This window comes from Acuticoccus sp. MNP-M23 (genome assembly GCF_031195445.1).
Lineage (GTDB): Bacteria > Pseudomonadota > Alphaproteobacteria > Rhizobiales > Amorphaceae > Acuticoccus.
In genome coordinates this window covers 1746488-1858851 of record NZ_CP133480.1, presented here as the reverse complement: position 1 = coordinate 1858851, position 112364 = coordinate 1746488, and the positions used below count along the sequence as shown (strand labels likewise).

The window sequence follows — 112364 nt, the reverse complement described above, 5'->3', positions numbered from 1 at the left end:
CGGATGGCCTCTTGCTCGCTTGAGGCTGCATGTCGCGCCACTTCCGCGCCATCGCGTGGTGGCACCAGATTGAATGTGGTGTAAGTCTAACGCGCCGCGTCGCGGGCCTTCGGCCGGCGCGACCATGCGGCCGATGCGGGTTATGAGGTTCTGACGATATGGCGAACGCGAACGGAAACGGGCAGCACAAGGCAGGCCCGGCCTACGAGGTGACCGACCACGAGTACGACGTTGTCGTCGTCGGTGCCGGCGGCTCAGGCCTTCGCGCGGTGGTCGGCTGCGCCGAGGCTGGGCTGCGCACGGCCTGCATCACCAAGGTCTTCCCCACCCGCTCGCACACCGTGGCCGCCCAGGGCGGCATCTCGGCAGCGCTCGGCAACATGGGCCAGGACGACTGGCGCTGGCACATGTACGACACCGTGAAGGGGTCGGACTGGCTGGGCGACCAGGACGCCATCGAGTATCTCTGCCGCAACGCGCCGGAAGCCGTGTACGAGCTGGAGCACTGGGGCGTCCCCTTCAGCCGGACCGAAGAGGGCAAGATCTACCAGCGCCCGTTCGGCGGCATGACCACCAACTACGGCAAGGGCACCGCGCAGCGCACCTGCGCCGCGGCGGACCGCACCGGGCACGCCATCCTCCACACGCTGTACGGCCAGTCGCTCCGCCATTCGGCCGAGTTCTTCATCGAGTATTTCGCGCTCGACCTCATCATGGACGAGGGCAAGTGCATCGGCGTGATCGCCATGTGCCTGGAAGACGGCACCATCCACCGCTTCCGCTCCCACAAGACCATCCTCGCCACCGGCGGCTACGGCCGCGCCTACTTCTCCTGCACCTCGGCGCACACCTGCACCGGCGACGGCAACGCCATGGTGCTGCGCGCCGGCCTGCCGCTGCAGGACATGGAGTTCGTGCAGTTCCACCCCACCGGCATCTACGGCGCCGGCTGCCTGATCACCGAAGGCTCGCGCGGCGAAGGCGGCTACCTCACCAACTCCGACGGTGAGCGCTTCATGGAGCGCTACGCTCCCTCCGCCAAGGACCTCGCCTCCCGCGACGTGGTGTCCCGCTCGATGACGGTGGAGATCCGCGAAGGCCGCGGTGTCGGCAAGAATTCCGACCACATCCACCTGCACCTCGAACACCTCGACCCGGCGATCCTGCACGAGCGGCTGCCCGGCATCTCGGAATCCGCGCGCATCTTCGCAGGCGTCGACGTGACGAAGGAGCCGATCCCGGTGCTGCCGACGGTGCACTACAACATGGGCGGCATCCCGACCAACTTCCACGGCGAGGTGCTGACCAAGGTTGACGGCAACCCCGACACCGTGGTCCCCGGCCTGATGGCGATCGGCGAGGCGGCGTGCGTCTCCGTCCACGGCGCCAACCGCCTCGGCTCCAACTCGCTGATCGACCTTGTGGTGTTCGGCCGCGCCACGGCGCAGCGCTGCGCCGACACCATCACCAAGGGCGAGAGCCTGCCCCCCATGCCCAAGGGCGCCGACGAGCCTGCGCTGGCGCGGCTCGACAAGTTCCGCCACGCCACAGGCGGCACCCCCACCGCACAGCTGCGTGACGAGATGCAGAAGACGATGCAGAACAACTGCGCCGTGTTCCGCACCGGCGAGGTGCTGGAAGAGGGCCACACGCTGATCCACAAGGTGGCCGGCGGCATCGGCGACATCAACGTCACCGACAAGACGATGATCTGGAACACCGACCTCATCGAGACGCTGGAGTTCGACAACCTGATCGGCCAGGCCGTCGTCACCATGGACTCGGCGCTCAACCGCCCCGAATCCCGCGGCGCCCATGCCCGCGAGGACTATCCGGAGCGCGACGATGCGAACTGGATGAAGCACACCCTCGCCTACCTCGACGACGACTACAAAGTCCGCATCGAGGACCGGCCGGTGCACACCTACACCCTGTCAAACCAGATCGAGTACATCGCGCCCGCCAAGCGCGTTTACTGACGCGTCACGCGCCTGCCGCAACCAGCGGCAGGCGCAGACACCCCTGCGGGACAATCGCCTCAGCGCGACACAGTCACCAGCGGAACCGCCGCGCGGCGCCAGCCATCCTCGCCCAGCACCACAGCGTGGACGCGCATTGCGCCATCCTCGATGTCGATGCGGTTGAAGCTGTTTTCCTCGCCGCGGGTGCGGGCGGACAGCGCAGTGCCCGCCTGAATGGTGGTCACGCGGTGGCGGGCGGTCTCCGCCTCGGCCAGCACTTCGCCCGCTGTCACGCCGGTCTCAGGGGCGGGGACGTCCTCCCCCTCATAGGCCGCGGCGTAGGTGCGGTGAAGGTGGCCGGCCAGCACAAGGTCCACCCGCGCATCGCAGAATGCTTCCAGAGCCTCGGTCGCCCGCTTCACCATCACGCGGGGGCGGACGCCGAGATCGTCGGTTTCCTCGGCCAGAAATGGATGGTGGGCCACCACAATCCGGAACGGGGTCTCGTCCAGCGCATCGAAGCGGCCGCCCAGCCGGCTGATCTGCTTGCGCGAGACCGTGCCGTGCGACCAGTCCAGCTGCAACCGCATTCGCCTTGCGGTGTTGAGCCCGACCACCGCCACATCCGTATTCTGCCAGACCGGCTCCAGCTCCTCCGAGACATATTTGCGCCATCGGCGGTAGGGCGCACCAAAGCGCTCGGCCAGCTGATAGGGCGTGATGTCGTGGTTCCCGGGCACGCAGAATGTCGGCGCCTTCAGCGCGTCGATGAACTCGCGCGCCAGCTCGAACTCGCGCCGGCGCGCGGCCATCGTGAGATCACCGCTGAGAATGACGAGGTCCAGCGGCTCACGGTTGATCGCATCAACCAGTTGTGCCGCGGCCCCGTCGCTCTCGGAGCCGAAATGGATGTCAGATAGCTGAGCAATCGCCGTCATGGCTGCGATGTCTCCTCCTGAAGGCTGGGCAGCGCCATGACTGGCGCCGGTCAATCGTCTGGCGAGCCGAACACCTCGATGGCAGCGGGCCGCACCTCGATAACACTGGGCAGCTTCAGAAACACGCTCTCGCCATCCAGCATCGCATGGGATTTCCGCCGCAGGCCGCTGAGGTTCGCGCGCTCCATCACCAGCGCATCCACATCCGGGTCGGTCACAAGGTCGCCGAATGCGCCGCGGACGACAATGCGCGCCAGATCGAGCCCGCTCTTGGGGTGGAGGCTGAGCGCGGTGAGCTTGCCGCTCGACAGCCGGCGCACGGGACGCGGCAGGATCTGCCCCTCTTTCAGCGTTCCGACAAGAAAAGCAAAGGTGCCGCTTTCAAGCGATGCCGTGTCCTTGCCATCCAGCGTCAGCTTCAGCTTGGGGTCGCGCCCCAGGGTCGCCAGCGCGTGAACGCCCAGCCACACCTTGTCGAAGATCGTGAGCCGGCCGCGCCGATGCTCGCGGTGGACGCCGATGCGCACCGGCAGCCCCGTCAGCGCGGTATGCAAGAAGAGATGCCCGTCAATGGCGCCGGCATCGATGGGCCGGGTCTTGCCCGACGCGATCACCTGCACCGCTGCAGCCCGGTCGACCGGAATGCCGAAGTCCGTGGCGAGCAGGTTCATGGTGCCGCCGGGGATGATGCCCACCGGCCGGCCGCCACCGGCATGGGCGGTGATGACGGCGTTGATCGTCCCGTCACCGCCGTCGACAATCACCATGTCGGCGTCGCTCTCGCGGCTCTTCGCGATCTGTTCGCCGACGTCGCCCTCCAGCACCGTCACGTCGATGCCGGCGGCGCGGAGGCTTCCGGCAATCTCGTCCGGCGCTTCGCCAGACGTGAGATGGAACCCGGATGCACGATTGACGATCAGAACGGCCGACGGCACTAACGCCCCACAATCTTGTTCAATGCCATCGGCAGCGATGCAACATCTTGGCCGGAATGGCCCGATCGTAACTGAACGCGTCTGAGCGGCGTTCGTTCGCCCGTCGCACCAAGCAGCTGTTAATTTTGGTACGTCACACCTACCTAGGGCGTTCGGCCGTGCCCGGACACTGCCGGAACCATTTCGCCCGCAGGGCCACATCAGCGAAGACCGGAGGACACATGCGCGAGCGCTTGCGCCGCATCGAGGAACAGGCGCGCCTTGCTGGCGCAGTGCTGGAGGAGCGTGCCCGCGAGATGATGGCACCCACGCTCCGCCTCGGCGTCACCGGTCTGTCGCGCTCCGGCAAGACGGTGTTTCTGGCAGCGCTGGCGCACAACCTCATCCATGGCGGACGGCTGCCGGTGTTTGCGCCCTACGCGGAAGGCCGGCTGGCAAAGGCGAGCCTTGCCCCGCAGCCGGACGACGAGGTGCCCCGCTTTCCCTACGAAGACCATGTGCGCTCGCTGAGCGAGGACCGCATCTGGCCCAAGTCCACCAAGCGGATCGCGGAGCTGCGCGTCACCATCGAGTATGAGAGCGCGCGCCTGTTCAACCGCAAGCTCGGCCGCGGCAAGCTGCACCTCGACCTGATCGACTATCCCGGCGAATGGCTGCTGGACCTGCCGCTGATGCACCTCTCCTTCCGCGAGTGGTGCGCCGAGGCTGCGGCGGAAGCGGCCCGCCGCCCGCGCGAGGCGGCAGAGTTCGTCGCGCTGTCCGCGGAGCTGGACCCGCTCTCCCCCGCCACGGACGGCAATGCCGCGCGCCTGGCGGAAATCTTCACCGCGTACCTGAAGGCGGCTCGGGCCGACCCCAACGCGCTGGCGTCCCTGCCCCCCGGCCGGTTCCTGATGCCGGGCGACATGGAAGGCTCCCCCGCGCTGACCTTTGCACCGCTGACGGTGCCGGCCGAGGGCATTGCCCCGCCAGGCTCGCTGTGGGCGATGATGGAACGCCGCTACGAGGCCTACAAGACCCATGTCGTCCGGCCCTTTTTCCGCGACCACTTCGCACGGCTGGACCGGCAGATCGTGCTGGTCGACATCCTGTCCGCCCTCAACGGCGGCCCGGAGGCGATGGACGAACTGCGCCGCGCGCTGATCTCCGTGCTGTCGTGCTTCCGCACCGGCAAGCTGACCTTTCTGGGCAGCCTGATCGACCGGCGGATCGACCGGATCATGTTCGTCGCGACCAAAGCCGACCACATCCACCACACCGACCACGACAAGCTGGAAAAGATCCTCGCCGCTCTGGTGGAGGAGGCCAGCGCCAAGGCCGCCTTTGCCGGCACCGATGTCCAGACCGCCGCCATGGCCGCAGTGCGCGCCACGCGCGAAGGCACAGCCAGCCAGAACGGCGTTGCCCTGCCCACAATCATCGGCACCCCGCTGGCAGGCCAGAAGCTTGGCGCCCGCACCTTCGACGGAAATACCGAAGTGGGGCTCTTTCCCGGCGATCTGCCCGACAATCCGGCAGAGGTGTTCGACGGCACCCATGACGACTATGGTGTGTCGACGTTGCGTTTCCGGCCCGGCCAGATCGAACGCAACAATGCGGGGGTCACGCTGTCCCTCCCCCACATCCGGCTCGACCGCGTGTTGCAATATCTCATCGGAGACCGCCTCCAATGACCCGCCGCCGCCCCCAGGTGTTCGACCTCGACAATGTCGAGCCCGATGCGCACACGCCCGACCCGGAGCCCGTCTTCGAGCCGGACCCGGCGCTCGAAGCGGAGCCTCTGCTTGACGAGGAACCGCCGCGCGCCTCTTCCTCGCAGCGAGGGACCGGGCCCGCGCTGGCGCCCGTGCGCGCTGGCAAGCCGCCAAGGCGTGAGAAGAAGCGCTTCAGTTTCCTGACGCTGTTCACGGTCAGCGTTTCCACCCTTGCCGGCCTTGCGCTGTCGATCTCGCTCTACGCCTTCATCGAGGATCTGTTTGCGCGCATCCCGGTGCTGGGCGGCATTGCAGCGGGGCTCGCGGTCCTGGCCGTGGTCGGTCTCCTCGGCATGGTCCTGCGCGAATGGTTCGCCATCCGCCGGCTGAAAGAGGTTGAGGGACTTCGCCGCCGCGCCGACAAGGCGGTGGAGACCGACAACCGCAAGGCCGCCATGGCCGTCCTCGAAGATCTCGGCGACCTTTATGGCGACCGCCCCACCACCGCCCGCGGCCGCAATGCCATGAAGGCGCACATGCGCGAGATCATCGACGGGCGGGACCTCATCGGCCTTGGCGAACGCGAAATCCTGAACCCGCTCGATCGCGAGGCGGTGCGGGCAATCGTGTCCGCCTCCCGCCGGGTTGCCGCGGTGACGGCCCTGTCGCCGCGCGCACTGGTGGATGTGGCGTTCATCCTGTTCGCCGCGCTTTCGCTGGTGCGGCGCATCGCGACCATCTATGGCGGCCGCCCCGGCACGCTGGGCTTCTTCCGCGTCCTGCGCCACGCCATTGCGCACCTTGCCGTCACCGGCGGCATGGCGGCGGGCGACACCATGGTGGGCGAGGTGATCGGCAAGGGGATCGCGGCGAAGCTGTCGGCCAAGCTCGGGGAAGGCATCGTCAACGGCCTGATGACGGCAAGGCTCGGCCTTGCCACGCTCGACGTCCTGCGGCCGCTCCCATTCACCGCAACGCGCCGCCCCCGCGTCAACGACATTCTCGCCGAAATCGCGCGCATCGCCCCTGGCGACAAGGAACGCTAGCGTGGGACGGGCATAAAGGCGGCACCCATGTTCACACCATTGTTCGAGGAACTGAGGGCCGCCGGAGTGCCGGTCTCCCTGCGCGAGTACCTCACGTTGCTGGAGGCCATGGAGAAGGGCCTCGCCGGGACCGATATCGAGGCGTTCTACCACCTCTCGCGCGCCATCCTCGTCAAGGACGAGACGAAGATCGACGCGTTCGACCGGGTGTTCGCCAAGGTATTCAAGGGCCTCCACGCGCTGTCGCCGGACGGCGGCGAAGACGTTGCCGCCCGCGAACTCCCCGAAGAGTGGCTGCGCCTTCTGGCCGAGCGCTTCCTGTCCGAGGAGGACCGGGCGAAGGTTGAGGCGCTGGGCGGGTTCGACAAGCTGATGGAGACGCTGCGCCAGCGGCTGGCCGAGCAGGAGGGCCGCCATCAGGGCGGTTCCAAGTGGATCGGCACCGGCGGCACCAGCCCCTTCGGCCATGGCGGATACAACCCCGAAGGCGTCCGCATCGGTGGCCCCGGCCGCCACCGCCGCGCGGTAAAAGTGTGGGAAAAGCGCGAGTTCCGCGACCTCGACGACAGCGTCGAGATCGGCACCCGCTCCATCCGCATCGCCTTGCGCAAGCTCAGGCAGCTGGCGCGCACCGGCGCCACCGAGGAGCTGGACATCGACGAGACCATCGCCGCCACCGCCCGCGAAGGCTACCTCGACGTCAAGACCCGGCGCGAGCGGCAGAACGCCATCAAGGTGCTGCTGCTCCTCGATATCGGCGGGTCGATGGACGACCACATCAAGGTCTGCGAGGAGCTGTTCTCCGCCGCACGGTCCGAATTCCGCTCGCTGACGCACTACTACTTCCACAACTGCGTCTACGAAGGGCTCTGGCGCGAGAACGCCCGGCGGCGGGTGGATCAGGTGCCGACCGAGGACATCATCCGCACCTTCCCTGCGGACACGCGCCTCGTCATCGTGGGCGATGCCGCCATGAGCCCCTACGAAATTGCCATGCCCGGCGGCTCTGTGGAGCACTGGAACACCGAACCCGGCGAAGTCTGGCTGAAGCGTCTTCTCGCCCATTTTCCCAAGGCGGCATGGATCAATCCCGTGCGGGCGGACCTGTGGCGCTATACACAATCGACCCAGATGATCGCGTCGATCATGGAGCGCCGGATGTTCGAGTTGAGTCTGTCCGGCCTCGACGCCACAATCGACGCCCTGCGCCGCTGAGCGCCGGCCCCAACCGGAGACCAACGTGAGCGCCGAAACGCCGCCCCCCGCCGATCCGGCTCTCAGCCGCTTCATCCCGCTGACGCGGCAAGCCGTGATTGCGGATCTGTGTCAGGACCCGGCGATGGCCGGCGAGCGCCCGGCATTTGCGGAGCTGGCCCTGCACCTCCAGCGCCACCGCAGCCACGGCTACCGCGCCCTCGCCGACGAGATGCGCCGCTGCTACCTGCCCTTCAGCCCGGACCGGGACACCAAACGCGTCCAGACATTTTCCGCCGCAGAGACCGGCGCGATGAAGGAAAAGCTGTCCACCCTCACCACGCACCTTCTGGAGCGGGCGAACTACAACCCCATCGACACCGAAACGCTGAACGTGCTCCTGAACGAGAAGAGCCCGTACTCGCTCCACATCTCGGTGGATCTCGCCGAGTATGACGAGCTTTTGATATTCCGCCGCGAGACCTATTCGCGAACCCACACGGTGCGCAATTCGCAGACATTCTTTCTCAAGCGATCGTACGAAACCCGCAACTACCGGCGCCTCTTCATCCTCCTCAAGCTGAAGCCGGAGGCGGACCGCGCCGCCGAGCTGGCCAGCACCCAGAACCTGTCGCACGCCAAAGCGCTGAAGATGGTGCGCAAGCGGCGCAAGCAGCTTCCCACCGGCACCTCGTCCGACTTCATCTACATGAAGGTGTTCAAGGACATTCCCGAGCACGACCTCGAAATGCTGTTTCCGCTGCGCGAGGTGGCGTTCCGCCCGTTCGACAAGATGAAATTCTATGCCACCGCGGGCGGCGGCACGGCCTTCGGCATATTCAGCACCACCGGAAAGATCCTGGCGGCCACCAACCCGTTCACCGCCGTGGGTGCGCTGATCGGCTTCGGGGGACTGCTCGCACGGCAGATCGCGACATTCTTCAACCAGCACACGCGCTACATGATGGAGCTGTCGCAGCGGCTGTTCTTCCACAATCTGGCCAACAACCGCGCCGCGCTCATGCTCCTGCTCGACCGTGCGGAGGAAGAGGACGTGAAGGAGGACCTGATTGCCCTCTACTTCCACGCCGGCACCCGCGTTGCGACGCAGGAGCTGGCAGGCCGCAAGGCGCGGATCGACGAGATCATCGAGGCCCGCTACGGCATCGCGGTGGATTTCGAGCTGCACGACGCCCTGTCGCGCCTGAAGGCCGACGGCGCGGTGCGCAGCGAAGGCGATACGCTGGTGTTTGCGACCCTTGCCGAAGCGGCGGAGATCTATGCCCGCCTCGTCACCGGCGATGACCGCGACGACGCGCGCCACATGTGCGACCCCGCCCCGGTGCTCGAACCGGCCGAGGTCTGACCGCAGCGCCGATCAGCTGGGGAATGCTTCGTCGAGTTCGGCGAGATGCGCGGTGCACAGGCCCTTCACCGCGCGGCCGTGGGTGAGAAGGGTGAGCTTGGCGGTCTCCTCCAGCTCTTCGGCAATCGCAACCGCGTCCATGAGCGACTTGCCGGCCACCACCGGCCCGTGGTTGGCCAGAAGCATGGCGTGGGTGCTGCGGGCATGGGCACGCACCTTGTCGGCCAGTCCCATGTCGCCCGGCCGCACATAGGGGATCAGCGGCAGGCGGCCGACCTTCATGTGGTGGTAGGCGGTCAGCGGCGGCAGCGCATTGTCGGGGTCGGTGTCGGCAAGGATCGAGACGGCAACCGAGTGGGTGGAGTGGAGATGGACCACGGCCGCCGCGTTCGCCCGCTCCTCGTACATCGCCAGATGCAGGAAGGTTTCCTTGGACGGCTTGTCACCGGACAGGAGGCTGCCATCGGCCGCAACGGCCGAAATCCGCTCCGCGTCCAGAAGGCCCATGCACGAATTTGTGGGCGTGACCAGCATCACGTCACCCACGCGGGCGGAGATGTTGCCCGTGGTGCCGTGAGCATATCCGCGCATGTAGAGAAGTTCGGCAAAGCGCACGATCTGGTCGCGGGTGCGCGTTTCGGCGGAGATGATTGCAGTCATGGGGTGAGGAGGCCCTTGAAGTCAGCGGTGTCCAGCGCGGCGCCGATGGTGAACACCGCGGCGGTGCTGGTGGGAAAGCTGTTGCCCACTTTTCCGGCATTCTCGCCCGCAAGGTCGAGCGCCAGGCTGTGGACCGTGGGATTGTGGCCGATGAGCAATATGGTCTGGCCGGAGGCGCGGCCCAGGAGATTGCACAGCGCAGGCGGCTCGGCGTTGTAGATTTCGCCAAGGATGCGGATTGTGCAGTCGCGCGACAGGTGCGGCATGATGGCGGCGAGCGTATCGCGCGTGCGCCGTGCCGCCGAGCACAGCACCATGTCGGGCAGAAGGCCGGCTTCGGCCAGCGCCGCGCCGACATCGCCCGCCTCGTGCCATCCGCGAGGATCGAGCATCCTGTCGAAATCCGGCTTGCCGCTGCCCGCCTCCGCGCGCGCATGCCGCATGATGATGAGCCTGCGCATCTACCGCCGTGCCCTGTCGAGGAAGGCCAGACGCTCGAAGAGGTGGACATCCTGTTCGTTCTTCACCAGCGCACCGTAGAGCGGCGGCAGCATCTTGCTTCCGCTTTCGCGCAGCGCCTCCGGCGCAATGTCCTCGATAACCAGCAGCTTGATCCAGTCGAGAAGCTCGGAGGTCGAAGGCCGCTTCTTCAGGCCCGGCACGTCACGCAGCTCGAAAAAGGTCTCCAGCGCTGCGGTAAGGAGACGCGGCTTCAGGCGCGGGAAGTGCAGCTCCACAATGTCGGCCAGCGTCTCGGCATCCGGAAACTTGATGAAATGGAAGAAGCAGCGGCGCAGGAACGCATCCGGCAGCTCTTTTTCGTTGTTGGAAGTGATGATGACAACCGGGCGGACGGCCGCGGCAATCCGCTCCCCGGTCTCCTGCACGGTGAACTCCATCCGGTCGAGTTCGAGGAGCAGGTCGTTGGGGAATTCGATGTCCGCCTTGTCGATCTCGTCGATCAAGAGGACGGGCCGTTCGGGCGCGGCAAACGCCTCCCACAGGCGGCCCTTGCGAATATAGTTCGCGATATCCGACACGCGCGGATCGCCGAGCTGACTGTCGCGCAGACGGGCGACTGCATCATATTCGTACAGGCCTTCTCTGGCCTTTGTGGTAGACTTGATGTGCCACTCGATCAGTGGCGCGCCCATGGCCCGGGCCACTTCGGCAGCAAGAACCGACTTTCCGGTGCCCGGCTCGCCCTTGACGAGCAGCGGACGTTCGAGTGCCACGGCGGCATTGACCGCAATCTGAAGATCGGCTGTCGCGACGTAGGAGTCAGAGCCTTCGAAGCGCATTGATGACACCTTGCCGCGCCGTGGAACTCGAAACCGGCCTCGCCGGTTAACCGCCCAATAAAGCCAGGGAGGCCTGAAAACATGAGTTATTCCGAGGGCGATAAAGTCAAGTGGAAATGGGGAAAGGGCACGGCCACGGGCAAGGTGGAGAAGGTCTACACCCGCAAGACCACCCGCAAGATCGACGGCACGGAAGTCACCCGCAAAGGCTCGAAAGACTGCCCGGCCTACTACATCACCCAACAATCGGGCGGTGCGGCACTGAAGCTCCACTCCGAGGTCGAACGCGCCTGACCGGCAGCATTTCCGGCAGGGAGCGGCGCGAAGCACAGGTGCGACCCGCCGCCCACACTGCCTCGGCAGCACTTTAGCGACCCAAAGGTGTTGGGGTTATGCTGTTGCAATCGCTTTCGGACAGTGTATAGGCACGTTGTATTGGCTTGGGGATGAAGCGGTGAGTATGGTGATCGACGACACTGTCGAAGATGGCTACCGTCCGACCGAGGACGAGCCTTTCATGAACGCGGAACAGCAAGAGTATTTTCGTAATAAATTGCTGTCTTGGCGCTCCGATATACTTCGCGAGAGCAAGTATACACTTGAACAACTCGCAGAACGCGAGCGCAATCACCCGGATCTGGCGGACAGGGCAACCTCGGAATCGGATCACGCGATCGAATTGCGCGCTCGAGACCGCCAGCGCAAGTTGATTGCAAAGATCGATGCGGCCCTGTCTCGGATCGAAGACGGCAGTTACGGTTATTGCGAAGAATCCGGCGAGCCCATTGGCGTGCGCCGGCTGGATGCGCGCCCAGTCGCGACGTTGTCCATCGAGGCACAGGAACGCCACGAACGGCGCGAGCGAATCCACAGGGACGACTGACCCCGCCGGCGACCTTTGCCGCCGGCTGTGCCATCATCAAAAGTCCGCAGGCAGGGGACTGATCCGATGGCCGACACCATGCAACCGCGCGATGTTTCGGGCGGCACCGCCGGACTCCGGCTGCGGCTTGCCGCCCCCTTCGCGGCAGCCCTCTGCGCTGCGGCGGTCGCTGCGGCCAGCATGGCGGCGGGACTGCCGGAGGGCATCGGCATCGGCGCCGCCCTCGCCGCGCTCATTGGCGCAATAATCGGGCTCTACTTCGCCGGGCGCGCACCGCTGCCGGCCCCGCCGCCCGAGCCGCACCACGCCCTCGCCGTCACCGACCACAACGGCGCGCCCCTCACCATCACCAGCGCGTTCGCCCGCCTGATGGAGAGCCGCGGCCTTGCCCCCGGCATCGATGCGCTGGCAAGCGACCCTGCCGCCGCTGCGGTGCTGTTTGGCCTTCGCCGCCGCGCCCTCATTAAGGGCACCGCGTCAGGCGTCCTGCCCAGCGGCGATGTTGTGGAGGTCCGCGCCGACGGCGGGCGGCTCCTCCACTATTTCGAGGCGAGCACTGCCAGCGCCGCGACCCACGAGGACGTTCTGCCGTCCATCGTCGACATCATTCCCGCGCCCGCCGCCATCGTAAACCGGGACGGCACGCTGGCCTCCGCCAATGACGCATTTTGCGCCGTCGCCGGCGAAGGCGCCACACTCGGCGATGGCCTGGCCATCGACACCGACGCACTGACCCGCCTGTTCGCCCAGGCCCGGAGCCGCGCCAGCGGCCAGATCGAGGCGGCATTGCGGGCCGCGCCCGAGCGCCGCGTGCGCATCGCGGCCAAGCCCTTCCTCGCCGACCGTGTGATCATCACCCTCACCGACGTCACCGAGGAGTCGGAGCTGGAAGCCCAGATGGCGCAAAGCCAGAAGATGCAGGCCATCGGCCAGCTCGCAGGCGGCATCGCGCACGACTTCAACAATGTCCTCACCGCCATCATCGGCTTCTCGGACCTCCTCCTCCAGAACCACCGGCCGAGCGACCCCGCCTTCCGCGACATCATGAACATCAAGCAGAGCGCGCAGCGGGCCGCCGGCCTCGTCAAGCAGCTGCTCGCCTTCTCGCGCCGGCAGACGCTGCGCCCCACCGTTCTCAATCTCAACGACGTGATCGCCGACCTGTCGATGATGCTGGACCGGCTGCTCGGCGAGCCGGTCCATCTGGAGCTCGGCTACGGGCGCGATCTGTGGCCGGTGCTGGCCGATCTCAGCCAGATCGAGCAGGTGGTGATCAACCTGGCCGTCAACGCCCGTGATGCAATGCCCGGCGGCGGCACGCTGGCGGTTCGCACCCTCAACGTACCTGCGGGCGAGGGCGCGCTGGACGGCGACGGCGGCACTCTGGAAGGCGATGCCGTGCTGATCGAGATTGTCGATGTGGGCACGGGCATGCCGCAGCACGTTCTGGAGAAGATCTTCGAGCCGTTCTTCACCACCAAGGCCACGGGCGAGGGCACCGGGCTCGGCCTTTCCACCGTGTACGGCATCGTCAAGCAGACCGGGGGCGCGCTCACGGTCGACTCCAAGGAAGGCACCGGCACCACGTTCCGCGTCTACCTGCCGCGGGCAACGGTGGAGGCCAAACCCGCCGCCGACACCCCGCGCGAGCCCAGCGCCGCACCCATGGACCTCACCGGCAACGCCACGCTCCTGCTGGTGGAGGACGAGGAAGCCATCCGCGCCATCGCCGCCCGCGCCCTGTCTGCCAAGGGTTACCACGTGCTGTCGGCGGCATCGGGGGTGGAAGCGGCGGAAATCTTCGCCGAAGAGGGCGATTCGATCGATTTGTTGTTAACGGACGTGATCATGCCTGAACTCGACGGCCCGTCGCTGGTAAGACAGGTGCGGGCGGTCCGGCCGGATCTGAAGGTCATCTTCATGTCGGGCTACGCGGACGGCGCATCGGTCGACGATCTGGGCGGCGCACCGTTCCTGCCCAAGCCGTTCACGCTGAAGCTTCTTGCCGAAGCGGTGAAACGAGAGCTGACAGGGCACTGAGCGTTGCGTTAACTAAATCTTAAGTTTTCGAACAGATTGCGAACGTAAGCGGCTTGTTGTAGGATAGGGCATCAAACATGGGCGGAACCTATGAAGCGTAAGGGAAGCGGCACGTCGCAATCGGATCTACGTCTGGTTGACGGCAGCTCGAACGACAAGGCGAAGGCCCTCTCCGCCGCACTTGCGAACATCGAGCGTGCGTTCGGCAAGGGCGCGGTCATGAAGCTCGGCGCCGGGCAGCAGGTGGAAATCGAGACGGTGCCCACAGGCTCTCTCGGCCTCGACATTGCCCTCGGAATCGGCGGGCTGCCGCGCGGCCGCATCGTCGAGGTCTTCGGCCCCGAATCGTCGGGCAAGACCACGCTGGCGCTGCACGTGATCGCCGAGGCACAGAAGAAGGGTGGCATCTGCGCGTTTGTGGATGCCGAGCACGCGCTCGACCCGATCTATGCCCGCAAGCTGGGTGTCCAGGTCGACGATCTTCTCATCTCACAGCCCGATGCCGGCGAGCAGGCGCTGGAAATCACCGATACGCTGGTGCGGTCCGGCGCGGTGGACGTGCTGGTGGTCGACTCCGTCGCCGCCCTCACCCCGCGCGCCGAGCTTGAGGGCGAGATGGGCGACCAGCTCCCCGGCCTTCAGGCCCGCCTGATGAGCCAGGCGCTGCGCAAGCTGACCGGTTCGATCTCGCGCAGCCACACCATGGTCATCTTCATCAACCAGATCCGCATGAAGATCGGCGTGATGTTCGGCTCGCCCGAAACCACCACCGGCGGCAACGCGCTGAAATTCTACGCCTCGGTCCGCCTCGACATTCGCCGCATCGGCTCGATCAAGGATCGTGACGAGGTGACGGGCAACCAGACCCGCGTCAAGGTTGTAAAGAACAAACTCGCACCGCCGTTCCGCGAGGTCGAGTTCGACATCATGTACGGCGAGGGCGTTTCCAAGCTCGGCGAGCTTCTCGACCTTGGCGTCAAGGCCGGCATCGTCGAGAAGGCGGGCGCCTGGTTCTCCTACGACAGTCAGCGCCTCGGTCAGGGCCGCGAGAACTCCAAGCAGTTCCTGCGCGACAACCCGGAAGTGGCCAATACCATCGAGGCGGCCATCCGCCAGAATGCAGGCCTCATTGCCGAGAAGATCATCGGCGCGCCGGAACCGGACGCCGATGCCGACAGCCCGGACGAGGACATCTCAGCCGCAGAATGATGCAGAGCGCTGCCGGGCCCCTCGCTCGGCAGCGCAACCCGGCGGACCCGCGGCGTCGCCAGGCCGGCCCTATCGCTCGGCCGACTCTCCGCCAACCAGCCCGTTGACGAGATCGCCGACGCCGTCGAACACGCGCCCGCCAAAACCTTCGGCCGCCTCAGGATCGGCAAAGGCGTTGTTGGTCATGATGCTCTGATCCTCCTCGATCTCCTCGGGCGTGAACGCTCGCAGCGAGCGCCCGTCATGGATCAGAAGCCGAAGGGCGCCGAGAAGAGAGCCGTCCGCCTCCTCCAGCGCCGCATCCAGCTGCGCATCGACAATGCCAAGGTGCTCACACACCAGCGTCCGGCGCACCGATAGCGCGGCTTCGCGCACCGCGTCGGCCTTGTCCGGCGCAACGGCGGCGTCGACAATCAGGTCGCACTCGGTATCGAACCCCATGGAGCGGTTGTTGAGGTTGGACGAACCGACCCGCAGCGCCCGCCCATCCGCAATCAGCACTTTGGCGTGCACATAAATTGCGACGCCCGCCGCAGTCACGGGATAGAACGCGCCGAAGTGGCCGTAGCGATCGGCCTCCCACAGCTCGTGCAGCAGGTGATAGCGCGCACCGTCCATCGCCTTGCGCCGCAGCCACCCTTCCGACTTTCGCGGCAGGATGACGATGATTTCCGGCCCGTCCTCTTCAGCAAGACGGGACTTGATCGCCTCCACCATGCAGCGGGAGGCGAGATATTGCGTCTCGATATATAAAATATCCTGCGCGGCGGCGATCACCTCCAGATAGAACGCTTCGATCTCGCGCACTTCGCCATAGCCGTCAAAGTCCGGGAACGTGCGGGCAATGCCGATGGGAATGTCGCGCAGCGTCGGCACAAGGTCGTCGGGCCAGATGCTGTGGTGGGATGGCGGCGGCGTCAGCGTTTCGCCGGTGGCACGGCGCCAGCGCTCGCGGGCAAGGTCGCCCAGCGCCTCGGCGACCCCGCCGTCGACGATGGTCGTCGCATCGTGCCACGGCTTGCTCGGCTCGCCGCCCACGGTCACGCGGTGAGGGTTCTGGTCCCGGTGCTCGCTGGTGTCCCAGCGCTCCTCGGTCATGTCGATCCCGCCGCAAAACGCAACCGAGTCGTCGATCACGACAATCTTGGAGTGGTGCGCGGCTCCCAGCGGGTGCTCGGCATCGAGGCGGAAGTGCAGGGCGTCGGTGGTCAGAATGTCCGTGATGAACACCGGCAACATGCCGCGTCCCACGGACTGGACCGCCCCGAAATCCCATTTCAGCATGTAGATCTGCAAGCCGTCGGCCTGCTCCGGGAGCCAGGCCAGAAATTCGCCAAGCGTGTTGGGTCCCGCGAGCGTTGCCCCTTCCGGCTCAAGCTTGATGCGCGTGTCGAAGTCCCAGCCGATCAGCATGATCGTATGCTGCGCCTGAAGCATCGCCGCCTTGGCGGCTCTGAAGAAATCGGCACCGTCCACGATGACACGCATCCGGTCGGCGTGTTCGATCCGCCAGCACGTTTGCCCACGCTCAAGCAGTGGTTTCTGGTCCACGTCGCCTCCCGGCTTTCATTGCGGGCGCGAATGCTGACCGCCCGGTACAACGGAGCGCCGACCCTCAACTGATCCAATTGATACAACGCCGCTGCGGCAAATCCGATCCCGTTGGCCGACATCGCCTGACGCCGAACCGGCGAAGGGCAGGAGGCCCGACACCCCATCGAGGCAATCCGTTGCCAATTTCCGGACGCCCACCGGTTGCGGCGTTGGTTGGGACGTCAAATTTTGTACCGGTAGCCAAAGACGTTTTCGCAAGCATGCGGCATCGGCTTACGCTTTAAACATCTGAATCTGTAGCGATTCCAAGGAGGCAGGTTGTCCCGGAACACTCAATTCCATCTGAGTGTTCCTCTCCGAACCCACTCGTGACAGCGTCGGAGATTTCATAGATGCAGCGTCAATATTGCTAATAATTTCGTTCCATTCAAAGCTTATTGCGCTGCACTGCTTGGCCACTGGAATTTATACCTCTCATAAGCCCAACCATGGATTGAACGACTTGCGGATAAGCTGAAATTCATAGGCGTTCGGTCTTATTTTTCCTTCATGCGCCCGTTGAAATTGCCAGCATTCGGGCACAGCTGAAGGAGCCAAATTTGAATTTTTCTAATCTAGTTGAATTCGATTGCACGCTATGCAACTGCTCGATTGCTCGCTATCCTCTCGGAAACAGTTACGCAGGATGAAATGCGCCTCACAGAACAGACACGCTACGCCCTTCGCGTACTTGCATATTGTGCAAAGTTTCATCCCGAGATCACGTCCGTCAAAACTGTCGCGGCCGACACCGGGTTGACCGAATTTACAATTTTCAAGCTTTTGAAAAGTGCGACCAAAGCCGGTCTCGTCACTTCCGTTCGCGGGCGCAACGGCGGAATAAGGCTTGCGGCGCCACCCGGTGAGCTGGCCCTTGGCGCCGTGGTCCGGGTGTTCGAGCCGCGCTTTCAGCGTTGCGGTCCCGCCAAGCTCATGGCCAGCCACGAGCTGAAATCCGACGCTGTGGACCGGAAGCTCAATCAGGCCCTCGGCATGGGTTTCGCCGCCTTCCTGGACACTCTGGATGCGATGACGGTTGAAGACCTCCTGACCGAAGATCCCGTCGCACCGTTTTTCGCGATCGACGACCGTCCCGCACCGACGCAGCTGATGATGCGCGGCTGACTGGAACGTCAGCAGCAGCCCTTTTCGCCAGAGCCATGGCGCTGTACGTTGGCGCGAGGGGATCGCGAGGCTAGCGGGTGCGTGTCGATTATCTCGGGCTAGAAGCCTTTGTTTCCATCGCCGAGCGCGGCAGCTTCCAGCGGGCCGCCGATGCGCTCAGCCTGTCACAAACCGCGCTCAGCCACCGTATCCGCAAGATCGAGAGCGAGCTTGGCGTCCAGCTCCTGGAACGCAACAGCCGCGAAGTCTCCCTGACCCGCGCCGGCCAGACCCTCCTCCCGCAAGTCAAGACACTGCTTGAGGGTCTGCAGGGCGCCTACGCCGATGTCGCCGCCCAAGGGCGCGCCCGCCGCCGGCGGATCGTGTTTGCCTGCCTTCCCACCCTCGCCAACTCGCTGTTGCCCGATGTGCTGGCGCGGTTTGCCGACTCGCATCCCGAAACGTCCATTCTTCTGAATGACATGCCGGTCCAGCACATCTTCGATGCGGTGATCGCCGGCAATGTGGAATTCGGCATCACCGTCGTTTCGGCCGACACGTCCGACTGCGAGATCCGCCCGATCTATGATGAGCCGTACATGCTGCTGGTGCCGGCGGACCACCCGATTGCCGCTCGCGCCGACGTGGTCCCGGCGGATCTTGAGGGCAAGGTGATGGTCCGCATCACCTCCCAGTCGAAGAACCGGCAGCTGGTCGACGACGGGCTCGGCGAACACCGGGACCGGATCGTGTGGCGCTACGAGGTGCGCAACGCCGTCACCGCCATGAGCCTGGTGCGCGCCGGCGCGGCGTTCACCATCCTGCCGCGGATGGCGACGTCCCTCGCGCCGGACGGGCTGGTTGCACTGCCGTTCCGCGGACCGGGCCTGACGCGGACCCTCGGCGTTGCAACCCGCCGCGGCGTGCCTGTGGGCGAACCGGCTGCCACCCTCCTGGCCATGATTGAAGCGCAGCTGGCCAGCGCGCCGGGTGGCGCGACGCAATCGCCCGGGTTCAGCGCGCCGCCAGAACGGACGGATTGATCACCGACCGCGGCTCGCCATTGGCGAACGCATTCACCAATGCGTAAATGTCGGCGAACTGCCGATCAAGCTCGTCCTCGGTGACAAAACCGATGTGCGGCGTGGCGATGATTTTCGGATGCGACAGCACCGGATCGGACGGGTCGGTCACCGGTTCGCCGTCCAGAACATCGATGGCCGCGCCGCCCGGGCGGCCGGCATCCAGCGCTGCCACAAGCGCGCCCGGCGCAATCAGTCCCGCGCGCGCCGTGTTGATCAGCACCGCATCGCTGCGCATGGCGGCAAGGTCTTCGGCCGTGACGGCGTGCCGCGTCTCCGGCACCAGCCGCTGGTGGAGTGATACGAAATCCGGTTCTGCAAAGAATGCGGTGCGGCTGGCGGCAACGGTCTCGCCGGCAGCCGCTGCCCGTGCGCGCCCGTCTGGCGAGCCCCAGACCACCACGTTCATGCCGAAGGCGCGGGCGTAGTCAGCCACCATGCGCGCGAGCCGTCCATAACCAAGGAGCCCCAGCGTGCGTCCCTTGAGGGTGCGGCCCACGCCGGACTGCCAGTGCCCCGCCCGCGCCGACGCAATCTGCGCCGGCAACTGCCGTGCAGCGGCCAAAATCAACGCAAAGGTCAGCTCCGCTGCGGCGACCGACGGCCCTCCCTCGCCCTTCTCGGACGCAAACGCGATGCCGGCCGCCGTCAACGCCTCGACATCTACGTGCGGATGACCGCCGCGCATGGCGATGAGCTTCACCGTCGTCAGGAGACCTGCGAGTTCGGCGGTGACGGGCGTGCGTTCGCGAAACAGGATCACCGCCTCGGCACCATCCAGCCGCTTGGCCAGCACCGCCGGCTCCGGCTGATGGTCGGTCCAGACGGTGACATCGTGCCCGGCCAGCGCCTCGAAGCTCGGCAGATTGCGCAGAGTGTCGAAATAATCGTCGAGAATGTGAACCTTCACCTGAAGCGCTCCCACGGCACAGCCTGTTCGACACCCGCGTGCCCGTGCGGATGGGCGCGCCGGATCACCGGCGACGCGATCTTGTCGCAGACGTGAAAATCCCACAATGCCGGGCCGCTGCCGGCGCCGAACGCCTCCACCAGTCCCGCCACATCGTCCAGCGCGCTCACCTTCCGCCCGTCGATGCCAAAGCCGCGCGCGATGGCGCCAAGGTCCGGATAGCCGAACACCGCGCCAGCATCGCTGATGCCTTCGGATCGGAGCTTGTGGATCTCGGACCCATAGGCGCCGTCGTTCAGCACGCAGATAGCGATGTCGAGCTTGTGGCGGCGGATGGTTTCCAGCTCCTGCACATTCATGAGCAGACTGCCGTCGCCGTCGAACAACACGACCTTGCGGCCGGGCCGCGCCGCTGCAACGCCCATGGCATAGGCGAGCCCGTTCCCGATGGCACCGAACTCGCGGATGGTGTGGAAGTGCGCCACCGGCCGGTGCGGCATCTGCGCAAAGTAGAAAGAGCAGTGGCCGGACGAGTTCACGCACTCCCAGTCCGCCGGAATGGCGGCGTCAAGCGCGGCCACCACGTCCCGCGGGTCGAACGTGCCTTCGGCCGGAGCCGGAAACACCGCCATGTCCGCTGGCGTTTCGGCAATGGCGCGGGCGATGGGCGCCGACCGCCAGACGCGGCCGCCTTCTGCGGGCGTGATGGCCGCCGTCAGCGCCTCCACGCCCACGCGGGCATCGGCGCGGATGTGATCCTGCGCGGCAAGGCGGCCCTGGCTGATGGCCCGGGGGTCGGTGTCGATCTGGAGCACCGCGGCCCTGGGAAAGAGCTTGCCGCCATCGGCGTTGTGGTGGGCGAGAATGGTGCCGGCGGCAATCACCAGATCGGCCTCGGCCAGAAGCTCTCGCGCGACCGTGGTGGAAAAGCCGCCCGCAATTCCAAGCGAGAACGGATCGTCATGGAACAGCCCGCGGGCCGGGAGCGTGGTGGCCAGAAGCCCGCCGGTCTTCTCGGCAAGTGCCCGGCAGGCGGCTCCCGCATCCGCCACAACGGCGCCCCGGCCTGCCATCACCACAATGCGGCTGGCACCATCCACCATGGCGGCGGCGCGCGCCACATCGTCCGGTGCCGGGTGCATCCGGCCGACCCGGGGCATGATCTGGCGCGAGGGGGCGGGCAGCGTGTCCGGGCCGGTCCAGTCGCGGTTCTGAAGGTCGAACGGGACACCGAGCACCACGGGGCGGTTTTCCATGCGCGCCTGCAGGAACGCATCGCGGATTTCGGCGGGCATCCGCTCGGGGTGGTGAAGGGCGCGGTAGGCCGCTCCGGTGGCGGTGATGAACGGGGCCTGGTCGATTGCCTGATTGTACCAGGCCGACTTCAGAGGCGCTTCGCCGGCAAAGACCACCAGCGGAATACCGGCGCGCACCGCGGCTGGCAGCGCGGTGAGGATCTGCGTCAGGCCCGGGCCGCAGGTGACGGTTGCGACACCCGGCGCCCCGGTGGCACGCGCATGCGACATGGCGGCCGACACGGCGTTGTGTTCGTGCCGGACATAGATCATCCGCGCGCCGCGCTCGGCAAGGGAAGTCGCCCAGTTCATGTTGGCGTCGCCGAGGAGGGCGAAGCAGGTGTCGACGCCCTCCTGCCGGAATGCCTCGGCAAGAACGTCGTAGGTTTTCCGCGTGGTCATCAGGTTATCCCTGTGGTCGAGGAAGAGGGGCGGTCTTAGCGTGTGCCGTCCCAGACTGAGGCCGGGACCATCACCTCGCCGCGCGCCAGCATCCGCGCGGTGCGCACCAGCCCGGCCGACTTCAGGGTGAGGCCGTCCGCCCCGTTCTCGAAGTCCACCATCACCTCGATGATGCCGGACGGATGCTCGATCTCGACCAGCTGCGGGGCGGTGCCGGTGAGGCCTTCGGCCATTCCGTCCGCCACGGTGCCCGGGGTGAGGACGCAGGCGGCAAGGCACTGCGCGCCGGTGACGGCCATGGTCGGGTGGCAATTCCACGGCATGAAGTAGCGCGTCAGCACGGTGCCGCCGGCCTTTGGCGGTGCAACGAGGCCGATTTTCGGCGTGACGGACTTGGTGACATCGCCCATCCCCATCCGCTTGCCGGCTTCGATCCGGATCGGCTCGATCCGCTCGTAGAAGGCGCGGTTGGCGTCAAGCTCAGCCGCCGTTTCCAGCCCGGTGAGGCCGAGGTCGGCGGCCCGCGCGATCATCAGCGGCATCGCAACGTCGATGCAGGTGACCTCAAGGCCGTCGATGGTGTCGATCAGGTTGCCTGTGGGGAGGAGTGCGCCGGTGGAGGACCCCACTGTGTCGAGGAAGTTGAGCGCGACGGGGGCCGCCGTGCCGGGGACGCCGGCAATCTCGGTGTCGCCCTCGTACTCGACCACGCCGCCGGGCGTCTTCACGATGGCCTCGATCCGCGCGCCGGTGTTGACGGCGTAAATGCGCACCCGCGTCTCCCCGTCCGTCGCGCGGACCATCCCCTTCTCGATCGCGGCGGGGCCGACGGCAGACAGGATGTTGCCGCAGGTGGGCTTGTAGTCCACCAGCCGCTCGGCAACGGCCACCTGCGCAAAGAAATAGTCCACGTCGCAATCGTCACGCGCGGACGGGCTCAGCATCGCGACCTTGGTGGTGACGGCAGTGCCGCCGCCGATCCCGTCAATATTCCAGGTGTGGCCGGCGCCAACCACCGCCATCAGGACTTCGGACAGGCGATCACGGTCTTCCGGCAGGTCAGCACGGTCGAAGTAGGGCCCGCGCGAGGAGCCGCCGCGCATGAAGTGAAACGGTATTCCGGTCTGGGTCATGTGAAGGGCCACGGCAATTTGAAGAATTCCTGAAGGAGCCCGGGCGGAAAGTCGCGGCCAAGCGTGCCGCCGAGGAAGCAGATGAGGCCGACGCCGGCGCTGGTCAGCACGATGGTGCGCAGCCACCCGACCCGCGCACGGACCCGCAGGAACGAAACGAAGAAGATGCCGAGCGCCAGAATGAAGCCGAGCAACGCGGAAAGGCCGAGCAGGAGGCCAAGCCACCCCAGCGTCGACCACAGCCCGTGCTGCGCGTTGCCGTCTTCGTTGCCTTTTTCGAGGTCGGCGAAAATGGGGTTGGTTTCCGGCGCCTTCATCATGCGCAGGATCAGTACGAGGCAGCCGATCAGGGTGACGATGCCCACCGTGACGGGGAAGATCTTGTCGCCCAGCCGCGTGATGGACGCCGCATCGAAGGTGGCGATTGCCACGTAGGCGGTGACGACGAGCAGGAACACGAACGGTGCGCGCTTGCCGCCGGTGGGCGCGTCGCCCTGGGTGAGGATCTGCTTGCCCTGCCGCACGCCGACAATGACGGACACCACGGTCAGGACGAGGATCGTCACGCTGATGGGCGTGAAGATGTAGCTGAGGCCGGCTTCCATGCTGCGATTGAAGCGGGACGTTGCGATCTGGTTTGCCATGTTGGCGAAGGATTCCGCCTGGCTGGACAGGACAAATCCGATCAGGAACGCCGGGCGGGACCACTCGAACCGGCGCAGAAGGATGCCGAGCACGCCGACGCCGATCAGCGCCGCGAGGTCGCCCAGCGACTGGCGCGACTGGAACGCCGCAAACGCGATCACCATGAACAGGAACGGCGCGACCAGCGTGAAGCGGATGGTGGTGAGCTTTGCGATGGGGCCCGACATGAGGATGCACAGGCCGGCACCCACCACGTTGGCGAGCGCAAGGCTCCACACGATGGTGTAGGTGAGATCGAGGTTGTTGCGGACCATGTGGGGGCCGGGGTCGTAACCGAGCAGCGCGAGGCCGCCCAGGAACACCGCCATGGAGCCGGAACCCGGAATGCCGAAGATCAGCGTCGGCACCAGGCCGCCGCCTTCCTTGGCGTTGTTGGAGCTCTCCGGCCCGATCACGCCGCGAATGTCGCCCGAACCGAAGTTCGACTTGTCCTTGGAGGACTGGACGGTGAAGCCGTAGGCAATCCAGTCGACAACCGAGCCGCCAAGGCCCGGAATGACGCCGACCAGCACGCCGATGGCCGAGCACTTCACCGACAGCCATATGTTGTGCCACCAGTCCGCAAGGCCGTGCAGCCAGCCCTTGCCGAGGCCGCCGGTCTTGGAGATGGCCCGGTCCTGGCGCAGCAGCGACACGATTTCCGGCACCGCGAAGATGCCGAGGCCGACGATCACCAGCGAAAAACCGTCGAGCAGATACGGGACGTCGTAACTTGCCATGCGCAGCGAACCGCCGGCGCCCGCCTCGCCGATGGTGCCGACCAGAAGGCCGAGGCCCGCGGCAACGACCCCCTTCATGGGCAGCCGGCCGGCGAGGATCGCGACCATGGAAAGGCCGAGGACCGTCACCATCAGCATTTCGGGCAGGCCGAATGCGAGGATCATCGGCCGCGCGATGAGAATGAAGACGGTGAGGATGATGGCGCCGAGGATGCCGCCGAACAGCGACGAAGCGAACGCTGCGGACAATGCCCGCGCCGCCTCGCCCTTCTTGGCCAGCGGAAACCCGTCGAGCACGGTGGCCTGCGATGCGGTAGAGCCTGGAATGCCCAGGAGCACCGAGGCGAAGGTATCGGACGTCGGCACCACCGCAATGAGGCCGACCATGAGGGCCAGGCCCGAGACCGGGTCCATGCCGAACATGAACGGCAGGACGAGAGACAGGCCGGCGATGCCGCCAAGGCCGGGAAACACCCCCACCGAAAGGCCGAGCAACACGCCGATCACCAGGAAGAGGAGCTGCTCAGGGCGAAGAATGAGCACCCAGGCCTCGCCGAGGGCGGCGACTGCGGACGTGACGAGGTCCATTTCGATCCAATCAGGCTTCTTGGCGAAAACGCCCCCCGCCAGAGGCGGGAGGCGCAGAAACGTCTTTGTTCAGGCGATCAGGGGTCAGTCGAGGCTGACGCCGTAGTCTTCGAGGAGCCAGTCCTTGACCCACTTCTTGGCTTCCGGCGACACGTTGGTGGCCAGTTCTGCCGCATTCTTCGCACCGGGGCCCGTCAGCTGCGGGTAGTTGCCGAGCGTTGCTTCCTTCTGCGTCTGGAAGTCGTCGCGGGCGATCACTTCCTTCAGTGCAGCCGTGTAGGTGTCGACGATGTTCTGCGGCGTGTCCTGATGCACGAACACCATCTTCTGGGCGGGGAAGCCGGCGATGAAGAACGCCTTCCAGGCATCCCAGCCCGGACCGGACGTTTCGCAGCCCTCGGTCGCCTCGCAGACTTCCTTGAAGGTCGGCATGTCGGGGAAGGTCGGATCGCGCACGATGTTGCCGTCGTCGTCCAGCGAACCCCAGCTCATCATCGGAACCGCAAGGCCTTCCTCAACCATCGGCGTGACCGAACGGATGTAGGCAGGCGAGGTCTGGTAGTCGATGTTGGCTTCGCCGCGCTCGAACATCAGGCGGCCATCGCCGCGGCCTTCGACGCCGAACACCGGGTCAACCGTGAGACCGAGGAGCTTCCAGGCCAGCAGCGGCACGAGATCGAGCGTGGTGGCGCCCTGGCTGCCGTAGAGGAAGTTGTAGTCCTTCAGGTCATCGGCATCGCCATCGAAATTGGCGGCAATGTCGGGCGGAAGATACGCCACGCCGCCAACGCCGGACGCGAGCACGGGGGTCCACTTCTTGTAATCGTAACGCACGCGCGGATCGTCGAGCAGATACGGGAACTGCGTCGAGCCGGACGTGCCGAAGATCAGCGTGCCGTCGGTCACGTCCTGTTCGGCGAACCAGTTGGCGCCCGACGTGGAGCCGGCGCCCGGACGGTAGCGGACCACCACGGTGGGGCTGCCCGGCAGCGCATCGTGCAGGAACGGCGCGTAGAAGTTGGCCCAGCGCGAAGAACCGCCGGACTCAGAGAACGGGATTACGTATTCGATCGTATCGCCCGAGAAATCAACGTCCTGCGCAGCAGCCGGCATAGACATTGCACACGCTGCAAGTGCAGTGGTGGCGAGCGCCATGATTCTGGTGCGGATGTGGTGTGTTCCCATGTGGAAACGGCCTCCCTTAATCCATTGTTTTCCGACCGGATTTGTAGACCCGGACAGTCCCGATGCTGGCGAGCGGCAATTGCAGTGCTCACGGCATCGAGTATTAGGGCTAAGGTGACACGGGCGCGGAAGCGGCAGCAAACGCGTTTTCGGCATCGAACCATGCACGAAATTCATGCTGCACCGCAAAACGGACGCGCTATTCATGTGAAGCTTGCGTTCAGGACAGGCCCGCCGGTGGCGCGGCCCTGTCCGCTCAGGTCTTGGGGCGGACCTTGAGCAGCCGGGCCACAAGGGGCGCACCGGTAATCACGAACAGCACCCGGATCACGTGGTGCATGATGACGAAGCCGAGGTCGGCCCCGGCAACAATGGCAAGCACTGTCATCTCCGCCTGTCCGCCGGGGGCGAAGGCAAGGAAGCCCTCCACCGCGTGCCCCGCCTCGAAATACACCACAGCCTCGGTGAACACCGCAGCCAGTGCCGCCAGGATCAGCACGTAGACGAAGCCCGCCACCACATCCCGGCGGATTTCGGGGAGCGTGACGCCGACATAGTTCACGCCGATGCCCATGCCGATGAAGAATTGCGCGACGAGGATCGCCTCCGCCGGCGGGCGGGAGTGGATGAAACCCATCAGCGAGAAGGCCGCCGTCAGGATCAGCGGGCCGAGGATCGACGCGCCGAACAGGCCCAGCCGCTCGCCGCCCTTCCAGCCGACCACGGCCAGCAACACCATCAGCCCCATCTGCCATAGCGGCAGCTCGGACGCAGGGGCGCCGATGGGATTATCGAGCGCCACATCGAACCCGTAGATCATGATGATCGGCGCAAGCGTCACGATGATGAGGACGCGGGTGGCATGGATCAGCGCCAGTGCGCGCACGTCCCCGCCCGCTTCGGTGCCGAAGATCACCATGTCCTGCAGGCCGCCGGGCATTGCGGCGTAATAGGACGTCACGAAGTCGAACTTGCAGACCTTGTAGAAGTAGGGAACGCCGATGAGGCCGATCACCGAAATGTAGATCGGGATCAGCGCCACCGACGCCATCATCCGCGGCAGCTCGTGCAGCACGGCGGGCGTGATTGCGGCGCCGATGGCAACGCCCAGAATGGTCCGCGCGCCGACCGCAACCTGGCCGACGCCCTTCAGCGGCACACCGGCGACGGCGGCGATGATGCAGGCGAACAGCGGCCCGAACAGGAATGGCAGCGGCATGTTGAGGGCTGAAAGCAGCGCCGTGCCGAGGATCGCCAGCGTCAGCGTCAGCACCCGGCGCTGCCAGGTGTTCAGGCCGCTCAGGATTTGCCGCTTGGCACCGACCGGGACATTGCTGCGGGGCGCGCCATCACGCATCGCATCAAGCTCCAGCGTGCTGGGCTCGGCGCCGGGCTCCGGTGGTTTTTCGTTTGATTGACGACCCATGCATCCCGTTGTATACGGCTGTGCACCAGATGGGAAGAGGCCGACGGACCATAAATGCCGACCGACCGCACACCCTCCTCCCTTCAGGGCGAGGACGCCTACAACAAGCTTCTGGGTGAAATCCGCACCGGTGCCCTCGGCCCGGGCGCCCGGCTGACCGAGACCGACCTTGCACGCCGCCTCAACATTTCCCGCACGCCCGTGCGCGAGGCGATCAGGCAGCTTGAGGCGGACGGGCTCGTCATCCACCAGCCGCGCGTCGGCGCCACCATCCGCACGCTCGACTATTCGGAGGTGATGGAGCTTTACGAGATGCGCACGGTCCTGGAGGGGACGGCCGCAAGGCTTGCCGCCCGCAGCGCCTCGGAAATGGAGGTCGCGGAGCTTGCCGCCATCAACGACGAGATGCGCGCACCCGGCCTCACCGGTCAGCGCCTCTTCGTTCTCAACCAGCAATTCCACCTCACGATGCTGGATGCGGCGCGCAACCGCTACCTTTCGCGCTCGGTTCACGCCCTGCAGAAGACACTTCTCATCCTCGGCCCCTCCACGCTGGAGGAAGCCAGCCGCGCGTCCGAAGTGGTCGGCGAACACGACACCGTGCTGGATGCACTGCGCGCCCGCGATGGCCTCGCCGCCGAAGCGCTGATGCGCAAGCACATCGAAGCCTCACACAGAGCGCGGCTTCGCCAGCTGCGTCTGCGCAACGAGAAGAATGAGCAATGAGCACGCCCAGAGAACTTGCCGCAACCCACTGGGACCTTGTGGTTGTCGGCGGCGGCAACGCGGCACTGTGCGCGGCCATCGAGGCGGCGGAGCAGGGCGCCAGCGTCGTCATCCTGGAGGGAGCGCCGGAACCCTATCGCGGCGGCAACTCGCGCCATACGCGCAACTTCCGCTGCATGCACCACGCCCCCCTCTCGGTGCTGACCGATGCCTACGAGGAGGACGAATATTATGACGACCTCCTCCGCGTCACCAAAGGCGAGACCGACGAGCACCTCGCCCGGATGACGATCCGCGCCTCGGAAGAGTGCCTGCCCTGGATGGAGGCCCACGGCGTGCGCTTCCAGCCCTCGCTGTCCGGCACGCTCTCCCTGTCGCGCACCAACGCGTTTTTCCTCGGCGGCGGCAAGGCTCTGGTGAATGCCTACTACAACACCGCCGAAGACCTCGGCATCCGCGTCGCCTACGAGGCGCAGGTGACCCACGTCGCCATGAACGGCACCCGCTTCGAGGCGGTGGAGGCCGACATTGGCGGCGAGCACGTCACCATCGCCGGGCGCGCCGTGGTGCTGGCCTCGGGCGGGTTCCAGGGCGACATCGAGTGGCTGGCCCGCGCATGGGGGCCGGCAGCGCGCAACTTCCTCATCCGCGGCACGCCCTACAACAAGGGCGTCGTCCTGAAGGACATGCTCGACCAGGGCGCCGAGAGCGTCGGCGACCCCACCCAGTGCCACGCCGTTGCGATCGACGGCCGCGCCCCCAAGTTCGACGGCGGCATCGCCACAAGGCTCGACTGCGTGCCGTTCTCGGTGGTGGTCAACAACATGGGCGAGCGGTTTTACGACGAGGGCGAGGATGTCTGGCCCAAGCGCTACGCCATCTGGGGCCGGCTCGTCGCCGCACAGCCCGAGCAGGTTGCCTATTCAGTGATCGACGCCAAATCCATCGACCTCTTCATGCCGTCCCTCTACCCGCCCGAAACCGCCGACACCATCGAGGGCCTCGGCCAGAAGCTCGGCATCCCCGGCACCGTTTTCCGCAACACGGTGGAGGCGTTCAACGCCGCCTGCCAGCCCGGCACCTTCTCCCACAACGCGCTCGACGGCCTTTCCACCAGCGGCATCGCCCCGGAAAAGACCAACTGGGCCCGCCCGCTCGATACGCCGCCCTTCTACGGCTACAGCCTGCGCCCCGGTGTCACCTTCACCTATCTGGGCCTGAAGGTGGACGATGGCGCGCGTGTCAGCGGCACCACCGGCCTTTTCGACAATGTCTGGTGCGCCGGCGAAATGATGGCCGGCTCCATCCTGGGCCAGGGCTATCTTGCCGGCTTCGGCATGACCATCGGCACCGTGTTCGGCCGCAAGGCCGGGCAGGGCGTCGCCGCGTACCTCAACGGAAATCACAACAATGCCCGCTGAAGCCATGGACGTCGCCCTCCAAACTTCCCCGCACGACCTTGGCCTCGGCACCACCGGCGAGGCCCGCCGGCAGATCGAGGTGTGCAATGCCTGCCGCTACTGCGAAGGCTTCTGCGCGGTCTTCCCCGCCATCACCCAGCAAAAGGTGTTCACGGACGGGGACGTGACGCAGCTCGCCAACCTTTGCCACAACTGCCGCGGCTGCTTTTATTCGTGCCAGTACACCGCGCCGCACGAATTTGCGCTGAACCTGCCCAAGGCTTTGGCCGAAGAGCGCGCCGAAAGCTGGGAGCGCTTTGCGTGGCCGGGCGTGTTCGGCGGCCTCTTCCAGCGCCACGGCGTTGCGGTCGCCGCCGCGCTGATTGCCGCGCTGGCGGCGATGTTTGCGGTGGTCTCCGCCGCCCGCCCCGCCGGCGGCGACGGTTTTTACGCCTACCTGTCACACGCCGGCATGGTGGCGATCTTCGCGCCTGCGTTCTTGCTGCCGGTCCTTGCCATCGCCATCGGCCTTCGCCGCTACTGGGCGCATGTGGGCGGCGCGCCGGTCACCTGGCGGGCGCTCGTCGATGCGTTCGGCTCGGCAGGCCGCATGAAGAACCTTGCCGGCGGGCAGGGCCAGGGCTGCAACTTCGAGAAGGGCGACCGCTACTCCAACGCCCGCCGCCACTGCCACCAGTCGGTCATGTACGGCTTCCTGCTGTGCTTCGCCTCCACCAGCTCGGCCACCCTGCTGCACTACGTCTTCGGCCTCGAAGCGCCGTACGACTTCATTTCGCTGCCGAAGCTTCTCGGCGTACCTGGCGGGCTGTTGCTGGTTGCCGGCGGCATCGGCCTTGCGGTGCTGAAGACCAGGGCGGACCCGGCGCTGTCCGCAGCACGCCTGTGGGGCGGGGAAATGGCGTTCGTCCTGCTGCTGGTCGCAACCGGCCTCACCGGGCTTTTGCTCTACGCCGCCACAGGCACCGCTGCCGTGCCCGCGCTGCTGGCGGTCCACCTCGGCGCCGTGCTCACCCTCTTCCTGCTGGCCCCCTATTCCAAGATGGTGCACGGCTTCTACCGCCTCGCCGCCCTCACCCGCGACGCACAGCTGAGGCAGACCCGATGAGCGGCCCGACCCTCCTCCTCCTCGATGGCGACGGCATCGGCCCCGAAATCGTCGCCGCCACGCGCCATGTCCTGGAGACCGCCAACGCCGCGTTCGCCCTCGGCCTCACCTTCACCACCGCCACCATCGGCTTCGACGCGCTGAAGGAAAGCGGCACCACCATTCCGGACGCGGTGGTCGAAGCGGCACTGGCGGCAGATGGCGTGGTCCTCGGCCCGGTCTCCCACAACGACTATCCGCCGGTGGCCGAAGGCGGCCTCAACCCCTCCGGCACCCTGCGCAAGAAGCTGGACCTTTACGCCAACATCCGCCCCGCAAAAACGCCGCCGGGCGTGGATGCGACGCCGGTGGACCTCGTCACCGTGCGCGAAAACACCGAAGGCTTTTACGCCGACCGCAACATGGCGGAGGGGCCGGGCGAGTTCATGCCCGAGCCGGGCATTGCGCTCGCAATCCGCAAGATCACGTCACGCGCCTCGCGCCGCATCGCCGACGCTGCCTTTCGCCTCGCCGAAACCCGCGGCGCCAAACACGTCACCGCCGTCCACAAGGCCAACGTCCTGCGCCTGTCCGACGGCGTGTTTCTCGCCGAAACCCGCGCCGTTGCGGCCGAGCACCCCGGCATCCGCTACGACGAGGTGCTGATCGACGCGATGGCCGCCCATCTGGTGCGCGACGCCTCACGCTACGACGTCATCGTCACCACCAACATGTACGGCGACATCCTGTCCGACCTTGCGGCAGAACTCTCCGGCAGCCTTGGCCTCGCCGCCTCGCTCAACGCTGGCGAGACCCACGCCATGGCACAGGCCCAGCACGGCTCGGCCCCCGATATTGCGGGCAAGGGCCTCGCCAACCCCGCCTCCCTCATCGGCTCCGCCGCCATGCTCCTCCACTGGCTGGCCGAACGGCGCGGATCGGATGCTCTGGCGGCGGCCGCAAGGGCGGTCGACGACGGGCTCGCCGCCGCCTTGGCGGACGCATCCTCTCGCACGCCGGACCTTGGCGGCACGGCCGGCACGATGGACTGCGCGGCAACCGTTGCCGCCCGTATTCTGGCGGCCGGCAAGGCACACGCCGAATAGCCCATCCGCCGCAATCGCCGGTAATTGGCGCTGACGCCAGACCGTCCGGATGCAGAAAATGAATAGAACGGCAACGGTTTCGCATTCGCCGCTAGGCCTGCGGGAGCCTACCTTTCGCGCTGAAGCCGACCCGCCGGCAAACCCGGCGCGCCGAGAGCCGCGGACAACCGTGCGCCAAGACAAATCGACCCGAGGAGAACGCCCATGGCCGACAAGACAGCCCTGGTGATCAGCGCCCATTCCGCAGACTTCGTCTGGCGTTGCGGCGGCGCGATCGCCCTCCACGCCGCCAGGGGCTACGACGTGACGGTCGCCTGCCTCTCCTATGGCGAGCGCGGCGAGAGCGCCAAGCTGTGGAAGAACGAGGGGATGACGCTGGACCGCGTGAAGACCGAACGCCGCGCCGAGGCCGAGAACGCCGCCGAGGCGCTGGGCGTCGCCGACATCCAGTTCTTCGACCTTGGCGACTACCCGCTCGACCTCGACCGCGATGCCAAGTTCCGCATCGTAGACCTCATCCGCAAGGTGCAGCCCGCCTTCATGATGAGCCACTCCAAGTACGACCCCTACAACACCGACCATATGTACGCGACCGAGATTGCGCTGGAGACGCGGATGATCGCGCAGGCGTGGGGCCACAACCCCGGCGAGAAGGTGCTCGGCGCGCCGCAGCTCTACCTCTTCGAGCCGCACCAGACCGAGCAGATGGGCTGGAAGCCCGACGTCTTCCTCGACATCTCGCCGGTGTGGGAGAAAAAGCGCGCCGCCATCGAGTGCATGAAGGGCCAGGAGCACCTCTGGGCCTACTACACCAACGTCGCCGAAAACCGCGGCAACCACTTCCGCCGCAACTCCGGCGGCCAGTCCGGCGGTCGCGCCGCCACCCATGCGGAAGGCTTCCAGTCGGTCTTCCCGCGCTGCGTGGATGAACTTTGATGCACAAGGTCGTCCAGAACATCACCCGCGCCGACCCCACGCTGATCGCCAAGCTGGGCGCAGCCGGTGTCGCCACCGTGCACGAGGCGCAGGGCCGCACCGGCCTGATGGCGGCGAAGATGCGGCCGATCTATCCGGGCGCAGCGCTGGCAGGCTCCGCCGTCACGATCTCGGCGCCCCCCGGCGACAACTGGATGGTCCACGTCGCCATCGAGCAGCTGCAGGACGGTGACGTTCTGGTCCTTGCCCCCACCTCCCCCTCGACCGACGGCTATTTCGGCGATCTCCTCGCCACCTCCGCCCGCGCCCGCGGCTGCCGCGGCCTGATCATCGACGCCGGCGTGCGCGACGTGAAGGACCTTGCCGCCATGCACTTCCCCGTATGGTCCGCCGCAATCCACGCGCAGGGCACGGTGAAGGAAACGCTGGGTTCCGTGAACGTCCCCGTCGTGTGCGCCGGCGCGCTGGTGAACCCCGGCGACATCATCATCGCCGATGACGACGGCGTCTGCGTCGTCCCGCACGACACGGTGTTCGCAGTGGTGGAAGCCGCCGAAAAGCGTCTTGCCGCCGAGGAGGACAAGCGCCAGCGCCTCGCCGCCGGCGAGCTGGGGCTCGACATCTACGGCATGCGCGGACGGCTTGCCGAAAAGGGCCTCGTTTATGAGTGAGGGCGTGCGCGCCATGTGGATGCGCGGCGGCACATCCAAGGGCGGCTATTTCCTGGCGGACGAGCTGCCAGCGGACCGCGACGCCTTCCTGCTCGCCGCCATGGGCTCGCCGGATGCGCGCCAGATCGACGGCATGGGCGGCGCCGACCCGCTGACCTCCAAGGTGGCGGTTGTAAAGCGGTCAGAGCGGTCGGGCGTCGACGTCGACTACCTGTTCCTGCAGGTGTTCGTGGACAAGCCCGTTGTCACCGACGCGCAGAACTGCGGCAACATCCTCGCCGGCGTCGGCCCGTTCGCCATCGAGCGCGGGCTGATTGCGGCGTCGGACGGCGAAACCCGCGTCACCATCTACATGGAAAACACCGGGCAGACGGCGGTTGCCACCGTCGCCACCCCCGGTGGCCGCGTGACCTACACGGGCGACGCCCGGATCGACGGCGTGCCCGGCACGTCCGCGCCCATCCGCATCGCCTTTCGCGACACCGCCGGCTCCTCCTGCGGCGCGCTCCTGCCCACAGGCAACACCGTCGACAGCATCGACGGCATTGCCTGCACGCTGATCGACAACGGGATGCCCTGCGTCGTCATGCGCGCCGACGCCCTCGGCATCACCGGCACGGAAAACCCCTCCGACCTCGAAGCCAATGCCCCCTTGCGCGAGAAGCTGGAGGCCATTCGCCTGAAGGCCGGCCCGCTGATGAACCTTGGCGACGTTACCGATTCCAGCGTGCCGAAGATGACAATGGTCAGCGCCGCGCAGGATGGCGGCGCGGTCTCCACCCGCACATTCATCCCGCACCGCTGCCACAAGGCAATTGGCGTGCTGGGCGCTGTCAGCGTCGCCACCGCGTGCCTGTTGCCGGATGGTCCCGCCGCCGAAGTCGCCAAAATTCCTGCCGGAATGCAAAAAACCCTTTCCGTGGAGCATCCCACGGGCGAAATGACGGTGCTCGCCACCCTCGACGGCGGCGAGGTCACCGAAACCGCGATCCTGCGGACAGCACGAAAACTGTTCGACGGCACGATCTACTAGGGCGCATCACCAGCGCCTGACGACTGGGAGACTCCACATGCGCATTGCCTTCATCGGCTACGGAGAGGCCGCGCGCGCCTTCCGCAAGTCCCTCGGCGAGACGAACGGTGCATTCCGCTTCGCCGCCTACGACATCAAGGGCACGCCGGAGATGGCCGCCGCGATGGAGGCCGATGGCACCGCCCGCGGCGCGACTGTCGCCGAAGCCATCGACGGCGCGGACTGGATCTTCTCCGCCGTGACCGCCGACCAGAGCTACATTGCCGCCGAAGCCGCCCTCCCGCACCTCACCCAGGGCCAGGTTTTCATCGACATCAACTCCGTCTCCCCCCAGCGCAAGCGCGACACCGCCGCCGCCGTGGAAGCGCGCGAGGCCGTCTACCTCGACATGGCGGTGATGTCCCCGGTCCACCCGAACGGCCATGCCTCGCCGGTCCTCCTCGCCGGTCCCGCCGCCGAACGCCTTGCCGCTGAGATGAAGCCTCTCGGATTCACGTTCGAGGTTGCCGGCAACGCCACCGGCGAAGCAACCGCGGTGAAAATGGTGCGCTCCCTGTTCGTGAAGGGCCTCGAAGCCATCACTGTCGAAGCGCTGCTTGCTGCCTCGGCCTCCGGCTGCTTCGACCGCGTGCTGGAATCCCTCTCCAAGAGCTTCCCCGGCCTCGGCTGGCCCGAGCACGCCTCCTATTATTTCGAGCGCACCCTCCACCACGGCACCCGCCGTGCCGCCGAGATGGAAGAAAGCGCCGCCACGCTGAACGAGCTGGGGCTGGAAGGCGGCCTCGCCGCCCGCATCGCCGCGGTGCAGCGCAAGATGGGCGCAATGGAGGCGACAGACCTTCCCGAGGGGCCTCTGGCCGACGGGATCGCTGCAATTCTTGCGGCGCGGCTGGCGCAGTAGGGTCGGCTGTTCTTGCAACATGGCCGGAGAGGCCATGCCGCAATGTCGATGAAGAGAAGGCTCGCCTCCGGCGGGTCTTCCACCGCAGCAGGCAAGAAAAGAAGCCGCCCGCGTCAGGCGCCCTCTTCGCTTTTCAGGTGAAGTAGAGGCGGGTCGGGTTGGTGACGAGGAGCTTCTGGCGCAGCGCCTCCGTGGGGGCGATCACCGGGATGCGGTCGACCAGCAAGCCATCGTCGGGCTGGTGGCTCTTCATGTTGGGGTGCGGCCAGTCGGTGCCCCACAGGACGCGGTCGGAGAACTGCTCCACCAGCGTGCGCGCGAACGGGGCGACATCGTAGTAGGGCGGGCCGGCCTTGGTCAGCCGCTCGGGGCAGCCGACCTTCACCCAGAATTTCTCGTTCTCCATCAGGCCGCAGAATGCCTGGAAGCCCGGCGCCTCGATGCCGCCCGCAATGTCCGGGCGCCCCATGTGGTCGATCACCACATCGCATGGCAGGGTTTTGAGGAACGGCGCCAGCTCGTCAAAGTCCGGCGCCTCGAAATAGACCACCACATGCCAGCCGAGCTCGGCGACGCGCGCTGCAAGGCGGGCCGAAACGTCCACCGGGTCCGGGTCTACGAGGCGCTTCACGAAGTTGAAGCGCACGCCGCGCACGCCCTTTTCGTTCATGTTGGCAAGCGCTGCGTCGCTGATGGCGGGGTCGACCACCGCAACGCCGCGGCACCCTGCGGGATCGGCAACCAGCACGTCCAGCATTGCCGCATTGTCCCGGCCGTGGCAGCTGGCCTGCACCAGCACGTTGCGGGAAAAGCCGAGGTGGCGGCGCAGCGCGAACAGTTTCGCCTTGCCGGCATCCGACGGCGTGTATTTCCGCTCCGGCGCGTAGGGAAACTCATTGCCGGGGCCGAAGACGTGGCAGTGCGCATCCACCGCGCCTTCGGGGGGCCGATAATCCGGCACGCGGGGGGACGGGTGCCAGGTGGGGGGATCAATCTGCATTGGATTTCCGCAGCAAGAGGACAAGGCCGGCAATCATCGCAAGGCCGGCCGCTTCGGCAGCAAGGCTGAGCGCCGAGCCCACCGGCAGCACCAGCGCGGCGGCAAGAAGCCCCGCCGCCACCCAGAGTGACAGGATCTCGGCCAGCGAAAGCCGGCGGACGAGCCAGCCCGTCATCGCAACGCCTGCGGCAAACACGCCGCCGAACGCCGCCGCGCACGCTAGCGCAATGCCCCACGGCGTGCCGATGAGCAAAAGCTCGGGCGCATATACGAACAGGAACGGCGCAACCACCTTCACGAAGCCGAGCCGGATTGCCTCGACGGCAGTCTCGTTGGGGTCCGATCCCGCGATCGACGCCCCCGCATACGCCGCCAGCGCCACCGGCGGCGTGATGGCGGACAGGAGCCCGTAGTAGAAGATGAACATGTGCGCCGCGATCACCGGCAGGCCGAACTTGGTGAGCGCCGGGGCAATCAGGATCGCCAGAAGCAGGTAGGCAGCCGACGTCGGCATCCCGAGACCGAGGACGAAGCTGGCCACCATGGTCAGCACCAGCACCAGGAAGAGGTTGTCGCCGCCCACATCCAATATGAGAGACGACACCTTCAGCGCCATGCCCGTCAGCGTCATCACGCCGATGAGGATGCCGGCCACCGCCACCGCCGCCACCACCGGCAGGCAGTTGCGCAGCGTCTCCATCATCACTTCCAGGAGGCCGACGGGGCCGATCCGCGTTGCCTTGGTGAAGACGGAAACCACCAGCGCGGTGATCACGCACAGCACCGCTGCGGCCGATGGGGTGTACCCCACCACCAGAAACACGATGAGGCCCACCAGCGGGATCAGGAGATAACCGCGCCTGAACAGCACTTCGGAGAGGTTTGGCACCTCGTCCGCCCTGGCGCGGCCAAGGTCGAACTTGCCGGCCTCGGTGCGCACTGCAACCAGCAGCGCAAATACGTAGAGCAGTGCCGGAATGAGGGCGGCTGCGGCAATGACCGCGTAGGGCGTGCGCGTCAGTTCCGCCATCAGGAAGGCGGCGGCGCCCATCACCGGCGGCATGATCTGCCCGGCGGACGAGGCCGCAGCCTCGATGGCACCGGCCACCTTGGGGCGGTAGCCGGTGCGCTTCATCAGGGGAATGGTGAACGTGCCGGTGGTGACCACGCCTGCCACGGCAGAGCCGTTGATGGACGAGAACATGGTCGACGAGATGACCGCCGTCAGCGCCGGACCGCCCTGGACGCGGCCGGTGAGCGCATGGGCCAGGTCCACGAACACTTGCCCCAGCCCGGTGCGCAGAAGGAGCTGCCCGAGCAGCGAGAACAGGAGAATATATTGCGCCGCCACCCCCATGGGCAGGCCGAACAGCCCTTCGGTGCGCAGGAACAGGTTGGACGTGATCCGGCCCAGATCGTACCCAGCATGGCCGTAGACGCCCGGAATGAGGTTGCCGTACAGCGCATAGGCGAGCGCCAGAACGCCCAGCGCCACCATGATCCAGCCGATCAGATAGCGCGCCAGCACCAGCGTTGCGGCGGTGGCGATGACAAACAGCGCAATGTCCGTGCTGTCGGCAATGCCGCCGGAGCGGATGATCGCCATGTAGTTGGTCCACAGGTAGGGACCGGGCACCAGCACCGCGATTGCGAGGAGGTAGAGCACGGCCCGCCAGGGCGCGAAGCCGCGCTTGGCCGCAATGCAGATAAGGCCGGCCGACGCGGTGAGCGAGAAGAATGTGGCGCGCAGGATCAGCGCGGTGATGTCACCGAACCAGCCCGACCAAAGCACCAGAGCGGCCGCCGAAGTGGCGAGCAGCGCCAGCGCACAGGTTGCGAGGCGGTGCTCCCATACCGGCATGACGCCACGGGGCAGGATGGTCCAGAACGTGGCGGCGTCCGGCTCGGCGGCCGGCGCGTCGTCAGGCAGCGGCTCGGAGAAGCCGCCGCCCGCCTTATTATTGCGCGTCGAAATAGCGTTTAGCTCCAGCGTGGAGGGCGATCGGCGTCTTCGAAGCGCCGGCAATATTGATGGCCGATGCGGCCGGGTGGACGCCCTGCAGCGTTTCGAGGTTGTCGAACAGGGTGGCGGTGATGTCGTGCACCAGCGCCTCGTCGGCATCGGCCGCAACGAACAGGATGGCGGGATCGCCGATCGCCTGCACCGGCGCGTCCTGGCCCTCATAGGTCCCGGCTGCAATTTCGGTCAGCGCGTAGAACGGATAGGATTCCAGCATTCCCGACACGTCAGCCTCGGTGACGGGCAGGAGGACCACATCTTCCGTGGTGAAGAGTTCGATGAAAGCCGCGGCGGGGGTGCCGGCAAGGATCATCGTGCCTTCGAGCTGGCCATTCTTCAGCGCCTGCGTGGCTTCGCCGTAGGACAGGAACGACACGTTGGACATGTTGAACGCGTCGTACGCCGTCAGAAGCCGCTCCGACAGGACCGACGAGTTGGAGCCCGGCGGGCCGACGGAAATGTCGAGGTCCGCAAGATCGGCAATTGATGCAGCGCCGCTGTCCTTGGTGGCAGCAACCTGGAGGACGGCCGGGTAAAGGGCGGCAATGGCAGCCACGTTCTGCGGCTCGCCGTCGAACGCCCCTTCGCCGTTCTTGCCTTCATACAGCGTGGAGGCGGAGGAGAAGCCGATGGTCATCTGCCCGGCCGACACCCGCCGGATGTTCTCGATGGAGGCGCCGGTGACTTCCGCGTTGGCGGTGGCCCCTTCCATGTTGTTGCTCAGAATTTCCGCCATGCCGGCGCCGATGGCGTAAAACACGCCGCCCGTGCCGCCGGTGCCGATGGAAACGCGCTCCTGGGCGTGCGCACCGGCGCCAGCCGCCAGAACCAGCGCGCCCGCGAGGGCCAGAGTTCGCATCATAATCGCTCTCCCTATTCATATCGCCCCGCCTGATTAGACTCAGCCGACGGAGCGTCACAGAATGATAATCGTTCAGGCGGCGGAAAAGGCCAATTCGAAAGGAACCTTTGCGCGCCCGCTCCTATTCGAAACACGCATTGAGGGCCAATCCATGGACGATGCGGACGGGCTGCCGAAAGTGGCACATCTGCGCGGCGTGGTCGCCATCGCGGCGTTCGGCACGGTGTCGCGCGCGGCACGGGAGGTCGCGCTGTCACAGCCGGCGCTGACGCAGGGGCTGGCGCGGGTGGAGGCGCTGGCCGGCGTTGCGCTGTTCACCCGCGCCCAGCGCGGACTGGTGCTGACCGATCCCGGCCGGGCCTTCATCGTCCGCACCCGCCGCGGGCTCGACCTTCTGGCCCGCGGCGCACAGTCGGCCGGGCGCGCCAACCTCGACCGGATTGCCTCCATCAGCCAGTATCGCGCGCTGATTGCCGTGGTGGAAACCGGGGGATTCCGCCCCGCCGCCACCACGCTGGGGCGAGAAGCCTCCACCATTGGCAGGGCCTGCCGCACGCTGGAACGCGTCGCCGGGGTGCCCCTGTTCGAGCAGACCTCGGCGGGCCTGCGCCCCACGCGGCAGGCAGATGCGCTGGCGCGCCACAGCAAGCTTGCCATGGCCGAATTCCGGCAGGCTCTGGACGATGCGTCGGGCTGGCGCGGACGCGTGGTGGGTCGCCTTGCCATCGGCTGCCTGCCGCTGGCGCAAGCCTCCATCGTCCCCGCTGCCCTGACCCGCTTTGCCGCCGACTTTCCCGCCGTTGCGCCCAAGGTGGTGGACGGCACCTATGCCAGCCTCGCCCGCGCGCTCCTGCGCGGTGACATCGACGTGATTGTCGGTGCGCTGCGGGCTGACGATCTTCCCGACGGATTGGTTCAGACCGAACTCTTCAGCGCCCCGCTCTCGGTGGTGGCCGACCCCCACCACCCGCTGGCGAACCTTGGCGCGGTGTCTGCCGAAATGCTGGCGCAATACCCCTGGATCGCGCCCCGCGCCGGTGCCCCCGCGCGCGCCTATTTCGAGACGATGCACCGCAGCCTCGCCGTGCCCGACCATGTGCCCCGCCCAATCGAGACCGGCGCGCACAGCGTGATGATCGGCCTGCTGCATGGCTCCGACCGCCTCACGATCATCAGTGACATGCAGGTGGAGCGGGAGCTCTCGACGGGTGCGTTATCGCGGGTGGGTCCGCCGCTGCCGCACAGCCTGCGCCCCATCGGCACCACTGTCCGCGCCGATTTCCTGCCCTCGGCGCCGCACCTGCGTTTTCTTGAAATCCTGCGCGACGAAGCCCGCGGCCCGAAGCGCGGCTGAACGGGCCTCAGAACGCAGAAAAGCCGCCAGGACGGCGGCTTTTCTGACATTCAATCTGCGCAGGAATGACTGGTTGCGGGGGTAGGATTTGAACCTACGACCTTCAGGTTATGAGTTAGCTTCAGCCCGTTTTCGCCACCTTATCCGTCTCTACGCTAGCACCACCGACTGCCAGATAATGCTCTGTTCTAATTGACGTATTTAGGTCGTCGATCTACGACGTCTTACGAAAGCAAACGCTACCGTTTTCTCCCAAACGATTCCGATTTGATTCCGGAGATTCCGGCCTTCATGAGGCACTCTATGGCAAAGATCACCAAACGTTCCGTCGATGCCGCGGTCCCTGGGGACAAGGAGTTCTTCGTTTGGGACGACGAGTTGAGGGGCTTCGGGCTGCGAGTCTATCCGTCCGGTCGCAAGATGTACCTGGCGCAATACAGGGCCGGGGGACGGATGCGTCGCGTCAATATCGGTCTTCATGGCGCCCTCACCCCCGCTCTCGCGCGCACTGAGGCGATGAAGCATCTTTCGCAGGTGCGCCTTAGCGGCGATCCGGCAAATGACCGGGATCGCCGCAAGGCATCGCCCACGATGAAGGAGTTCGGCAAGCGTTTCCTCGCCGAGCATGTTGCGCTTCACTGCAAGCCGTCGACCTACGGCGAATACAAGCGATCGGTCGAGTTGTTCATCAACCCAAAGCTGGGGTCACACCGCATCATCGACATCACGCGCGCCGATGTGGTCGGGCTCCACCAGTCCATGAAGAACATTCCCTACCAGGCGAACCGGACGCTCGGTGTGCTCTCCATCATGTTTACCGTGGCCCACACCTGGGGCGTGCGAACCGATGGCATGAACCCGTGCTGGAAGGTGAAGCGATACAAGGAGGCCAAACGCGAGCGCTATCTGACACCGGATGAACTCGCCCGGCTTGGCAAGGTGCTACGTGAGGTCGACGAGGAGCCCGAAGCCACCAACTGCATCCGCCTTCTTTTGCTGACCGGATGCCGGCTAGGGGAAATTCAGACCCTCAAATGGGACCATGTCGACTTGAAAGCCGGCGTGCTTCGCCTGCCCAATTCCAAAACGGGCGCGAAGCTGGTGCCAATCGGTACGGCGGTCATCGAGGTATTGAAATCTATTCCCAAGGTGAAGAACAATCCCTACGTCATCACTGGCAGGATCGAAGGGCAACACCTGACCGACATGCAGAAGCCTTGGCGCCGGCTACGTAAGCGTGCGGAACTGGACGGTCTACGTATTCACGATCTGCGTCATTCCTTTGCATCAGATGCTCTGCAGCTCGGTCATGACCTGACGATGATCGGAAAGCTACTCGGTCACACGCAGGTGCAGACCACAGCGCGCTATGCACATCTCAAGACCGATCCAATTCGGAAAGCGGCGGACGAGGTCTCATCGGGCATCGCCTCCGCTTTGGCTATGTCACCAAAAGGAAAGCTGTAGACTGCGGCTGGCAGCGTTCGATGTAGCCGGAGTCGATATAAAGCGCCGATATTGGCGCGCTTCGTTCAGTGAATTCGCGCGTTCACCAGCGTCGGCGCGAGTGCCCACATCCCGGCGAGCACACGCGGTTCACGCATCAAACAGCGTCTCGATGATCGGGCAATCCGGGATGTCGCCGCGCGCACACTCGGCGGCCATGTCCGACAGCGCCCGCTCCAGCTTCCTCAGATGTGTGATCTTCTGCCTGACGGCGGCGAGGTGTTTTATGGTCATCGCGTGCACGTCGCCGCAGCTGACGCCGTCCTGGTCGACCATCGTCAGCATGGCGCGGATTTCGTCGATGCTGAACCCAAGCTCGCGGCTGCGCTTAATGAACGCCAGCCGCTGCAGATGATCGTGCGAATACTGTCGGTTGCCGCCCGGCGTCCGGTCAGGCTTCGGCATCAGCGCGATGCGCTCGTAGTAGCGGATGGTTTCGATGTTGACGCCGATTTGCCGTGACATCGCGCCGATCGGGTAGCCTCGCTGGTTCGTGATCTTGTCCACCGAAAAGCCTCTTGCATCTGTAGCCGCTACAGACGCTAGGGCTCCGGACACGATGGATCAAGCGGAGCCACACACGTGACGGCTGGCACGAAGACAGAGCTGAAGCGCGACCTGGATCACGGCGCGACGGCGGCAACGGCGGGAGGCATCCTCGGCGCGCTCGCCATGACCTCCTGCTGCATTCTGCCGCTGGTTCTCGTCAGTTTCGGCGTGGGTGGCGTCTGGATCGCGCAGCTGACCGCGCTTTATGCCTACAAGTGGTACACCTTCGCCGTGGCCGCGGGCTTTATCGGCTACGGCTTTTATCGCCTCCACCGCGCGGAGAGCGGACGCTGCAAAGACGGCACGGTCTGCGCCCGTCCAGCCAATCGCCGGATCATGCGCTGGTCACTGTGGTCGGCGACCGTCGTGACCGGGGTTGCGATCCTCTTCCCCTACATCACGCCGTATGTCCTGTCCTTCTGAAAGGAGAGCTCCACGATGAGACGCCTATTGATCGCGCTCGCGACCGTTTTTGCCGCGACAGCCGCGTCGGCGGACGAGCGCACCGTCACCGTGGAGGTCACCGGTCTCACCTGCCCGTCGTGCCCATACATTGCCGCGGATGCCATCAAGGCGGTGGAAACGGCGCAGATCCTTGATGTCGACTACGATTCCGATGCAGAGCGCGCGCGCTATACGGTGACGTTCGACGACGATGTCGTCACAGCCGAAACGCTCGCCAAGGCCTCAGACGGATACGGATATCCGGGAAGGATCGTCGGAGATGACAACTCCTGATCGGGCGAAGGCGGCGCGGCTGCGCCAAAACGGGCTGATTGGCGCCGGCGTAGCGGCGATATGCTGTTTCACGCCGCTTCTGGTGATCGCACTCGCCGGGATCGGCCTGTCGGCGCTGATCGGCGGACTGGACTATGTCCTCTTCCCGCTGCTGTTCGGCGCGCTCGGGGTGGTCGCCTATGCGTCGTGGATGGAGCACGGCCGACCCGGCCGCTCGCCGGCGACGATCATCGCGGCAGCGGCGATCCTGGCGACGGCGGCGCTCTACTGGCTCGAGTTTCGCTATGCGCTGCGCCTTACAGCGGCAGCCGCGCTGGCGGTCGTCGCCTATTGGGTCTGGCTGCGACGCAACGCGGCCCCGACCGCCACCGAGAGCTGAGGGACCATCATGCGCGATTGCTGCACGGCTGAAGCTGGATCCTTCGACATTGCCGTTGTCGGCGCGGGCTCGGCGGGGTTCTCCGCCGCCATCACCGCCGCCGAGGAGGGCGCACGGGTCGCCCTCATCGGTCACGGGACCATCGGCGGCACCTGCGTCAATGTCGGCTGCGTGCCGTCCAAGGCGATGATCCGGGCGATGGAGGTGATGCACGCAGCCCCCGCCGCAGCCCGTTTCGACGGGATCGAAGCACAGGCCCGGATCACCGACTGGGGCGCGGTGATCCGCCAGAAACAGGCGCTGGTCGACGACCTGCGTGCGGCCAAGTACGTCGATGTCCTGCCGAACTACAACGGCATCGCTTACCTAGAGGGCGCAGCGGCGTTCGGCGAGGGCGGCGCTCTGGCGTTGAGCGGGGAGCGCGTGAGGGCGGGCAAGGTCATCATCGCCACCGGGTCGCGCCCCCATGTGCCGGCCATTCCCGGCCTGGAGGCCCTGCGCCACCATGACAGCACGTCGATTCTGACGCTCGAAGAGCTGCCGGGATCGCTGATCGTCATGGGCGGCGGCTATGTCGGCGCCGAGCTGGCGCAGATCTTCGCCCGGGCGGGCACGCACGTCACCATCGTGACGCGGCGCGGGCTGCTGCCCGAGGCCGAGCCGGAAATCGCCGCCGCTTTGACACGCGCCTTCGAGGACGAGGGGATCGGCGTTCGCACGGTCCGTCGCTATACCCGCGCCGCGCAAAGCGGCGACCGGATCGCATTGACGGTCGATGCGGGCTCGGGTGAGGAAACGCTGAAAGCCGACGAGCTCCTGCTCGCCACCGGCCGCGTGCCCAACACCGAACACCTCGCCCTTGCCCGCGCCGGCATCGCGACCGACTCGCGCGGCGGCATCGTCGTCGACGAGCGGATGCGCACCAGCTGTCCGGGCGTCTACGCCGCGGGTGACGTCACCGGGCGGGACCAGTTCGTCTACATGGCCGCCTATGGCGCCAAGCTGGCCGCCAAGAACGCGATGAACGGCGAGGGTCTCGCCTACGACAATTCCGCGATGCCCGCGGTGGTGTTCTGCGATCCGCAGGTGGCGAGCGTCGGCCTGACCGAAGCGCAGGCGAGAGCCGCGAGTCACGAGGTGCGCGCGTCCGTCCTGCCGCTCGAGCACGTGCCGCGGGCCCTTGCGGCGCGAGACACACGCGGGCTGATCAAGCTCGTGGCGGACGGCCCCAGCAAGCGTCTGCTCGGCGCGCACATCCTCGCTCCCGAAGGCGCGGACAGCATCCAGACCGCCGCCATGGCGCTGAAAGCGGGCATGACCTACGAGGATCTCGGCGCCACGATCTTCCCCTACCTCACGACCGTCGAAGGGCTGAAGCTGGCCGCGCAGACCTTCGAGCGGGACGTGACCCGGCTCAGCTGTTGCGCCGGCTGAAGACAAACAGCGAATGAGCAGCGCCCACGATCTCATCGTGATCGGCACAGGCAAGGCGGCGACCACGGTAGGCAGGAGGGCGCGCGCCTCCGGTCGCAGCGTGACGGTAGTCGATTTCCGTCCCTTCGGCGGAACCTGCGCGCTCCGGGGCTGTGATTATGATCCCAAGAAGATGATGATCGGCGGCGCCGGAGCTTTCACGCTCGCCGTCCGGCACGATCTGACCGCAGATCAGCTCTCGGACGCGATGTTCGCCCATCCAAGTGGCGCATCGGACATATCGTCGATGCTGTGAGACGACTCCGCTGCGTTCGGCGGGACTGACGCGGCCACCGCCTTGGCGGCCAGCGCTTCGTGATCCGCAACCCGCGGGGCGGTGCACAGAAGGGATGCCGCATGACCAACATGACAATCGGTCAAGCCGCACGCGCCGCCGGCGTGAACGTCGAGACGATCCGCTACTACGAGCGGCGGGGCCTGATAGCCCGGCCCCCGAGACCCGCCGACGGCGGATTTCGCCATTACTCGCCAAGCACGGTCCGCTGCATCCGCTTCATAAAGGATGCCCAGGGAATCGGTTTCTCGCTCGCTGAGATTTCGGAGCTGCTGTCCCTGAGGGTTCATCCCGACGCAACCTGCCGCGACGTCCGACGGCTGGCCGAGCAAAAGCGCGTCGAAGTGCACACGCGCCTCGAACAGCTCAAGCGGATTGCCGCCGTTCTCGACGAGCTGATCGAGGCCTGTCCGGGAGACGGGAACCTTGGCGCCTGCTCGACCTTGGAGGCGATCGAGCGCGACGCTTGATCCAAGAAGGTCCGCGACGCCCGTTGACTCCGTACCTTGGTACGGCGGCTAGGATGCGTTGGAATCAGCGGTCCGGGGAGATGCGCCATGAACAGAAGAAGTCGCAGAAGCAGGGTCTTCGCCACCACATTCGCCGCCGTCAGCCTCGCCGCAGCGCCTGCCGCGGCGCCGACCGGCACGATGGCCGCGGAACCAGAAATGAAGCCGATGATGGATATGTCGGGCGGCATGGATATGGCGGCGATCCCGCGTGTGCCACCGGTCTTCGGCTATGCAGCCGGCGAAGACATCCACTTCATCCACACGGAAGTTTCCGACGCCGAGATCGCCCGTGTGCTGACCGACATGATGAACTCACCTGTTCCGGCAGTGCCCTCGCTCGCTGAGGTTCCGGCCGACCTCCTCGCTAATGTCTATGTCTTCGAGAACGGCGCGAAGCCGGAAGGTCCTCGCGGACCGCTCGAGTTCCAGCCGGACGTCTTCGACCGACCGGCGGGTTCGGACGACTACACACCGCTCCGGCGCGTCGTACTGGTTCGCTGGCAGGAGGGCGCGAACGTTCGCATTCTGAAATCGGCCGAGGAGGTCCAACAAGCCCAGGACCAAGGCGACATCGCCCTCACTGACAGCGGCATCACCGTCAACATGCCGTTCCTCACCTGGCCGGGCGGCAAACGTTGAGCCACTGACAACCCGCGCGGTCCGGCATCGAACGCAAAAAGACTGAACCGCCGAATGACGACAGGACAGGAATGACGCGCTCTTCGCGCTGGCCGGGAAATCAAGGCGCTCACTCCCGCGTCGCGGTCGCTGTGCGGCGGGTTCTCACACGTTGGTTGCCCCCTGTTCTGGGCGGCGCCGTGGCGCTGGCGCTCGCTTTCTGGCTTTATCGCGACCTCGACCTCGGCCGCTTCCTGGAGGGGCTCGCCGAGGCGCAGGCAGGCTGGATCCTTATGCTCGCCGCCACGATCCTGCTGGAGCAGCTGCTGAACGGCTGGAAGTGGCGGCAGCTCCTGCACGATGTCAAACCGGTGCGGACCCTCAGGCTGACCGGCGCACTGCTCGCCGGCTACGGCGCCAATGTGCTGGTGCCACTTGGGATCAGCCCGCTCGTGCGCTCCTGGCTCGTCGCGCGGATGGAGGGGCTGAAGATGGGCACGGTGCTGACCACGACCATCATCGCCCGCTTCATCGACGGGGTGGTGTTTGCGCTCTTCGCCGGCCTGGTGGCGATGGCGGGGCAGCTTCCGCAGATCGGGGGCAACCTGGAACTGGGGCTCGCGGTCGCCGGTGCGCTGAACTTCGCGCTCTTCGGGACTCTTTTGTGGGCGATGTACCGCTTTCGAACCCTCTTCGCCAAAGAGGGCCCGCTGATCTGTCGCCTTTTCGACTTTGTGGCGAGGTGGTTCCGGGCGAACGGCGCCGCGCTGCGCGCAGCCCTGTGCGCGGGCGTCGTGTGGCCGCGATCGCGCCTCTATCGCTTCTATGTCATCCTCGGCGCGGTTGCGGCCAAGCTGGTTGCCGCCAGCCATTATCTCTGGGCGGGCCTTTCCGTCGGCGTCGTCCTCGCCCCGTTCGACTATCTCTTCCTGATGGTGTTCGCGGGATTCTCGCTGGTGCTGTCGCGCTTTGTGCGGGTGCCGGGCGGCTTCGTCATCGGCTCGGCGCTGGCCTTCGACCTTCTGGGCGTGCCCGAGGAGGACGCGCTCCTGATGATCCTGTTCAACTGGATGCTGTCGATCATCCTGGTGGTGGGCATCGGGCTGGTCGTGCTGTGGCAGTCAGGCATCGACATCCGACGTGCGCGGGCCGAGGCCGAAGCGGCCGATGTCAGCATCTGACGCGGCACGAGCCCACGCTCCCCGCGGCCGGTTCTGGCGCATCGCCGGCGGGGGCGCGGCGTTCCAGGCCGGAGCCGCGGCAATCGATTCCGCCACCGTCGTCGCCAGTCTTGTCTTCCAGCTCACCGGCAGCGCTTTCGCCGTGGGCTTTGCCAGCGCCGTGCTGCGGCTCGGCTGGCTCCTGCCGCAGCTCGTCGTCGGTTTCCTGGCCGAACGCGCGACCCGACGGATGCCCTTCTATGTGTTCGGCGCCTACGGTCGGACGATCTGCGCCAGTCTCATCGCGCTGACGCTGTGGCTCGGCGCCGGCTGGTCGGCAACGGCGCTCGCCGCGGCCTTCCTCATCCTTTGGACCCTTTACGCCTTTGTCAGCGGCGTGGTGGCGGTGCCCTACAACGACATCGTCGGCCGCTCGATACCTTCCGGGGCGCGCAGCCGGATGCTGGCCTGGCGGTTCTTCGGCGGCGGGGTCTTGGCGCTCGGGGTGGCCGCCTTCGTGCGCGGTACGCTCGACGTGCTGCCGAATCTTGAGGCCTACGCGCTGATCTTCGGCCTGGCGGCCCTCTTGCTGATGGTTTCTTCGACGCTCTTCGTCTCGGCCGGGGAGCCAGCAATGCCGCCGCGCCGGTCGGGGCGCGGGCCGCCGCGGGGCGTAGCGGACTTTATCCGCCGTGGATGGGAGGTGCTGTCGCAGGACTCGCGGTTTCGGCTCTTCCTCTACTCCCAGTGGCTCGGCGGCGCGACGCTGATGGCGCTCCCGTTCTACGTCGTCGCGGCGAATTGGAGCGGCATCACGGCGGCCGACGTGGGCCTGCTCCTCGGCGCGCAGACCGCCGGCGCGCTGGCCTCCAACCCGCTCTGGGGCAAGCTTGGTGACAGCGCCGGCAAGCTCAGGATGCTCCAGGCGGTCGCGCTGGTGCGGATGCTGCCGCCCATGCTGGTGCTGTTCCTGCTGGGATCGGATGCGGGGATCTCCGGCTACATGGCGCTCTTCGGAATGATCGGCGCGATGATGAACGGCGTCACCATCGGCTATCTGGGCTACCTGATGGAGATCTCGCCCGACGATCGGCGGCCCGCCTATTCGGCCTATTTCAACGCCATGGCCTCGCCCGCAGCGCTTCTGCCTCTGCTTGGCGCGGGTCTCGCCTCGCTGATCTCGCTTCCCGCGGTCTTCGTCGCCGCAATCGTCGCTGCGGTGCTGCAGCTTCTTCTGCTGCTGCGCATCGCGCGCCTCGCGCCGGAAGAGTTGCAATGATGATCGTGCTGCGCCGGTTCCTGAAGCGCCTGTGGCTGCCGGTCATCCTGCGCGTCTGGCCGCTGGCCCGGCTCTGGTACTGGTGCTGGGGGCTGCGGCTCGATGGCCACCCCGCGGACAAAGTCTGGTACTTCGCCTTCGGTGCCAACATGAACGACAGCGTTTTCCTGGGCCGCAGGCGCATGAAGCCTCTGGAGTGGCGGGTGGGACGGGCTCCGGGATATCGGCTTCGCTTCAACCTGCACGGCCGTCCCCGCGGGAAATCCGCTCCGGCCAACATCGCGCCGGACCCCGAAGAGGAAGTCTGGGGCGTGCTCTACCGCATGACCCGCCGCGACATGGTCCGGCTGCATTCGACTGAGGGCGTTCCGGGCTGGCGCTACTATCCCGTCTGGCTCGACGTGGCCGACCGCGACGGCAACCCACTGCGCGCCTTCAGTCTTATCGCCGACGGGCTCCCCGAGGACGGCAATCCTTCGCTGCGCTACATCAGCCTGATCCGCGAGGGCGCCATCCAGCACGACCTGCCTGACCATTGGCTCGATAAACTCAACGCCGTACGGCACGCCGAGACCGCCCACTGAGCGAGCGCGGGCGGTCGAATTGAGCCGTACCGCAGGTTGCAGGCCGAATCGCCGGCTCAGCGCTTAAGCACTTTCTTGCGCCGCTCGAACTCCTCTTCGTCGATTTCACCTGACGCGAAGCGCTCACGCAGAGTGTCCACCGCATCGGGTTTCCCGCGGCTGGCTCCGCTCCGATCGTTCGTGAGCCATTTCACTGCCAGAACGATCAGCGCGATGATGAGCCCCCAGAACACGACCATCATCAGTCCACCGATCATTCCGTACCCCCCTCCCCACATCATGTGATCAAATCTCCCTTGCGAGTCTGCCGGTTGATCCGCCACGGCGACCAGCGGGACCGTGACGATCGGAAGTGCTGCCAGGACCGATCTCAACATGCTTCCTCTCCCTTTCTTTCGCTGACGAATGACCGGGCGGCGCGCCGGCCAAAGGCACGACAAGGGTCGCCGCAAGCCCGCCTTCCGGCCGGTTGGCCAGATGGATTTCACCGCCATGCGCCCGGACGATGGAGCGGGCGATGGACAGGCCCAGCCCATGTCCCCCGGTCTCGAGCGAGCGCGAGCCTTCGAGCCGGAAGAATGGATCGAAGACTTCGCCGAGCTTGTCGGGCGGGATGCCGGGCCCGCGGTCGACAATTTCGATGACGAGGCTGTCGCCTTCGGAGCGCCATCCGATCTGCGCGCTGCCGCCGTAGCGGTTGGCGTTCTCGGCCACGTTGCGAACCGCGCGGCGGAACGAGACGGGTCGCACGCGAACCTTCATGCTGGGACCACCGCGCAGCTCGAACGGCTGAACCATGTCCGTCGCGAGGTCTTGGAGGAACGCGCCGATTTCGACGGTCTGCGGCTCTTCGGCGCCGGTCAGATCCTCGGCGAAGTTCAGCGTGGCCTCGGCCATCGTCTGCATTTCCTCGATGGACTCGATCAGGCTTTCGCGGGTCTCCTCGTCATCGACCATCTCGACCCGGACACGCAGCGCGGTGAGCGGTGAGCGCAAATCGTGGCCTACGGCGGCGAGAACCCGCGTGCGGTCGGCGACGAAACGGGTCAGACGATCCTGCATCTGGTTGAACGCCCGCGTCAGATCCTCCACCTCGGCCGGCCCGACGACGGGCAGGGGCACCGCGTCCTCGCCGCGCCCCAGCCGCTCGGCCGCGCCGGCCAGCCGCCGCAGCGGCCCGATGAGGCGGGTGACAAGAAACCAGCAGGCGGTGACGAGGATGAGCGCCGCCGTCAGCGCGAAGGAGACTGTCGAGAAAACAGGCCATTGCAGCGGCGGCCGCTCGAACCGCGTATCGACGTTCAGCCACTCTCCGCCGGCGAGCGCGATGGAGAGCGTCATCTCCACCGCGCCCATCGCGCCCCCCATCATGGAGCGGTGCATGTCCGCCATCGGGCGCGACAGGTGCGGCAACGGCATGACCGGGGTCTCGACGTCGCGGAGTTGGACGCGGATATCGCGACTGGAGCGGTCCCCGAGAAGCGCGCGCACCCGCGCCTCGATCGGTATCGCGTGATGATGATCGGTCTCGCTCACAGCCGGAGCGTGCGACAGCTCGAACCTGACGAGCGGCGAATCCGCTGCCCGCAGAATGGAGGCGCGAAGGTCCGGCGGGGCCTCCTCCAGAAGCCGCGCGACGTTGGCCGCCCGTGCGGCAGCCTCGAAGCCGAGCGCGGCCCGGATGGCGAGGCTGCGCTCGTCGACGAAAAGCCACAGGCTGATGGCCTGCGCCACGACGAGCGCACCGATGATCAGGACGATCAGTTGCGCTCTCAGGCTTCGCAAGGGCCGCCTCATTCCAGCACCTCGACGTCCGCCGACAGGCGGTAGCCGCCATTTCGGACCGTTTTGATGATCCGCGGGCGAAGCGGATCGGGCTCGATCTTGCGCCGCAGGCGGCTGATTTGATTGTCTATCGTCCGGTCCATCGGCCCGGCTGCGCGCCTGGATGTGAGATCAAGAAGCTGATCGCGGCTAAGGATTTTTCGCGGGCGCTCGAGTAGGACGCTCAGCAGTCGAAAATCAGCGGTGGTCAGGGGGATGCGGCCGACTTGAGGCCCCTCGACGACATGCGTGTCGGTATCAAGAACAAGCCCGGCGAAGCGGACGCGCTTTCCGGCCAAACCGCCGGCGTGGTTCTCTGCGGCAGGCGCCCGTCGCAGAACCGCCTTGATGCGGGCCAGCAGCTCGCGGGGGCTGAAGGGTTTTGGCAGATAGTCGTCCGCCCCGATCTCGAGCCCGACGATCCGGTCGGTCTCCTGCCCCAGCGCTGTCAGCATGAGGATCGGCAAGGTGCGTTCCGCAGACAGCCGCTGGCAAACCGAGAGTCCGTCCTCGCCGGGCATCATCACGTCGAGCACGAGAAGGTCGTAGTGGCCGGTGGCGAGGCAAGCATCCATTTCGACGGCATCCTTCGCCGTCGTCGCGCGCATGCCGTTCTTCTCCAGGTAACGCGCGACCGATTCGCGGATCTGGCGATGATCGTCGACGACGAGAATGTGCGGGCTGTCTGCCATAGCGCATCCTGTTTACCCAAGCCGGCACTGCGCGGTCAGCGCCCGGTGTGTCACCGTTTGTATCAGAGCGCGCGCCTGCGACATGCGGATACAAATCCGTCCATGACGCCGGTTCCGTTTTGATGTGAGAGCCAGACATAAGGCCCTGCAATGCAAAACGGAGGATCACACGATGGCGTTGCGTAAACAGATCGCGATTTCGGCAGTGGCGGTTGCGCTGACTGCAGGTGGCGCCCTTGCTGACAGCGGGCACCATCAGGGCGGCGCCCGCAGCCCCGGCGCGGGTGCCGGGCACGACATGATGGCGAAGATGATGCGCATGCACCGCATGATGGGTGCGGAAGGTGCGATGCCCGGCATGGGAATGATGGGACAGGGTGCGCCCATGATGGGCGGTATGCGGGGTATGGCCGGCATGGGAATGATGGAACAGCGTGCGCCCATGATGGGCGGCATGCGGGGTATGGCCGGCATGGGCATGATGGCCGACCTCGACGCGGACGGGGACGGGGACGGCACCGTCACACCCGAGGAGGCGCGCACGGCCCTCAGCGCCCTCCTTACCGAATACGACGCAGACGGCGACGGAACGCTCTCGCTCGACGAGTTCGAGACCCTGCACAGCGCACGCATCCGCGAAACCATGGTTGATCGCTTCCAGCATCTCGACGCGGACGGCGATGGCGCGGTGACGGACGAAGAGATGCAGGCCGCGGCGCGACAGATGCAACGCATGCAGGCCGTGAGGACGCGCATGCAGGCGATGCGCTCGCGAATGATGGACGACGGCGGCGACGGGCCTGGCGAGATGACGCCGGACGAGGGCCGCATGATGGACGGATCAAATCCGCAGTCGGAGGGTCAGCAGAGCAACTGACCCGCCCCGCCGCAGTACGCACACGACCGGGCCGGAGCGACCCTGCGGCCCGGCAACCATTTCGCACGCAGAGGAGCTTTGTTGCGATGCAATACACGCATGACCGCCTGCTGGCCGACACGAGCCTTGAGGACGCGGACGGGCGCGTTCGCGAGGCGCTCAAGGCCGAGGGCTTCGGCGTCCTGACCGAGATCGACGTCAAGGCCACGATGAAACAGAAGATCGACGAAGACATGGACGGCTACCTGATCCTCGGCGCCTGCAACGCGAAGATGGCGTGGAAGGCGATGGAGTTGGAGCCGCGCATCGGCGCCATGCTCCCCTGCAACGTGATTCTGCGCAGCGTGAATGGCGGCACCGAGGTGAGTGCTATCGATCCGGTGGCTTCGATGTCCGCTGTGAACAATGCCGAACTGCACGAGGTCGCGGGACAAGTCCGCGACAGGCTCGCGCGGGCGTTGGATGCGGCCTAGGCGCCGCGATGCGCCGCGGCGCCACCGAGCGGCTTTCTCCTCGGTTTTGCCATGGCAGCCGCGTTCGGAACGGCACATCCAGTGAGCTTCAGTGCGGACGGCGGGAACCCGAACGATGCCCCAAACACTCGTGGAAAGCGCCGACGCTCGAGTCTCGCAGCATCGCTTCTCGCGGCTGTTGTCGCGGCGATTGCAATGGCGTTTCTCCTTGATCGGGTTCCCGTGGATCTCGACCTTAGCCAGATCGAGATATGGATCGAACAAGCCGGCGCTTGGGGCCCGCTGGCAATCATCGCGCTGATGACCGCCGCCGTGGTAGCGAGCCCCATTCCGAGCGCACCCATCGCGCTGGCGTCAGGCGCGGCCTATGGGCACTACGCTGGCACCGCCTACGTCGCGGTCGGGTCCGAACTCGGCGCGCTCGCCGCGTTCCTGATCGCGCGCGGCGTTGGCCGGGGCGCGATCGAGCGCTGGCTTGGCGACAAGGCCGCCTACGGGTTGCTGGGTTCGCAAAATGCGCTGACGCTGAGCGTGTTCATCAGCCGCCTTCTGCCCTTCGTCTCCTTCGACGCCATGAGCTATGCCGCCGGACTGAGCCGCCTGCATTTCTGGCGCTTCGCGCTGGCCACGATGGCCGGCATCCTGCCGGCGAGCTTCGTGCTGGCGCATTTCGGAAGCGCCGCCATGGATGGCGATTTCGACAGCGCGGAGTGGATCGCGCTCGGCCTCGGGCTCGCGACGGCAATACCGCTGCTCGTCGTCGCGCTACGAGGAGGAAGGAAGAAGGCCAGGGAGGCTACCGACGATGGCTGATTCCGCGCCACTGCGATGGCGTGCGCTGCGGCGCTTGATGCGGTGGGTCGTTTGGCGGACGGCCCGCAGGCATCTGATCCACCGGGAAATCCGGCTGACATCCGGTGACCGTGTCCGCTGGCTCGACGCCGAATCCGATGAATTCCGCACCGCGCTGACCGACGAGATCGCATCGCTCCACCGGGCGGGGTTCCCGGCGGCGGAACTGTCGGGCGGCAGCCCTCTCATCGCTGAACTCGCGGTCGTAACCGTTGCCGCCGACAGGGCCCTGCGAAGAAAGGGCGTCGCCGCAAGCTGCAGCCGCGCGCTCGTCGCCGATATGGGATGGGACCTGTACCGGCGGATGCTGCTTTCGACCTCCCTTCCGTTCCGCCTGATCACCCGCGATCCGGCACGGCGCTTGCGGTGGACCCTTAACACCTTGTTGGTCTTTCCTTTTCGCCCCGTGGGTGCGCCCGGCTACGAGGCCGAAATCGTTCGCGATGCGGCACAGGTGCGCACGCACTTCACGCATTGTCCGCCGCAAAGCCTCGCCCGAGCGGTGTCAGAGCGGAACCGAGACCCGGAGGTGCTGGAGGCGTTCCGGCAAAGCTGGTGCCTCTACGACTGGCCCGGCGCCGATCTCATCGCCGGTGACGGGCGGCGCGGGCACTATGGCCGCGAGCGCACTCTCTCGGCCGGCGACCCGGTCTGCGACATGTGCTGGGCGGCCCGCGCCACAGGCGAGCCGCAGCATTCCCGCGCCGGCGCCTGCGAAACGGAAAGGGCAGAATGACAAAGGAAGAGTACAAGCAGAACAGCCTCAGTCTGATGGATGCGATTGCCATGGGGACTGGCGTCATGATCGGCGCAGGGATCCTCGCGCTGACCGGGCAAATCGCGGAACTCGCAGGTCCGTGGTTTCCGATGGCCTTCGTCGCCGGAGCTGTGGTGAGCGCATTCAGCGCCTACACCTACGTCAAAATGTCGAACGCCTGGCCCTCCGCCGGTGGCATCGGCATGATCCTGCAGAAGGCCTACGGGCCGACCACGGTCGCTGCGGGCGCCGCGCTTCTGATGGCGCTGTCGATGGTCATCAACGAAAGCCTCGTCGCGCGGACCTTCGCCAACTACCTGCTGCGCGGCCTCGGGATACAACAGCGGAGCTGGCTCGTCCCCACGATAGGCGTCGGGCTCATCATCGCCGCATACATCGTCAACGCGTCGGGCAACCGTTCGGTGGGGCTGTTGTCGCAGATCATGGCTGTCCTGAAGGTGGGTGGCATCGCTCTATTCGGCATCGCCGCTCTCTGGGCCGGCGGCATGTCCTTCGAGGCGACCGGCGATGGTGAGACGACGGGGCCCGTCGGCTTCATCGCCTCGCTGGCGCTCGCGATCCTCGCCTTCAAGGGCTTCACGACGATCACCAACTCCGGCGCGGAAATCACCCGGCCGCACCGCAATGTCGGCCGCGCCATCGTCATCTCGATCGCAATCTGTGCGGTGGTCTACCTGCTCGTCGCCTTCGCCGTGGGCTCCAGCCTGCCGCTCGACCAGATCGTGGTCGCGAAGGACTACGCGTTGGCAGAAGCCGCGGAGCCCGCCCTCGGGCGGACCGGCTTCTACCTGACGGTCGCGCTGGCACTCGTGGCGACAGCCTCAGGCGTGATCGCGAGCATCTTCGCCGTGTCGCGAATGCTGGCGATGCTGACCGACATGCAGCTGATCCCGCACAGCCATTTCGGGATGCCTGGCACGATCCGCGATCACACGTTGGTCTACACGGTCGTGATCGCCGGGGCGCTGACGATCTTCTTCGATCTCAGCCGCATCGCCTCGCTGGGCGCGTTCTTCTACCTTGTGATGGACATCCTCATCCATTGGGGTGTCTGGCGAAACCTGCGCGACGACATCGGGGCGCGGGGGTGGGTCATGCTAACGGCGGTCGGGCTGGACGCTGTCGTGCTCGTGGCCTTCACGATACTGAAATGGCAGAGCGACCGCACCATCGTGCTGATCGCGTTGGCGGGGATGGGAGCGGTCTTCATCTTCGAGCACGTCTTCCTGCGTCTCAGGCCGCCGCGGGACAGTTCTGATCACAGCAAACACGGCAAGACCGAAGATCCCGAAGGAACGGCGTCTTGACTTTCCCGTCACTCGAACCTTGACGTTGTTGACCGAAAGTTCTCTCCGACCTTTAACTCGCCCCGTTGACGCCGGCATGAGCGAGGCGACCACGTAGGCCGTGGTGCCAACCCCAGCATGATGTCACGCGACCATGGCGAACCAGGTGCCGAGCACCAGCCTTAGGTCTGGGGCGCGACGGCAGCAGCGCGTCGCGCCCGCCTCGTCAGTCGGGCTGGACGACGATGACATCAGCGGCGCCGCCATCCGAAGTTTCGACCACTGGCTCGTTCGCACCCGGCGGATCGCCCGCGGCTGTCGTCGGCGTCGCCTCCGGGGCATCGGTCGGGGCGACGTGCCAGATGGTTCCACCGGTATCATCGGCGACGAGCATCGCGCCGTCCGGCAGGAAGTCGACGTCCACCGGGCGGCCCCACACGACGGCGCGATCGTCGCCGCGGACCCAGAAGTTGACGACGAAGTTCTCGTAGGACCCGGTCGGCTCGCCGTCCTCGAACGGCACGCGCACCACCTTGTAGCCGGTGGGGTCCGACCTGTTCCAAGAGCCCTTCAGCGCCACGAAGGCGTCGCCCGCGTACGCCTCCCCGAACGCCTCCGGCGCGAAGGCGAAGTCGAGCGAGGCGGAATGGGACTCGAACAGCACCTCGGGAAGGATCGAGGTCTCGATCAGCCCCTCGGGCGCCATCGAGGCGAACTGCGGCTGCGGGTTGGAGCCGGTGTAGGCGTAGGGCCAGCCGTAGAAGTCGCCCTCCTCCACCTGTGCGAGGTAGTCGGGCACGAGCTCGTCGCCGAGGCCGTCCCGCTCGGGGACCGCGACCCAGAGCTCGTCGGTGCCTGGGCGGAAGTTGACGCCGACCGGATTGCGCATGCCCGTCGCGAAGGTGCGCTGGTTGCCGCCGCCGATGTCGAAGGCCTGGATCGTCGCGCGCGGGGGCGGCTCGATGCCGACGTTGCTCGCCGAGCCGACGCCCACGTACATCGTCATCCCGTCCGGCGAGACCACCAGCGAGCGGGTGTTGTGCCCCTCGCTTCCGCCGAAGACGCCCTGGTCGGTCACCGGGAAGTGGTCCATCGGGAGCTGCGCGTGGCGGTTCTGAGGCGCTACCTCGTCGATGGGCTCGGGCGCGAACATCTCCGGCCCGGAGGCGCGCACCTCGCCGATGGTGAAGGGAACGCGCCAGACGCCGCGATAGTCCGCGACGAGGATGTCGCCCTCGTGCGCGAGGCCCTTGCCTTCGGGAATGCGGGCGAGACCGTAGGGGCCCTCGAACCCTTGCGCGAAGCGGGAAACGATGTCGGCCGTGCCGTCGCCGTCCGCGTCGCGCAGGAAGGTGACGATGCCAGCCGCCTGCTGCGCGACCAGGACGTCCCCGTTCGGCAGGACGAAGAGCTGGCGGGGGTTGTCGAGGCCTTCCACGAACAGCGTCGCCTCGTAGCCCTCGGGAACCGCGGGCACGCTCTCGCCGCGATCGACGAGAAGCGCCGGGTTGCGGGAGGCGAGGTCCTCGTAGGGCTCGGGCAGCTCGTGCTCGCGCACTGTGAAAGTCTTGCCGAGCTTCTGGTCGGCGAACGGGTCGGCGCCGTCGGGTAGGCGATCGGTGGAGGTGATACCTGCCGCAGGGTCATCGCCCGCTGCGGCGGCGTCGGGCGTTTCGGACTTCGCGGCCTCGCCCACCGCGCCCATGTCGTGGCCGGGCGCGGCGAGCGCTGCGGGCGCTGCGGTCAGGAGAAGCGCGACCGTGAGGCTGGTCAGAGTTGATGGCTGCGTCATGAGTAAAAGCTCCTTCGGCGTCCGCGGACGGGTGGTGCCGGGCGTGACGAGGGTACCCGTCACCGGTATGCGCAGAGCGGGTCGGCTACGGACTCTGTTCCATCCCTTCCCGAAGCAACGCGCGCTCCCACGTCGCAGGCGACGAAGCCGCGGTAGCCCGCTGGCAGTCCGGCCTGAAGGCCGAACACTAGCTTGGCCTCGACGCGACTCATCCCGTCGGCGGTCTCGCATTCCTCGTCCAGCACGCGGTGGAGCGGGAGCTTCATCTCGCTGGCCGCCAGCGGTGTCCCGTCGAGGGTCGCGGCCGGTGCGGCGCTCCCGGCTTCAGCGCCTCGTGGCGCAGGTAGCGATCGCCGGGTATCTTGTCTTGTTGCGAAGGCGACGCCCTGTCGTTGCTCGTGGGTTCGCGCGAATGCCGTCGGTCGTGTTCATCATGGCCCTATCTCGCTTTGCCGCAACGGGCTGCTGTGATCGGGCATTCGGTGCGAGGGGGCCATGATCTCATCCACGCCGACCCTCAGCCCCTCGGAGCGGTTTGCTCAGCGCGATCGCATACCCTCTCCGGGTGTGATAACGATGAGGCCGAAGCAATGCTTCAATTCTTGGTCGGCGACATAGCGTGGCATTGACGAGCAACAAGGACGCAGTGCTGAAGCGGCTGTCCAGGGTAGAAGGACAGGTGCGCGGCGTGGCGCGTATGGTCGAGGAGGAGCGCTACTGCGTGGACATCCTCATCCAGACCGCCGCGATCCGCGCCGCGGTTAAGGGGATCGAACGCCTTCTGCTTGAGAGCCATGCGCATCACTGTGTCGCCGACGCCATTGCTTCCGGCGATCCGGAAGACCAGCGGGCAAAGTTCAACGAACTGATCGCGCTCCTACAAAAAGCGCAGTCATAGCTCGGCGTTTTGCCGAAGGTTGAGATCCGACTTCAGGGTTGGCCGCGGGTGACGGCGCCACCGGACTTGGTGGGTTGCACCGTCCGCCACGCGGTCGTATGCTGTGCCTGGGTAACGTATTTTGGCAGGTAAGCTTTTGTCTGAAGTACTGGCGCTCATCGCGGCGGCAATTATCGCGGCAAGCGCCGTCGCTGCGCTCCACGCGGCGTCGCTTGGCCCGGCGAAATCGACCGAGCCGCAGAAAGTCCCCTTCCTCGGCGGCGGCGAGGCGAAGACGCACGCCTGGCAGCGCTATCACGCGCGCTACTATTCGATGACGCTCCTCTTCATCGCGTTCGAGATGGAGATGATGTTCATGTACCCGTGGGCCGTCGTCTACGTCGCTGAAGGCGTCAAGGCGATGGTCGAGATGGGGATGTTCCTCGGCATCCTGTCCATCGGCATTCTCTACGGCTGGCGCGAGGGCATCTTCCGATGGCAGTGAGCGCCCTGCGCCGCCTAGCGGCGAGCGCACCGCCGAGCGTCTTTGCCGCCATCGGCGAGGGCGGCCGGGCACAGGTGGAGGCCGTGTTCGCCGCCGGCCGTGTCGTGCCCGCCAAAAGTCCCCGCCACGCATCGATCCTGCTGGTCGCCGGGGCGATACGGGACGCGGACGCCGCGGCACTGGCGCGCGTGCACGACCAGCTTCCCCATCCCCGGGCGAGCGTCGTGTGCGGCGATGCGCCGAGCCACGCACTCCCCGAGCCGGTGAGGGCGGACACCGAGGCGATCGAGGACGCGATCACCGCAACCCATCGTGCCCTGGTGCGCGGCGAGCGAGCCTCCGCGCGCGACATCCTTGCCGACGAGCCGCCGGCGCCTTGGAAGGGCGAGGGCGACCACGGCCAGGGCGGCGAGGGCATGATGGGCGGCGTGCCCTACGGCCGGCCGATGGCGATGACCGATGACGACGTGCGCGACGGTCTCGCGCTCGACGCCTACCGCGCGACCTACGGACCGTTCCTTCCGACAATGCCGCCCGGCCTCGCGCTCGACCTCACGCTGCAAGGCGACGTCATCGTCGCTGCGCGGGTGATCGCGGCCCCCTACGCCGAGCCGCCTGCCGCGACGCCGGAGGCCGCGCGACGTCGCATCGCCCGCCTGGCCCGGCTGATGGGGCTTGCCCCTCAGGCCGATCGGTTGCTGCGCGGCGAGCGCCCGCATGCCTCGTTCGTCGCGCGCACGGGGATGATGAAGGCGATCCCGGAAGGCCTTGGCGCAACCGCGCCCGGCGATGACGTGCGCGCCCGTCTTCGCACATGGATCGCGGCGCTGGAGGGCGGCGAGAAGGCCATCCCGCCGCCGGCTGAGGGCCCCAAGCTCGTTGACCTGCTGATCGGCCTCGAATGGTTCGAAGCGATGCTCGTCATCAACAGTTTCCACGACGCCACGCTTCGTGAGATGACCCCCGCGGACCCGCCGGACGGAGACCACGACGCGGCGCACCAGCACGGCGGCCACGGGCACGCGCATCACGGCCACCATCAGCACGAGGGCCACGCATGAGTCCCATCCTCGCCTTCCTCATGCTGACGGGGCTCCTCGCTGCAGGAAGCTACATCACCGCCGTGCTCGACCGCGCTGCCGCCGGAGCGCTCGGCGCGGCCGGCGCCGGATCGGTTTTCTTCGCGCCGTTGCGCAGCGCCGCCGGTAACCTTGCGGCACAGCGCATCACCACCGAGCGACCCGACGCGCTGTTGTGGTTTCTGGCGCCCGTCTCCTATCTCGCGCTCGCGCTGATCGGGCTCACGGTCGTGCCGTTCGGCCCGAGCCTCGTGGTCACGGACCTTTCGTCCGGGATCGTGGTCTGGGGGATGTGCGAGTCCCTCGTCGTGATCGCCGTCTTCATGCACGGGTGGGCGGCCAACAGCCCGCTCGCGCTGATCGGCGCGTATCGCTACGTCGCCATCGGCCTGCCGGTGATGCTGATCTCCATGTTCGTGCTGATCGCCGCGGCGCTGCCGGCGCAATCGCTCGCCGTCACCGACATCGTCGCCTCGCAGAAAGATCTCTGGAACGTCGCGCGTCAGCCGCTCGGCCTGCCGCTCTTCCTCCTCCTCGGCCTCTCGCTCACCTTGCGCGGGCCGTTCGACTACGCGGACTCGCCTGATCTATGCGGCGGGACAACGGTGGAGGTGTCGGGGCCGGGGCGGGCGGCCTGGCAGCTCGCCCGGCTTGCGATGCTGGTCTCGTTCTCCGCGATGGCGGCGACCGTGTTCCTCGGCGGCTATCTCGGCCCATGGCTCCCGGGTCCCGTCTGGGTGGTCCTGAAAACTCTTCTCCTGCTCGCCGTCCTGGTGGTGCTCGACAAGCTGTTCGCGCTGATGCCGCCCTCGCGCATGCTGACCCTTGTCTGGGTGGTGCTGCTGCCGCTCGCCTTCCTGGACCTCGTCATCGCCGGCATCGAGGCGCTCTGAGTGGCCGTCGATCTCACCTTCTTCGCCCTTTCGGTGGTGGCGGTCTGGTCGGGCGTCATGGTGTTCGTCGTCGACTCCATGGTGCGCGCCACGTTCGCGCTTCTCCTGTCCTTCATCGCGGTCGGGCTCATCATGCTGTTGATGGCCGCGCCCTACATCGGCATCGCGCTCATCTTCATGATGGCGGTGGAGATGATGGTCATGGCCCTCTTCATGGTCATGTTCATGATGAACCCGGCCGGGCTCAACCCGATGAACATGGTCCATCAGGAGCGGCTTTCGGTGGTCGCCGGGGTCGCCGCGTTCTTGGGTCTTTCGGTGGCGACGCTCGCCAGCGACCTGCCGAACGATCCCCTGCCCGACGACAAGCAGGCGATCGTCGACCTCGGCTTCGAACTTCTCGGCCCCTCGATGCTGGTGTTCGAGACCGCCGGCATCACGCTACTCGCCACCATGGTCGCAACCGTCGTCCTATCGGCACGCGACGGCCGCTATGGCCGCGCCGACGAGGGCTCGATGCCGCCCGGGCTCGAGCCCGGAGGACGCCCCGCCGGCCGCCCGCTCGCCGAGGAGACCGGCGGGGGTGGCGGCGGCCACCATCATCACCACTGAGCCTTCAATGACACTTCAAATGGTCCTCATCGTCGCATCAATGCTCATCGGGGTGGGCGTTTACGGCGCGCTGTCGCAGCAGTCGTTCGTGATGCTGATGATGGGGCTCGAACTGATCCTGAACGGCGTGCTCCTCGCCGTCATCGGCTTCTGGGCCTTCGCCCTCGACGGCGCGCCGGAAGGTCAGCTGCTCGCGATCCTCGTCATGGCGGTCATGGCGATCGAGATGGCGGTGGGGTTCGCCCTCGTGGTCGCGCTCTACCGGCGCAGCCAGGCGGACGTCACCGAAGGCATCACGGATCTCAAGAACTGATGCTGTTCTCGCTCGCCGTCCTGCCGGCCCTCGCGGGGCTTGCCCTTTGGGCGCTCGGGGTCCGCTCGCGGCGCGTCCTCGGCACCGTCGCCGTTGCGACGCTCGCCCTCACCCTCGTCCTTGCCGTGCTGGCGAGCGCAGGCGGCTGGACGGGCCGTTTGATCTGGTCCGAACCCCTTGTCCTGACCGCAGCGCTGACCCCGCTCTCGGCCGCCGTCGCGATCCTCGTTCCCGCCATCGCGCTCCCGGTGCTCCTCTATGCGAGCGCGCACGAGGAGCCGCCGGGCCTCGCCCGGCTCATCGGCATCCTGCTGGCGTTCACCGGCGGCATGGAGCTTCTCGTCATCGCGGCCGACTTCCTGACGCTCCTCATCGGCTGGGAGCTCGTCGGCGCGGCATCCTGGGCGCTGATCAGCCACCGCTGGCGCGATCCCGACAACCCGCGCGCTGGCCTTACCGCGTTCGTCACCACGCGCCTCGGGGACATCGGGCTGATCCTCGCCGCGGTCGCTGCCTTCGCCGCCACGGGCTCGTTTGCTTTCGGCGCGATCAGCGCGCTGGAAGGCTCTGCGCTGGCGCTGGTCGCCTATGGCGTGCTGTTCTCGGCGGCGGCAAAGTCCGGTCAGGTGCCGTTCGCGCCCTGGCTCTTCAGGGCGATGGCGGGGCCGACATCGGTCTCGGCGCTCCTGCACGCCGCGACGATGGTGGCGGCCGGCGCCTACATCCTCATCCGGCTCGAGGCCGACCTCGCCGCCGCACCCGGCTGGGGCGCCACGACGATCGGCATCGGCCTCGGCACGGCGCTCGCCGGCGGGCTCGTCGCGGTCCTCCAGCCCCACGCGAAGAAGCTGCTGGCCGCCTCCACCTCGGCGCACTACGGGCTGATGTTCGTCGCGGTCGGCGCCGGCTATCCGGGCGTCGCCCTGTTCCACCTGGTCGCCCATGCGGCCTTCAAGGCGTTGCTCTTCCTGTCGGCGGGGATCGCCGGAGACGCCGCCGGAAGCTACGACCTTTCCAGAATGCGCTTCGGCCGCGCGCTCCCCGTGACCGGCGCGCTCACCGCGGTGGGCGCCTTGGCGCTCGCAGGCCTTCCGCCGCTCGGCGCGGCGTGGACGAAGGATGCCGTCGCTGCGGCTGCCGGGCATCAAAGCGTGTGGCTGGCCATCGGCGTTATCCTCGCGGGGGGGCTGAGCGCGATCTATGCCGCGCGCTTCCAGGTGCTCGCCTTCGGCCGCGACCCTCACGCCACCGCGAAATCCCGTCCCGGTACCGCCGAACCCGTCGCCGCAGCCATTCTGGCGGCGACGACGCTGCTCCTCTCGGCGTTGTGGCTCCCGTCCGTGCACCAGCCGCTTGCCGAGCTCCTCGGCGTGGCGATCGCCCCCACCAAGGCCTGGGAACTGGTGCTCGCGGTCCTCACCGTGGTGGCGGGCCTTGCCGCAGGCGCGCTGCTTGCCCGCCGCGTGCCCTTGCTCGGCACGGAAGGGCACAGCGCCAGCGCGGCGGACTGGCTGGGGCTGCCACGCGTCTTTGCGTTCTGCGCCGCCGCAACCGGCAGAACCGCAGACGCTCTCTCGGCTCTCGACCGGCGGGGGATCGACCGCGCCGTCCATCTCGTCCCCGCCGGTCTCAAGCGGTTCGCCGGGTCGCTCGCGGCGGCCGACCGGCGGGCGGTCGATGGCGGCGTCGAGTTCGTTGCGAGCGCGACCGACGCGCTCGCTCGCCTTGCGCGGGCGTTCGGTGAGCGCCTCACCGACGGCATCCCGGAAGGCTCCGCGCGCCTCGCGGCCGTCTCGGGTGCCGGGGCGCGCCGCCTCCAGACGGGCCTTGCCCACCACTACTACACCATCCTTGCCGCCGGCTCCGTGCTGGTCATCGCAACGCTCTTCGTGAGTTTTTAGATGCTTCTGTCGCTCGTCGTCCTGACGCCGCTCCTCGGTGCCGTCGCCCTTGCCTTCCTGCGCCTTGGCGAAAGCGGGCTGCGTATCTTCGCTGTGGCGGTGTCCTTGGTGCCGCTTTCCCTTCTGGTCGCCATCTGGGTGGGCTTCGACACGAGCGCCAGCGCGCCCGCCTTCCAGGCGACGGTGGAGGTGCCGTGGATCCCGGCGCTGGGCGTTGCCTGGCGCGTCGGCGTCGATGGCATCTCGCTTGCCATTGCCGCCATGAGCGCGCTGGTCTTCGTCGCCGCCATCGCCTGGCCCACCGACACCAAGGGCCGCGCTCGCCAGTATTTCGTCTGGATGCTGTTCCTGGAAGCCGTCTCGCTCGGCCTCTTCGTGACGCTCGATCTTCTCGTGTTCTACGTCTTCTTCGATCTCAGCCTGGTGGGCATGTATTTCCTCATCGGCCGCTGGGGCCATGGTGATGCCGAGCGGGCCGCACTGAAGTTCTTCGTCTACACGCTCGCCGGCTCGCTGGCGCTGCTCCTTGCCATCATCGCGCTCGTCCTTGCCAACGACACGCTCACCTTCGACATGCGCGTCCTCATCGCGAACCAGCCGCTGGCGGGATCGACGGTCGCCGGCGGGCTCGTCTATCTGGGTTTCATCCTCGCCTTCGCCATCAAGACGCCGCTGTTTCCGGTCCACACCTGGTTGCCGCCGGCGCACGTCGATGCGCCGGGTCCGGCGTCGGCCATCCTGGCGGGCGTGCTCCTCAAGATGGGCACCTACGGCATCGTCAGGATGCCGATGTCGATGATGGTCGAGACCTTTGCGCGCTACGCCTTCTGGCTCGGCGTCCTGGCGGTGGTTTCGATCCTGTGGGGCGCGATCGTCGCCTTCGCGCAGGAGAATTTCAAACGCCGGATCGCGTACACGTCGGTCAACCATATGGGCTACACGGTGCTCGGCCTCGCTGCCGCGGGCGCGATGATCGGCAGCGAGGAGGCCCGGCGGCTCGCCCTCACCGGCGCCACCGTGGAGATGATCGCCCACGGCCTCATCACCGGCGCGCTGTTCCTCATTGCCGGCGGCTTCTGGCAGCGCGGTCAGACCTACGAGCTGTCCGACTATGGCGGGCTCGCGCGCACCGCGCCGCTGATGGCCGCCGCGACCATCCTCGCCGCTTTTGCGAGCTTCGGCCTGCCGGGCCTCGCGGGCTTCGTGGCGGAATTCCAGATCTTCGCCGGCACCTTCGGCGTGTTCCCCTGGCTCGCCGCCATCGGCATCTTGGGCATCCTCATCACCGCGGCGCTCTTCCTGGTGATGCTCCAGCGGCTCTTTTTCGGCGAGCGGCCGGAGCGCTGGACGGGCTTTGCCGACCTTTCCCGCACCGAAGCCGCAGCGCTCGCCGCGCTCCTCGTCTTCGTCGTGGTGATCGGCATCTACCCCAGCTGGCTGCTCGGCGTGATCGACCACGCATCGAACGCGATCCTCGCGCTTCCGGTGGCGGCCGACTGATGCCCGTCGGCGACATCGTCCCCGAGATCGCGGTGATCGTGACCGCGGTGGTCGCGCTGCTGACGGCCTCGTTCGTGCCGCACCGGCTGCATTCACTCGCCGCTGTGATCGCGCTCGCCGGTATCGCCTTCGCGGCGGTGCTTCTCAGCCGGCAGATCGGCACCTCGACGCTCACCTTCTCCGGCACCTGGGTCATCGACGGCGCGAGCGTCTGGTCGCGCCTGATGATCCTTCTGAGCACCGCGGTCGTGGTCCTCATGGCACTGCGCTGGTTCCAGAGCGACAGACGGCACGGCGAGTTCTACTTCGTCCTGCTTGTCGCGATGCTCGGTGCGATGGCGCTCGCGGGCGCGGCCGACCTCTTGCAGCTCGTCATCGCCGTCCTCTTGTCGTCGGTGACCGGCTACACGCTGGCCGCCTACCACAGGAACTGGCCGCTCTCGCTGGAAGCCGGCATGAAGTATTTTCTGGTCGGCGCGCTCGCCAACGCCGTCCTCGTGCTCGGCGTCGCTCTGGTCTACGGGATGGTGGGCACCACCTCCTACGACGGGATGGCCGAGGCGCTGGCCACGACTGCGCACGCGCCGCTCCTCCTCCTCGGCACGGGCCTCATCCTCGTCGGGTTGCTCTTCAAGCTCGGCGCCGTCCCCGCCCACGCCTGGCTGCCGGACGTTGCCGAAGGGGCACCTGCGCCGGCCGCGGCCTTCCTCACCGTCGTTCCGAAGATCGGTGCGGCCATCGCGCTGGCGCGGTTCGTCGACCTCTTCCCGCCCGACGCGTTCGCCGTGCGGCCGCTGATCGCCATCGCCGCCTTCGCCACCATGACGCTCGGCAACCTCGCAGCGCTCGGGCAGAGCGACGTTCGCCGCCTCCTCGGCTGGTCGTCGGTCTCCCAGTCCGGCTATGTGCTGATGGCGGTCGCGGTCGTCGGGCTCACCAACCTCGCGCTGCCGGCGATCCTCCTGTTCATGCTCGGATACGCTGCCGCGAACCTTGCCGCCTTTGCCGCCGTCACCCACCTTCGCGGCCGCACCGACCTTTCCGACTATGCCGGGCTCGCCACGAGCCGGCCGTGGATCGCCGTCGCGCTCGCCGTGGCGCTCCTGTCGCTCGTCGGCATCCCGCCGCTGGCCGGCTTTGTCGGCAAGCTCGCGCTGTTTCTCGCGACGATCGAAGCCGGCTATGCTTGGCTCGCCGTCGCCGCGGCCATGAACACGGTCGCATCGCTCTACTATTATCTGAAGATCGTCGGGCGCACTGCCCTTCATGCCAAGCCAGCGGGCGGCACCGCCGTGCTGTCGGTGACGAGCGGGGTGGCATTGTGGTCGTCACTCGCTGCCGTCCTCGCCTTCGGCCTTCTTGCGGAATTGACCGTCCGGGCCTTCGCCGGCGGGACGCTTCTTCCGTGACCTTTCGGCCGGAACGACGGCGTCGCCTCAGGCGTTTTCTGGATACCACACATAGGTAGCGGCAAGACATCGCTCGCGAGCCTGCATCGCTTACACTGCTGAGATTGTAATCCGCCATGGCCCACAGAACCGACCCCAAAGGCACGCAACACGCCGGTGCCCACGAAAAGAAGTCGTCCCATGGCTTGAAGAACTACTGGCGCTTCTTCGCGATGATTGCGACGTCCACGGCCGTCATGTTCATTCTCATGTACCTGAACACGTACGCTTGGGAGCAGATTTTCTGGAGTGAGACCCGGTTCTATATGGCGTTCGTCATGGGGGCGACGATGGCCGTCATCATGCTCGCCTATATGCTCGGAATGTACCGCAACCTTGCCATCAACGTCGCGGTCTTTGCAGGGAGCGTGATCGTCTTCGCTGGGGCGCTGTGGCTGGTGCGCAGTCAGACGACCGTCGGCGAGACGAGCTACATGCGCGCCATGATCCCCCACCACTCGATCGCGCTCTTGACCAGCAAACGCGCGAACATCGCCGAACCGCGCGTGCGCAAGCTCGCCGACGAGATCATCGTGGCGCAGGAGCGCGAGATTGCGGAGATGCGATACCTCATCGCGGAGCTCGATGAGGGCAATGCGATGCCGCCGGAAGCCGATGGTGAGGCGCCCGCTCCGGAGATCGTGCCGTTGCAGGCGGCCCTCGACGCAAACGTCAGGCCGACGCTCGATCTCGCGCCGATGGATCCCGCGACCCTCGACCACGCGCTCGGCACCGGCGCCGGCTGCGACTTCAAGATGACCGCGGAAGGCGACCCCGTGCTCGCCGTGCGTTCTGGTGGCGAGGGGGTCGAGGGCGTAGTGAAGCTGAACGGACAACTCGTCCTTGTCGCGGCGCCGGCCGGCGATCCCGTCCAAGCGCTCGGCGGTGAGCCGCTCGCCGCGGAGGGCCTCACGCTTTCGCTGGAGGCCGCGCCCGAGGAAGAGTTCGAAGACGTCGACGGAGCGCAACGCGTGCTGGCCGACCTCGTCTTCGACCTGCGCGACGAACTGACGATCGGATACCGCGGCTTCTATCGTTGCGCAGGCTGAACAAGCGCCTGTCGACAGGAGAACGCGGTTTGCGTGCGATGGTGATGGGGTCGGTCAGCGTCCTGAGCCCATCCGGCCGGCTGTTTCAGCCGATGATGACCGTCGTGTCGGACTGGAACGTGTAGGGCGGCACGATGAGGTTCGTCGGCGCAGGACCGCGGCGGATGCGCCCTGAGGTATCGTAGTGCGAGCCGTGGCAAGGGCAGAACCAGCCGCCCCAGTTTCCGAGCGGATCGCCTTGGCGCTGACCGAGAGGGATGCACCCCAGATGGGTGCACACGCCGACGACGATGAGCCACTCCGGTCGCTGGACGCGGACCTCATCGCTTTGCGGATCGGGCAACGAGTCGACGTCCTCCAACCGCGCCGCGTCGATCTGGTCTGGCGTGCGGTGGTCGATGAAAACCGGCTTGCTCTGCCACATTACCGTGACGCGCTCGCCGACCTCAATGTCGGAGATATCGATCTCGACCTCCGCGAGAGCGGAGACGTCTGCCGCAGGGTTCAGGCTGTCGATGAAGGGCCATACGACCGCCGCGACGGCGGTTGCACCAAGTGCTCCAGTGGCGATGTAAAGAAAATCGCGGCGGACCGGATCGTCGACGGTGTCGTCAGCGGTGGGCGGAGACATGGCGTTCGCGCTCCTCTACGCGCGCCTCCTCGAGCTTTGGCGCGGCCTCGCCACCGCTGCCGTGACAGGATCGCCCCATCACACGGTGCAGGACGAAATGCATGCCCACACAAAGAACGAGCGGCGCGAACAATCCAAGGGTCGAGGAAAGACCTGCAACTGTCCCGCCCTGAACGAAGTAAAGCCCCAACGGTGCGAGCATCACGGCGCAGCAGATCCACATCGCGTGCTTCATGACGCCCCCGCCCGACTGAACAACTTTCCGGGACCTCACCGCCGGTACTGAGGAAACAGGTGGCGTATTGTTCACAAGATGATCCAGCCCTTGCCCAACGAGCCGGGACAGTCCGGCACTGAGACGGTCGGTACCGCCTTCCGACGTGGAAGGGTCAAAGCACCGAGGGTTCACGATGCTGTGATAGCCAATGAAGCCGCAGCCGGTTCTTGACATTCCAACGTGGGAGCCGCGGACGCTTCGACGATCAGTTGCCGAGGTGTCGTTTCCGTGATCCCAGAAGTTGGCCAATTTGCATTGAGCCTGGCGCTCGCTGTTGCTCTTGTGCAGAGCGTTCTGCCAATCGCCGGTGCCAGCACCGGCCATCTGCGCTGGATGAAAAGCGCCGAGGCGACATCGATCGCCCAGGTCATTTTGCTCGCCTTCGCGTTCATCGCCCTGATGCGCTCTTTCGTCGTCAGCGACTTCACGGTGCTCAACGTCGTCGAGAACTCTAGCGTCCTGAAGCCGCTGATCTTCAAGGTTGCCGGAACGTGGGGGAGCCATGAGGGTTCGCTCCTCTTGTGGACGCTAATCCTTGCGCTCTTCGGCGCCTCGGTCGCGCTGTTCGGCGCGAACATTCCGCTGGCCCTCAAGGCGCGGACCCTCAGCGTTCAGGCGTGGATCAGCGTCGGCTTCCTGTCCTTCATGCTGTTCACCTCGAACCCGTTCGAGCGGGTTTTTCCGCCTCCGCTCGAGGGTCAGGACCTCAACCCGCTGCTTCAGGACATCGGCTTGGCGCTGCACCCGCCGCTTCTTTATCTCGGCTATGTCGGGCTCTCGATCGTGTTTTCGTTCGCCGTGGCGGCGCTAATCGAGGGCCGCGGCGATCCGGCGTGGGCGCGATGGGTGCGTCCATGGACCCTGGCCGCGTGGGCCTTCCTCACCGGAGGCATCGCGCTCGGTTCTTGGTGGGCGTACTACGAGCTCGGCTGGGGCGGCTGGTGGTTCTGGGATCCGGTCGAGAACGTCTCGTTCATGCCATGGCTGGTGGCGACGGCGCTGCTCCACTCGGCGATCGTCAGCGAGAAGCGCGACGCCTTCAAGAGCTGGACGATCCTGCTCGCGATCCTCGCCTTCTCGCTCAGCCTCCTGGGAACCTTCATCGTGCGCTCGGGGCTTCTGACGTCCGTCCACGCCTTCGCTGTCGATCCCGAGCGCGGCGTCTATATCCTGGCGCTTCTCGGCATCGCCATCGGCGGCTCGCTGACGCTCTATGCCCTGCGCGCGCCGGACCTCAAAGCCGGCGGTCTCTTCGCGCCGGTCAGCCGCGAGACCGGACTCATCGTCAACAACCTCATCCTTTCGGTCGCGACGGGGACGGTGCTCATCGGCACCCTCTACCCGCTCTTTCTGGAGGCCGTCACAGGCGACAAGGTGTCGATCGGCCCGCCGTTCTACAACACGACGTTCGTGCCCCTGATGCTGCCGCTCGTCCTGGTGATGGGGGTCGGCCCGTTCCTGTCATGGAAGCGTGCTGACATTGCCGGCGTGCTCGATCGGCTGAAGTTCGCCTTCCTCGTCACCGTCATCGCGGCGCTCGCGGTCTGGTATTTCGACACAAAGGGGCCGGTGCTCGCCGTCATCGCGGTCGCCTTCGCTGTCTGGCTCGTCACGGCCACCGTCATCGAATGGGCCGACCGCGTCCAGCTCTTCAGGGCGCCGCTGCCATGGAGTTGGCGCCGCGCCAGGGGGCTGCCGCGCGCGGCATACGGCATGACGCTCGCCCACCTCGGCCTTGCGATCGCGATCTTCGGCTTCGTGGGATCGACGGCGTGGCAGACCGAGACCATCGTCAGCGCGCGCGAGGGGACGACCGTTACCGTCGCCGGTTTCGAGCTTCGCTTCGATGGCGTCAGCGTGGTCCAAGGGCCGAACTACGTCTCGCGCATGGCGGAGATCGCCGTCACACGTGATGGGGAGGCCGTCACGACGCTGCGCCCGGAGCGACGCGCCTACCCGCTGGCTTCGATCACGACCACCGAGGCCGCGATCCGCTCGCGGCCGATGGGTGATCTTCTCGCAACGATCAGCGAGCCGGCGGCGGAAAACGCACAAGGCTGGACGCTGCGCGTGGTCTACCAGCCGCTCGTCGGGCTGATCTGGCTCGCCGCAGCAATGATGATCGCTGGCGCAATCGTCTCGCTTAGCGATCGGCGCCTCCGGGTCGGTGCGCCCCGCAAAGTTCAGCCGGTGGTAACGCGCCCGGCCGTCGTCCCGGCGGAGTGAGGGCCAATGAAACGACTACTCTTCGTGTTGCCGCTCATCGTCGTCGCTGGGATCGGGGGCTTTCTCCTTTGGGGCCTCAATCCGGACCGCGACCCCTCCGTGCTTCCCTCGGTCCTGATCGACGAGCCTGCGCCGGCCTTCGCGCTGCCGGCTCTGGAGGGCGCCGGCGTGCCCGGACTGTCGCGCGAGGATCTCGTCGGAACGCCCGGGCCCGTCCTTGTCAACGTGTTCGCGTCCTGGTGCATTCCCTGCCGTGCCGAACACGCCGTGCTCACCCGCATGGTGGAGCGTGACGGCGTCGTCCTCTACGGCATCAACTACAAGGACAAGCCGGGCGAGGCGCGCGCATGGCTCGATGAGCTCGGGAACCCCTATGCTCGGATCGGGTCCGACTATGACGGGCGCGCCGGCATCGAATGGGGTCTCACCGGCGTCCCTGAAACCTTCGTCGTGGATGCCGGCGGAACCGTGCGGCTGCGCCACGTCGGCCCCATCATCTCAGACGATCAGCGCGAGCGCATTTTGGGCGCGCTCGAGGCGGCGCGCACGACAGCACCAGGTCTCGCAGCGTCATGAGGGGCTTCGTTCGACTCGCGGCGGCGCTCCTCGCGACACTGTTCCTCGTCTCCGTCGCGGTCGCGGTGGAGCCGGACGAGATTTTGGACGACGCCCAGCTTGAAGCCAGGGCGCGAGACATTTCGGCGGAGGTTCGGTGCGTGGTTTGCCAGAACCAATCCATCGACAAGTCGAATGCGCAGATGGCCCGCGACATGCGCATCATCGTGCGCGAGCGGTTGAGCGCCGGCGACAGCAACGAGGAGGTGTTCGCCTACCTCGTCGCGCGGTACGGCGACTTCGTGCTGTTCCGTCCCCCCTTCAAGGCGACCACCGCCGTGCTCTGGCTGATGCCGTTCGCGCTCGCGTTGATTGCGTTGGTCGTCGGCCTCAGCATGTTCGCTCGCCGCTCGCGCAGGCGGGCGCTTCCGCCGCCGCCGCTCTCGGCCGAAGAGCAGCGTGCGCTGGATGCGTTGCGGGGAGCAGAGCGATGACCTTTTGGCTGATCGCCGGCGGGCTGGCGCTCCTGTGCGTCTGGCTGCTGTTGCAGCCGGCCCTTTCCAAAAGCCCGCGCGCGCTGGAGCGGCGGCAAAGTGCCCTCGCGATCCTTGAGGATCAGCTGGCGGAGGTGAAACGGGACGCTGAGCGCGCCGTTCTCTTGAGCGACGATGCCGCGGCGGCCGAGGTCGAGATCAAACGGCGGATGATCACGCTCGGCAAGGAGGCGCAAAGGGACGCATCGACGAGCGGGCGCGGGCTGATCGTCCTGACGGCAGTCCTTGTTCCCGTGGCAGGGGCGGCGCTCTACCTCCAGCTCGGGCGGCCTGACATGCCAAGCGTTCCGATTCCCGAGCGCGCCGAAGAGCGGCAACAGCTCGAGGACGTCACCGAGGTGGCGTCTCGCCTGCGCTCGCAGCTTGAAAGCGATCCGGGCAGTCCTACCGAAGGCTGGGTGCTGCTCGGCCGAACCTACATGCGTATGGGGCGGTTCCGCGACGCCGCCGACGCCTTTGCCGAGGTGATCGACCGGCCCGACGCGCGCACCGACACGCTGTCGCGCTACGGCGAGGCGCTCGTCGCCGCCGAGGCCGGCACGGTGACGCCGAAGGCCGCCAAGGCGTTCGAGCGAGCGCTGGAGCTCGATCCGCGCAACCCTGCGGCGATCTACTATCAGTCGCTCGCCCGCGAGCAGGTTGGTGACGTCGAGGGGGCGTTCGAGGCGCTCAAAAATCTGCTGGACGCCGAAGACGCGTTCGCGCCATGGATGCGCTCGTTCGTCGAGCGGGCGAATGTCCTTGCCGCGCGCATCGGGATCGCGCCGCTCGATCTTGCCGCCTACGGTGCGCCGGATGCAACCGCACCGACGTCGGGACCAGGGCCGACGGCGCAGCAGGTGGAAGCTGCCGGCCGCATGTCCGACGAGCAAAGGGGCGAGTTCATCCGCTCGATGGTGGCAAGGCTCGCCAAACGGCTCGAGACCGAGCCTGACGATCTCGACGGCTGGCTTCGATTGGCAAACGCCTACACCGTGCTCGGCGAACCGGACGAGGCGCGATCGGCCTACCTGCGCGCCAAGGATCTGCTATCGGCTTTGCCCCAGAGCGATCCTCGGCAGAAGGTTGTCGACGAGGCGCTTGCGACGCTCGGCGGCTGAGACGCGTCACCATTCTCGTGAGAGCGGCGCCTTCCCGCGCATCACCTGCAGGATGAAACTGCCCGACGCGGTAATCAGCAGGAAGCCGTTGAAGGCTTCGATGCCGGCGATGAAACGTTGATGATCGGTCGGTGCGATGTCGCCTCGCCCGAGCGTCGTGAAGTTGACGAGAGAGAAGTAGAAGTAGTCCATCCACCCCATTTCATCCTCAACCTTGAACGAACCGATCATGAAGACATCGTCGCCAAGCCAGAATCCCCCCGCATAGAGCGACGCTTCCACAACGTGCGCGAGCGTGATCGCGCCGACCGACAAGAGCAGGCCGAAATAACGGGCGTCCGGCCGCGCGGCGATCGCGGCCGAAACGGCACGCAAAGTGGCGTAGTGGATCGAGGTGCTGAAGAGGAGAAGAACAGCGGTGAGGAGAATGGCGGTGGTCATGACTGTCTCGTATGCGATCGCCGTTGCGCGAGCGTTGGGGGGGAGAGTGACGGCGGGCGCCGTATAAACGCCCGCCGACCCAATGTTACTGCAGCTTGCGGCATTCCTCGGCGCACTTGCGGCAGGCGCGGGCGCATTCCTGGCAGTGCTCGGAATCGTGCTTCTCGCATTCTGCGGCGCAGGCCTCGCAGATCTCGGCGCACGCGCGGCACAGCGTGCCGCAATTCTGCGAGTTCGACGCGCACAGCGTTGCGCACGCACCGCAGGTGACCATGCAGTCGCGACAAAGCCGTGCGCACTGCGCCATCGCCTCGCTGCCGATGCACTCATCGAGACATCGAGCACAGGCGGCCAGGCACTCCATGCAGGCCGTCATGCAAGCGTCCGTATTGGCGTGAGTCGTCATTGACCCAACCTTTCTTTCTTGGGGTTTCATTCAAGCGCCACGATCGGTGGAAACCGACGGGCATCGCCGCAACAAAGACGGCGATCTTCGGCGACGTTATTGCCCTCGTCGTCGCGAAAGTTCTATGGAACGGTCATTTTTCGCTCGATCCGGCCGGCCCTTACTTTGGTCGCGCTGCGGCGATCGGCGCTACAGAGCCGCCCGACATTCACGAGCTGAGCTGCCGGGATTTCTGAATGGTCTCCTCGCTATGCCCGTCAGAAAGGCGATTGCCGTCTTCGTCGAAGAAGTAGTTGATGATGGGGCATTCTTCCGTCGGCCCCTCGCCGTCGCACTCGGCGGCAAGTTCGATCAAGACATCGCGCAATCGCGACAACTGCTCGATCTTCTTGCGCTGCTCTTCGATCTTGCGTTCGGTGGCATGCAGAACATCACCCGCCGTGCTTTCGGGGGAGGAACCAAACGTCAGGAGTTCGGCAACTTCCTCCAGCGTGAAACCGAGCGCCTGTGCCTTTCTGATGAATTTCAGGCGTCGCAGTGATTCGGCGGAATAAGTCCGATAGTTCGCGACAGTCCGGTCGTCCGGCAGCAGCAGACCTTTGCGCTCGTAAAAACGAATGGTGTCCACAGTCACTCCGGTGTCTTTCGCGAGTTGCCCGATCGTCAGCGGCATTATTCGCTCCGTTCTTGTGACCGTACGGCTTGGACTATGGTCCAGGGTCAATATGTTTTTTTTCACCGAGGCGGGTATCCAACGCTTCGATCACTTCGTTCAGCGCCGCTGCAGGGATCAACCGTGTCGTTCAAACCCGGGCAGGCGGACGATCGCTGCGGCTTGCCGCTTGCAAGCCGTCGGAAGGACGCTCGTCATCGGCGAGTGACTTGATGATCGGACAGTCCGGCCGGTGATCGCCGCTGCAATGCGCTGCGAGTTGCCGCAAGGCGTCGGCCATCGCCTGCAACTCTGCGACCTTGCTGTCGAGACGTTCGAGGTGTTCTTGCGCGAGCCTTTTCACGTCCGCGCTGGCCCGCTCGCGGTCCCGCCACAGCGCCAACAGCTCCGAGATCTTTTCGATGGAGAAGCCGAAGTCGCGGGCGCGCTTGATGAAGCGCAGCGTATGAACGTCACACGGGCGATAGCTCCGGTAGCCGGAAGACGTCCGGGCAGGCTTCTCGATCAATCCGATATCTTCGTAATAGCGGATCATCTTGGCGGTGACGCCCGACTCTTTCGAAGCTTGCCCGATATTCATGTGCGACTCCTCAAAACTCTACTCAGCCGGCGAAAGCTCGAGGTCCCCGGTGGACTTCGATGCCGCGCCGAGCGGCGGCCGAAAACGTTTCAAGCGCAGCGCGTTCGTCAGCACGAAGACGCTGGAGAGCGCCATCGCGCCCGCGGCGAAGATCGGCGACAGCAAAATCCCGAACGCGGGGTAGAGCGCGCCCGCCGCCACCGGAATGAGAGCGGTGTTGTAGGCGAACGCCCAGAACAGGTTCTGCTTGATGTTGCTGATGGTGGCGCGCGACAGCGCGATCGCGTTCGGCACGCCGTTCAGGTCGCCGGACATCAGGACGACGTCGGCCGCCTCGATCGCGACGTCCGTGCCGGTGCCGATGGCAATGCCGACATCGGCCTCTGCGAGCGCGGGCGCATCGTTGATGCCGTCGCCGACGAATGCGACGCGGCCGTCCGTTCGCAGCGACTTCACCGCCTCCACCTTGCCTTCCGGCAGCACCTCGGCGACCACCGTGTCGATGCCGAGTGTCGCCGCGATGGCATCGGCCGTGCGCCGGTTGTCGCCGGTGATCATCGCGACCTTGAGCCCCGCGTCATGCAGCGCCTCGATCGCCTGCCGCGAGGTCGGCTTGATCGGGTCGGCGACGGCGACGATTGCCGCGAGCCGGCCATCGACTGCGGCGTAGAGCGGCGACTTGCCTTCGCGAGCGAGGCGCTCCTCCGTCTGCGCAAACGGGCGCGCGTCGATCCCGAGCCGGTCCATGTAGCGGTCGGCGCCGACCTCGACCCGGCGTCCCGAGACCCGCGCCGACACGCCAAATCCCGGCGAGGCGGAAAAGTCGCTGGCCCTCGATGGCTCGAGCTGGCGGGCCTTCGCCGCCTCAACGATCGCTTCGGCGATGGGATGTTCGGACTGCGCCTCCACGGCGGCGACGAGAGCCAGCACTTCGTCTTCGCCAAACCCTTCGGCGGTGGCAATGTCGGTTAGCTCGGGCCGCCCCTTGGTCAGCGTGCCGGTCTTGTCGAGCGCAACGATGTCGGCGCTGCGCAAGGTCTGCAGCGCCTCGCCCTTGCGGAAGAGGACGCCCATCTGGGCGCCGCGGCCGGTGCCCACCATGATCGAGGTCGGCGTCGCAAGCCCCATTGCGCACGGACAAGCGATGATGAGGACTGCCACCGCGTTGACCAGCGCGAATGTGAGCGCGGGCGCCGGACCGAGCGCGAGCCACACCGCGAAGGTCACCAATGCGATACCGATCACGATGGGCACGAAGACGTATGTGACCTTGTCGACGAGCCCCTGGATCGGCAGCTTCGCGCCCTGGGCCGTCTCGACCATCTTGATGATCTGCGACAGCACCGTGTCGGCGCCCACTTTCGCCGCGCGGAAGGTGACGGCGCCAGTCTTGTTGATCGTCCCGCCGACGACCTCGTCGCCCTCGCCCTTGGCGACCGGGATCGGCTCGCCGGTGATCATCGACTGGTCGAGGAAGCTCGAGCCCTCCAGCACGATACCGTCGACAGGCACCTTCTCGCCGGGCCGCACCGCGACGGTATCGCCGACGCGCACCTCCTCCAGCGGCACGTCGACCGAGGTGCCATCTCGCACCACGCGCGCGGTCTTCGCCTTCAGGCCCATCAGGCGCTTGATCGCCTCGCCGGTGTGGCCCTTGGCGCGCGCCTCCAGGAAGCGCCCGACGAGGATCAAGGTGACAATGACGGCGGCGGCCTCGAAATAGACGTTGTGCGTGCCCTCCGGCAGGACGCTCGGCGCGAAGGTCGCCACCACCGAATAGCCCCAGGCGGCGCTGGTCCCGAGCGCCACCAGCGAGTTCATGTCCGGCGCAACGCGCAGGAGTTGAGGCACGCCCTTTTGGAAGAAGCGCAGCCCCGGGCCGAAGAGGACGACGGTGGTAAGCACGAATTGGATCAGCCAGTTCGTCTGGCGGCCGAGGGTCGCGTCGATCGCATCGCGCAGCGCCGGGACGAGGTGCGCGCCCATTTCGAGGATGACGATGGGGAGCGTCAGGATCGCCGACAGGAGGACGGCGCGGCGCAGCGAGGTGAGTTCGGCGCTTCGCCTGTCCTCGCCGCTGTCCTCCTCGGCGCCGGCCGCAACCCTCGCCTCATAGCCTGCGCGCTCGATGGCTTGCACCAAGCGATCAGCGGTCACCGCGCCCGCGACGTGGCGCACGACCGCGCGCTCTGCGGCGAGGTTGACGCTGGCCTCGAAAACCCCGTTGACGGCAGTGAGCGCACGTTCGATTCGGCCGACGCAAGAGGCGCAACTCATGCCCTCGATGGCAAGCTCCGTGGTCTCCTCGCGGACCGTGTAGCCGGTGGCTTCCACGGCGTCCCGCACGGCGGAGAGGTCGGCCGCGCCGTCGAATTCGACCCGCGCACGCTCGGTCGCAAGGTTCACGCTGGCCGAGGCGACGTCCGGCAATCGCTCCAGCGCCTTCTGGACGCGCCCGACGCAGGATGCGCAGGACATGCCCTCGATCCCGATCTCGACGCTTGAGGGGGAAGCGAGTGAGGGAGTTTTCGTCTGCTCGACCGTGCTCGTCACGGCATCACCTCCACACTATATACCCCCAAGAGGTAATTCTACCCATCATGGGAAGGTCAAGTGGTGAACGCCGCATTGCAGGTGTTGACCTTCCCATTGTGGCAAGTCCCACGATGGGCAAACCAGACCGTTGAGAGGATCAAGCATGAGACTGAGCATTCCAGATATGGCGTGCGGCGGCTGCGCCGCCGGTGTCAGGCGAGCGATCGCCGAGCTCGACGAGCGGGCCACGGTAAGTGCCGACCCGCCGTCGCGCGAGGCCGTCATCGAAACGAAGGCGAGCGAGGCGGATGTCCTCGAAGCGCTCCAGAAGGCAGGCTTTCCGGCCGAGGTTCGCTAGGGCGCTTTCCGACCGAATGGAGTCATTCGGTCGAAGAGAAATCGCCCCAGATTCGGACTCTTGAGCGGTTTCGTCCTGTTCGTCATGATTCCATTCCAACCGAAACCGCTCTAGGAGGTTGCTTGCGCCGGGCATCGGAACCTCACAGCCCGAGCGAGCGCGCTTGCGGCTCGAACGACGAGGACAGGAGCCCAGCGCCGACGATCACCAGGAACGCACCGCCTGCCGCAACAAGGCCTGCGCCGAGCCGGCCCGGCAGGCGGCTTTGCGCCGTTAGCGCGCGGACCGCGATCCGCCGTGCGTAGAGCGCTGTCAGCGCGAGCGTGATGACGGTGATCGCGGTGCCGGTCGAGATGGCCGCCACCGCGAGGACGCCTGCCAGCGGAATGTCCGCGAACCGGGCAAAGACGAGAACCAGCACCGAACCCGAACATGGCCGCGCGCCGATGGAGGCGATTACGCCGAGGGTCGATTTCAGGTCGCCCGCCTTCCCGACGTCGGCGCCGGCCGGCACGTGGGTGTGATCGCAATGATGTTCCTTCGCCGATGCCGGCAGAAAGGCACGCACCGCGCGGCCGAGGAGGAAGAGGCCGAAGCCGATCACCAGGGCGTAGCTGAGGCGCTCGGACCAGATCACGGCGACGTTGCTGGTGCGCGCCATCAGCCCGAACACGTAGAAGAGGCCGTAAACCAGCGCGATCGCGACGACGCCCTGGCAGAACGCCGCGGCTGCCGCCATCCCAACGCTGCGGCGCACCTTCTCCGGGTTCGTCAGGAGGTAGGTGGACAGGACCACCTTGCCATGGCCGGGCCCCGCAGCGTGGAACACGCCATAGAGGAAGCTGCCGGTGAGAACGGTGACGATCGTCTCGGGTCGATGTGCATCCGCCAGCGCGCTCAGCGCCTGTGTCATGCGGCCGTGAAAGGCGCGCTGCTCTAAATAGACCACGCCGAGGAGGTCCCTATAGGCGGCCGTCATTGCGTCCCAGCCGAGGAGGATGACAGCCGCGGCGACGAACGCCGCAAGCGCAAGGCGGGTGCTGAGGGTGAGCGTCAGCTGCATGTCACCGTCACCCATTCGGCGAAGTTGACACCGAGGTCGTCCCCGGCGCTCTGGGTCTTGTCGAGCGCGAGGGCGAACGCGGTCAGATCCTCGCCCGGATCGGGCTCCTGGAGCGACGAGCGACAGCCCTCCGGCGCATTGTCGAGCGTGACGGCCGATGCGCCCGGCACATGGTTGACGGCAATATAGTATGTCGGCTCGTAGAGCGCGTACCTGAGCGGCGTCTGCGAGGCGTCGTAGGGTTCTGCGAATACGACCTCGAAATTCAGCGAGAGCCGCCGGCTCTTGAGATCGACCGACAGGGGGTTGTGCGAGGTGATCTTCGGCGCCTCACCCATTGTGCGAAAGTCGGTCAGGTAGCCGCTCTGCGCGATGTTGCCGAGGATTTCCAGCATCAGATCGGTCAGGCCCTCGCGGTCGGGAGCGCCGTCGCCATCGCTGTCAGCGCCTTCCACGGCGTAGGCCGTGAAAAACTCATCGAGCAGCCAGGCGTGGCGCATGCCGATCACGCGACCTGCGTCGTCGAAGACGACCTCCGTCTGAACCGTGATGAACTCATGCGGATGCGCCGCGGCCGGCGAGGCTATAAACTCGATCGCCGCGCCCGCGAGCGCGGAGCGAACCGCAAATTCTCGCAACATCGTGAGCAAACTCATACGTGCTCCTTGGACGTGCTGTGTTGACGTCCTCAGCGGTCGATGGCGGCGACCGCCGCCGCGAGCTGTTCTGCTTCGACAAACCCCGGAATGATCTCGCTGCCGATGACGAAGCTCGGCGTGCCGTTGATACCAAGCCGCTGCGCCGTCTGAAGCGTCTGGCGGATCTTTTGCGTGATGTCCTCGTCATCGCCGCGCGCTACGACCGCGTCCCAATCGAGCCCGGCTTCGACGACGACTGCGCGGATCTGATCCTCGGCGAGTGTGCCGTCGTGGCCCATCAACGCGTTGTGCACGTCCCAGTAAGACGCCGGGTCGATGTCCCACACGGCGAGCGCCACACGGGCGGCCTGCGCCGAAGACTCCGACAAGATCGGGAACTCCTTGAAGACGTACCGGATCCGCTCGTCGTTCTCCAGAAGCGTTATGACTTCAGGTTTCACTCGACGGCAGAACGGGCAGTTGTAGTCAAAAAACTCGACGACGGTGATCGTGCCGTCTGGGTTGCCTCCGATGGGGTCGTCGCCGGCATTGCGCAAGACATCGCTGAGCTCGGCGAGCGCATCCTGGCGGGCTTTCACCTCGGCCTGCTGCTGGCGGGCCTGCAGCGCCTCGAACGCCTCGGCGAGGATTTCCGGATTCTCGATGAGGTGTTCGCGGATCAGTTCGCGCACCGCTGCTTCCTGCGCGTCGGTAAGGCTCTGCGCCGACACGGTGGCGGCGGGCAGCGTCAGTGAAAGCAGGACAACAAGGGTTCTAAGCATCATCATTCCTTGGTGGACGCGACCGTCTGCGGCCTGCCGCGCGCTTCGTCGATGGCGGCGAGAACGCTGTTCACGGTCAGGATTTCGGGAAGGAGAACGCCGCCTGGGCGGCCGGGCCCGTAGGCGACGTTGAGCGGAATGCCATAGCGCCCCTGCGCCTTGACGAAGGCGGCGATCGCCTCGTCTGGCAGGGTCCAGTCGGCGCGCATGGCGAAGGTGTCGTCCCGCTCCAGCACCGCGACGACGGGGTCACGGTCCATCGCGGCCGCTTTGTTGTAGAGGCAGGTGATGCACCAGTCGGCGGTCACGTCGACGAACACGACATGGCCGTCTGCCACGTGCTCGTCGATAGCCATTCGGTCGAACGCCTGCCAGTGCGCCGCCTCGACAGGCTCGTCCGTCGCTCCGCCCGTCATGGCGCTACCGAAGCCAACGAACACGATCGCTGCGAGGCCAACCGCGACGCTCGCAGCGGTCAGCGGACGGCTCGGCCGCCTTGCCGCAGCACCGGCAAGCAGGACGGCGGCGACCGCTGCGGCGAGCGCAGCCAACCCCGCCTGCGCCACCAGGATCGAGCCGAGCCAGACGAGGACGGCCAGCATCGGCAACACGAGGCCGCGCTGCACCCAGCGCATCCAGGCGCCTGGCCTGGGAAGGAAGAAAGCCGCGCGCGGCGCAATCGCGACCGCAAGATACGGGAACGCAAAACCCATCCCGAGCGCGGCAAAGCTGAGGGCAAGGTCGCCTGGTCCGCCCGCAAGACCGAAGCTGATGGCCGTGCCGAGGAACGGCGCGCTGCACGGGGTCGCGATCAGCGCGATGACGAAGCCGTCGGCGAAGTCGCCGGTGCGCCCGAGCCGCCCGAGCCGGTTCTGAAGTCCGGCCGGAAGCCGCAATTCGAACAGTCCAGCGAGATTGAGCGTCATCAGCGCGAACAAGACGAAGATCAGCGCCACGAAGGTCGGCGACTGGAACTGCATTCCCCAAAAAACGTCCTGGCCGAGCGCCTTCAGCGCGCCGAGCACCGCCGCGAGCAGACCGACGAACACGAGGATGCCGGCGGCCGTCGCAAGGAAGGCGAGGCGTTGATGGCGGCGCTCGAGATGTGCGGTGCGGCCGAGCGCGGCGAGCTTGATGGATAGGACCGGCAAGACGCACGGCATCACGTTGAGGAGGAGGCCGCCGAGGAAGGCGATCAGAACGATGGCCCAGACCGCCGAGCCGCCGCGCGCTTCGCCCTCGACGAAGGCCGTGACGGCGCCGGTGAGATCGAGCGCCACGTCCGCGCCCACCACCGTCAAGCGCAGTCGCGAGCCGAGCGGCGGCGGCTCGGCGGCTTCAAGCGTGCCGCGGTAGAGCCCGTCTCCCACCGGCACGAGCGCGCCGATCAGCGGATCCTCGTCAGGGATTTCGGCGACGAGGAGCGCGCCGCTCAGCGCCCCACCGGTCTCGCCGAACGCCTTCAACTCGACCGACAGACCATTTTCGACGGCAGTAAGTTGAGAGAGGGCGACATCGCGATCGAGCGCGGGGACGGGGACCCTGGCCATCGCCTTGTCGGTCGGGGTCTCGCCGAGCGCGGGCAGAAAGGCCGGATCGGCCGGGATCAGCGCCTCGAATGCGAAGCGCTCCGGCACGCACACGGTGCCGCAAACGAGGAGGTCGGCCACGAGCGACAAGGTCGCGCCGCGGCGAGGGTCCTCCCGCTCCACCCTGATCGGGAAGGTGACGCGCTCGGAGTAGCCCAGCGCCTCGATGCCGAACGCCACGAAGCGCTCCGGGGCCGGGAAGACAAGCTCGATCGCCTCGACATTCTGCGACCCATCGGTGGAGAGCGCCGGCGGAAGACCGGTGGAACCCGCCGATCGCCAGTACGTCTTCCAGCCGTCCGCAAGTCTGACTTCCAGGCCGGCGACGACGCTCCCGTCCCCGGCGCTTGCAACGTGAAGCCGCGCCGCGCTGTTCGCCTTCTCCTGCCAAGGGGTGGTCGCGAACGCCTGCGGCACAGCGGCGATGGCGAGCGCCGCCACGAGGGTCGCGGCCGCGGTGCGGAATGACCACCGCGTCACTGCGCTTCCATCCGTTCGTTGAGCGCGTCGTGGCGGGCGCGAACCTCCTGCGGCCAGCGGCTTTTGATGTAGGAGAGCACCGCGACGATCTCCTCGTCACTCAGCACGCCTTCATACGCCGGCATGTTCGAAAAATACGGCTCGCCATTGCCGACCTGTTTCGGCAGCCCGTACTTCGTCAGCTCGAAGAGCATCGCATCGGGGTGGTGCCAGGTGTGCCCCGTCTCATCGTGCGGCGGCGCGGGAAGCCGGCCGTCTGGGCCGCGCTCGCGCCAGTTCGGCTCGCCCTCCAGGTTCGCGCCGTGGCAGGAGGCGCATTGAGCGGCATAAACCGTTGCGCCGAGCGCCACGACCGCGTCGTCGCCCGGGCGCAGCACCACGGCGTCCGACGCCGCGCCCGGCCACAACGCAACCAGCGCGATGCCGCCCGCGCCGATCGCGACGCCGAGGCAGATAAGGATGATGGCGCGCTGCATGACCGGGGTGCCGTCAGGTCAGGAGCGGGCGGCTTGGCGGGCGCACGACGATCGGCGTCCCGTTCGGCACGCGATTATAAAGGTCGATAACGTCCTGGTTGAGAAGGCGCACGCAGCCCGAGGACACCGCACGGCCGATGGAGTAGGCTTCCTGGGTGCCGTGCAGGCGATATAGCGTGTCGATCCGGCCTTGGAAAATATAGAGCGCCCGCGCGCCGAGCGGATTGTCGAGCCCGGGCTCCATGCCGTCGCGGTATTTTTCAAGCTCGGGCTCGCGGGCGATCATCTCGGCTGGCGGCGTCCATGTGGGCCACTCGCGCTTGAAGGGGATGCGCGCCTCACCGTCCCAGCCGAAGCCTTCGCGGCCGAGGCCCACGCCGTAGCGCATCGCCCGGCCGCCTTCCATCGTCCAGTAGAGATAAAATGTGCCGGTATCGACGACGACAACGCCCGGTCCCTCGCCCGTCGGGTCGGGCACCTCACGCCGCCAGTATTTGCGATCAACCTGCCGAAGATGAACCGCGGGAATGGGAAAACGCTCGTTCGGCCGCGGGCCGTACATGAGCTTATAGACCTCAGGAATCCGCGGTGCGGTCGCCACTTGCGGCGCCGGTGTCTCGGCGACCGTGCAGCCGCCGAGAACCGCCGCACTGCCGCCGATCATAAAGGCACGCCGGCCGATCATCTCAACGGCCCGCCTGGTAAAAGACTGTGCTGCCCTCGGTCGTCCCGGCGCCGAAGGTGTGGACGTTGTACTTTGCGCGGGGGTTGTTCCCCATGCCGATCGATCCCTGCGGCATTCCCGGCACCGCAATGCCGCGGATGTCGGGCTTCTCTTCGAGCAGCTTGGCGATGGCTTCGGGCGGCACGTGACCCTCCAGCGCGTAGCCGGCGATCGCGGCCGAATGGCAACCCTGCACCTCGTCGGGAATGCCGGCCTGACGGCGAACCGGGGCGAGATCTTCAAGCTCGGTGATTTCCAGCTTGTAGCCGAGCCCTTCCATGTGCTCGGCCCAGTCGGTGCAGCAGCCGCACCATGGCGTCTTGTAGACGTACATGGTGTGATCCTGCGGCTCCGCCTTCGCCGAGGTGGCGATGATGCCGATCATTGCAGCACCTGCAAGGGCGCCGATCTTATGAATACGCATGTGATACTCCGGTATTAGGTCGGTTCTGAGGTGTCATTGGACATAAACGCGGGCGCCGACGCCGACGCGCGTGTAAAGATCCTTGACGTGTTCGTTGAGGAGGCGGATGCACCCGTTCGACACCGCGCGGCCAACGCTTGAAGGATCGTTGGTGCCGTGGATGCGGTACATGGTGTCCCGGCCGCCCTTGTAGAGGTAGAGGGCACGGGCGCCGAGCGGGTTGTTCGGTCCGCCGGGGACGCCGCGCGCATATTTGGCGTACTTGCCCGGCTCGCGGCGGATCATATTCTGCGTCGGCGTCCAACTCGGCCACTTGGCTTTGCGCGCGATGACGCCGTTGCCGCGGAACGAGCGGCCGGCCTTGCCCACCCCGATGACGTAGGCGAGCGCACGGCCGCGGCCGAGCACGTAGTAGAGGCGCTTCTCACCGGTGCGCACGACGATGGAGCCGGGTCGCGCCTTCGTGGAAAATCGAACGACGGTGGGCGCTTTCACCGGGTGCGGGTGCGCGATCGCCGCAGCCGGCGCCAGCGTCATCAGCGACAGCGCGCCGGCGCCCAGCAACAAATTGCGGCGCGACAGAAGGGTCTCCTCGCCAGAAAGATCGTCGTCGCAATGCTCTTCAGGAATCACGCCTCGTCTCCTTCGATTTCGAGGAAGGTCATCATGCCGCCCGCCTGATGCTCGATCATGTGGCAGTGAAGCATCCATCGGCCCGGCGTTTCCGCGACGAAGGCGATCTCCACCCTGTCGTCGGAGGCCATCAGCGAGGTGTCCCGCCAGGCGCCGTCCTCGATGGGCGCGCCGTTGCGGGCGATCTCGCGGAAATGCATTCCGTGAAGGTGCATGGCATGGGGAAACGCAGTGTCGTTGATGATGTCGACGACCACCGTTTCGCCGCGCTTCAGGGAGGCGAGCGGCGCGTCCATGTCGCCGGCGACGCCGTTGAAGGCCCAGATCCGGCGGTGTAGCATGAGCTCACGCATGCCCATCATGCGCCCTCCCATCATGGCGCGGCCCATGCCGCCCATCGCGCCGCCCTCCATGCGAAGCTCCAGACGACGCGCGCCGGCAAGGTCGAGGCTCGGGCGCGCGTTGCCCTCCAGCGGCGCGATCTCGGTCCCGGCAAGCCCGGTGCCGCCCTCCCGGTCGGCGTAGACGAAGGCACCCATGTTGACCTCGTCGCGCAGCGTGTAGGCGCGGATCGCGTGGCGCGAGGACGGCGCACCGACCGCATCGACGATGAGATCGACACGCTGCCCGGGCCCAAGGAGCAGCTCGTCCGCGCCGAGCGCCCATGGCGTCACCGAGTTGCCGTCCTCGGCGATGATGACAGGATCGTGCCAATCGAACATCAGCGCGAATATTTGCGCATTGGCGACGTTGACGAGCCGCAACCTGATGCGCTCGCCGGCCGCGACGGGGACGTCGGCGTCGGCCGCATTGTTGATGGTGGCAAGATTGCCGAGCCGGCCGGCGTGCGACCACTCGTGCATGTTCCCGAAGTCGGTGGAGAGTGTTCCAGCAGGGGTCAGCACCCAGTCATCGAGCACTAGGAGGAGATCGCGGTCGACCGCCGGCGGCGTCTCTTCGTCGACGATGACGACGCCATAGAGCCCACGGTCCTGCTGGTTCCAGCCGCGAAAGTGCGTGTGATACCAGTAGGTTCCGGCGTCATCGAGGTCGAAGGCGTAGCGGAAGGTCTCGCCGGGTGGCACGGGCGCCTGGGTCAGCGGGGCCGCGCCATCCATGCCGTTGGGCGGACGCAGCCCGTGCCAGTGGACCGCGCTCGGCTCAGCCAGGCGGTTCTCGAACGTCACGTCAAGCCGTTCGCCGCGCCGGTAACGCAAGAGCGGCCCCGGAACGCTCCCGCCATAGGACCAGGCGTCGACGGGGAGGCTTCCGCGCCCGGTGGTCAGCACCGCGCGGCCCTCGTCCGCCACCAATCGCTGCCCGGTTGGCGTCGCATGAGCGAGACGCGGGGCACCTGCGGCAAGGACCGAAGCACCGGCGCCGGCAAGGAAGTGGCGCCGGTTGAGATCGATCACGCGGCAAAGAGTCATGTTTGCGGGTCCTCTCCCATCAGAAATGCCGCAATGGCTTCGCGGTCCGCCTCGTTCAGGAAGGAGGTGGAGTCGCGGACCACCTCGCCCATCAGACTGCCGAAGGCGTCGCCCGACGGCGTCAGCCCGCTCTTCAGCGCGTAGGCGAGCGAGGCGGCGCTCCAGTCGTTCTCCTTCAGGGCTTCGAGCGTGATCGGTGGCGCCGATTCATCGCCGGGAAGCGCGTTGCTTCCCTCGAAGTGATGGCCGTGGTCCCGCGCACCGAAAACGTTGCGCGGGGTGTGGCAGGCGCCGCAGTGCAGCGGCCCCTCGACAAGATACTTGCCGCGGTTCCACGCGTCCGAGCGGGCCGAATCGGCATCGAACTCGCCAGCATCCATGAAAAGCGCGCGCCACAGCTTGAGCATGTAGCGTTCGCTGAAGGGGAAGGGCACATCCGAGGCGGGCGCGGGCTCGGATACCGGGGCCACAGTCCGGAACGCCGCGTAAAGGTCGGCGACGTCCTGATCGGTCAGCCGCGTGTAGAAGATGTAAGGGAAGACCGGGTAGTAGGGCTCGCCGTCCGGAGAGATACCGTTGCGCACGGCCGTCGCAAAGTCTTCAAGACTCCAGTCGCCGATACCCGCGACCAGGTCGGTGGTGATGTTCGGCGCGTAGAACGTGCCGAAATCGGTGTCCAGCCCGGGTCCACCGGCGAGCGGCTTGCCGCCGCCCTCGATATCCGTATGGCAGCCGATGCACCCTGAGGCGCGGGCCATATAGGCACCGCGCATGGGATCGCCTTTCAGCTCCGTTTCGAGAGCGGCATCGGCATCCAGCGGCCAGGCCACGAGCGCAGCATAGCCGACCCCCCCCACCGTAAGGAGGGCGATAAACGCAAACAAGAACCGCATCGGTCAGTCTTTCTCGACGCGGAACTTCGTGTGGCAGGACGAGCAGGTATCGCCGAGCATGTCGAACACACGGTCCGTCGGCATCTCGGCCATCATCTCGGCGCTCATCGCCATATCCTGGCCACCGCCGGCCATCATGTCCGACATGGAGCGATCGCCCATCATGGCTCCCATGTTGGGCGTGTCGCCACCCATCATCGCGCCCATCGAGGGCGCTGCATCCTCGCCCGAGGGCGCGTTTTCGGCGGCACGGGCGAGCCCCTCCGCGGTACGCTCGAGCCGGTTGGCGAGCGCTGCGAACTCGTCCCAGTTCTCCCAGATTTCGGGCTTTGCCTCAGAAGGGCCGTCGATGCTGCCTTCCGGGAAGAGACTGGTGATCGCCTCGCCCGCGTGCCCGCGGATCGTCTCCGCATGTTCGGCAACCGCCTTTGCATCGTAGGGTGCTTCGCCGGCAAACATCGCGCGCAGCGCCTTATTGGCGTCGCCGATTGCCGCCATCCCGTCCATACGCTGCTTGACGATGCCCGTTGCCCCAGTGTGGGCGATAGCAGCTGCCGAGAGCGACAGCGAAAGCACTGCCGCAGCGCCCAAGGCGCACTTCGTTCGAAGATTCATTGTCCGTTTTCCCTGTGACCAAGCCCCAAGACTTTGCGCACGTGGCGCGCCGTCAGGCGGTCAGCGGGGAGGCGGAATCTCTACTGGCCCGAAAACGCCGCTCAAACCGAAATCGGCAGACGAGCCGACGTCTGTAGACGAATGATCGGCGACGCCAAGGCCGATTGCAGCACTCATCGCCGCTGCTACGCTACACGAGACCGATGGGCCGACACATTCCTTATCGGCAGCCGGATCCGCTTCGCAACCGCCCGGCGGGCAGCGATCTCCGGCCGAAGCGTCCACCCGCACTACGTGCGCCTCCACGGCACCTGCATCGGCGAGCAATACGTCCCCGACCGGATGCGCCATGGCGCTCGGCCCGTCCACGATCGCCCAGCCCGCGCTTCCAGCCAGAAGCGCGAAGACAAATGCAACACAAAGGACGAGTCGGCGAACCATGAGGCCTGTGTACGGATGACGGTCCAACATGTCAAGGCTCGACACCCCGACGCGACCATCACGCTCGCGATATTTGTCTTAACCGTGTGAAGCTTGTTGCTCGCACGTTCTCGACCTTGAGGGATTATGCGCCGGGTCGGACGATGCTGCCCGACCATGCGAAACCCGCTCCGCTCGGACAGAGTCAGAACACAGCGGATGAGACCGCCGCCCGTGATGCCCATGACGGGCATGAGGGCTTGCCAGTCCCCACGGAGTGAACCATCTGCGCCGATCTCCGCTCTAACGCCAACATGTCGTCGCCACGCGAAGGGGCGCAAGAGAACTCTGACCCCGGCTGAACACGCATGTCCGACCCCCTGCCCGCTGGAAAGTGTGAATAGAGGACTTGAGTGTGGAGGCGCAGTTACGTAGGCGTTCTCTGAACAGACTGACGTATGAAAGCCGGCTCCGCGGCAGTTTCTGTGAAGGCGAGGCGCCAAAACTGGGCCTTCGGCCTCGCATTACCGCGGCCGCCGCGGTCAGGAAACCGTACCTTCGGCGAGGGTCGCCTTTGCTTCCGATATGGCCCTCTCCCGAGAATGGAAGAAGGCGCTGCCAGGAACCATTAGCTCCTGGCTGGCGCGAATGTTCGTGAGGATCTCAGTCGCTCTGTACGATCTCGCTGTAGTCGCCGCGGAGCTGCAAGGTTACCGTGACGTCGGTGTCGTCGCGGTTGCGCCAGAACCAGCCGTGCTCGCCTGCGAAAGGCGCTTCGAAGCCACCTTCGCCTGACGTCTCGCCACGGCCGCGCTCATAGTCGATGGACTGGCCGTCGCCGTGGGCGTGCAGATCGAAGTTGATCCGGCCGCCCTCCGCGCCCCATGCGTACTCAGCCGCATCGCCCGCTGTCATGGCCAGTTTGATTTCAGTCGCGGCATCGGGGGCGAGCGTGAAGGTGATCTCGTCACGCCAGGCTTCCTGCGCATGCGCAGGTGATACAAACAGGCCGAACACGTCGTCGAGGAGACCGGAGCTCTCGTCGGACCCGCCGTGGATTGCACGGTCCCGTTCGGCCTCCTCCGCGAGCTCCTGCTTGATCTCGCCCATGTCGGCGAGACCGAGCACGCCACCAACACCGGTCGGGTCGATCCCGTATTCTGCAGGCAGGACGACGGTGACTAAGATTGCCGCTGCGGCCACGGCCGCGAGAATGGTGGAGCGAAGGAGCTGGGCCGAGCTCGGCAGCTCTTCGAGGCTGGGTCGCTTTGCGTTGAACATGTTTGTCTTCCCAAGTCTTTAGGCTGCTACGAAGTAGCCGGTGATCTGATAGCCCATCAGCATGAATCCCAAGGACATCATGACGACGTTTGCGGTGTAGGCGTGGCGGAAGAAACCCACAGTCTTGCGCCAGTAACTCATCACGATGAGGATCACGGCAAGCGCGAGAATCTGGCCTATTTCCACGCCGACATTGAAGGCCAGAAGGTTCGGCAGAAGGCCGTCCTCAGAGATCTGATAATCGAGGATTTTCGTCGCGAGGCCAGTACCGTGGAACAGGCCAAAGATGAATGTCGCGGCCTTGGTGTTGGGTTGGAAACCGAACCAGCGCTGGTACGCACCGAGATTGTCGAGGGCCTTGTAAACCACAGAGAGGCCGATGATCGCGTCGATGATGTAGGCGTTCACGCCCCAGCCGAACCAGACGCCGGCAAGCATCGTGATCGAGTGGCCGACAGCGAAGAGGCTCACATAGATCGCGACGTCGTTCATCCGGTAGAGGAAGAAGACGACACCGAGGAGAAAGAGGATGTGGTCGTATCCGGTCACCATGTGCTTGGCGCCGAGATACATGAAGGGGATGATGTGCACGCCCCAGATCTCTTGTATGTAGCCCGCGTCGCCTGGTGTAACTGCGTGTGCTAAGGCAGTCCCCGCGCTCAAGACAAGCGCGGCAAAGATCAATGAGAACCGAAGGGTCGGGTGGCGCGCGCCGAAGCGGCTCACGCTCTGTGCATTCACGGCCATAGATAAATCTCCGCTGAGAGTTTTTTCGCTGATCATTCAAGGCGCACGTTAGCGCTCAGGTGATCAGGCGCGCGGAGGTCGTTCGATGCGGGCAAGCCGCGAAATCCAGCCATCGGACGGCCGAAGCTGCCACCCCCGCTTCACAACGAGGGCCGATGCGTATCCCTCGCCGCGTGTTGGCAGCGCCTGGGTGTGGTCATGGTCGGCCGCCTCAGGGCCATGGCCATGCAGTATGCGCAAGACGTCATCAAAGCCGTGCGAATGGCCATGTTCGGCGGCAAACTGCGCATGCGCGCCGATCGCCTCGTAGACGGCAGGCGCGTGGGTGACAGCTGGCACGACGGACCACGCGGCGATCGTCATGCACAACAACGCCACGAACGCTTGGTGTTTTAGGATCCGTACGCGTCTCACCGATGATCCCTGTCTGTCGCAGCCAGGCGCTTACACAACACAACGTCTTGTTCGATCCTCCCGGGGAGGATAGCGTCAGCCTATGACAGAGCGCCATCTCCACGCAAGCCACCCCGCCATCATTGCCCGGCTGAAGCGCGCCGACGGGCATCTGCGTTCCGTCATCGCGATGATCGAGGCGGGAAAGCCGTGCCTCGCCGTCGCCCAACAGCTGCTGGCGGTGGAGAAAGCGATCGCAAACGCAAAGCGAGAGCTCATTCACGATCACATGGACCACTGTCTGGACGCGGAAGGCTCCAAGACCGACCGCGACGAGTTAAGGACGATCGCGCGCTACCTTTAAGAGGCACCGATGCTGGAGATCCTTGCAGACCGCACCTATCGCCACCTCTTCGCGGCGCAGGTCGTCGCGCTGCTCGCCACAGGGCTCGCCACGGTCGCTCTGGGGCTACTTGCCTTTGACCTCGCGGGCGACAGCGCGGCGATGGTGCTCGGAACGGTCTTCACCATTAAGATGATCGCATATGTGTGCATCGCGCCGATCGCTGGGGCGTTCGCCGCCCGGGTGCCGCGCAGGGCGCTCCTGGTGGCGCTCGATCTCGTGCGAGCCAGCGTTGCGCTGGGCCTGCTTCTCGTGAGCGAGGTTTGGCAGATCTACGTGCTGATCTTCCTGCTCCAGTCGGCGTCTGCCGCCTTCACGCCGACCTTTCAGGCCAGCATCCCCGACGTGCTGCCAGAGGAGGAGCGTTACACGCGGGCCTTGTCGCTCTCGCGCCTTGCCTATGACCTTGAGAACATCGTTAGTCCAACGCTGGCGGCCCTTCTGCTCGCGGTGCTGAGCTACAACGCGCTCTTTCTCGGTACTGTCGCAGGGTTCGCGGCCTCCGCGCTTCTCGTTATGTCAGTTGTGCTGCCCAACCCAAAACCATCGGAACCGCGCGGGGTCTACGACAGGACCACACGAGGCATCCGCATCTATATCGCGACGCCGCGGCTCTTCTACGCCGCTCATCTCATCCTGAGGACCGCCCCGCACTCTTCGCCGCGCAATTTGCGCTCAGCCACGCATGCTGGCTGGTGACCTATCCGCTCGCGGGGTGGATGATGACCGCGTTCGGCCCCGTGACGGCACTCACAGCTCTGGCGGCACTTGCCGCGGCAGGCGCCCTGGCGGCACTGCGCCTTTGGCCGCACGAGGATCCCGAGACCTTCGAGCATATTCACGACAAGCTGCCGCTCGATCACCCGCATCTAAAAGGCAAACGGCGACATGCGCACGCCTTTGTGGTCGATGATGACCACCCGCGCTGGGCCTCACGACTTTGATCGCAGATCAGGAAAAGAACGCGCCAGAACCGGGCCTTTGTCGGCGAATCCACGTTTGTGTTCGCGGGGCGAAAGCGGGCCTTCAGATCCGTGGATAGGAACGGCTATGCCAGCGCCCTCTGCTTTGGCGCTCAGCGGACAATGCGGGCCTCTTGCGCGACTTGACTGATTTGCTGTCGAACGCGGGCCATGAGAAAAGATCGCTGTATCTTTCGTAAACCGCGCACACGTTCGCGGTCCGTTGATCGGCGTTGGCGTTCCAGCACTCGGCAATGTCGCAATCGGTCGCGTAGGTTCGGATCATCACTTGCGCCAAGATGTTCGTAGAGCCGGTCGTATGCGGTCCATCACGGAAGCCTGGCGATGTCCACTATCCCATACCATCTCATTGGGCCTTGAAAACAATTCGGAGCGATGCCTATGCACGCCGAAGACCAAGCTGCTCAGGTCGATGCCTTCGGCGATTACATGATGCAGATGTGGCGGGGCCTGAAGTCCACTGGCTGGCACTGGTTCGGCTACCACTTCTCGAACGGACCGACCCCTTTTGGGATGGCCATCGTCCGCTCGTGCATGGCAATCGACCGGGCGGCTCCGCGCATTGGTACGACGCTCTTCGGCGAGTTGCTTTCGATCGGCGGTCGGGACCGGTACGAACCTCACTACGAGCAACTCCTTCAGAAGATGAGCGAGATCCTTGTGATCGAGCGCATCGTAACGGCAAACTGGCCCGAAGGGACGACGTTCGAGCAAGAGCCACAGGTGAGACGCGGGGGCAAGAGGCCGGAGCTGCTTGTCACGACTGAAGCGGACCGGTTTGTGATCGAAGTGAAGACGCCAAGCCAACTGACGCACATCCGCAATCGGGCGACCAACCCCAACCAACTCTCGTACAGGAGTGTGGTCGGGCGACGTACCGCGGAAACGCTGTTGGACGGAGAGACCACCCTCCCGCGCGACAACCAAATCCTTGGCTTCTTGAAGGATGCCGATGCAAAGTTCGCGGACTTTCATGATGGTCTCACCACGTCGATGCTTGTAATAGTTTGGGATGACTTCATCTACGAACCGATTTCCGTACTGATGAACGCGGAGTCAGGGTTGTTGACCGCGAACACTTACGCCAAAGATGGGTCGGGAGAGCCGCTGGCCTTTCCCAACGTGGATGCCGTCGTCGCACTGCGTCACCTGAACTACTTTATCTCCGGCTCTCGCGAGGAGCCGTTGATTGATAGAACAAACGCTATGGATTTTGGAGACGACCGGGCGATGCCGAATGTCATTTTCCCGGTCCTTAACCAAGGGCCGATGATGGCACGTGTTGTCGAACGGCTTCGGGCATATCCCTACGGCGACCCCGTCCTTGTCGGAGCGGAATATCAGGTGTCTGACATGGTGTTCTGGTTGTAGACCTGGCGCGACTCATCGTCGGTATCGATCAATTGCTTTCGTTATTTCTTGACCTGTCCCCGCGGCGTTTTGATTGGGCATAGCCCATTGGGACAACCGGACATTCAACGGGCGAGCGTAAAGCCCGCAAGGTGCTTCGCAGCTTCCTGCCGGCACGATCGCCAGAAGCAGCGCGGAGAAAGCGAAGAAGCGCCCCGTCTGATCGGCTTCCCCAGCCAGGTGCGCCAAACCGGGCGTTGAACCGGTACTGTCCGAGTTGAGCAGACGCTTCTGAGCCGGCCTTGAGGCTCGGGCGGCCGGCCATCCCGGCGCGGCTTCCGTACCTCCCGCTCTTGGATGGCGCCCCTTCAGCCACTAAGCCAGTTCCCAGATGGTGACGCTTGACGTTGCCCCAGAAGTGTCCCCGCTCATAGCTGGACTCTGTTCGTGTTGTGGTCCCATCGGGACCGGGTTGCAAACTCGTTCGGGGTGAGGCCGCCCAGGCTGGTGTGCGGCCTGTCGTGGTTGTAGTCGGTGCGCCATTCCTCAATGATGCGGCGAGCGCCCGGAAGGCTGCGGAAGAGATGCTCGTTGAGGCACTCATCGCGGAAGCGACCGTTCAGGCTCTCTACGAAGCCGTTCTGCATCGGCTTGCCGGGCGCGATGTAGTGCCAATTGACGCGGCGGTCCTCCTGCCATTCGAGGATGGCATGGGAGGTCAGCTCGGTGCCGTTGTCGCTGACGATCGTGAGCGGCTTGCCGCGACTGACGATCAGGCGGTCGAGTTCCCGTGCCACGCGAGCCCCCGACAGTGATGTGTCGACAACGAGCGTCAGGCACTGGCGGGTGAAGTCGTCGAGCACCACCAGCACACGGAAGCGGCGCCCGTCGCTGAGCTGGTCGGAGACAAAGTCGAGGCTCCAGCGCTGGTTTGGTCCTCGCGGCAAGGTCATTGGCGCCCGCGTTCCGATGGCACGTTTTCGGCCGCCGCGCCGTCGTACACTCAGCCTCTCCTCGCGGTATAGGCGGAACAGCTTCTTGTGGTTCACCTCGATACCCTCGCGCCGCAAAAGGATATGCAGCCGCCGATAGCCGAACCGGCGCCGTTCGTTCGCCAGCGTTTTCAGGCGTTGGCGCACCGTCGCATCGTCCGGCCGCTGCGACCGGTAGCGGTAAGTCCTTGGATGCATCCCGATCAGGGCACAGGCGCGCCGCTGGGAATACCCCTTCTTTTCAATCGCCCAACTCACGAAGCCTCTCCGTGCGCTGGGCGTCAGAAGTTTTTTCCCAGAGCGTCCCGCAGCGTCGCCACATCGAGCATCTGTTCGGCGAGAAGCTTCTTCAGGCGGCCGTTCTCATCTTCCAGCGCCTTCAGCCGCCTGGCTTCAGACACTTCCATTCCGCCGTAGCGCTTGCGCCACGTGTAGAACGTCGCGTCGCTGATCCCGTGCTTGCGGCACAGCTCCGACACACCGATCCCCGCGGCATGCTCCTTCAGGACCGCGATGATCTGCTCTTCGCTGAAGCGGCTCTTCTTCATCTCCGTCTCCTTCTGACGGAGTCCAGTTCAGACCGAGGACATTCCAAGGGGCAACGTCATAGGAGGCTTGCGCCCCAGAGGCGCCCAGCACAGTCACCCCGGCGCCGATCCCCACCAGCCCCATCAACGCTTCGCGGGAGACGAAGTGCTGATCAGCCGGCAGATAGGCGTTTGCCGCGATCCGGCCCGACAAAAAATTGTAAACGAGGGACCCAGTCGACCATGTCCTGACAACAAGCGGCAGGGTTGCGATTTCCGCCCAGGTGAGAGCCTCGCGTTGTGCAATCTCGTGGCCCGTTGGCACCGCGACGACCAAGTGTTCATCCCAGAGCCATTGTGTCTCAAATTCCCGAGCAGAAACCTCGAGGACAGTCAAGGCGAGATCGATCCGTCGGTCCCGGAGTGCGTTGAGAAGATCCGGTGGACTGCCTTCGTGAAGTTCCAGGCGCACCTCCGGTGAATAGGCACGAAACTCGGCGAGCGTCTCACGCAGCGGGCCGCTGCAAAGCGACGTGTAGAAGCCGAGCGACAGCGCGCCAACTTTGACCTCGCTCGCGCGTCCAGCATCGTGCAACGCGCGATCGACATCGCGAACAATGTAGCGGGCCGAGTGGAGCAACTTACTCCCGGCCTGCGTGAGTTTCATTCCGCGCGGGATGCGTTCGAAAAGGTTGATGTTGACCCGCTTTTCGAGCTTGCGGATCTGGTGACTCACCGACGGTTGCCGCACGCCTAGAAAATCGGCCGCGGCACGCACACTGCCGTGGTCTGCAACCGCCACAAAATAGCGAAGCTGACGCAATTCCACAGCGGCCCTTGAGTTTGAGAGCTCGTGCTGGCCGATCCATTTCCTCGCGATTCTGCAGGCATGTTTCGTGCCAGTTGCGGCTACGCGCTAGCGGCGAGGATGCTCGTGCATACAACCCATCGCGCGTGCTCCCCGTCGTCGGGCGGTGCACTATTGTCAGAACACCATTTGCAAAGCTCTGCTGCACCGAATGAGGAGCGTCGAGACCCACCCAAGGTCTGCGGGCACGCTGCGGACAGCGCGCCTGAAGTCCCACAGATCACCATGGCTAAACAGCCGGCGGGCAAAATAAGGAGGTCGCTGCCGAGACCGGATCCAAGCTCGCGACCTACAGCCAGTCAATTGGCGGCCGGACAGAGCTGATACACCAAGCCCTTAATGACCGCCAAGTGATTCCGGTATGATTCCGGCAGCACCGCCGGTTCCACGGTCATCTGGTTCGAGGTGCCGAGAAAGCGGTGATTTTACAGGTATTTGGCGTGGTTGCGGGGGCAGGATTTGAACCTGCGACCTTCAGGTTATGAGCCTGACGAGCTACCGGGCTGCTCCACCCCGCGCCAACGCCTTGCGGCTGGAGGTCATCTAGCAAGCCCTGCTCCGGAGCGAAAGGGGGCGACAGACATTTGTTTGTCATAAATGCGCAATCACGAGGCAAAAGACTGATTCATCGGCAGGGGAATCAATCCGAGCGTGCACTTCAACACGCGCCAGAGCGTACCTATTTGAAGGCCACGGAGACCGCGACGGATCCGTTATATTTCCAATTTTCTTCAGGTTTTACAATGACTTATCTTTTCCACGAACAGCTCACCTACCTGACCGACAGCGGGCTGGAAACCACCCTCCTTTTTCTCGATGGGCACGAACTGCCATCCTTCGCTGCATTCCCGCTATACGATAATGCACAGGGTCGGGATCGGCTTGAACGCTATTACGCCGAGCACCTCGGTGTGGCGCGCGACCACGGCATGGGCTTTGTGGTGGAGGCCGCCACCTGGCGCGCCAACGCCGAATGGGGCGCTACCGTCGGCTATGGCGCCGAAGCGCTCGACCGGGTGAACCGCTTCGCCATCGCGTTCGGCCGCAAGGTCGCCGAGCAGTACCCCACCGTGCCGACCGTCGTGTCCGGCCAGATCGGCCCGCGGGGCGACGGCTATGTCGCCGGCGATGCGATGACGCCGGCCGAGGCGGAGGCCTACCACGCGCCGCAGGTCGAAAGCTTTGCCGCGGCGGGGGCGGACATTGTGGCGGCCTTGACCATGACAAGTTCCGCCGAAGCCATCGGAATCGTCCGCGCGGCGAGGAAAGCCGGCATCCCGGCAGCGATCGCGTTCACGGTGGAGACCGACGGCGTGCTGCCGAGCGGCGAGGCGCTGGCAGAGGCAATCGCCCGCACCGACCGGGAGACGGACGCTGGCGCCGCGTATTTCATGATCAACTGCGCCCACCCGGCGCACTTCGAGCATGTGCTCGGCCCCGAGGTCGCGGCGCGGGTGCGCGGCATTCGTGCCAACGCCTCAACCTGTTCGCATGCGGAGCTCGATGCCGCGACGGCGCTCGACTTCGGCGACCCAGTGGCGCTGGGCGCCGCCTACCGTGCGCTGGGCGAAAAACTGCCGCACCTCAAGGTGGTCGGCGGATGTTGCGGCACCGATATCCGCCACATCCGCGAGATTGCAGCGCGCGTGACGGCCTAAACCGTTGGGGCGAGGCCGGAGGCGGCGAGCGCTGCCGCCTGCCGGTCCGCCTGGCCCTCGCGCGGGGAGGCCGCAAGCTCGGTCTGGAACAGCTCGTAGAAGTTCAGCTCCGCGCCCAGATGGAGGAGGACCGCACCGAGGCCGATGGCGGCGCGGTCCATGAACACGAACTCGCGCGGCACCGTCACCGGCCCCTTCTCTTTCAGCATCTTGTGCACGGAGAAGGCCTCGCGCCGACCGTATTCGCCGGGCTTGGTGCCGTCGGCCAGCGAGCGAACCCGGTCCTCCAGAAGCGGCCCGTAGATGAAGCGCGCCCAGACGTTGAGAACGTCGATCAGCTCGCGCGACAGGCCCTTGAAGCCCCACACCTCGTAGGCGTGGACCACGCGCTCGTCGTCGCCGTGGAGAAGGCCCTCGTAAAGATCGATCACGCCGCCGGCGAACGACGGCGGAAAGATGCGGATGCAGCCATAGTCGAGAAGGTTGATGCCGGCGGGCTCTCCGTCTTCCTCGAACACGGTGTAATTGCCGAGGTGCGGGTCGCCGTGGATCACCGCAATGTCGGCGAACGGGTGCCAGTAGGCGCGGAAGAGGGCCGCGGCGATGCGGTTGCGCACTTCCAGCGGCGCCGTCTTGTAGTCGAGCAGGCGCTTGCCGTTCAGCCAGCCCATGGTCAGGAGGCGGCGGGTGGACAGGTCGTCCACCACGGTCGGCACGCGCACCGTCGGGTCGTTGGCGAAGGTGATGGCGTAGAGCTTCGCCGCCTTCGCCTCGTGCTCGTAGTCCAGCTCCTCGCGCAGGCGGTCGGCGATCTCGGCGTTGATCTGCGAGGTGTCGATGCCGGACTTCATCCGCTTGTGCAGCTGGAACACGAAGCCGAGCTGCTTGAGGTCCGCCTCGATCGCCGAATCCATGTTGGGATACTGGAGCTTGCAGGCGACGTCCTGCCCGTCCGGCGTCCGCGCGCGGTGGACCTGTCCGAGCGAGGCGGCAGCCGCCGGCGCCTTCTCGAACGCTGAAAACCGCTGGAGCCAGTTGGGGCCAAGCTCGGCCGCCATCCGGCGCTTGACGAAGGGGTAGCCCATCGGCGGCGCATCGGATTGCAGAGAGGCAAGCTCGGCGGCGTATTCGGGGGGCAGCGCGTCGGGGATGGTGGACAGAAGCTGCGCCACCTTCATCAGCGGCCCCTTCAGGTTGCCCAGCGCCTTGGTGATTTCCATGGCGTTCTTGTCGTGGTCCTGCGTGCCGCCCATCAGGCGCGCGCCCAGCATCTTTGCCGCAACGCCCGTCATGTTGCCGCTGACCCGCGCGTAGCGACTGGCCCGGCCGGTGAAACTGTTGCGCTCTGCGTCCATCGTCGTCCCCTCGTTCGCCCGCAATATAGGACGCAAAACGGCGAAGGGCGCCCGCACTATTGACGCGGCCGTCCAAATCCGGGCCTGCCATCGCCGCGATGACGTGCTATTTGTTGCGCCGCAACATGGCGTGCGCCTGACGCCGCCTCAAAGTGACAATCTGGAGTATCGAGATGCTGAAGGGAAAGAGCGCGGTCATCACCGGGTCGACATCCGGGATCGGCCTTGGCTACGCCACCGCGCTGGCCGACGCCGGCGTCAACGTGATGATCAACGGCTTTGGCGATGCCGATGCCATCGAGGCGGAGCGCGCGAAGCTGGAGGCCAAGGGCGTCAAGGCGGTCTACTCCGGCGCCGACATGACCAAACCCGCCGAGATTGCCGCCATGATCGCCGAGGCCAACGACAAGCTCGGCAGCGTCGACATTCTCATCAACAACGCCGGCATCCAGCACGTCGCCCCGATCGAGGATTTCCCGGACGAGAAGTGGAATGCGATCATCGCGATTAACCTCTCGTCCGCCTTCCACACCACCAAGCACGCCGTGCCGCTGATGAAGGCGAGGGGCTGGGGCCGGATCATCAACACCGCGTCGGCCCATGCGCTGGTCGCATCGCCGGCCAAGTCGGCCTACGTCGCCGCCAAGCATGGCATTGCCGGCCTCACCAAGGTGGTGGCGCTGGAAGTGGCCGAGCACGGCATCACCGCCAACGCCATCTGCCCCGGCTATGTGTGGACCCCGCTCGCGGAAAAGCAGATCCCGGACACGGCAAAGGCCCGCGGCATCACCGAAGAGGAGGTCAAGCGCGACGTTCTTCTCGCAGCCCAGCCCACGCGCGAATTCGTGACCGTGGAGCAGGTGGCGGCCCTCGCCATGTTCCTGTGCCAGGACGCGGCAAAGTCGATCACCGGCGCGATCCTGCCGATGGACGGTGGCTGGACGGCTGCATAAATCGCCATGCGTTCGTTTCTGACAGCTTTGATGGTTCTGGTGCTCGCCGTGCTTGCGGCGGGCTTTCTGGGCCGCATCCACCCTGCGTTCGACAGTATCGGCCATTTCCGGCTGCACGTGCTGCTCGTGGCACTCGGCCTTGCCGCGCTTGCGGCACTGGCAGGGGCCCGCCGCATCGCCGCCGCCGGGTTGGTCGCAGCGCTCGCGGCCTTCATCTCCGTGGCGCCATACGTGCTGCCCCTCGGCAATAATCCGACTGCAAAGGCCAGTGCCGGCACGGGGACGCCCGGGGTCACGCTCCTGCAGATGAACCTCTTGTTCAATGCGGACCTTACGGCAGCAATGCGCACCATATCGGACAGCAACGCCGATATTGTGACCTTGCAGGAGGTGACGCCGGCGCACTGGGAGACGCTGGCGGCGCTCAACTACCCCCACCGCACGCGCTGCGAAACGCCCCGCCGCGTCGGCGACGTGGCGATCCTCTCCCGCCTTCCCTTCGCCGCGGCGCCCGATGTCTGCATCCCGCAGGAAAATTTCATGGCACGCGCGGTGCCGTTCGGCGACGGAACGCTGAATGTGGTGTCGCAGCACCTGTCCTGGCCGTGGCCGCACGCGCAGCAACGCCAGGTCGAGATTGTCGCCCCCACCCTCAACGGCTTGCGCGCACCCACCGTCATTGCCGGGGATTTCAACGCGGCACCGTGGAGCGCCAACCTGCGCGCCTATGCCCGCGCTGCCGGGACCGAGCCGGTGGGCGGCATTGGCACCACCTGGCCGACCATGCTGCCGGGCTGGCTGACGCGCCTTGCCGGCCTCCCGATCGACAACATTCTGGTCACGCCCGGCCTTGGCGTTGCCGCTGCGATACTTCCGCCCACAGCCTCGGACCATTCACCCGTGCTGGTGAACCTCACCCCCACCCCCTGAAGAGAGTGATCGATATGGCGCCGAAGAAGATCAATGTCGCACTCCAGGGGGGCGGTGCCCACGGAGCGTTCACATGGGGCGTCCTCACGGTTCTTCTGGAAAGCGATGAGGTCGCCATCGACGGCGTCACCGGCACCTCGGCCGGCGCCATGAACGCCGCCGTCATGATGTCCGGCTACATGAAGGGCGGCAAGCCGGCCGCGATTGCCGCACTGCGAGCCTTCTGGTTCGACACCAGCGAGGCGGCAAGGTTCAGCCCGCTGCGGCGCAGCGCGATGGACATGCTGATGGGCAACTGGAGCCTCGACGCGTCGCCCGCCTATATCGCCATGGACATTGCGTCCCGGCTGGTGTCCCCGGCCATTGCCAACCCGCTCGGCATCAACCCGCTGTCGCCCATTGTCGACAAGCACGTGGATTTCTCGCTGCTCAAGCAGTGCATCGACCTCAAGCTCTTCGTGGCAGCCACCAACGTGCGCAACGGCCGCGTGCGCATCTTCCCGCACAGCGAGCTGACGCCGGATGCGTTGCTGGCCTCGGCCTGCATTCCGCAGATGTTCGCCCCGGTGGTCATCGACGGCGAGGCGTACTGGGACGGCGGCTTCATGGGCAACCCGCCGCTCTATCCGCTGTTTTACGAAACGGACACGGCGGACACCGTCATCGTCCAGATCAACCCGGTGGAGCGAACCGAAATTCCCTTCACAGCGCGCGAAATCGTCAACCGCGTCAACGAGATCACCTTCAACGCATCGCTGCTCAAGGAGCTGCGCGCCGTCCGGTTCGTCACCCGGCTGATCGAGGAAGGCAAGCTGCATCCGGAACAATATATGCGCGTTCGCCTGCACCGGATTGCTGCCGAAGAGCTGCGTCCGCTATCGGCATCCTCGAAGATGAATGCGGAGTGGGAATTCCTCGAGCATCTCTATAAAATGGGACGCCGGGCTGCTGAACACTGGCTCGAACGGCACCTTCACGACATTGGCGAGCGCGACACGCTCGACCTCGACGAAGAACTCGACTGAACCCGTTTCAGCCGACACGCACGGCCCCCGCCGGGGCAGACCCTGACCCGGCCCGCTTCTGGAGACACGCATGGACGAGAACCACGCTTCCGAGCTCATGATCGTCATCGCGTTTCTCGCGACGGCGGTTGTTTTCGTGCCGCTGTTCAAGCGGTTCGGGCTCGGCGCGGTGCTGGGCTATCTGGCGGCCGGCGTGCTCCTCGGCCCGTCCATGCTGGACATCACCAAACGGCCCGAAGCGATCCTCGAATTTGCCGAGCTGGGGGTGGTGTTCCTCCTCTTCCTGATCGGGCTGGAGCTGAACCCGAACCGCCTGTGGTCCATGCGGCGGGACATATTCGGCCTTGGCCTTCTGCAGATCATCGTCTGCTCAGGCTTATTGATGATCTATCCGCTGCTGGTTGCCGGCCGGCCGTGGGAGGTCGCACTGGTCGCCGGCCTCGGCCTTGCGCTGTCCTCCACCGCGCTGGTGATCCAGATCATCGAAGAGCGCGGCGCCATGGGCCTGCAATACGGGCAGAAGACCTTTGCCGTCCTTCTGATGCAGGACATCGCCATCGTCCCGCTGCTCCTGATCGTGACTTTCCTCGCGCCCGGCGGCGGGGACGAGCCGCTGGACGGCGCCGCAATGCTCGTCTCGGTCGGCAAGGCCGTCCTCGCAGTGGGGGGGGTGATCCTCGTCGGCCACTACCTGCTGTCGCCGGTGTTCCGGATTCTCGCCCGCTTCGGCGGCCGCGAGATCATGACGGCCGCCGCGCTGCTGGTCGTCCTGTCTGCCGGAACCGCGCTCGTATCGGTCGGCCTGTCCATGGCGATGGGCGCCTTCCTGGCCGGCGTGCTCCTGGCGGAAAGCAATTACAGGCGCGAGCTTGAAGCCGATATCGAGCCGTTCCGCGGCCTGCTTCTCGGTCTCTTCTTCCTGTCCGTGGGAATGACCATCGAGCTGCCGCTGGTGGCTGACAACCTGCTTCTGGTGGCCGGCGGTGTCATCACGCTGGTGGTTCTGAAGGGGCTCATCGTGTACGGCCTCGCGCGCGGTTTCGGCGAAAACCACATGACCGCCACCAAGACCGGGCTGCTCCTGTCGCAAGGCGGCGAATTCGGCTTCGTGCTGTTCAGTGCCGCGGCATCCCAGGGGGTGATGACCACGGAGGATTCCAGCCTCCTTATCGCCACCGTCATCTTGTCGATGGTGACGACCCCGCTCCTCCTTAAATTCCTGACGCCAATCCTGATCCGCCCCAACATCAAGGCCGAACCGGCGGAGGACTTCGATGGCGCGGACGGCGAGATCCTGGTGATCGGCTTCGGCCGGTTCGGGCAGCTGGTCTCGCAGATGCTGCTGGCCGGCGGCCACACGCCGACCCTTCTGGACAACGACGCCGAGCGCGTCACCGAGGCTCAGCGCTTCGGCAACCGCGTCTATTATGGCGATGGCCGCCGGCTCGACGTGCTGCGCGCCGCCGGGGCCGAGCACGCCCGGATCATCATGGTGTGCGTTGCGCCGGCGGCCTGCGCCACCACCGTTGTGGACCTCGTGAAGGCGCATTTCACGCAAGCTCTTGTGTTCGCCCGCGCCTACGACAGGCGGCACGCGCTCACACTGTTCGACCACAAGGTGGACTACCAGCGCCGCGAGACCTTCGATTCCGCGCTCCGCTTCGGGCGCGATGCGCTGGTGGCGCTTGGCGCCGAGGCCGACGCGGCGAAGGAGGCCGAGGTGCTGGTGCGCAAGCGCGACCGGGACCGCCTGGAATACCAACGCATCGAAGGTCTGGCCGAGGGCCACGCCAAGTGGCGCGAGGTGACGCCGGAACCCTACACCAATTTCGACGATGTGGGCGAGAACGACCGCAAGGAGGCCGCCGCGGAGTAGGCGCTCAGCCTTCCCGCCAGGCGCGTGCGATCTGGTCTGTCAGCGGCCGCAGGAGATAGGCCGCCGCCGTCTGCGTGCCGGTGGTGATGAACGCCGTCACCGGCATGCCGGGCCGGAGCGTACCGGCATCGCCGGCTTCCGGCGGCAACGCGATCCGCACCGTGTAGAAGGGCGGACCGTTGCCATCGGCGCGGCTCGTCTGTGCGCCCACGAAGATCACCGTGCCCTCCCGCGGTTGAACGGTGCGGGTGTTGAACGCATCGAGCGACACTGAGGCTGCCTGCCCCACATGCACCTCGTCCACCGACAGGGGGTCGATCCGCGCCTCGACTATGAGCGGCGCGCCGTCCGGCACGATGGTTGCCACCCGTTCGCCCGCGCGCACCAGCCCGCCCGGTCCGGTGGCCGCAAGCTCGAACACGGTGCCCGCCACCGGCGCGCGCAGCACGAGCGCCGCCATTGTCCGGGCCTCCGCGTCGCGCTGCGCCAGAAGTTCGCCAAGCCGGGTCCTGAGCGCCGCGATCGCCTCGTCCTGCGCCGCGCGCCGGGCCTGGCTGCTTTGCAAGAAGGCGAGAGCGGCATCCGCATCGGCGGCCTGCGCTTCGGCGATCTCCGCGGCCAGCGCCGTGCTCCGCTCGACCTCTGCTTGCGCCTTGAGTGCCGCAATCTGCGCCGCGCGCGCGTCCCGCCGGGTCTGTTCCGCGGCCTTGAGTGCGGCGCGGGCCTCGATCCCGGCAGCCAGCGCGCGCCGCGCCTCTGCAAAAGCCGCTGCCTCGGCGGGCGCCCCGGTGAAGCCGCGCGGGGTGACAAGCGTTTCCGCCCCGTCCCGCATGGCAACGAGGGCCGCCAGTTTCGCCTGGCGCTCCGCAATGGCACGGTTGAGCGCCGCGCCGGTGCGCGCCCGGCCCGCCTCGGCCAACTCGACGAGCACGTCGCCCGCCGCAACACTGTCGCCGTCGCGCACGGCAACGGACGCCACCGCGCCCCCCACAGACGCGCGCACCATGGCGGCGCCATCGGCCAGCACCAACGTGCCGGGCGCGATGACGGCCGAGGCGAGACGCGCCGTCATCGCCCATCCCCCCGCACCGAAGGCGAGGAGCACCGAAACCAGCACACCGAACCAGATGGTACGCCGCAGACTGGTTATCGTGCGTGCCGCATTCATCACGCGCCGGCCCCGCTGCCGGTGGCATCTGCGGCCTCCGCACGCGGCGCGGCGGCGGTCTTGTCCCGCCGCATCAGCGCCTTCAGCACCACATCGCGCGGCCCGCATTCGGTCAGCGCCCCGTTCTCGATCAGCGCCAGCCGGTCCATGGCCGAAAGCGCCGACGGCCGGTGCGCCACAACCACAACCGCCGCCCCGCGCGCCTTTGCGCCCAGAATGGCGCGATTGAGCGCCGTATCGCCGTGACCGTCGAGGTTGGAATTGGGCTCGTCGAGCACCAGGAGGAACGGATCGCCGTAAAGCGCCCGCGCCAGCGCAATCCGCTGGCGCTGACCGGCCGACAGGGTGCGCCCACCACCCCCGAGGCGTGTGCCATACCCGTCCGGCAGGGACAGGATGAGCGCGTGACAGCCCGCCGCCATTGCTGCGGCAACCACCGCATCGTCGGGTGCAGCGTCCTGAAACCGGGCGATGTTTTCCGCCACCGTCCCGTCCATCAACTCCACGTCCTGCGGGAGGTAGCCCACATGTTCGCCCCGTGCGATCCACTGGGGGAGGGGCGCCCCGTCCAGCATCACGGTGCCTTCCTGCGCCGGCCATACGCCGACGAGCGCCCGCGCCAGCGTGGACTTGCCGGAGCCCGAGTGGCCGATCACGCCCAGCGCCGTGCCGCACTCCACCGCAAGGCTCACGCCGGTCAGCGTCGCGGCAGCCCCTTCGCCCGGCGAGACGCTGAGATTGTCCACCTGCAGCGCCGCACGCGGGGCCGGAAGCGCCACCGCAGCCGCAAGGGGCGCGCTGCTGGTCGCCAGCTTCAGCCGCGAATAAGCGTCGTGCGCGCCCAGCATGTGGCGCCAGTTCTGCACCGCCATCTCCACGGGCTGAAGCCCCCGCGCCATGATGATGGACGCTGCAATCATTGCACCGGCGGAAATCGCACCGCCGATGGCCAGATACGCGCCCAGCGCCAGCATGGCGGACTGGAGGAACAGGCGAAACGTCTTCGACAGCACTGCCGACAGGCCGACCGCATCGCCCGCGCGCGCTGTGGCATCCACGAAGCGTGCGTTGAGCCGGTCCCACACACGGCCGATGGCGTCTTCCATGCCCATGCCCGTCAGCGCCTCTGCACCACGGCGGCCGGACTCCACCATCGCCGCGCGCTCGCCCGAGAGCGAGCCGGCCTGCCGCACCAGCGGGCGGGTCACAAGATCCGTGACCAGCGCGATCACCAGGAGGACAACCGCACCAGCGGTGGCCAGGAGGCCAAGCGCAGGGTGGATCAGGTAGACGATTGCGAGATAGATCGGCAGCCACGGCATGTCGAACAGCCCGGCCATCGCGCTGGACGAGACAAACTGGCGCACCCTGTCGAGGTCGCGCACCGCGTCGCGGCCTGCATCTGCCGGCATGCCGGAACAAAGAACGGTGCGCAGGAACGCGGGCCGGCCGGCCACATTGTCCAGCCGCGCCGCCAGCCGGGAGAGGATGCGCGCCCTCACAACCTCAAGGAGAGCCATGGCCGCATATAGTCCGATCACCAGCAGGAATAACGCGGCCAATGTCTCTACATGCCGACTGACCAGCACGCGGTCGTAAATCTGCAACATGAACAGCGGGCCGGTAAGCATCAGCAAATTTATGAGGAGGCTAAATGAAAATATGGCGCCGAAGGCATAGCGATATTGCCTGACAGCTTCGGAAACTGGATTGGACCTGGTGGCCATAATCGACCTCGATTCCCCTGGACGGACAACCATATTGCGTGCAATATCAGTCGTTTATAATTTTCACGCAAGCGCAATTCAATATTGTGTTAGTCACCTGTTAGGAGAAGGCTGGTTCATGTTTCACGCGACCTGTGTACGACTCTCGGGCTATGTTGGCGACCATGGCCAGTGACAGGCGCATGATCCGCGCCGGCAGGCACGGGAAATCGAAGACCCCGATGCTTGTTAAAGACGTGCCGGGACTGGAGAAACAAGCGGCGATGACGGCAGAATACCGCGAGACCAAGCTGCTGGACCTGACCCGCGCCGCCGTCGCCGCAGAGGGCGCGGCTCTGATCCGCTCGTCCGGCAAACGGGTCATCACCTCTGGGACCGCGGGCTCCACCGAGCTTGACGGTCGCTGGCTCGAGACGCTTCTGTCCAGCAGTGCGCAGTCAAAGGATTCCATCGTCCGCGGCGCGGATGACTGGAGCGTGTTCGTCGATGACAGCGGATCGCAGCCCACAATCCTTCTTCTGAAGTGGATCGACGCCCGCACACAGTCGCGCGTTTCCATCGAACAGTCGGTGGAGACGCTCTTCAACACGCTGCGCACCCTCGGCGAACTCACCGTCGCAAAACAGGCCGCAGCCCGGTCCGATACCGTCATCCGCGGCCTTGAGATGATGGCCGAAATCGGCCTCTGGCAATATAATTTCAGCTCCGAGACCACAACCTGGTCGGATGTGACCTACCAGATTCACGGTGTGGAGCGCGGCAGTTTCACCCCGTCGATGGAAGCGTCGCTCGATTTCTTTCCCGAAGAGGTCCGCGGGCTGGTGCGCAACAACATCAACCAGGCGATTGAGCACGGGACCGGGTTCAGCTTCGTTCTGCCGTTCCGGCGTGCCGATGGCGAGCTGCGCACCGTGCGCAGCGTCGGCAACGTCATCAAGGGCGAGGGCGGCGAGGATCAGCTGTTCGGCATCTTCCAGGACATCACGGATGTGAAGGAGGCCGAGCTGCGCCTGTGGTGGACCGCCAACCACGACGCGCTGACCGGCCTTCCGAACCGGATGCTGTTCCAGGAGCGGCTCGACTCGGCCATTGGGGTCGCGCAGCGGCAGGCCAAGTCGGTCGGCCTCATCCTGATCGACCTCGACCACTTCAAGTCCATCAACGACGTGTACGGCCACGAAGCGGGCGACAGGGTCCTGAAAACCGTGGCAGACCGGCTGTCGGCCCAGCTCAGGCAGGGGGATACGCTGGCCCGGCTCGGCGGCGACGAATTTGCCATCATCGTCAGCGATCTCAGCACCGCCGAGGACCTCAGCCGCCCGCTGGAGCGCCTGTTGCTCGCCGCGGAGATCGACTTCAATTATCGCAACATTCCGATCCCGGTGAAACTTTCCATGGGCGCCGCCGTCTTCCCGCGCGACGCGGAGAACGAGCGCGAGCTTTACCGCAACGCCGACATTGCGCTGTTCCGCACCAAGGAAGAGGCCGACGAGCGCGGCACCATCTACGATCCAAGCCATGGCGCCGAACGCGAGGGCAGGGAATCCCAGTTCCGCCGCATCCGCGAGGCGATCGCAGCGGGCGCCATTGCCCCTTATTTCCAGCCGGTGTTCGACCTCAGGACCGGCCGCGTGGCCTCCGTGGAAGTCCTGGCCCGGTGGCGAGACGAGGCCGACCAGATCCTCAGCGCGACCATGCTGAAACCCGCCTTCGAGGATGCCGATCTCGCACCACAGCTGGGGCTCCTGATCCTCCAGCACCTTCAGGCGAAATGGTCCACGCTGGACGAACCCACCCGCAAGCGCGTCCCCCTGTGCCTCAACCTCTCCCCCCGCGAGATGCACAACCTCACCTACATGGAGGCGCTCAAGCGCTTTGTTGAGGAATCCTCCACAGACGGGACGGAGCTTGTTCTGGAACTGAAGCAGAACCCGTTGCGCCTTCTGCCCAGCCACGTGGCGCCGACCTTCGAGCGGATGCTCAAGGAGAACGTGACCTTCGGCTTCGATAGCCTGGCTGCCGGGTTCGAAGCGCTGGTGGAATCGGCATCGCTGCGCGTGAGCCAGATCAAGGCCAACAAGGCGACGCTGACACATCCGAATGTGGAAGAGCGCGCCGCCGCAATCATCGGCGGGATGATCGAAACGTGCGGGCAGCTGGGCATCCAGCTGGTCGCCACCGAAATCGAGACCGAGGGCGAGCTGAAGCGGCTTCGATCGCTCGGCTACATGCTCGGCCAGGGCTTCTACTTCTGCCGCGCCATGGATTTCGAAGCGCTGACCGAAATGCTGCAAAACGAGGGCAGCGACAGGCCGAGCGGCAACATCAACGCAATGGCCTGAACAATTTCCGCACGGCCATCAAAACCGATGCGCTGCACATGCCCCGGCCAAATCGCCGTCCAGACAGGTGCCCGCGAGACATGCCGGGCATGTTCAAGGGCGCTTGCGGCCGCGCCGGGCCGGCTGAAGCCCCACGCAGCGCATGCCGTTCATGGCGCCGAGCGCTAGTGCCGCAGCCGGCTCGACACGCCTTCCACATCCGCCAGAAAGGTTGCGTTTCGCCTGGCGATGATGGCCTGAAGGCGCCGTGCCGCTGCCGGATATTCGTCCAGGATGCGCAACATCTGCGTGCGCTGGAGGGGAATGATTTCGCAAGAGGTCTGCGCGATGGCGGTTGCGGTCCGCTGGGACGGGATGATCAACGCCAGTTCGTCCACCAGCCTGCCCACCGAATAGACCTGCGGTGAAGACCCGTCGGTGGCCGGGATGAGGCGGAGCTGACCGCCCATCACCAGCACAGCGCCATTGGCATCGTCGCCGGCATCAAACAGGCTCTGGCGCGCACGCAGGTTGACAGGGTCGCTGCCAAACGCGAGCAACTTGAGCGCCTCGTCTCCCAGGACGCTGAGAAACGGGACGTTCCGCATGACGGCAAGTGTTCGTGCAAGGCTCACTCGGGGTGCGCCGCCCGCGGCATAAGCTTGTATCCGCCACCTTCCGTCACCAGAAGTTCGGCGGAAGCCGGATTGCGCTCCATCTTCTGGCGCAAGCGGTAGATGTGGGTTTCCAGGGTATGTGTGGTCACGCCCGAATTATAGCCCCACACCTCGTGCAGAAGCACGTCCCGGGTGACGGATTTTTCCCCGGCCCGATAAAGATATTTCAAGATGGCCGTCTCCTTTTCGGTCAGGCGGACGCGGCGGCCGTCGCTTTCCAGGAGGAGCTTTCCGGCCGGCTTGAAAGTATACTGGCCTATCGTGAAAGTTGCGTCCTCGCTCTGGTCGAACTGCCGCAGATGCGCGCGGATGCGTGCCAGGAGGACCGCAAAGCGGAAGGGTTTGGTCACATAGTCGTTGGCACCGGCCTCCAGCCCTACAATGGCGTCGGAGTCGGTGGTATGCCCGGTCAGCATGACGATTGGCGCCTTGAAGCCGTTGGCCCGCATCAGGCGCACCGCTTCGCGTCCGTCGAGATCCGGCAGACCCACGTCGACGATGGCGAGCGCGACGTCGTTGTCCTTGGCCGCCTTGATGCCGGCGCCGGCCCCGTCCGCCGTCACCACCGTGAATTCCTCGTAAAGGCCGATCTGTTCGGCAAGGCCTTCGCGAAGGTCGTCGTCATCGTCGACGATAAGAATGGTGCGCTGGTTCACGTCTGCTCTCCCTCGCCCTTTCGGGACACTCTCCCTAGAGTGGGAGTGCACCCCCCTGCAAACGAGCGTTACTTTGCCTCACACAATGAAAAAGAATGTGAACAGAGTTGATCCGCGCGGCCCGTTCGCCGTGCCGCGCCGGGCGACCCGTTGGCCCCCTGCCCTCGTTCGGCCGCGGCCGACCTCGCGCACCCAGGCGATCGTCTCATGCGGCGGACGCACCTTCATTGTCGCCATGGGCCGCAGCGGGATCGCTGCGGTCAAGCGGGAGGGCGACGGTGCGACCCCGCGCGGGCGCCTCACGCCGCGCACGCTGCTGCGCCGCAAACCGTGCCCCTCACCGCTGCCCTGGCGCCTGATCCGCCCCGGCGACGGCTGGTGCGACGACACCGGCAGCCAGCATTACAACCGCGCCGTACCGCACCCTTCTCCCATGTCGCACGAAGCGATCCTGCGGGATGATGCCCTTTACGATCACGTCATCGTCACCGACCACAACGCCACGCCGCGGGTGCGCGGCGCGGGCTCTGCCATCTTTTTTCATGTGGCCCGCCCTGCGCTCACCCCCACGGAAGGTTGCCTTGCCTTCCCCGCCGCCGTATGGCGCCGTGGTATTGTGCCGATGGGTCCTTATCTGATCGGCATTCCGCCGCGGCCGATGAGGGCACGATGACCGCATTCTTGAAGATGAACGGCCTTGGCAACGATTTTGCGGTCGTGGATGCCCGCACGGTGCCGTTTGCCCTGTCGCCGGAACGCATCGCCAGCCTTGCCCCGCGCGCCAGCGGCATCGGCTTCGACCAGTTCATCGTGATCGCGCCGCCCAAAAGCGCGGATGCCGCCGCCACCATGCGCATCATCAACGCCGATGGCGGCGAGGTGGAGGCCTGCGGCAACGCCGCCCGCTGCGTCGCCGCGCTGCTGCTGGACGAGACCGGCGACCCGGCCGTTGCCATCGACAGCCTGGGCGGAACGATGACCGCCCGGCGCGGCGCAGCGGGCCGCATTGCGGTGGACATGGGCAAGCCCCGGTTCGACGCTGCGTCCATCCCCCTCGCCGATACGGCTGCCGATGCCCAGGCATTGGCGCTGCCCGGCTTTGCGGACCGCTTCGGGCTCGCCGCCTGCGCCAATGTCGGCAACCCGCACGCGGTGTTTTTCGTCCCCTCGCTGGCCGAGGTCCCGCTCGCCGAGGTGGGCCCGGCGCTGGAGCATCACCCCGCCTTCCCGGAAAGAGCCAACATCTCGTTTGTGGAGGATGCGGGGCCGGACCGGCTGCGCGCCATCGTGTGGGAGCGCGGCGTGGGGCCGACGCGGGCGTGCGGTACCGCAGCGTGTGCCATCGGCGCGCTGGCCCACCGCCTCGGCCGCACCGGCCCGGCGGTGACCATCGAGCTTCCCGGCGGCCCGCTTTCGATCGACGTGTCGAGCGGGCGGATCGTGATGGAAGGCCCGTTCGAGCTTGAGTATGCGGGCACCATCACGGCAGGCGGCTTCGTCCGCGATACCAGCGACGCCGCCTGACGGGTTCGCCCGTGTCAGCGCGGGATGCCGGGCACCCCTCCCCGACGCGCATCGATGGAGTAGATGCCCTTTTGCGCGGCCTTGGCGGACTCGTTGAGCGCGCGCCAGGCGTCGGGCGCG

The 112364-nt window shown here is 66.2% G+C and carries 112 protein-coding genes, 1 tRNA gene and 1 pseudogene (1 of these 114 cut by a window edge); 64 read left to right on the top strand and 50 right to left on the bottom strand.

Annotated elements, in window-relative coordinates; translation table 11 throughout:
* Positions 1–158 precede the first annotated feature (158 nt).
* Positions 159–1979 carry a succinate dehydrogenase flavoprotein subunit gene (gene sdhA, locus RDV64_RS08825; RefSeq protein WP_309198905.1) on the top strand — a complete coding sequence of 607 codons (1821 nt, stop codon included), beginning with the start codon at positions 159–161 and terminating at the stop codon, positions 1977–1979.
* A 59-nt stretch (positions 1980–2038) separates the two neighbouring features.
* Here sdhA and RDV64_RS08820 read toward each other — a convergent pair whose 3' ends face one another.
* Both RDV64_RS08820 and RDV64_RS08815 read right to left on the bottom strand, forming a co-directional pair.
* Complete coding sequence (locus tag RDV64_RS08820; RefSeq protein ID WP_309198904.1) at positions 2039–2899, bottom strand: metallophosphoesterase; 861 nt, start codon at positions 2897–2899, stop codon at positions 2039–2041.
* A 50-nt stretch (positions 2900–2949) separates the two neighbouring features.
* A complete protein-coding gene (locus RDV64_RS08815; RefSeq protein WP_309198903.1) occupies positions 2950–3834 on the bottom strand; it encodes a diacylglycerol kinase family protein in 885 nt (294 codons plus the stop codon).
* A 221-nt stretch (positions 3835–4055) separates the two neighbouring features.
* On the opposite strand from RDV64_RS08815, the gene RDV64_RS08810 reads away from it, so the two are divergent.
* From RDV64_RS08810 to RDV64_RS08795, 4 genes are read left to right on the top strand one after another with little or no spacing between them, the layout of a single operon-like run.
* Positions 4056–5507, top strand: coding sequence for a YcjX family protein (locus RDV64_RS08810; RefSeq protein WP_309198902.1), 1452 nt, complete (start codon positions 4056–4058; stop codon positions 5505–5507).
* The gene (locus RDV64_RS08805) at positions 5504–6574 is read left to right on the top strand and encodes a TIGR01620 family protein (protein ID WP_309198901.1); all 1071 of its coding nucleotides are present in this window, start codon (positions 5504–5506) and stop codon (positions 6572–6574) included. The genes RDV64_RS08810 and RDV64_RS08805 overlap by 4 nt, the downstream gene beginning before the upstream one ends.
* 27 nt (positions 6575–6601) lie before the next feature.
* Positions 6602–7789 carry a VWA domain-containing protein gene (locus RDV64_RS08800; protein WP_309198900.1) on the top strand — a complete coding sequence of 396 codons (1188 nt, stop codon included), beginning with the start codon at positions 6602–6604 and terminating at the stop codon, positions 7787–7789.
* Between the two features lie 25 nt (positions 7790–7814).
* Positions 7815–9134 carry a DUF3754 domain-containing protein gene (locus RDV64_RS08795; protein WP_309198899.1) on the top strand — a complete coding sequence of 440 codons (1320 nt, stop codon included), beginning with the start codon at positions 7815–7817 and terminating at the stop codon, positions 9132–9134.
* 12 nt (positions 9135–9146) lie between these two features.
* Here RDV64_RS08795 and otnC read toward each other — a convergent pair whose 3' ends face one another.
* From otnC to RDV64_RS08780, 3 genes are read right to left on the bottom strand one after another with little or no spacing between them, the layout of a single operon-like run.
* Positions 9147–9794 (bottom strand): 3-oxo-tetronate 4-phosphate decarboxylase, encoded by a 648-nt coding sequence (gene otnC, locus RDV64_RS08790; protein WP_309198898.1) that lies wholly within the window; start codon positions 9792–9794, stop codon positions 9147–9149.
* Positions 9791–10255, bottom strand: coding sequence for a histidine phosphatase family protein (locus RDV64_RS08785; RefSeq protein WP_309198897.1), 465 nt, complete (start codon positions 10253–10255; stop codon positions 9791–9793). Before RDV64_RS08785 ends, otnC begins: the two co-directional genes overlap by 4 nt.
* A complete protein-coding gene (locus RDV64_RS08780; protein WP_309198896.1) occupies positions 10256–11095 on the bottom strand; it encodes a MoxR family ATPase in 840 nt (279 codons plus the stop codon).
* Between the two features lie 81 nt (positions 11096–11176).
* On the opposite strand from RDV64_RS08780, the gene RDV64_RS08775 reads away from it, so the two are divergent.
* The 4 genes from RDV64_RS08775 to recA all read left to right on the top strand — a co-directional run bounded on the left by RDV64_RS08775 (position 11177) and on the right by recA (position 15227).
* Positions 11177–11389: a DUF2945 domain-containing protein gene (locus tag RDV64_RS08775; RefSeq protein ID WP_309198895.1), complete on the top strand. Its 213-nt coding sequence runs from the start codon at positions 11177–11179 to the stop codon at positions 11387–11389.
* A gap of 166 nt (positions 11390–11555) precedes the next feature.
* Positions 11556–11978, top strand: a complete 423-nt coding sequence (dksA, locus tag RDV64_RS08770; RefSeq protein ID WP_375143802.1) for an RNA polymerase-binding protein DksA — start codon at positions 11556–11558, stop codon at positions 11976–11978.
* Positions 11979–12044: 66 nt separating this feature from the next.
* A complete protein-coding gene (locus RDV64_RS23840) occupies positions 12045–14018 on the top strand; it encodes an ATP-binding protein (protein WP_375143801.1) in 1974 nt (657 codons plus the stop codon).
* A 90-nt stretch (positions 14019–14108) separates the two neighbouring features.
* On the top strand, positions 14109–15227 hold the full coding sequence (gene recA / locus RDV64_RS08760; RefSeq protein ID WP_309198894.1) for a recombinase RecA: 1119 nt from the start codon (positions 14109–14111) through the stop codon (positions 15225–15227).
* Between the two features lie 69 nt (positions 15228–15296).
* On the opposite strand, the gene RDV64_RS08755 is transcribed toward recA, so the two are convergent.
* On the bottom strand, positions 15297–16778 hold the full coding sequence (locus RDV64_RS08755; RefSeq protein WP_309198893.1) for a phospholipase D-like domain-containing protein: 1482 nt from the start codon (positions 16776–16778) through the stop codon (positions 15297–15299).
* Between the two features lie 654 nt (positions 16779–17432).
* Here RDV64_RS08755 and RDV64_RS08750 point away from each other — a divergent pair.
* Positions 17433–17945: an Rrf2 family transcriptional regulator gene (locus RDV64_RS08750; RefSeq protein WP_309198892.1), complete on the top strand. Its 513-nt coding sequence runs from the start codon at positions 17433–17435 to the stop codon at positions 17943–17945.
* A gap of 77 nt (positions 17946–18022) precedes the next feature.
* Positions 18023–18967 (top strand): LysR family transcriptional regulator, encoded by a 945-nt coding sequence (locus RDV64_RS08745; RefSeq protein ID WP_309198891.1) that lies wholly within the window; start codon positions 18023–18025, stop codon positions 18965–18967.
* Here RDV64_RS08745 and RDV64_RS08740 read toward each other — a convergent pair.
* The 6 genes from RDV64_RS08740 to RDV64_RS08715 all read right to left on the bottom strand — a co-directional run bounded on the left by RDV64_RS08740 (position 18939) and on the right by RDV64_RS08715 (position 27369).
* Positions 18939–19916: a D-2-hydroxyacid dehydrogenase family protein gene (locus tag RDV64_RS08740; protein WP_309198890.1), complete on the bottom strand. Its 978-nt coding sequence runs from the start codon at positions 19914–19916 to the stop codon at positions 18939–18941. The two genes, RDV64_RS08745 and RDV64_RS08740, sit on opposite strands and share 29 nt — an antisense overlap.
* Positions 19913–21613 carry a thiamine pyrophosphate-binding protein gene (locus tag RDV64_RS08735; protein WP_309198889.1) on the bottom strand — a complete coding sequence of 567 codons (1701 nt, stop codon included), beginning with the start codon at positions 21611–21613 and terminating at the stop codon, positions 19913–19915. Before RDV64_RS08735 ends, RDV64_RS08740 begins: the two co-directional genes overlap by 4 nt.
* Positions 21614–21648: 35 nt before the next feature.
* Entirely contained in the window at positions 21649–22746 is a 1098-nt protein-coding gene (locus RDV64_RS08730; RefSeq protein ID WP_309198888.1) for a 4-oxalomesaconate tautomerase, read from the bottom strand.
* Positions 22743–24758 carry a tripartite tricarboxylate transporter permease gene (locus tag RDV64_RS08725; RefSeq protein WP_309198887.1) on the bottom strand — a complete coding sequence of 672 codons (2016 nt, stop codon included), beginning with the start codon at positions 24756–24758 and terminating at the stop codon, positions 22743–22745. The genes RDV64_RS08730 and RDV64_RS08725 overlap by 4 nt, the downstream gene beginning before the upstream one ends.
* Before the next feature lie 84 nt (positions 24759–24842).
* Positions 24843–25943, bottom strand: coding sequence for a tricarboxylate transporter (locus tag RDV64_RS08720; RefSeq protein ID WP_309198886.1), 1101 nt, complete (start codon positions 25941–25943; stop codon positions 24843–24845).
* Positions 25944–26199: 256 nt separating this feature from the next.
* A complete protein-coding gene (locus RDV64_RS08715) occupies positions 26200–27369 on the bottom strand; it encodes an AbrB family transcriptional regulator (protein WP_309198885.1) in 1170 nt (389 codons plus the stop codon).
* Between the two features lie 54 nt (positions 27370–27423).
* Between RDV64_RS08715 and RDV64_RS08710 the strand changes: the two genes are divergently transcribed.
* From RDV64_RS08710 to RDV64_RS08675, 8 genes are all read left to right on the top strand, one after another.
* A complete protein-coding gene (locus tag RDV64_RS08710; RefSeq protein ID WP_309198884.1) occupies positions 27424–28095 on the top strand; it encodes a GntR family transcriptional regulator in 672 nt (223 codons plus the stop codon).
* A complete protein-coding gene (gene tcuA / locus RDV64_RS08705) occupies positions 28092–29516 on the top strand; it encodes an FAD-dependent tricarballylate dehydrogenase TcuA (RefSeq protein ID WP_309198883.1) in 1425 nt (474 codons plus the stop codon). Before RDV64_RS08710 ends, tcuA begins: the two co-directional genes overlap by 4 nt.
* Positions 29506–30621 carry a tricarballylate utilization 4Fe-4S protein TcuB gene (tcuB, locus tag RDV64_RS08700; RefSeq protein WP_309198882.1) on the top strand — a complete coding sequence of 372 codons (1116 nt, stop codon included), beginning with the start codon at positions 29506–29508 and terminating at the stop codon, positions 30619–30621. The genes tcuA and tcuB overlap by 11 nt, the downstream gene beginning before the upstream one ends.
* Entirely contained in the window at positions 30618–31706 is a 1089-nt protein-coding gene (locus RDV64_RS08695) for an isocitrate/isopropylmalate family dehydrogenase (protein WP_309198881.1), read from the top strand. The genes tcuB and RDV64_RS08695 overlap by 4 nt, the downstream gene beginning before the upstream one ends.
* 204 nt (positions 31707–31910) lie before the next feature.
* Positions 31911–32642 carry a PIG-L deacetylase family protein gene (locus RDV64_RS08690; RefSeq protein ID WP_309198880.1) on the top strand — a complete coding sequence of 244 codons (732 nt, stop codon included), beginning with the start codon at positions 31911–31913 and terminating at the stop codon, positions 32640–32642.
* Positions 32642–33313 carry a 4-carboxy-4-hydroxy-2-oxoadipate aldolase/oxaloacetate decarboxylase gene (locus RDV64_RS08685; protein WP_309198879.1) on the top strand — a complete coding sequence of 224 codons (672 nt, stop codon included), beginning with the start codon at positions 32642–32644 and terminating at the stop codon, positions 33311–33313. Before RDV64_RS08690 ends, RDV64_RS08685 begins: the two co-directional genes overlap by 1 nt.
* On the top strand, positions 33306–34346 hold the full coding sequence (locus RDV64_RS08680; protein WP_309198878.1) for a 4-oxalomesaconate tautomerase: 1041 nt from the start codon (positions 33306–33308) through the stop codon (positions 34344–34346). Before RDV64_RS08685 ends, RDV64_RS08680 begins: the two co-directional genes overlap by 8 nt.
* Before the next feature lie 37 nt (positions 34347–34383).
* The gene (locus tag RDV64_RS08675; protein ID WP_309198877.1) at positions 34384–35247 is read left to right on the top strand and encodes a DUF1932 domain-containing protein; all 864 of its coding nucleotides are present in this window, start codon (positions 34384–34386) and stop codon (positions 35245–35247) included.
* Between the two features lie 133 nt (positions 35248–35380).
* Here RDV64_RS08675 and RDV64_RS08670 read toward each other — a convergent pair whose 3' ends face one another.
* Genes RDV64_RS08670 through RDV64_RS08660 form a run of 3 tightly spaced genes read right to left on the bottom strand, consistent with a single transcriptional unit; the run spans position 35381 to position 39129 of the window.
* On the bottom strand, positions 35381–36247 hold the full coding sequence (locus RDV64_RS08670) for an amidohydrolase family protein (RefSeq protein ID WP_309198876.1): 867 nt from the start codon (positions 36245–36247) through the stop codon (positions 35381–35383).
* Entirely contained in the window at positions 36237–38273 is a 2037-nt protein-coding gene (locus RDV64_RS08665; protein ID WP_309198875.1) for a TRAP transporter fused permease subunit, read from the bottom strand. The genes RDV64_RS08670 and RDV64_RS08665 overlap by 11 nt, the downstream gene beginning before the upstream one ends.
* On the bottom strand, positions 38206–39129 hold the full coding sequence (locus RDV64_RS08660; RefSeq protein ID WP_309198874.1) for a TAXI family TRAP transporter solute-binding subunit: 924 nt from the start codon (positions 39127–39129) through the stop codon (positions 38206–38208). The genes RDV64_RS08665 and RDV64_RS08660 overlap by 68 nt, the downstream gene beginning before the upstream one ends.
* Before the next feature lie 151 nt (positions 39130–39280).
* Between RDV64_RS08660 and RDV64_RS08655 the strand changes: the two genes are divergently transcribed.
* Entirely contained in the window at positions 39281–40483 is a 1203-nt protein-coding gene (locus RDV64_RS08655; RefSeq protein WP_309198873.1) for a LysR family transcriptional regulator, read from the top strand.
* A 303-nt stretch (positions 40484–40786) separates the two neighbouring features.
* On the top strand, positions 40787–41950 hold the full coding sequence (locus RDV64_RS08650) for a tyrosine-type recombinase/integrase (RefSeq protein ID WP_309198872.1): 1164 nt from the start codon (positions 40787–40789) through the stop codon (positions 41948–41950).
* Positions 41951–42079: 129 nt separating this feature from the next.
* Here the strand turns inward: RDV64_RS08650 and RDV64_RS08645 are convergent, their stop codons facing one another.
* The gene (locus RDV64_RS08645; protein WP_309198871.1) at positions 42080–42496 is read right to left on the bottom strand and encodes a helix-turn-helix domain-containing protein; all 417 of its coding nucleotides are present in this window, start codon (positions 42494–42496) and stop codon (positions 42080–42082) included.
* Between the two features lie 75 nt (positions 42497–42571).
* Here RDV64_RS08645 and RDV64_RS08640 point away from each other — a divergent pair, with 75 nt between their 5' ends.
* The 10 genes from RDV64_RS08640 (at position 42572) to RDV64_RS08595 (ending at position 49576) form a co-directional block, all read left to right on the top strand.
* Positions 42572–42961, top strand: a complete 390-nt coding sequence (locus RDV64_RS08640) for a mercuric transporter MerT family protein (protein ID WP_309198870.1) — start codon at positions 42572–42574, stop codon at positions 42959–42961.
* Positions 42962–42976: 15 nt separating this feature from the next.
* Positions 42977–43276, top strand: coding sequence for a mercuric transport protein periplasmic component (locus RDV64_RS08635; RefSeq protein ID WP_309198869.1), 300 nt, complete (start codon positions 42977–42979; stop codon positions 43274–43276).
* The gene (gene merF / locus RDV64_RS08630) at positions 43263–43655 is read left to right on the top strand and encodes a mercury resistance system transport protein MerF (protein WP_309198868.1); all 393 of its coding nucleotides are present in this window, start codon (positions 43263–43265) and stop codon (positions 43653–43655) included. Before RDV64_RS08635 ends, merF begins: the two co-directional genes overlap by 14 nt.
* Before the next feature lie 9 nt (positions 43656–43664).
* Positions 43665–45089 (top strand): mercury(II) reductase, encoded by a 1425-nt coding sequence (gene merA, locus RDV64_RS08625; protein WP_309198867.1) that lies wholly within the window; start codon positions 43665–43667, stop codon positions 45087–45089.
* 13 nt (positions 45090–45102) lie between these two features.
* Entirely contained in the window at positions 45103–45384 is a 282-nt protein-coding gene (locus tag RDV64_RS08620; protein ID WP_309198866.1) for a hypothetical protein, read from the top strand.
* A gap of 101 nt (positions 45385–45485) precedes the next feature.
* Positions 45486–45893, top strand: a complete 408-nt coding sequence (locus RDV64_RS08615) for a MerR family transcriptional regulator (protein WP_309198865.1) — start codon at positions 45486–45488, stop codon at positions 45891–45893.
* Positions 45894–45980: 87 nt separating this feature from the next.
* Positions 45981–46574, top strand: coding sequence for a hypothetical protein (locus tag RDV64_RS08610; RefSeq protein WP_309198864.1), 594 nt, complete (start codon positions 45981–45983; stop codon positions 46572–46574).
* Between the two features lie 71 nt (positions 46575–46645).
* Positions 46646–47734 carry a lysylphosphatidylglycerol synthase transmembrane domain-containing protein gene (locus tag RDV64_RS08605; protein WP_309198863.1) on the top strand — a complete coding sequence of 363 codons (1089 nt, stop codon included), beginning with the start codon at positions 46646–46648 and terminating at the stop codon, positions 47732–47734.
* On the top strand, positions 47694–48992 hold the full coding sequence (locus tag RDV64_RS08600) for an MFS transporter (RefSeq protein WP_309198862.1): 1299 nt from the start codon (positions 47694–47696) through the stop codon (positions 48990–48992). Before RDV64_RS08605 ends, RDV64_RS08600 begins: the two co-directional genes overlap by 41 nt.
* Positions 48989–49576, top strand: a complete 588-nt coding sequence (locus RDV64_RS08595) for a gamma-glutamylcyclotransferase family protein (RefSeq protein WP_309198861.1) — start codon at positions 48989–48991, stop codon at positions 49574–49576. Before RDV64_RS08600 ends, RDV64_RS08595 begins: the two co-directional genes overlap by 4 nt.
* Before the next feature lie 56 nt (positions 49577–49632).
* On the opposite strand, the gene RDV64_RS08590 is transcribed toward RDV64_RS08595, so the two are convergent.
* From RDV64_RS08590 to RDV64_RS08580, 3 genes are read right to left on the bottom strand one after another with little or no spacing between them, the layout of a single operon-like run.
* A complete protein-coding gene (locus tag RDV64_RS08590) occupies positions 49633–49833 on the bottom strand; it encodes an SHOCT domain-containing protein (RefSeq protein ID WP_309198860.1) in 201 nt (66 codons plus the stop codon).
* Positions 49834–49861: 28 nt separating this feature from the next.
* The gene (locus RDV64_RS08585; RefSeq protein WP_309198859.1) at positions 49862–51373 is read right to left on the bottom strand and encodes an ATP-binding protein; all 1512 of its coding nucleotides are present in this window, start codon (positions 51371–51373) and stop codon (positions 49862–49864) included.
* Positions 51370–52092 carry a response regulator gene (locus RDV64_RS08580; protein WP_309198858.1) on the bottom strand — a complete coding sequence of 241 codons (723 nt, stop codon included), beginning with the start codon at positions 52090–52092 and terminating at the stop codon, positions 51370–51372. The genes RDV64_RS08585 and RDV64_RS08580 overlap by 4 nt, the downstream gene beginning before the upstream one ends.
* Positions 52093–52264: 172 nt before the next feature.
* Between RDV64_RS08580 and RDV64_RS08575 the strand changes: the two genes are divergently transcribed.
* The 5 genes from RDV64_RS08575 (at position 52265) to RDV64_RS08555 (ending at position 56379) form a co-directional block, all read left to right on the top strand.
* Positions 52265–52969, top strand: a complete 705-nt coding sequence (locus RDV64_RS08575) for a calcium-binding protein (RefSeq protein ID WP_309198857.1) — start codon at positions 52265–52267, stop codon at positions 52967–52969.
* Between the two features lie 86 nt (positions 52970–53055).
* The gene (locus RDV64_RS08570) at positions 53056–53442 is read left to right on the top strand and encodes a DUF302 domain-containing protein (RefSeq protein ID WP_309198856.1); all 387 of its coding nucleotides are present in this window, start codon (positions 53056–53058) and stop codon (positions 53440–53442) included.
* A 195-nt stretch (positions 53443–53637) separates the two neighbouring features.
* Positions 53638–54255, top strand: a complete 618-nt coding sequence (locus tag RDV64_RS08565) for a TVP38/TMEM64 family protein (RefSeq protein ID WP_309198855.1) — start codon at positions 53638–53640, stop codon at positions 54253–54255.
* A complete protein-coding gene (locus RDV64_RS08560; RefSeq protein WP_309198854.1) occupies positions 54248–55030 on the top strand; it encodes a hypothetical protein in 783 nt (260 codons plus the stop codon). The genes RDV64_RS08565 and RDV64_RS08560 overlap by 8 nt, the downstream gene beginning before the upstream one ends.
* A 35-nt stretch (positions 55031–55065) precedes the next feature.
* Complete coding sequence (locus RDV64_RS08555) at positions 55066–56379, top strand: APC family permease (protein ID WP_309198853.1); 1314 nt, start codon at positions 55066–55068, stop codon at positions 56377–56379.
* A gap of 205 nt (positions 56380–56584) precedes the next feature.
* On the opposite strand, the gene RDV64_RS08550 is transcribed toward RDV64_RS08555, so the two are convergent.
* Positions 56585–58150 carry a PQQ-dependent sugar dehydrogenase gene (locus tag RDV64_RS08550; protein WP_309198852.1) on the bottom strand — a complete coding sequence of 522 codons (1566 nt, stop codon included), beginning with the start codon at positions 58148–58150 and terminating at the stop codon, positions 56585–56587.
* A 625-nt stretch (positions 58151–58775) separates the two neighbouring features.
* Here RDV64_RS08550 and RDV64_RS08545 point away from each other — a divergent pair.
* From RDV64_RS08545 to RDV64_RS08500, 10 genes are all read left to right on the top strand, one after another.
* Positions 58776–59048, top strand: coding sequence for a metal-sensitive transcriptional regulator (locus RDV64_RS08545; protein ID WP_309199462.1), 273 nt, complete (start codon positions 58776–58778; stop codon positions 59046–59048).
* Between the two features lie 136 nt (positions 59049–59184).
* Positions 59185–59532, top strand: a complete 348-nt coding sequence (locus RDV64_RS08540; protein ID WP_309198851.1) for an NADH-quinone oxidoreductase subunit A — start codon at positions 59185–59187, stop codon at positions 59530–59532.
* The gene (locus RDV64_RS08535) at positions 59523–60593 is read left to right on the top strand and encodes a hypothetical protein (RefSeq protein WP_309198850.1); all 1071 of its coding nucleotides are present in this window, start codon (positions 59523–59525) and stop codon (positions 60591–60593) included. The genes RDV64_RS08540 and RDV64_RS08535 overlap by 10 nt, the downstream gene beginning before the upstream one ends.
* Positions 60590–61504 carry an NADH-quinone oxidoreductase subunit H gene (locus RDV64_RS08530; protein ID WP_309198849.1) on the top strand — a complete coding sequence of 305 codons (915 nt, stop codon included), beginning with the start codon at positions 60590–60592 and terminating at the stop codon, positions 61502–61504. The genes RDV64_RS08535 and RDV64_RS08530 overlap by 4 nt, the downstream gene beginning before the upstream one ends.
* On the top strand, positions 61505–62116 hold the full coding sequence (locus tag RDV64_RS08525; protein WP_309198848.1) for an NADH-quinone oxidoreductase subunit J: 612 nt from the start codon (positions 61505–61507) through the stop codon (positions 62114–62116).
* Between the two features lie 7 nt (positions 62117–62123).
* Positions 62124–62429 carry an NADH-quinone oxidoreductase subunit NuoK gene (nuoK, locus tag RDV64_RS08520; RefSeq protein ID WP_309198847.1) on the top strand — a complete coding sequence of 102 codons (306 nt, stop codon included), beginning with the start codon at positions 62124–62126 and terminating at the stop codon, positions 62427–62429.
* Positions 62429–64330, top strand: a complete 1902-nt coding sequence (locus RDV64_RS08515) for a proton-conducting transporter membrane subunit (protein ID WP_309198846.1) — start codon at positions 62429–62431, stop codon at positions 64328–64330. The genes nuoK and RDV64_RS08515 overlap by 1 nt, the downstream gene beginning before the upstream one ends.
* Positions 64331–65830 carry an NADH-quinone oxidoreductase subunit M gene (locus tag RDV64_RS08510; protein WP_309198845.1) on the top strand — a complete coding sequence of 500 codons (1500 nt, stop codon included), beginning with the start codon at positions 64331–64333 and terminating at the stop codon, positions 65828–65830.
* Positions 65830–67239 carry an NADH-quinone oxidoreductase subunit N gene (locus tag RDV64_RS08505; protein WP_309198844.1) on the top strand — a complete coding sequence of 470 codons (1410 nt, stop codon included), beginning with the start codon at positions 65830–65832 and terminating at the stop codon, positions 67237–67239. The genes RDV64_RS08510 and RDV64_RS08505 overlap by 1 nt, the downstream gene beginning before the upstream one ends.
* A gap of 116 nt (positions 67240–67355) precedes the next feature.
* The gene (locus RDV64_RS08500) at positions 67356–68327 is read left to right on the top strand and encodes a DUF305 domain-containing protein (protein ID WP_309198843.1); all 972 of its coding nucleotides are present in this window, start codon (positions 67356–67358) and stop codon (positions 68325–68327) included.
* Between the two features lie 85 nt (positions 68328–68412).
* On the opposite strand, the gene petA is transcribed toward RDV64_RS08500, so the two are convergent.
* Positions 68413–68958 (bottom strand): ubiquinol-cytochrome c reductase iron-sulfur subunit, encoded by a 546-nt coding sequence (petA, locus tag RDV64_RS08495; RefSeq protein ID WP_309198842.1) that lies wholly within the window; start codon positions 68956–68958, stop codon positions 68413–68415.
* Complete coding sequence (locus tag RDV64_RS08490; protein ID WP_309198841.1) at positions 68939–69193, bottom strand: hypothetical protein; 255 nt, start codon at positions 69191–69193, stop codon at positions 68939–68941. Before RDV64_RS08490 ends, petA begins: the two co-directional genes overlap by 20 nt.
* Before the next feature lie 270 nt (positions 69194–69463).
* On the opposite strand from RDV64_RS08490, the gene RDV64_RS08485 reads away from it, so the two are divergent.
* The 4 genes from RDV64_RS08485 to ccmI are packed head-to-tail and all read left to right on the top strand — an operon-like array spanning position 69464 to position 73670.
* Positions 69464–71461, top strand: a complete 1998-nt coding sequence (locus RDV64_RS08485) for a heme lyase CcmF/NrfE family subunit (RefSeq protein WP_309198840.1) — start codon at positions 69464–69466, stop codon at positions 71459–71461.
* Between the two features lie 6 nt (positions 71462–71467).
* A complete protein-coding gene (locus RDV64_RS08480) occupies positions 71468–72037 on the top strand; it encodes a DsbE family thiol:disulfide interchange protein (RefSeq protein WP_309198839.1) in 570 nt (189 codons plus the stop codon).
* The gene (locus RDV64_RS08475) at positions 72034–72510 is read left to right on the top strand and encodes a cytochrome c-type biogenesis protein CcmH (protein WP_309198838.1); all 477 of its coding nucleotides are present in this window, start codon (positions 72034–72036) and stop codon (positions 72508–72510) included. Before RDV64_RS08480 ends, RDV64_RS08475 begins: the two co-directional genes overlap by 4 nt.
* Positions 72507–73670, top strand: a complete 1164-nt coding sequence (gene ccmI / locus RDV64_RS08470) for a c-type cytochrome biogenesis protein CcmI (protein ID WP_309198837.1) — start codon at positions 72507–72509, stop codon at positions 73668–73670. Before RDV64_RS08475 ends, ccmI begins: the two co-directional genes overlap by 4 nt.
* A 6-nt stretch (positions 73671–73676) precedes the next feature.
* Here the strand turns inward: ccmI and RDV64_RS08465 are convergent, their stop codons facing one another.
* The gene (locus tag RDV64_RS08465; protein WP_309198836.1) at positions 73677–74111 is read right to left on the bottom strand and encodes a potassium channel family protein; all 435 of its coding nucleotides are present in this window, start codon (positions 74109–74111) and stop codon (positions 73677–73679) included.
* Between the two features lie 85 nt (positions 74112–74196).
* Positions 74197–74517: a four-helix bundle copper-binding protein gene (locus tag RDV64_RS08460; protein WP_309198835.1), complete on the bottom strand. Its 321-nt coding sequence runs from the start codon at positions 74515–74517 to the stop codon at positions 74197–74199.
* Here RDV64_RS08460 and RDV64_RS08455 point away from each other — a divergent pair.
* A complete protein-coding gene (locus RDV64_RS08455; RefSeq protein WP_309198834.1) occupies positions 74517–74753 on the top strand; it encodes a hypothetical protein in 237 nt (78 codons plus the stop codon). The two genes, RDV64_RS08460 and RDV64_RS08455, sit on opposite strands and share 1 nt — an antisense overlap.
* Here RDV64_RS08455 and RDV64_RS08450 read toward each other — a convergent pair.
* The 3 genes from RDV64_RS08450 to RDV64_RS08440 all read right to left on the bottom strand — a co-directional run bounded on the left by RDV64_RS08450 (position 74726) and on the right by RDV64_RS08440 (position 78323).
* The gene (locus tag RDV64_RS08450; RefSeq protein WP_309198833.1) at positions 74726–75190 is read right to left on the bottom strand and encodes a heavy metal-responsive transcriptional regulator; all 465 of its coding nucleotides are present in this window, start codon (positions 75188–75190) and stop codon (positions 74726–74728) included. The two genes, RDV64_RS08455 and RDV64_RS08450, sit on opposite strands and share 28 nt — an antisense overlap.
* Before the next feature lie 130 nt (positions 75191–75320).
* The gene (gene cueR, locus RDV64_RS08445) at positions 75321–75770 is read right to left on the bottom strand and encodes a Cu(I)-responsive transcriptional regulator (protein ID WP_309198832.1); all 450 of its coding nucleotides are present in this window, start codon (positions 75768–75770) and stop codon (positions 75321–75323) included.
* An 18-nt stretch (positions 75771–75788) separates the two neighbouring features.
* Positions 75789–78323: a heavy metal translocating P-type ATPase gene (locus RDV64_RS08440; RefSeq protein WP_309198831.1), complete on the bottom strand. Its 2535-nt coding sequence runs from the start codon at positions 78321–78323 to the stop codon at positions 75789–75791.
* 145 nt (positions 78324–78468) lie between these two features.
* On the opposite strand from RDV64_RS08440, the gene RDV64_RS08435 reads away from it, so the two are divergent.
* Positions 78469–78663 carry a heavy-metal-associated domain-containing protein gene (locus tag RDV64_RS08435; protein WP_309198830.1) on the top strand — a complete coding sequence of 65 codons (195 nt, stop codon included), beginning with the start codon at positions 78469–78471 and terminating at the stop codon, positions 78661–78663.
* 142 nt (positions 78664–78805) lie between these two features.
* Here RDV64_RS08435 and RDV64_RS08430 read toward each other — a convergent pair whose 3' ends face one another.
* The 11 genes from RDV64_RS08430 to RDV64_RS08380 form a co-directional block, all read right to left on the bottom strand.
* Positions 78806–79726 (bottom strand): hypothetical protein, encoded by a 921-nt coding sequence (locus tag RDV64_RS08430; protein ID WP_309198829.1) that lies wholly within the window; start codon positions 79724–79726, stop codon positions 78806–78808.
* Positions 79717–80382, bottom strand: a complete 666-nt coding sequence (locus RDV64_RS08425) for a DUF1007 family protein (RefSeq protein WP_309198828.1) — start codon at positions 80380–80382, stop codon at positions 79717–79719. Before RDV64_RS08425 ends, RDV64_RS08430 begins: the two co-directional genes overlap by 10 nt.
* 32 nt (positions 80383–80414) lie before the next feature.
* Positions 80415–81146 carry a DsbA family protein gene (locus RDV64_RS08420; RefSeq protein WP_309198827.1) on the bottom strand — a complete coding sequence of 244 codons (732 nt, stop codon included), beginning with the start codon at positions 81144–81146 and terminating at the stop codon, positions 80415–80417.
* A 2-nt stretch (positions 81147–81148) separates the two neighbouring features.
* Complete coding sequence (locus RDV64_RS08415) at positions 81149–83215, bottom strand: protein-disulfide reductase DsbD domain-containing protein (protein WP_309198826.1); 2067 nt, start codon at positions 83213–83215, stop codon at positions 81149–81151.
* Entirely contained in the window at positions 83212–83691 is a 480-nt protein-coding gene (locus RDV64_RS08410) for a cytochrome c (protein WP_309198825.1), read from the bottom strand. Before RDV64_RS08410 ends, RDV64_RS08415 begins: the two co-directional genes overlap by 4 nt.
* A 13-nt stretch (positions 83692–83704) precedes the next feature.
* Positions 83705–84355: a L,D-transpeptidase gene (locus tag RDV64_RS08405; RefSeq protein ID WP_309198824.1), complete on the bottom strand. Its 651-nt coding sequence runs from the start codon at positions 84353–84355 to the stop codon at positions 83705–83707.
* Between the two features lie 22 nt (positions 84356–84377).
* Positions 84378–84839, bottom strand: coding sequence for a DUF411 domain-containing protein (locus RDV64_RS08400; protein ID WP_309198823.1), 462 nt, complete (start codon positions 84837–84839; stop codon positions 84378–84380).
* A gap of 33 nt (positions 84840–84872) precedes the next feature.
* Entirely contained in the window at positions 84873–85376 is a 504-nt protein-coding gene (locus RDV64_RS08395; protein WP_309199461.1) for a L,D-transpeptidase, read from the bottom strand.
* A gap of 92 nt (positions 85377–85468) precedes the next feature.
* The gene (locus tag RDV64_RS08390) at positions 85469–86902 is read right to left on the bottom strand and encodes a multicopper oxidase family protein (RefSeq protein ID WP_309198822.1); all 1434 of its coding nucleotides are present in this window, start codon (positions 86900–86902) and stop codon (positions 85469–85471) included.
* Entirely contained in the window at positions 86899–87795 is an 897-nt protein-coding gene (locus RDV64_RS08385; protein WP_309198821.1) for a cytochrome c, read from the bottom strand. Before RDV64_RS08385 ends, RDV64_RS08390 begins: the two co-directional genes overlap by 4 nt.
* Positions 87796–87798: 3 nt before the next feature.
* Entirely contained in the window at positions 87799–88410 is a 612-nt protein-coding gene (locus tag RDV64_RS08380; RefSeq protein WP_309198820.1) for a cytochrome c, read from the bottom strand.
* Positions 88411–88551: 141 nt separating this feature from the next.
* Here RDV64_RS08380 and RDV64_RS08375 point away from each other — a divergent pair, with 141 nt between their 5' ends.
* On the top strand, positions 88552–88941 hold the full coding sequence (locus RDV64_RS08375; RefSeq protein WP_309198819.1) for a hypothetical protein: 390 nt from the start codon (positions 88552–88554) through the stop codon (positions 88939–88941).
* Between the two features lie 552 nt (positions 88942–89493).
* Here RDV64_RS08375 and RDV64_RS08370 read toward each other — a convergent pair.
* From RDV64_RS08370 to RDV64_RS08360, 3 genes are all read right to left on the bottom strand, one after another.
* Positions 89494–90111: a transmembrane anchor protein gene (locus tag RDV64_RS08370; protein WP_309198818.1), complete on the bottom strand. Its 618-nt coding sequence runs from the start codon at positions 90109–90111 to the stop codon at positions 89494–89496.
* An 18-nt stretch (positions 90112–90129) separates the two neighbouring features.
* Positions 90130–90858, bottom strand: a complete 729-nt coding sequence (locus RDV64_RS08365; RefSeq protein WP_309198817.1) for a HupE/UreJ family protein — start codon at positions 90856–90858, stop codon at positions 90130–90132.
* 63 nt (positions 90859–90921) lie between these two features.
* A complete protein-coding gene (locus RDV64_RS08360; RefSeq protein ID WP_309198816.1) occupies positions 90922–91221 on the bottom strand; it encodes a hypothetical protein in 300 nt (99 codons plus the stop codon).
* 133 nt (positions 91222–91354) lie between these two features.
* Between RDV64_RS08360 and RDV64_RS08355 the strand changes: the two genes are divergently transcribed.
* The 3 genes and pseudogenes from RDV64_RS08355 (at position 91355) to RDV64_RS08345 (ending at position 94008) form a co-directional block, all read left to right on the top strand.
* Positions 91355–91615, top strand: a complete 261-nt coding sequence (locus RDV64_RS08355; protein WP_309198815.1) for a metal-sensing transcriptional repressor — start codon at positions 91355–91357, stop codon at positions 91613–91615.
* 9 nt (positions 91616–91624) lie between these two features.
* A pseudogene (locus RDV64_RS08350) lies at positions 91625–92598 on the top strand (MFS transporter).
* A 420-nt stretch (positions 92599–93018) separates the two neighbouring features.
* Positions 93019–94008, top strand: a complete 990-nt coding sequence (locus RDV64_RS08345) for a hypothetical protein (protein ID WP_309198814.1) — start codon at positions 93019–93021, stop codon at positions 94006–94008.
* Between the two features lie 407 nt (positions 94009–94415).
* Here the strand turns inward: RDV64_RS08345 and RDV64_RS08340 are convergent.
* From RDV64_RS08340 to RDV64_RS08330, 3 genes are all read right to left on the bottom strand, one after another.
* A protein-coding gene (locus RDV64_RS08340; protein WP_309199460.1) for an IS3 family transposase occupies positions 94416–95485 on the bottom strand; the annotation gives its coding sequence in 2 pieces (ribosomal slippage) (positions 94416–95278 and positions 95278–95485; 1071 coding nt in all).
* A complete protein-coding gene (locus tag RDV64_RS08335) occupies positions 95373–96335 on the bottom strand; it encodes a LysR family transcriptional regulator (RefSeq protein WP_309198813.1) in 963 nt (320 codons plus the stop codon). Before RDV64_RS08335 ends, RDV64_RS08340 begins: the two co-directional genes overlap by 113 nt.
* Positions 96336–96815: 480 nt before the next feature.
* Positions 96816–96892 (bottom strand) — tRNA-Met (locus RDV64_RS08330).
* Positions 96893–97117: 225 nt separating this feature from the next.
* Between RDV64_RS08330 and RDV64_RS08325 the strand changes: the two genes are divergently transcribed.
* A complete protein-coding gene (locus tag RDV64_RS08325) occupies positions 97118–98032 on the top strand; it encodes a homocysteine S-methyltransferase family protein (protein WP_309198812.1) in 915 nt (304 codons plus the stop codon).
* Here the strand turns inward: RDV64_RS08325 and RDV64_RS08320 are convergent.
* Positions 98029–99387, bottom strand: coding sequence for an AarF/ABC1/UbiB kinase family protein (locus RDV64_RS08320; RefSeq protein WP_309198811.1), 1359 nt, complete (start codon positions 99385–99387; stop codon positions 98029–98031). The genes RDV64_RS08325 and RDV64_RS08320 overlap by 4 nt on opposite strands.
* Before the next feature lie 173 nt (positions 99388–99560).
* Between RDV64_RS08320 and RDV64_RS08315 the strand changes: the two genes are divergently transcribed.
* The 4 genes from RDV64_RS08315 (at position 99561) to RDV64_RS08300 (ending at position 104171) form a co-directional block, all read left to right on the top strand.
* Positions 99561–100340 (top strand): 3-hydroxybutyrate dehydrogenase, encoded by a 780-nt coding sequence (locus RDV64_RS08315; RefSeq protein ID WP_309198810.1) that lies wholly within the window; start codon positions 99561–99563, stop codon positions 100338–100340.
* A gap of 6 nt (positions 100341–100346) precedes the next feature.
* Positions 100347–101270 carry an endonuclease/exonuclease/phosphatase family protein gene (locus RDV64_RS08310; RefSeq protein WP_309198809.1) on the top strand — a complete coding sequence of 308 codons (924 nt, stop codon included), beginning with the start codon at positions 100347–100349 and terminating at the stop codon, positions 101268–101270.
* A 14-nt stretch (positions 101271–101284) separates the two neighbouring features.
* Entirely contained in the window at positions 101285–102295 is a 1011-nt protein-coding gene (locus RDV64_RS08305) for a patatin-like phospholipase family protein (protein WP_309198808.1), read from the top strand.
* Between the two features lie 70 nt (positions 102296–102365).
* On the top strand, positions 102366–104171 hold the full coding sequence (locus RDV64_RS08300) for a monovalent cation:proton antiporter-2 (CPA2) family protein (protein WP_309198807.1): 1806 nt from the start codon (positions 102366–102368) through the stop codon (positions 104169–104171).
* A 4-nt stretch (positions 104172–104175) separates the two neighbouring features.
* Here RDV64_RS08300 and RDV64_RS08295 read toward each other — a convergent pair whose 3' ends face one another.
* A complete protein-coding gene (locus tag RDV64_RS08295; protein WP_309198806.1) occupies positions 104176–105339 on the bottom strand; it encodes an HlyD family efflux transporter periplasmic adaptor subunit in 1164 nt (387 codons plus the stop codon).
* Positions 105339–107066, bottom strand: coding sequence for a type I secretion system permease/ATPase (locus tag RDV64_RS08290; RefSeq protein ID WP_309198805.1), 1728 nt, complete (start codon positions 107064–107066; stop codon positions 105339–105341). The genes RDV64_RS08295 and RDV64_RS08290 overlap by 1 nt, the downstream gene beginning before the upstream one ends.
* A gap of 221 nt (positions 107067–107287) precedes the next feature.
* Between RDV64_RS08290 and RDV64_RS08285 the strand changes: the two genes are divergently transcribed.
* Positions 107288–109408: a diguanylate cyclase domain-containing protein gene (locus RDV64_RS08285; protein WP_309198804.1), complete on the top strand. Its 2121-nt coding sequence runs from the start codon at positions 107288–107290 to the stop codon at positions 109406–109408.
* 164 nt (positions 109409–109572) lie between these two features.
* Here the strand turns inward: RDV64_RS08285 and RDV64_RS08280 are convergent, their stop codons facing one another.
* Positions 109573–110022, bottom strand: a complete 450-nt coding sequence (locus RDV64_RS08280; protein ID WP_309198803.1) for a cyclic nucleotide-binding domain-containing protein — start codon at positions 110020–110022, stop codon at positions 109573–109575.
* Positions 110019–110720, bottom strand: coding sequence for a response regulator transcription factor (locus tag RDV64_RS08275; RefSeq protein WP_309198802.1), 702 nt, complete (start codon positions 110718–110720; stop codon positions 110019–110021). The genes RDV64_RS08280 and RDV64_RS08275 overlap by 4 nt, the downstream gene beginning before the upstream one ends.
* 97 nt (positions 110721–110817) lie before the next feature.
* Between RDV64_RS08275 and RDV64_RS08270 the strand changes: the two genes are divergently transcribed.
* Together RDV64_RS08270 and dapF are read left to right on the top strand one after the other, a co-directional pair.
* Positions 110818–111393 carry a L,D-transpeptidase family protein gene (locus tag RDV64_RS08270; protein WP_309198801.1) on the top strand — a complete coding sequence of 192 codons (576 nt, stop codon included), beginning with the start codon at positions 110818–110820 and terminating at the stop codon, positions 111391–111393.
* Complete coding sequence (gene dapF, locus RDV64_RS08265) at positions 111390–112244, top strand: diaminopimelate epimerase (protein ID WP_309198800.1); 855 nt, start codon at positions 111390–111392, stop codon at positions 112242–112244. Before RDV64_RS08270 ends, dapF begins: the two co-directional genes overlap by 4 nt.
* 14 nt (positions 112245–112258) lie before the next feature.
* Here dapF and RDV64_RS08260 read toward each other — a convergent pair whose 3' ends face one another.
* On the bottom strand, positions 112259–112364 hold the final stretch of the coding sequence (locus RDV64_RS08260; RefSeq protein ID WP_309198799.1) for a thermonuclease family protein. The gene runs 686 nt beyond the window's last position; the window shows 106 of its 792 coding nt (coding positions 687–792); its start codon lies beyond the right edge, outside the window — the gene reads right to left on this strand; its stop codon occupies positions 112259–112261.

Bases quoted from the DNA above. Each gene is read 5' to 3' on its own strand.
- RDV64_RS08405 (WP_309198824.1), bottom strand. From the start codon at position 84,355: ATGATCGGCGGCAGTGCGGCGGTTCTCGGCGGCTGCACGGTCGCCGAG.
- RDV64_RS08690 (WP_309198880.1), top strand. From the start codon at position 31,911: ATGGCCGACAAGACAGCCCTGGTGATCAGCGCCCATTCCGCAGACTTC.
- RDV64_RS08570 (WP_309198856.1), top strand. From the start codon at position 53,056: ATGCAATACACGCATGACCGCCTGCTGGCCGACACGAGCCTTGAGGAC.
- RDV64_RS08590 (WP_309198860.1), bottom strand. From the start codon at position 49,833: ATGATCGGTGGACTGATGATGGTCGTGTTCTGGGGGCTCATCATCGCG.
- RDV64_RS08555 (WP_309198853.1), top strand. From the start codon at position 55,066: ATGGATGCGATTGCCATGGGGACTGGCGTCATGATCGGCGCAGGGATC.
- dksA (WP_375143802.1), top strand. From the start codon at position 11,556: ATGGTGATCGACGACACTGTCGAAGATGGCTACCGTCCGACCGAGGAC.
- RDV64_RS08290 (WP_309198805.1), bottom strand. From the start codon at position 107,066: ATGGCCACCAGGTCCAATCCAGTTTCCGAAGCTGTCAGGCAATATCGC.
- RDV64_RS08490 (WP_309198841.1), bottom strand. From the start codon at position 69,193: ATGAAGCACGCGATGTGGATCTGCTGCGCCGTGATGCTCGCACCGTTG.
- RDV64_RS08580 (WP_309198858.1), bottom strand. From the start codon at position 52,092: ATGGCAGACAGCCCGCACATTCTCGTCGTCGACGATCATCGCCAGATC.
- RDV64_RS08535 (WP_309198850.1), top strand. From the start codon at position 59,523: ATGGCAGTGAGCGCCCTGCGCCGCCTAGCGGCGAGCGCACCGCCGAGC.
- RDV64_RS08530 (WP_309198849.1), top strand. From the start codon at position 60,590: ATGAGTCCCATCCTCGCCTTCCTCATGCTGACGGGGCTCCTCGCTGCA.
- RDV64_RS08320 (WP_309198811.1), bottom strand. From the start codon at position 99,387: ATGGACGCAGAGCGCAACAGTTTCACCGGCCGGGCCAGTCGCTACGCG.
- RDV64_RS08390 (WP_309198822.1), bottom strand. From the start codon at position 86,902: ATGACTCTTTGCCGCGTGATCGATCTCAACCGGCGCCACTTCCTTGCC.
- RDV64_RS08695 (WP_309198881.1), top strand. From the start codon at position 30,618: ATGAGCGGCCCGACCCTCCTCCTCCTCGATGGCGACGGCATCGGCCCC.
- RDV64_RS08595 (WP_309198861.1), top strand. From the start codon at position 48,989: ATGATGATCGTGCTGCGCCGGTTCCTGAAGCGCCTGTGGCTGCCGGTC.
- RDV64_RS08780 (WP_309198896.1), bottom strand. From the start codon at position 11,095: ATGCGCTTCGAAGGCTCTGACTCCTACGTCGCGACAGCCGATCTTCAG.
- RDV64_RS08325 (WP_309198812.1), top strand. From the start codon at position 97,118: ATGACTTATCTTTTCCACGAACAGCTCACCTACCTGACCGACAGCGGG.
- RDV64_RS08380 (WP_309198820.1), bottom strand. From the start codon at position 88,410: ATGAATCTTCGAACGAAGTGCGCCTTGGGCGCTGCGGCAGTGCTTTCG.
- RDV64_RS08615 (WP_309198865.1), top strand. From the start codon at position 45,486: ATGACCAACATGACAATCGGTCAAGCCGCACGCGCCGCCGGCGTGAAC.
- RDV64_RS08345 (WP_309198814.1), top strand. From the start codon at position 93,019: ATGCACGCCGAAGACCAAGCTGCTCAGGTCGATGCCTTCGGCGATTAC.
- RDV64_RS08300 (WP_309198807.1), top strand. From the start codon at position 102,366: ATGGACGAGAACCACGCTTCCGAGCTCATGATCGTCATCGCGTTTCTC.
- RDV64_RS08650 (WP_309198872.1), top strand. From the start codon at position 40,787: ATGGCAAAGATCACCAAACGTTCCGTCGATGCCGCGGTCCCTGGGGAC.
- RDV64_RS08620 (WP_309198866.1), top strand. From the start codon at position 45,103: ATGAGCAGCGCCCACGATCTCATCGTGATCGGCACAGGCAAGGCGGCG.
- RDV64_RS08355 (WP_309198815.1), top strand. From the start codon at position 91,355: ATGACAGAGCGCCATCTCCACGCAAGCCACCCCGCCATCATTGCCCGG.
- RDV64_RS08400 (WP_309198823.1), bottom strand. From the start codon at position 84,839: ATGCGTATTCATAAGATCGGCGCCCTTGCAGGTGCTGCAATGATCGGC.
- tcuA (WP_309198883.1), top strand. From the start codon at position 28,092: ATGAGCACGCCCAGAGAACTTGCCGCAACCCACTGGGACCTTGTGGTT.
- RDV64_RS08395 (WP_309199461.1), bottom strand. From the start codon at position 85,376: ATGACGCTGGCGCCGGCTGCGGCGATCGCGCACCCGCACCCGGTGAAA.
- nuoK (WP_309198847.1), top strand. From the start codon at position 62,124: ATGACACTTCAAATGGTCCTCATCGTCGCATCAATGCTCATCGGGGTG.
- merF (WP_309198868.1), top strand. From the start codon at position 43,263: ATGACAACTCCTGATCGGGCGAAGGCGGCGCGGCTGCGCCAAAACGGG.
- RDV64_RS08680 (WP_309198878.1), top strand. From the start codon at position 33,306: ATGAGTGAGGGCGTGCGCGCCATGTGGATGCGCGGCGGCACATCCAAG.
- cueR (WP_309198832.1), bottom strand. From the start codon at position 75,770: ATGAATATCGGGCAAGCTTCGAAAGAGTCGGGCGTCACCGCCAAGATG.
- RDV64_RS08775 (WP_309198895.1), top strand. From the start codon at position 11,177: ATGAGTTATTCCGAGGGCGATAAAGTCAAGTGGAAATGGGGAAAGGGC.
- RDV64_RS08715 (WP_309198885.1), bottom strand. From the start codon at position 27,369: ATGGGTCGTCAATCAAACGAAAAACCACCGGAGCCCGGCGCCGAGCCC.
- RDV64_RS08560 (WP_309198854.1), top strand. From the start codon at position 54,248: ATGGCTGATTCCGCGCCACTGCGATGGCGTGCGCTGCGGCGCTTGATG.
- ccmI (WP_309198837.1), top strand. From the start codon at position 72,507: ATGACCTTTTGGCTGATCGCCGGCGGGCTGGCGCTCCTGTGCGTCTGG.
- RDV64_RS08500 (WP_309198843.1), top strand. From the start codon at position 67,356: ATGGCCCACAGAACCGACCCCAAAGGCACGCAACACGCCGGTGCCCAC.
- RDV64_RS08435 (WP_309198830.1), top strand. From the start codon at position 78,469: ATGAGACTGAGCATTCCAGATATGGCGTGCGGCGGCTGCGCCGCCGGT.
- RDV64_RS08510 (WP_309198845.1), top strand. From the start codon at position 64,331: ATGCTTCTGTCGCTCGTCGTCCTGACGCCGCTCCTCGGTGCCGTCGCC.
- tcuB (WP_309198882.1), top strand. From the start codon at position 29,506: ATGCCCGCTGAAGCCATGGACGTCGCCCTCCAAACTTCCCCGCACGAC.
- RDV64_RS08685 (WP_309198879.1), top strand. From the start codon at position 32,642: ATGCACAAGGTCGTCCAGAACATCACCCGCGCCGACCCCACGCTGATC.
- RDV64_RS08475 (WP_309198838.1), top strand. From the start codon at position 72,034: ATGAGGGGCTTCGTTCGACTCGCGGCGGCGCTCCTCGCGACACTGTTC.
- otnC (WP_309198898.1), bottom strand. From the start codon at position 9,794: ATGACTGCAATCATCTCCGCCGAAACGCGCACCCGCGACCAGATCGTG.
- RDV64_RS08385 (WP_309198821.1), bottom strand. From the start codon at position 87,795: ATGCGGTTCTTGTTTGCGTTTATCGCCCTCCTTACGGTGGGGGGGGTC.
- RDV64_RS08800 (WP_309198900.1), top strand. From the start codon at position 6,602: ATGTTCACACCATTGTTCGAGGAACTGAGGGCCGCCGGAGTGCCGGTC.
- RDV64_RS08420 (WP_309198827.1), bottom strand. From the start codon at position 81,146: ATGCTTAGAACCCTTGTTGTCCTGCTTTCACTGACGCTGCCCGCCGCC.
- RDV64_RS08370 (WP_309198818.1), bottom strand. From the start codon at position 90,111: ATGTTCAACGCAAAGCGACCCAGCCTCGAAGAGCTGCCGAGCTCGGCC.
- RDV64_RS08785 (WP_309198897.1), bottom strand. From the start codon at position 10,255: ATGCGCAGGCTCATCATCATGCGGCATGCGCGCGCGGAGGCGGGCAGC.
- merA (WP_309198867.1), top strand. From the start codon at position 43,665: ATGCGCGATTGCTGCACGGCTGAAGCTGGATCCTTCGACATTGCCGTT.
- RDV64_RS08310 (WP_309198809.1), top strand. From the start codon at position 100,347: ATGCGTTCGTTTCTGACAGCTTTGATGGTTCTGGTGCTCGCCGTGCTT.
- RDV64_RS08430 (WP_309198829.1), bottom strand. From the start codon at position 79,726: ATGCAGCTGACGCTCACCCTCAGCACCCGCCTTGCGCTTGCGGCGTTC.
- sdhA (WP_309198905.1), top strand. From the start codon at position 159: ATGGCGAACGCGAACGGAAACGGGCAGCACAAGGCAGGCCCGGCCTAC.
- RDV64_RS08605 (WP_309198863.1), top strand. From the start codon at position 46,646: ATGACGCGCTCTTCGCGCTGGCCGGGAAATCAAGGCGCTCACTCCCGC.
- RDV64_RS08565 (WP_309198855.1), top strand. From the start codon at position 53,638: ATGGCGTTTCTCCTTGATCGGGTTCCCGTGGATCTCGACCTTAGCCAG.
- RDV64_RS08465 (WP_309198836.1), bottom strand. From the start codon at position 74,111: ATGACCACCGCCATTCTCCTCACCGCTGTTCTTCTCCTCTTCAGCACC.
- dapF (WP_309198800.1), top strand. From the start codon at position 111,390: ATGACCGCATTCTTGAAGATGAACGGCCTTGGCAACGATTTTGCGGTC.
- RDV64_RS08460 (WP_309198835.1), bottom strand. From the start codon at position 74,517: ATGACGACTCACGCCAATACGGACGCTTGCATGACGGCCTGCATGGAG.
- RDV64_RS08735 (WP_309198889.1), bottom strand. From the start codon at position 21,613: ATGACCACGCGGAAAACCTACGACGTTCTTGCCGAGGCATTCCGGCAG.
- RDV64_RS08410 (WP_309198825.1), bottom strand. From the start codon at position 83,691: ATGCAGCGCGCCATCATCCTTATCTGCCTCGGCGTCGCGATCGGCGCG.
- RDV64_RS08670 (WP_309198876.1), bottom strand. From the start codon at position 36,247: ATGCAGATTGATCCCCCCACCTGGCACCCGTCCCCCCGCGTGCCGGAT.
- petA (WP_309198842.1), bottom strand. From the start codon at position 68,958: ATGTCTCCGCCCACCGCTGACGACACCGTCGACGATCCGGTCCGCCGC.
- RDV64_RS08710 (WP_309198884.1), top strand. From the start codon at position 27,424: ATGCCGACCGACCGCACACCCTCCTCCCTTCAGGGCGAGGACGCCTAC.
- RDV64_RS08635 (WP_309198869.1), top strand. From the start codon at position 42,977: ATGAGACGCCTATTGATCGCGCTCGCGACCGTTTTTGCCGCGACAGCC.
- RDV64_RS08315 (WP_309198810.1), top strand. From the start codon at position 99,561: ATGCTGAAGGGAAAGAGCGCGGTCATCACCGGGTCGACATCCGGGATC.
- RDV64_RS08725 (WP_309198887.1), bottom strand. From the start codon at position 24,758: ATGGACCTCGTCACGTCCGCAGTCGCCGCCCTCGGCGAGGCCTGGGTG.
- RDV64_RS08810 (WP_309198902.1), top strand. From the start codon at position 4,056: ATGCGCGAGCGCTTGCGCCGCATCGAGGAACAGGCGCGCCTTGCTGGC.
- RDV64_RS08425 (WP_309198828.1), bottom strand. From the start codon at position 80,382: ATGAGTTTGCTCACGATGTTGCGAGAATTTGCGGTTCGCTCCGCGCTC.
- RDV64_RS08285 (WP_309198804.1), top strand. From the start codon at position 107,288: ATGCTTGTTAAAGACGTGCCGGGACTGGAGAAACAAGCGGCGATGACG.
- RDV64_RS08610 (WP_309198864.1), top strand. From the start codon at position 45,981: ATGAACAGAAGAAGTCGCAGAAGCAGGGTCTTCGCCACCACATTCGCC.
- RDV64_RS08805 (WP_309198901.1), top strand. From the start codon at position 5,504: ATGACCCGCCGCCGCCCCCAGGTGTTCGACCTCGACAATGTCGAGCCC.
- RDV64_RS08575 (WP_309198857.1), top strand. From the start codon at position 52,265: ATGGCGTTGCGTAAACAGATCGCGATTTCGGCAGTGGCGGTTGCGCTG.
- RDV64_RS08480 (WP_309198839.1), top strand. From the start codon at position 71,468: ATGAAACGACTACTCTTCGTGTTGCCGCTCATCGTCGTCGCTGGGATC.
- RDV64_RS08660 (WP_309198874.1), bottom strand. From the start codon at position 39,129: ATGATGCGAACTCTGGCCCTCGCGGGCGCGCTGGTTCTGGCGGCTGGC.
- RDV64_RS08515 (WP_309198846.1), top strand. From the start codon at position 62,429: ATGCTGTTCTCGCTCGCCGTCCTGCCGGCCCTCGCGGGGCTTGCCCTT.
- RDV64_RS08375 (WP_309198819.1), top strand. From the start codon at position 88,552: ATGATCGGCGACGCCAAGGCCGATTGCAGCACTCATCGCCGCTGCTAC.
- RDV64_RS08295 (WP_309198806.1), bottom strand. From the start codon at position 105,339: ATGAATGCGGCACGCACGATAACCAGTCTGCGGCGTACCATCTGGTTC.
- RDV64_RS08655 (WP_309198873.1), top strand. From the start codon at position 39,281: ATGGACGATGCGGACGGGCTGCCGAAAGTGGCACATCTGCGCGGCGTG.
- RDV64_RS08675 (WP_309198877.1), top strand. From the start codon at position 34,384: ATGCGCATTGCCTTCATCGGCTACGGAGAGGCCGCGCGCGCCTTCCGC.
- RDV64_RS08305 (WP_309198808.1), top strand. From the start codon at position 101,285: ATGGCGCCGAAGAAGATCAATGTCGCACTCCAGGGGGGCGGTGCCCAC.
- RDV64_RS08505 (WP_309198844.1), top strand. From the start codon at position 65,830: ATGCCCGTCGGCGACATCGTCCCCGAGATCGCGGTGATCGTGACCGCG.
- RDV64_RS08360 (WP_309198816.1), bottom strand. From the start codon at position 91,221: ATGACGATCGCCGCGTGGTCCGTCGTGCCAGCTGTCACCCACGCGCCT.
- RDV64_RS08730 (WP_309198888.1), bottom strand. From the start codon at position 22,746: ATGACCCAGACCGGAATACCGTTTCACTTCATGCGCGGCGGCTCCTCG.
- recA (WP_309198894.1), top strand. From the start codon at position 14,109: ATGAAGCGTAAGGGAAGCGGCACGTCGCAATCGGATCTACGTCTGGTT.
- RDV64_RS08450 (WP_309198833.1), bottom strand. From the start codon at position 75,190: ATGCCGCTGACGATCGGGCAACTCGCGAAAGACACCGGAGTGACTGTG.
- RDV64_RS08720 (WP_309198886.1), bottom strand. From the start codon at position 25,943: ATGGGAACACACCACATCCGCACCAGAATCATGGCGCTCGCCACCACT.
- RDV64_RS08550 (WP_309198852.1), bottom strand. From the start codon at position 58,150: ATGACGCAGCCATCAACTCTGACCAGCCTCACGGTCGCGCTTCTCCTG.
- RDV64_RS08365 (WP_309198817.1), bottom strand. From the start codon at position 90,858: ATGGCCGTGAATGCACAGAGCGTGAGCCGCTTCGGCGCGCGCCACCCG.
- RDV64_RS08585 (WP_309198859.1), bottom strand. From the start codon at position 51,373: ATGAGGCGGCCCTTGCGAAGCCTGAGAGCGCAACTGATCGTCCTGATC.
- RDV64_RS08820 (WP_309198904.1), bottom strand. From the start codon at position 2,899: ATGACGGCGATTGCTCAGCTATCTGACATCCATTTCGGCTCCGAGAGC.
- RDV64_RS23840 (WP_375143801.1), top strand. From the start codon at position 12,045: ATGGCCGACACCATGCAACCGCGCGATGTTTCGGGCGGCACCGCCGGA.